Source organism: Leisingera aquaemixtae, from assembly GCF_019801145.1.
GTDB classification, from domain to species: domain Bacteria; phylum Pseudomonadota; class Alphaproteobacteria; order Rhodobacterales; family Rhodobacteraceae; genus Leisingera; species Leisingera aquaemixtae_A.
The window spans coordinates 1-112,042 of sequence record NZ_JAHVJQ010000013.1 but is presented as its reverse complement, the minus strand read 5'-3'; the positions used below and the strand labels follow the sequence as shown (position 1 = coordinate 112,042).

Here is a 112,042-nt window from a genome sequence, read left to right as displayed (position 1 = left end):
CCCGACACGCCAACAGCACGCCAACCAACTGGGGCCGAAACCGGGGGCCTTTTCGGGGCTAACGGGTGCGCCGGATGCTTGTTTTCTTGTGTGAGAGGCCGATGGCTGGGGTGGTAGGATTCGAACCTACGGTACACGGTACCAAAAACCGCTGCCTTACCACTTGGCTACACCCCATCGGTGAGGCGCTGTCTAAAGTTTGTTGCGGGGGGGTGCAAGGGGGTTTTTGAAAAAAAATGCAGTTCTTTTTCCGGCTGCTCCGGAAATCCTTCCGCGCTCCTTGCCGCGGGGGCGGAGAGGGCATCAAGCTGTGCTAGAAAACGGCTTTATTTCAATGCGATGACTGGTTCTGGAGGCGCTGCTTTCGGGGGCGGGGAGGCCCGGAAATGCGCCGCTGAAGCGGAGGCGGATGGCTGCCGGGAGGGCGCGGAACGGCGGTGCGGGACAGGGGCCGGCCCGCTGCGGGGCCGGCTCTGGCGGAGGTGCTCTCAGGAGCCCCAGATCGCCTGATGCGCCTCTTCGCCGCTCTCGAAGATATGCGGCTGCACGCCGCGGCTGGCGAGCTCGCCCTGCATCTTCAGGCGCATGAAGGCGCTGGTGGTGTAATGGGCTACCGAGGCGCTGTTTGCCTCCAGCGTCCGGCCGACCGAGGCGGAATAGTCGTCCTGCAGGTCCTCGGCGATGCGGAAGCCGTTCTGGTTCATCACCATGTTCACATCCCGGCCGCTTCTGGCAAAGGCGTCCCGCAGCACGCGGTCCAGATCCTCGACATCCTGCTTCTTGCGGACGCTCCAGCCTTCGAGGTTGAGGAACATGGTGTGGCGGGCGGCGTCATAGGTGACGCGTTCGGAGAGATTGAGGTTCAACAGGTCGTTCATCAGCCCCATCGGCTCATCCCGGAAGATGCGTGCATCCATCAGGGCGACATTTTCGATGATGGGCTTGAACTCCATCTGATCCAGAATGTCGCGCTGCAGGTCGATGCCGGGGGCAATCTCGATCAGTTCCAGCCCCTTGGGGGTCAGCTGCAGCACGCAGCGTTCGGTCACATACAGCACCGGCTGCGAGCGCTTGGAGGCGTAAGGCCCTGAGAAGGTGATCTGTTCGATCAGGCGCACGAACTTCTTGTTGCGGCCCTCCTGGACGATGCGCAGCTCGCCGTTTTCCACCGCCACTTTCAGCCCGCCGGCAGTGAAGGTGCCGGCGAAGACCACAGCGCGGGAGTTCTGGGAGATGTTGATGAAGCCGCCGCAGCCGTTCAGGCGGCCGCCGAAGCGGGAGGCGTTGACACTGCCCTCGGCATCGCATTCGGCCATGCCGAGGCAAGTGAGGTCCAGCCCGCCGCCGTCGTAGAAATCGAACATCTGGTTCTGGTCGATGATGGCGTCGGCATTGGCGGAGGAGCCGAAGCTTGAGCCGCCTGCCAGCACCCCGCCGACGGCGCCGGCTTCGGTGGTGAGGGTGATATAGGGAGTGGCCTTTTCCTCGTTGGCCACAGCGGCGACGCCGTCAGGCGCGCCGACGCCGAGATTCACGGCGCCGTTGGGCGGCAGCTCAAACGCCGCGCGGCGGGCGATGATCTTGCGCTGGTCCAGCGGCATCTTGGGGATGCCTTCAACCGGCACCCGGATTTCGCCCGAAAGCGCGGGATTGTGCTGCACGCCGTAGTTCATCCGGTGCATCTCCGGATCGTCGGCTACGCAGACGCAATCCACCAGCAGGCCGGGGATCTTCACGTCCTTGGGCTTGATCGAGCCGTCCTCGACGATGCGTTCCACCTGGGCGATCACGATGCCGCCGTTGTTGTGGGCGGCCATCGCCTGGGCCAGGCAGTCCAGCGTCAGCGCCTCGCGCTCCATACTGATGTTGCCGGAACGGTCGGCGCTGGTGCCGCGGATGAAGGCGACGTCGATCTTGGTCGCCTTGTAGAATAGCCATTCTTCACCATCGACCTCGTGGTAGCGGACGATGTCCTCCTCGGTCACTTTGTTGACCTTGCCGCCGCCGTGGCGCGGATCGACATAGGTGTGCAGGCCGACCTTGGAGAACAGGCCGGGCTGGCCGGCGGCGCAGGCGCGGTAGAGCTGCGAGATCACCCCCTGGGGCAGGTTGTAGCCGCAGATCTTGTTCTCCTGTGCGGCCTGGGCGACCTTGGGCATACGGCCGAAGTTGCCGGCGATCACCCGGCGCAAGAGACCGTCGTGATGCAGCCGGCCGGTGCCCAGCCCCTTGCTGTCTCCGGCGCCTGCGCACATGATCAGCGTGAGGTCGCGGGGTGCGCCTTCTGCCAGGAAGCGCTTTTCCAGCGCCGCGTGCAGCATTTCCGGGATGCAGCTTTGCACAAAGCCGGTGGTGGTCACGACGTCGCCGTCGCGGATCAGCGCCATTGCCTGGTCTGTGGTGGTTGTCTTGTCTTTCATGGCGGCGCGTCCTCCCCGATCCTGTCGCCCTCCGCCATGCCGTGCAGCGCTGCGGAGATTTGATCGGGAATCTTAGGCGCGGGACGGGCCGCTGCTGTCCATTGATTGCGTCAGCAGACAATGGAGTTACGACATCGCGGCCGGGCAGCCGGCTGTGAAGTTTCCGATCGGCGGCGGCACTTTCCGCGCCGGGCGCAAATGTATGCCGCCGCCGGCTGAAACCGTCAGAAAAAGCTTGCGCCGGAGTCGAGCCAGTCGTCCAGCGTGATGCCCTCAAAGGTCACGGAACAGTTGTTGCCGAAGGTGAACATCAAGCCGTTTTCTGTATCCTGCGCCTGCGCGGTGAAATCGTGCGGGCCGGTAATCTTGGTGAAATCGGTGCCAAGCTCGAAGTCGGAAACCGTATCATTGCATCCCTGCTGGCTGTTGAAGACAAAGCAGTCGGCGCCTGCGCCGCCGGTGAGGTAATCGTCCCCCATGCCGCCTTTCAGGGTGTCCCGGCCTGCGCCGCCGTCCAGGGTGTCGTTGCCGCGGTTGCCAAGCAGGCGGTCCCTGCCGCCGCCGCCGGACAGCTCGTCCCAGCCCTTGCCGCCAGCCAGCCTGTCGGCCCCGGCGCCGCCATCCAGGCAGTCTGCCCCGGTGCCGCCGGCCAGGCTGTCGCGTCCGCCGCCGCCTTGCAGGTCGTCGGCGCCGGCCAGCCCGGCCAGGACGTCATCGCCCCTGCGGCCAAAGATGAAGTCCTGTCCGCTGCCGCCTGCAAGCAGGTCGTCATCGACGGTGCCGGCAATCCGGTTCATCGCGGCAAAGACGTCCTTTTGCAGCGCCTGCACATCGGTGTTGCGCAGGATGACGTCGGACAGGCTCGTGTCCCAGAGCGCTTTCAGCTCTTCCGCCGGAATGCCTTCGCGCCCTTCGCTCCAGAACGGGTCGCCGTCGCGCAGGCGGGTGAACTGGTCGATCATGACCAGTGCGAAGGTTTCACCCAGCAGCCCGTTGCCAATGGCGTCTTCGGCAAGGCCGCCGGTCCAGGCGTCCACCAGGTCTGTGTCGCCATAGGCCAGTTCGAGCTTGGCGGCCAGCGCAGCGTCCGAGGTGATGTCGGAGAAGGTTTCGGCGCGGGACAGGCCCAGGGCTTCGCGCAGGTCATTGTAGCTGGCCACACCCATGTCGCGGCCGCGCTGGATGTTCAACGCCGCCAGGTCCAGCCCGCCGGCACCCGGCGGCCCGAACAGGAAGGAACGCACGTCCTCCACCACCTGGGTGTCGATGGCTTCGGAAGTCTGGGTGGCAGCCCCGCGCAGGACATTTTCGATCATGCTGTCCTGGCTGACCAGATGCGGCTGGAAAAACGCATCGCGCAGAGCCAGCGGGTCCAGTTGGGTGCCATTTTCGGTGACCCGCTGCAGATTGGCCGACAGCAGCGTATGCCCCAGCCGGTAGACGGCGCCGGAAAATTCGATCGCAATCCCCGGATTCACGTCCGGGTCATAGCCCTGGTAGGCGCCAAAGGCATCATCGCCAAGCAGGATTGGCAAAAATTCCTTGAAGGTGATCGCCTGCACCAGCGCCTCGACCCGGGCGCGGGCGGCCTCGAACAGTTCATCATCCGTCAGCAACGGATCCCTCGCCGCCAGTTCCTCGACCAGCCGGTTGTGCTCGCGGGTGAACAGCGTGTGCATCGAGGTCAGGGCAACATTTTCGGCGGCACGGACATCGCCGGTCAGAAAGCCATCGCCTTCGAGATTCAGGAAATGTTCCTCGGTCATCTTCAGCTTGCCGCCTTCATCCCGCATTGCCGCGACCATCTCTTCGGTTGAACCGTAGATCATCGAGGCGTCGATGCAGGCGGTGATCTCATTCAGGAATTCACCCTCGTGCTGTTCCACACGGGTGAACGGAATGATGGCTTCGCCGGTGCCGAAGGGATCAAAGAACGGATCGCCGGCCGGAACCTCGATGTTTGCCTCGATACCGCTTTCGGCCCCGGTCAGCGACAGATCGTGGTCCAGAAACTGGCCCCAGATCCACAGGAAGTCCGAGGCTCCGGCGGCATTGACTGTCTCGCCGTCCTGCGCCGACAGAAGGTTTGAAAGCACGCGCGCGTTCGGCCGGTCTGCACCCGCCATTTCGCCATCCGGCCCCAGCGCGCTGCCGGCCATTCTCAGAAGTTCAGTGCCGGTTGCGCCCCAATCGGGATTGTCTGGATTTGCGGACGTGCCATCGGAGGGCCGTGGGGCCCCGATCTGTAAACTGGACATGTGATCCCCCAATCACTCGTAAAAACAGCCACCGGAAATGCCATCGCGCGGACCGGAAACGCCAGCGCGTCCAGTACCGGTAAATGCTTTATCCCCCGCAGATGCAGCCATGCCGGGCTGCACCTTCACAGGTAGCGCTTCACGATTTCGTGTCAAACCGTGTGCCTGCGTGAAGGAGCCGGTGCGGATGGCCTGCACCTGCCTTGGAGAAGCAGTGCGCAGGACCGGAAATCTCAGGCCGGCCGGGCCTTCTGCTCTGCTGGGGCCGACGTCCAATAGGCGATGTATTCAAGCAGTTCCTTCTTGCGCACGGGTTTGGACAGAAAGCCCGTCATCCCGGCTGCGCGGCAGGCGGCCTCATCCGCGCTCAGCACATTTGCGGTAAGGGCAAGAACCGGGCAGGGGGCGCGGCCGTTTTCCTGTTCCCAGGCCCGCAGGCGGCGGGTGGCTTCAAGCCCGTCCATCACCGGCATCGACATGTCCATCAGCACAAGATCGAAGGTCTGCGCCGCAAATGTGCTGACCGCCTCCTGTCCGTTGCTGCACATGGTCAGCTGGATGCCAGTCGGGGCCAGCATCTTCTTCAGGACCAGCTGGTTGGTCCGGTTGTCCTCAGCCGCCAGCACCCGCAGATGGCTGAGGCTGCCCGGTGCTTGCGCCGCTCCGGGATGCAAGGGGGCGGGCGATTGCGCCGCGCCGGGGCCTATTGCTTCCTGCAGCGCCTGCAGCAGCAGCCGGTTGCGGGCAGGTTTCATCAGCACATGCACGGTCTTGCAGCTTCTGAGCGCCTGATAATCCGCCAGCAGCTGGCTGCCGGCGCAGAACACGATGGGTAGCTCCCGGCAGCCCGGCAGCGCGTGCAGACACTGGCAAAAATCTCTGGCGTGCTCCAGCGGCAGGCTGGTTTCCACCAGCACCAGATCCGGCCGCCTCTGTTCTGCCGCCATCGCCTGCAGCTGTGACAGCAGCTCCGGCAGCCCGTCTGGGGCCAGCGTACCTGCCCCCCAGTATTCTAGCTGCCGCAGCCGCACCTCGCGGGAAAACGCGAGGTCCGAGACGACCGCCACCTGCTTGCCCGCCAGCGGCAGTGTGCGGGTCGCGGCCGGAGCGGCCACCGGCAAGGGCAGGCAGACCGTGAAACAGGAGCCTTTGCCCGACTCCGAAACCACGTCAATCCGCCCGCCCATGGCCTTGGCCAGGCGCGCGGAGATGGCCAGCCCCAGCCCGGTGCCTTCGAACCGCCGCGCGGTGGTGCTTTCGACCTGTTCGAATGCGTGGAAAATCTGGCTGATACTGTCTTCGGGTATGCCGACGCCAGTGTCGCGCACGTCAATGCAGAGCGGGATGCCGTGGCAGGTGTCGTAGTTTAGGGTGATGCTCACATGGCCCTTGAGCGTGAATTTGACGGCATTGCCCACAAGGTTCATCAGGATCTGCCGCACCCGGCCGCTGTCGCCGGTGAAGACTGCCGGGGTACCTTCGGGAATGTCGATGCAGACTTCCACTCCTTTGGCGGTGGCGCTGGGCGACATCAGCGTGGCCACGTCATAGATCACGTCGCGCAAGTTGAATGGCTGCTCCAGCAGCTGCGCCTTGCCGGCCTCCAGCTTGGAGAAGTCCAGGATATCGTTGACAATGCGCAGCAGCGCCTCGGAAGAGGCCAGAATGGTGCCGGCGCAGGACTGCTGTTCGGGGGTCAGGCTGGTTTCGTTCAGCACCTCCGCCATGCCCAGCACCCCGTTGATCGGGGTGCGGATCTCGTGGCTCATGGTAGCCAGAAAGCGGGATTTCGTCTCGGTGGCAGCTTCGGCCCTGGCTTTTTCCTGCAGCAGGCGGTCGGCGATCCGCTTCTTTTCCTCCAGGCTGGTTTCCAGCGTGTCGAGCGCGGCAAAGACGGCGGCAATCTCATTGTCGCCTTCCGGGGCTTCCGGCTGCTCGCGGGTGGCCAGCCGCCGCAGCTTCCGGGCGGCCTGCTGCATTGCGGCAGAGAAGCCGCGCGCCTTGCGAATGGCAAACATCAGCGCTGCGGCCATCAGCAGCGTGGTTCCGGACAGCCCTAGCACCAGGATGCGGGTTAGGGTTTCCTTTGCCTCCGCTGCTGCCGTTTCCGCATGCTGCGCCGCCAGCGCCGTTACGGCCGCCGCCTGCTGAGTCACCGTCTCGCTGCTCATCGTGAGCGAGCTGAGGGTGGGGATGTGCTGCGCGGGCTTGATGCCAAGAAGCACAACCGCCTTGACGCACCACTCCGACAGCGCGGTGTCCAGCGCCACAACCTGCTCCCGCAGCGGCGGGGTCAGCGGCAGACGCATCAGCGCTCCCAGATCACCGTTGATCTGATTCAGATACGCATGAAACTGGCGCGCCACCTCCTGCTGCTGGACCAGCCGTGTCATGGCCAGCACGTCCTGGGCATAGACCTGGGCAGCTGTGATGCCGGCAGTGACGCTGCTGGTCCGGCGGGTGACTTCCAGTGAGGCCTCGAGCACGGCATCCTTGCGGGCAGAAGCAAAGAACGCCATGCCGCCGACCAGCAGTGCCGCCAGCAAGGCCGCGACTGCGATCACCAGGACCGGCAGGACGATGGAGCGCCTGATGCTCATGACTGGAAGCCTTCAGCCGCCTGCATCAGTTGGCCGGCAAAATAGGGGTTGGCACATCGGTTTCCGTATCGGTCAGCGTTTCGAGAAAGGCGATCAGATCCGAAATCTCCTCTTCCGGGATGGCAAACCCATTGATCTCCGGAGAGCGGCCGGCCTCAGCGCCGCCGGCTGCATAGTGGCGGATCACTGCGCGCAGCGATCCCAGGGAGCCGTCGTGCATAAAGGGCGCCCGCAGCGCGATATTGCGCAGGCCGGGGGTCTTGAACCGGAAGTTCATGTCCTCATCCCGCGGTTCCAGCCCGCCAGCACCCAGGTCGCTGCCCCGCAGCCCGATGTCATGCAGCTGGTTGTCCGTGAACATCCAGCCGGTATGGCAGGATGCGCAATTGGCGCGTCCGGTGAACAGCGCATAGCCGCGTTTGGCAGCCTCGGAAACCGCGGTCTCATCCCCTTCCACCCAGCGGTCGAAACTGGCTACGCCGCTGACAATGGTGCGCTGGTAGGTGGCCAGTGCTTTCAGGATGGTCTCCTTGCGGATGCCGCGGTCTGGAAACAGCCGTTCGAACCAGGACTTGTACTCGCGCACGGCCGTCAGCCTGGCAATGATGCCGTCGAAGGTGGCGTTCATTTTCGTCGGGTCTGTGATCGGTCCGATCGCCTGTTTCTCCAGGCTGGTTGAACGCCCGTCCCAGAGCAGCGGCATGATCCAGGCAGCATTCAAGAGCGTCGGCGCATGGCGGAGCACCGGCGTATTCGCTGCGCCGATGGGTTTTGGCACCGGCACTTCCCAGCCGAAGGACGGGTTGTGGCAGCTGGAGCAGCTGATGTTCTGCCCGCCGGAAAGGCGCGGATCGAAGAACAGCATCTTGCCGAGAGTGGCAAGTTCCCGGCTATAGGGGGCCTCATCAGGAAACGGCACCGTGTCCGGCCGACGGAACGTGTCGAGCCCGGCCGGCCCGGCCAGGCTCTGAGCAGTCCAAAACAGCAGCGGCAGCACGGCAGCGGCAGCAGCTTTCCACCGCATTCAGGACCTCCTCTTCCATTCCAGACCTTTGTTAACCGGAATATCACTGTCTGAGAAGGCCGTTAAAATTGCGTGAGCCAGGCCTTTATTGCCGCACCCTCAGGCGCGGCCTAGGGCTGTGCTTTCGACACCTTCTTCGGGCCGAGCCGCCGGGTGACAAGCCAGGGGCCGGTTTTCAGCACCATCAGCGCAAAGCCTGCGGTCCACAAGACGGCAGAGACCGTGATGCCGTCCCAGCCAGCGGCCAGTTCCGTGCTGCCCGCGATGCGCGCCGCGGCGGCGCCCAGCAGCAGCATGAAGGCAACGGTCAGGGCAGGGCCGGCCGCCAGCGGACGGCCGCTGTGGCCCATGGTGGCGCGCATCATCACCGCAAGCGTCATGCCGCCAATGGCACCGATGCCCAGGATATGCGCCGCCGCCGCCGGCTCCAGCAGTCCGAAGGGGACGCCGCCCGCAGCGATCAGCCCCGCGGGTATCAGCGCATAGGCCAGGTGCAGCATCAGCAGCAGCGGATCGGGCAGGGTGGCAAGGCCGCGCCAGCGTGCCAGCCGCAGCGTGTGCAGCAGGCCTGCACCCAGCAGAAGCGCGCCGCTGACAGCGGCCCAGGGCGCCGCGGTCCAGGCCAGCAGCGCCGCCGCGCCGAAGACCAGCGTCACGGCGTCGAATTTGCCAAAGGGCACCGGCATCTTTTCCGCCCCGTGCTTGGCCAGCCAGTTGCGGGTGAAGCTGGGGATGATCCGGCCGCCGATCAGCATGATCAGGAAGATCAGAACCGCAATGCCCAGGCGGCGCGAGACATCGGCCGCGCCCCCGGACATCGCCTCGATGTGGAAGCAGGCGTTGGCCACGCCCAGCAGGGTGACCGGCACCAGGACCTTGAGGTTGCGCCAGTTTTCACCGGCGATGATTTCCCGCGCGATCATGGCAATCACCGCGGCCAGAAAGGCGCAGTCGGCAGCCATCACCCCCAGCGCGGGCAGCCCCAGCCAGCCCGCCGCCGCCAGCCGCCCCAGCAGCCACAGGCCGGACAGCAGCGCCAGCGGCCAGCCGCGCGCGGGCAGCCGCCCGGTCCAGTTCGGCACCGCGGTGAACAGGAAACCCGCCACCACCGCAGCGCCATAGCCGAAGATCATCTCGTGAATGTGCCAGTCGGAAGGCTGGAACACGCCGCTGTATTCCAGGCCGCCCTGCCAGATCAGCAGCCAGGCGGGAACCGCCAGCAGGGCAAACAGGCAGGCGCCCAGGAAAAACGGCCTGAAGCCGAAGGAAAAGAGAACAGGTCCGGTGTATTCGGTTCGCGCAGCCATGAAGGCCTCCAAGCGTCCGGGCAGATGAAAGGCGGGCGGCACTGGTCAGGTGCCGCCCGCCGGCTCAGCGCAAGGGACGCAATCTTTCGCCGAACCCCGTGGATCAGCACCGGCGGGCAGGGAGGAGGGAGGCTCTCCCGGTTCCGGATTCCCGTTTTTTCCCGCACGGTTGTTTCCTCTGGCGTCACTATGCGATAACGGCGGGGTGATCTCTTTGTCCTTCAGCAAACTTGCGGTGCATTCTTGTCCAAGCTCGACGAAAGCCTCCTGACCGGGCTGCCGCCCTTCAGCCTCCTGGAGCGCAGCCAGATCCGCGAAATCCTCGATCAGGCGCTGCCCAAGCGCTATGACGAGGGGGCGGAGATCTTTCACGAAGGCCATGACGCCGAGCGGTTTCACCTGCTCTTGGACGGCTACATCCGGGTGGTGAAGACCACCGAGGGCGGCGAGCAGATCATCGCGCTGCATATTTCACCCGGCCAGCTGTTCGGCATCGCGCCGGCACTGAACCGCGACACCTATCCGGCCACCGCGGTGGCGGCCTCGGAATCGCTGGCACTGTCCTGGCCGGTGCGGTTGTGGGGAGAGTTTACCGCCAAGTACCCGGGTTTTGCCTCCGAAAGCTACAGCACCCTGGGCCAGCGGCTGGGGGAGATGCAGACCCGGATCACCGAGCTGGCCACCCAGGCGGTGGAGCAGCGGGTGGCGGCGGCGCTCTTGCGGATGGTGAATCAGTCGGGCCGCAAGGTGGAGGAGGGGATCGAGATCGCCTTCCCGGTGACCCGCCGCAACATCTCCGAGATGACCGGCACCACGCTGCACACCGTCAGCCGCCTGCTGTCGGCCTGGGAGAAGGACGGCATCGTGCATTCCACCCGCAAGCACATCGTGGTCACGGCCCCGCATAGGCTGGTGGTGCTGAGCGGGGCGCAGGGGTAGGGGGCAAACCAGACATCCGGCATAGAACGCCAAATGTCTGGTTCAGGATGAAACCTGGCGTCACTCGCGCCCCGATGTGTCCCACCAATGCGGTTGCATGAACTGCGGGATCGCCTGTGTCTTGCCGCTCAGTTTCCCGACCGTTCCGGGTGTCAGCTCAAGTGCCATCCATGCCTCCGGTGCTGTCAGCAGATCCGGGTAAGGCGTCTGTTTGTCAGTCGGCGCAAAACCATACCGAGGGTAAAAGGCCGGGACGCCCAGCACGAACACAGCATCCGCTCCAATAGACTTCAGGTGTTCGATACTGGTTTCCATCAACTCCTTGCCAACGCCGTGGCCTTGGAAGACCGGTGACACGCCGCAAGGTGCGAGCAGGTAGCACTTTATGTCCGGGCGGTCCTCGAAGACAAATGGCGTGAACAGCACGTTACCTGCAAACTGCCCGTCGCGTTTTACACTGATCGAGACCGTGTCCGGGTGGTTGAGGAAGCTTTCCGCAAGTTTTGCGATTTCCGGTCCTTCTTCTTCGCCGAATGCCAGGCGGTGAACATTTATGATGCTCTCTTTTATCGTTTGGTCCATTTCAGTATTCCTTGTGATGAGTGGTTCGCGCGCCGGGCAATGACGTTGCATGCGGCGCGCACCGGTTGGCCATCCCCCGCAAGGGACGGCCTGTTGAAAGAGAGTCAGGCACCGGGCATTGACATCTTCCGGTTTACCTGTCCGGACGGTTCATGGATCTCGTCCTTGATAAACTCGAAACCGTAGCGTTCGTAGAACGGCCGCCCGATGGCGTTGTCGCGGAAGACCTCGACCTTCAGCGGCCCTTTCAGGCCAACGGCATGATCGACAAGCGTCTTTCCATACCCTCTGCCATGCCTGGATGGGTCCAGAAACAGGCCACCGATTTCATTGCCAAGCAGGGCAATGAAACCAATGACAGTTCCTGCTTCCTCCAGCACATAGGTTTCCGCATTGGGCAGATAGATGTCGCGCATTGCCTGCCGCACCTCTGCCACGAATTCCCGGGTGAGGAACGGATGAGCGAGCGCGTTGGCCTTTTGCCAAACAGCAATCACCGTCTCGGTGTCATCGGCGTGATAGGGGCGGATCGAAATAGTGTTGTCTGTCATTTGCTTACCCTTGTCTATCGCTGGTTCATTTGCGCACGCACGGATTGGTTCCCTAAATGCGTAATGCGATAGGGGTGGCCATTCTTCGATTTGATGAAGCGCTTGTCTTTCAGGCGCTTGAATACGTCCATCGTGCAGGCTGAGAAGACAAAGCCGTCACGTGTAAAACACTGAACGGATTGCACCTTACCATTGTCAGCGCGCGTGTATTTTATCTCGCCACCTAAGGCGAGCTCATGCAAAACACGTTGCTCGTGCTTTGAGATGTTCATTGGGATGTCTCGATTTTATGAAAGCACAGAAACAGGGCACCCAGCGTAGCGCGTGAGTGTGCCTATCTTTGTTGGTGTTCCTGAATTTGCTTCGCCAGGAACGGGCGTTAGGCCCGGGTCTCTTTCATAAAATCTCCATTGCAAGAGGCAACTCGCCTCAAGCGCCTCTCGTACTTAGGCTCCAACTTTAGAAACGTCAATTGGCTTGGCAAAGGAGCGGCGCGAATCCAGCGGAGCTTCGCTGCAGGGGAATCCTTGGTGCGTTTGGGCTCGCTGAGGTCACTCCTTCCAAAACGCGGGCTATGCCCCCACCATCCCCCGCAGCTGCTCCCGGAACGCCATCTCCTCCAGCCCGTATTCCTCGCAGGCGTCGATCAGCGTGTGGAACGGCGCGATCGGGCAGCCGGGGCAGAGCATCTGGCGGCGCATGAATTCGCCGGCGCAGTCGGGCCAGTGGTGGAACAGTTCTGACAGGGGCAAGTCGGGGTCGTCGAAGTCGGGTCGGCGCATCGGGCTTCCTCCTTTTCCTGCATCTTGCGTGCAGCAATGCGCCCGGTCTTTGCGCTTCAACAACATATGAGACGGTGCGCGGGTTTACGCAGAATACATCCGCAACTGTACTCAGGACCGCGATATGTCAGAGATACTTACCAAGTCGCGGGCCAGGAACGTGTTCTACGGGGGCTCCTTGTTCTTCGTCGTCGTGTTCGTGGCCATGACCGCGCATAGCCACCGATTCATCGTAAACAAATCCACAGCTGGCATGGAGCTGACCGACGAGGTGCGCCAGGGCAAGCACGTGTGGGAGCGCCACTCCTGCATCAACTGCCACACGCTGCACGGCGAGGGCGCCTATTTCGCACCCGAAGTCGGCAACGTCATGACCCGCTGGGGCGTGCTGGACGACCCCGAAGGCGCCTATGAAATGCTCGACGGCTGGATGAAATCGCAGCCCTCCGGCGTCGAGGGCCGCCGCCAGATGCCGTTCTTCGACCTGACGGAAGAAGAGACCAAGGCCTTGTCCGAATTCCTGCGCTGGGCGGATCAGACCGATACCCAGAACTGGCCGCCGAACGACGCAGGCTGAGGGAGAGAAACAATGAAATATCAATCTCAAAAAGTGGCCTATGCCTATTTCATGGTGGCAATGGGCCTGTTTGCCATTCAGGTTCTGGGCGGCCTTCTGGCCGGCTGGATCTATGTCTGGCCGAACACGCTGAGCGAGCTGCTGCCGTTCAACATCGTGCGGATGCTGCACACCAACGCGCTGGTGGTCTGGCTGTTGCTGGGCTTCTTCGGCGCCGCCTATTACCTGATCCCCGAGGAATCCGAGCGTGAACTGTTCTCGGTCAAGCTGGCCTATATCCAGCTGGCGATTCTGGTGGTCGGCACCTTGGGCGCCGTCGGTTCCTACCTCGTCGGCATCCACGGCGGGCGGGAGTTCCTGGAACAGCCCTTGTGGGTCAAGTTCGGCATCCTGGTTGCGGCGGTGATCTTCCTCGTGAACATCTCGCTGACCGTGCTGGCGGGCCGCAAGACGGCGATCACCAACATCCTGCTGATGGGTCTGTGGCTGCTGTCGCTCTTGTGGATCTTTGCCTTCATCAACCCGGACAACCTGTCGCTCGACAAGATGTACTGGTGGTTCGTTGTCCACCTGTGGGTGGAAGCCACCTGGGAACTGGTGATGGCCGCAATCCTCGGCTACCTGATGCTGAAGCTGACCGGTGTTGACCGCGAGGTGGTGGAGAAATGGCTCTATGTCATCGTTGCCCTGGCGCTGTTCTCCGGCATCCTCGGCACCGGCCACCACTTCTTCTGGATCGGCACCCCCGGCTACTGGCAGTGGATCGGCTCGATCTTCTCGACCCTGGAAGTGATCCCGTTCTTCGCGATGATGAGCTTTGCCTTCGTCATGGTCTGGAAAGGCCGCAAGAACCACCCGAACAAGGCCGCGCTGCTGTGGTCGCTGGGTGCATCCACCGTGGCGTTCTTCGGCGCCGGCGTGTGGGGCTTCCTGCACACGCTGCACGGGGTGAACTACTATACCCACGGCACCCAGATCACCGCTGCGCACGGGCACCTCGCGTTCTACGGCGCCTACGTGGCGATGAACCTGGCGATGTTCACCTATGCGATGCCGCAGCTAAGGAACCGTGACCCCTATAACCAGGTGCTGAACATGGCGTCCTTCTGGCTGATGACCGGCGGCATGGCCTTCATGACCTTCGTGCTGACCTTTGCCGGCACCATCCAGACCCACATGCAGCGCATTGTCGGTGAATACTTCATGGACGTGCAGGACCAGCTGGGACTATTCTTCCTCATGCGCCTCGGCTCTGGCGTGGTGGTTGTGCTGGGTGCACTCCTGTTCATCTACGCAACCGTGGTGGTCCGCCGCGAAGTCATCAAACCCGGCCCCGCGGCCGTGGCGGGAGAGTAAGCCATGAACGCTATGAACATGCCTTCTGTTCCCTTCTACCGTCCCGCAGGCGATGAATGCACCGTCTTCGAGATGGCCCAAGCAAACGGTCTGCCCCTTCTTTTGAAGGGGCCCACCGGCTGCGGCAAGACGCGGTTCGTGGAACATATGGCAGCCCGGCTCGGGCTGCCCCTCCACACCGTTGCCTGCCATGACGACCTGTCGGCCGCCGACCTGATCGGGCGCTACCTGCTGAAGGGCGGCGAGACCGTCTGGGTGGATGGCCCGCTGACCCGCGCGGTGCGCGAGGGCGGCATCTGCTACCTCGACGAGGTGGTCGAGGCCAGGAAGGATGTGGCGGTGGTGCTGCACCCGCTGACCGACGACCGCCGCCGCCTGGTCATCGACCGCACCGGCGAGGAGCTGGCCGCGCCCAAGCCCTTCATGCTGGTCGCGAGCTACAACCCCGGCTACCAGAACATCCTGAAGAAGCTGAAGCCCTCGACCCGGCAGCGCTTCCTGTCGATCGGCTTCGACTTTCCGGAAGCTTCCGCCGAAACCGCGGTGGTTGCTGCCGAGAGCGGGCTGGACGAGGATCGATCCGCTGCGCTGGTGCGGCTGGCGGGCCATATCCGCAAGCTCTCCGGCATGGACCTGGAGGAAGGTGTCTCCACCCGCCTCTTGATTTACGCCGCCACGCTGATTGCCAAGGGCATGAGCGTGGAGCGCGCGGTGGAGGCCGCCATCATCGAACCCCTCAGCGACGAGGCCGACGTGCAGCAGGCGCTGCGCGACCTTGCCGCCAGCGTCTACGGGTGATGCCATGATTCACGCTCTCGACCTTCTGGAACCCGAAGAAACGGTTGGCAACCTGTGGCATGGCATGGCCACACGGATCGGCGCCGCAGAGGATGGTGCTGAGCACACCGTCCGGTTCGAGGACATGCGCGCCAGCGTTGCGGCGCTGTTCCGGGCGTTGGGCGGGGCCGGGGGCGTGGAGATCCAGGTGGCGCCCGCGGTGTTGTCGGACCATCGCCCGGACCGGCTGCGCCGCATCGGCACCCCTCGGGAAATGGTATACACCGCCAGTTTCGACGGCGAGCGCCTGCGCCTGCCGCCGGAAATGTCTGTTTTTCCCAGCCCGGAGTTGAACCGCAAGGCCTACCTGTGGCTGGCCGCAATGGCCGCCTCGATCGAATTGCCTGAGCGCAACGAAGACCGGTATCAGGCCGATCAGCTGGAGATCGCTGCCAATGCCCGCGCTGCGGACAAGGTGTTTGCCGCCTGTCCCGGGCTGCGGTCTGCCTATGGCGCCTTCTGTGCCCATATCGCGGAGACCCGCAAACGCAACGGCCTGCCGCGTTCCGAAGCGCGGATCGAACGGATGGTGCTGGATCAGATCGGCACCGACTGCCGCATCGCCGAGCCTTGCACCTGCACCGCGCCGCGCGGCTACCGGACCTATCAGCCGGTGCCGTTCTGGCTGCGCCTGCCGGTGCCGCAAGCGGGCAGGGGGGCAGCCCCCGCAGCGGATGAGGAGATGAAGACTCCGGGCCTTGCCGTCTCCACTCGCAAAACAGCCAAGCGGCAGGATCAGGACCAGACCACCCGCAAGGACAGCTTCATCGTCCACCGGTTCGAGTCTATCCTGTCCTGGGCCGAAAGCCTGAACATCAACCGGATGGTGGATGACGACGACAACGAGAACGCCCAGAAAGCGGCGGAGGATCAGGACAACCTAACCCTCTCGCAGCACATGAAGCGCGCGGCCTCGCGGCTGCGGATCTCGCTGGACCTGTCGCCGCAGGACGCCGAGCATGAACGGCTGGCGGGGCAGTTCACCTATCCCGAATGGAACCACCGGCTGGGCAAGCACATGCCCGCGCACACCTGTGTGCTGGAGGCCGAAGGCAAGCCCGCGGACAGCTTCCATCCCGATCCGCGGCTGGTCGCCCGGGTGCGCCGCCAGTTTGCGCCGCTGCACCCGCGCCGGGTGATGCTGCCGCGGCAGCTGGACGGCGACGAGCTGGACCTGGAGGCAGTGGTCAAATCCCATGTCGATCTGGCCTGCGGCCAGCAGGGCAGCGACCGGGTCTGGCAGGCCAGCCGCCCGATGGCCCGCGACCTGAGCGTGGCAGTGCTGATGGACTGCTCCCGCTCCACCGAGGCCACGGTCGGCGACCGCCCGGTGATCGAGACCGCCCGCGAATCCCTGGCAGCGCTTGCAGGCGGCATTGCCACCGCGGGCGACCGGCTGGGCATCTGGGGGTTCTCCTCCCTGCGCCGCGACCGGGTGTTCCTGACCCGCGCCAAAGGGTTCGAGGATCCGATGTCCGAGGCGGTCACCGCCCGCATCGGCGGCTTCAAGCCCGGCCACTACACAAGGCTCGGCGCGGCAATCCGCCATGCCTCCGCCCAGCTGGCAGAGGAAGGATCCGAACGCCGCCTGCTCTTGGTGCTGACCGACGGCAAGCCCAACGATCTGGACCACTATGAAGGCGTGCATGGCATCGAGGACAGCCGCATGGCGGTGCGCGAGGCGCGCGCCCTGGGCCAGTCGGTGCATGGTGTGGTGATCGACGCCGACGGGCAGGACTGGTTTGCCCGCATCTTCGGGCGCGCGGGTTTCACCCTCTTGCCCGACCCGGACAGGCTGCCGCGCGCACTGCCGGAAATCTATCAATCCCTGACCATGGAGCACTGAGATGAAACGCATCCTCTCTTTGGCCCTGCTGGCCCCCTCCAGCGCCTTTGCCGCCACCTTCGAGCGCCCGATCCCGCAGCCGCAGACCGAAACCGCGGAATTCTGGTTTCTGATAGGCTCTATCGCCCTGATCGTCAGCCTGGGGTTTGTCCAATACCTGGTCAGCCGGCGATGACACCGCGGCCTTCCTGGCGGCTGCTGGCGGCGCTTTACCCGTTCGGGGCGGGTGCGGCGGCCATCAACATCTTCTTTGCCTCGCTGATTGGCAGCTGGATCGGCTGGCGGGTGCTGACCCCCTATGAATCGGTGGCATGGGGGCTGCTGCTGGGCTTGCCAATAACCTATGTCTTTGCCCGCCACATCGAGCGGCTGAAGCGGCAGGCGGACGGCGGCTGACCGTCGCGGCGGCATGAAACAGACAAGGCCCTGCACAGCAGGGCCTTGTCTTGTTTGAGATCAGGTGAACAGCGGAAAAGGCAAGGCGGCCCGTTTTGCGAGGGGGGTAGCCGCCTTGCCGCGGGATCAGCCAGCCGCTGCCAAGAGGCCGGCTTCCTCCGCTGCCTTCACCTCGGTCAGATCCGCCTCGCCGTCGGCATCGGCGTCGATGGTCGCAAAGGTTTCCTCTGTCAGGTCGGGAAACACTGCCTGCAGCTCTTCCAGCGAATAGGTGCCATTGCCGTCGGTATCGGCCTCGGTGATGGTATCCATCGCCGCCAGCGGCGAAGCGGCCAAAGCAGCAAAGGCGGCGGCGGTCAGCGCAAATTTGTTCATGTGAGACACTCCATTCAATTGTTTTTGGTCTTCCTGAGGCCGCGGTCTTCCGCGTGCCGTGGGCCAGTGCTAGGCCGGCGAGGCGCCCGCTTCCATGCTCTTGCCGCGGGGCCAGGGTTTCCGGCGCGGGGCTGCCGGATTGGCCCGGTCCGCTCGGCGCTTTGCCGCCCCGGAAACGGGCTGGTCCTTTCTCCGCCCACGGCCGGGCATCGCGCTTGCGGTAATCTGCCTGCCGCAAGCGCTGAAATTTCCGCCGCGCGCGTGGAAAAGGCCCGGCAGCCGTCTAGATTGCTAGGTGTGTGCTGAGGAGCGGCGGGTATCGTGGCTGCAAGGACAGAAATCATTACCAGTCTTGATGCGCTGGAAGCGCTGCAGCCTGCCTGGGCAGAGCTGCACGGCGCCTCTGGCGGCGGCCCGTTCTCGTCGATGGATTGGATGCTGGCCTGGACCGCGGCCTTCGGCAGCGAAGCGGTGCCGCGGATCGGCTGTGCGTGGCGTGACGGCCAGCTGACGGCGGCGCTGCCGCTGGGGCTGAAACGGGAACCGCTGTGGCGGGGCGGGCCGCGCCTGCGTAAACTTTCGATGCTGTGCAGCAACCGGGCCGGGTTCCACGATGCGCTGGCGGTTCCGGGGCATGAGGCGGATGCCGCCGCGCTGCTGGAGGAGATGCTGGCGGCCCGGGATTGCGATGTCGCGGACCTGGCCCCGATGCGGGCCGCTGGCGCCTTTGGCTGGGTGGCCGCGGCGCACCACGGCGGCCATTTGCGCAGCCGCCAGCGCCAGGAGCTTCGCGCAGCGCTTTGCCGCCATGACGACGGGCTGGAGGCCTGCCTGGCGCGGCGCAGCCGGAAATTCCGCCGCTTGCTGCGGGCCGGGCACCGGGCGCTGCAGCAAAGGGAGCACGAAATCCTGACCGCAGACAGACCGGGCGGCCGCGCGGACCGCATCCTCGACGGGGTGCTGGCCCTGTCGGCGCGCAAAGCCCGCCTGGGCACCGGCGGCGGCAGCAGCCAGCGCACCCGCGTGTTCTTCGAGGAGCTCTGGCGGCGGCTGTCGGCCCGCGGCAGGATGGTGCTGCATCTGCTGACCATTGACGGCCGCCCCGCGGCCAGCAGCCTGTGCGCCGAGGCGGGCAGCATATCCTACAGGCTGGCTCTGGACTTCGACGTCACCCATGGCCGGGTATCCCCCGGCCGGATCATGGCCTGGCGGGGGATCGAAACCGCCGTTGCACGCGGGCTCAAGGCCTCCAATACCCTGCGTTCGACGCAGTTTCTGGACCACCTAGGTGACAGTTACGAGACGTTCCACCGGCTGCGCATCTGCCGCCGGTACCGCCGGGCCGACCTGTGGCTGGCGGTGCGGGAACTGCTGCGGCCAGTGGGGCAGAAAGCGCGCAAGCTGCAGCAGCTGGCGCCCCGGAAAAATTCCGCTTTTGTTGGCTGAAAATGCCGGAGGCAGGATGAAACTGCCGCCCCGGCCCGCGGGCATGGCAAAAGGCAGGCCGGCCCGGTCAGCTCAAATCGGCGGCAGGTTTATTGCGACGGGACAGCAAAGCCGCCGTTGAGTGCGCTGACGGCAAGGTCCGGGGCGCTGTTGCGGGTTGCCATGCGCTCCAGGTTGACGATGGTCGACAGCATGATGCGGTCATGGCTCCAGTCGCTGGGGCGCTGCAGCAGCATCGCCGTTGCCAGCACCACGCCGGCCATCGCCAGGGAGACCAGACCCCAGCCCAGCGAGTTCGGCCCCCGCGGCTGAACCGCCGTCACCGCGATGATCCGCCGTTGCAGCGACGCGCCGCGGCGGGTTTCGCGGCGGTCAACCAGCGCCACTGCAGGGCTGCGGCGCATGAACAGGGCCGGGCCGCGGGCTGCATGAGCGCAGGCGCGGATCAGGCATTCGCAATAGGCGCGCACATCGAAAGAAGGCCGCGCCATCAGCGCCTGGTCACAGGCGAACTCGCGCAGCAGCCGCACCTCTCGGCGCCACAGGTAAAAGGCCGGGTTCCAGAACAGCAGCGGGCGCAGCATCTCCAGCAGAAACTCGCATTCGATGTCGCGCTGGCGGAAATGCTGCAGCTCATGGGCGATCGTCAGGCGCAGGTCGCGCGGGTCGTTCAGCAGCGACGAGGGCAACACCACATAGCGGCAAAACGGCCCGCGGGTGGAATAGGCCACGCGGATATCATCGGACACCATCAGCTGTACCCGGCCGATGCGTTTCCAGACAAAGGCACCCGCCAGATTTTGGCGCAGCCGGAAGACGGAAACCGCCACATGCGCCAGGCAGATCAGCGCCCCGGCGGCAAAACCCGCGGCAATCATCTGCGCCCAGGCCGGCTGCAGACTGGTGAGGCCGCGCACCGCATCCTCGCGCAGGCCGAGGGTGGCCTCGAACGTGCCGGCGCTCATGCTGACGTTGCCCTGCAGATACTGCGAGACCAGCATGTCGGAAAAGTTCGGCGGATGGGCGATGACAAAGCGGGTGAACGCCAGGATCAGCACCGGCGAGGCCGCCAGCAGCACCGTCATGCTATTCAAAAGCCGCAGCTGCGGCCGGTAGGCGCGCCCCAGCGGGCTGCGCGCCAGCGCCTTGCGGGCGGCGAACCACAGCAGGGTGCCCGCCAGCAGCAGGATATTCAGATCAATATAGGCATTCAGCAGAACATCAGCGTTCATTATCCCCCAGCCTTTCCTCCAAGAGCGCCCGCATCTCCTCGAGCATCTCGTCGGTCACATCCTCATCATCGACCAGCCGCGCCACCAATGCGGCGGGCGCGCCGTTGAAAAGCTTGCTCGAAAGGTTTTTCAGAGATGTTTTCTGATACTCTGCCTTGGGAACGGCGGGGCGGTAGACCAGGGAGCGGTCCTTGCGCTCGCTGGTGAGGAAGCCCTTCTGTTCCATGATCTTGAGAACCGTGGCCACCGAGGTGTAGGCGCGTTCCTGCATCTTGTTCAGCTCGGCAAGGATATCGCGCACGGTGCCGCCGCCCATGTCCCAGACGACGGTCATGAATTCCAGCTCAACCTCGGTCAGCAGGGAAGTGTCGTGTTTCTTGCGCATCGCCTCGGCAGTCCGGCTCATTTGATCGTTCCAGTCATGCTAGGGGAAGCAGGCTTCCGTGAAAACTATTTTTTTAGAAGATGCGCGGCGGCGGGGCTTTTGTTGTCAAAATGTGCGCTGCCGCGCGAGTCTTCTCAGCAGGTTGCGGGGTGATGGGCCAGTCTTCGGGACGGTGCCTGGCGCATCGGTTCAAGGTTTTGACTGAGAAGGCCTTGAAGGGCAGGTTTGCCTTCAAGGCCTGTCCCGATTTTGTTTGGGATCGCTGGTCAGACCTTCCAGAAGCAGAAGACGCCCCAGGCGATCGACAGCCCCAGCGGCCACCACAGCGGCATCCCCACCAGTCCCAGCCAGGCCAGGAAGATGTAGGAGGTCCCCAGCAGGCTGATGAACAGCCGGTCGCCGCGGGTGGTGGTGAGGCCGAGCACGCCCTTGCGGGCCGCGCCGCCGGGGTGGCGGATTTCGGCGATGATCAGCACGCCGATGGCGCTGAAGATGCCGATGAACAACAGGGCAGTGGGCCAGGTCCAGGCCATCCATGAAAGCATTACACCCTCCCCATCGCGAAACCCTTCGCGATGTAGTTGCGGACAAACCAGATCACGATGGCGCCCGGAATGATTGTCAGAGTTCCCGCAGCCGCCAACAGCCCCAGTTCATAACCCGCGCTGGAGGCGGTCTTGGTCATGGTGGCGGCAATCGGCTTGGCGGCGACGGCGGTCAGGGTCTTGGCCAGCAGCAGCTCCACCCAGGAGAACATGAAGCAGAAGAAGGCTGCCACACCCACGCCCGCCTTGATCGACGGCACAAAGATCGTCGCAAAGAAGCGCGGGAAGGAATAGCCGTCAACGAATGCGGTCTCGTCCAGCTCCTTGGGCACGCCGCCCATGAAGCCCTCCAGGATCCAGACTGCCAGCGGGATGTTGAACAGGCAGTGTGCCAGTGCCACAGCCAGGTGGGTGTCGAACAGTTCGACGGCGGAGTAGAGCTGGAAGAACGGCAGGGCAAAGACGGCCGCAGGCGCCATCCGGTTGGTCAAGAGCCAGAAGAACAGCTGCTTGTCGCCCAGGAACCGGTAGCGGCTGAAGGCATAGGCCGCCGGCAGCGCCACCGCGATGGAGATCACCGTGTTGATCGACACGTAGGCGATCGAGTTGATGTAGCCCCAGTACCAGCTGGGATCGGTGAAGATGGTTGCGTAATTGTCCAGCGTGAAAGTCTGCGGGAACAGCGAGAAGCCCGACAGGATTTCATTGGTCGTCTTGAAGCTCATCGCCACCAGCCAATAGATCGGCAGCATCAGGAACAGGATATAGACGATGGGGACGATGGATCGTTTCTGCATCTGGATCCCTCCCTTAGTTCAGATCGTCCTTGGTCATCAGCGTGTAGAACAGCCAGGAGACCAGGAGCGTGATTGCGAAATAGATGAGCGACATGGCAGCAGCGGGGCCGAGGTCGAACTGGCCAAGCGCGATTTTCACCAGGTCGATCGACAAGAGCGTGGTGGAGTTGCCGGGGCCGCCGCCGGTCAGCACGAATGGCTCGGTGTAGATGTTGAAGCTGTCCATGAAGCGCAGCAGGATGGCGATGGTCAGCACCGTCTTCATCTTCGGCAGCTGAATGAACCGGAACACCGCCCAGTTGGAGGCGCCGTCGATCTTGGCCGCCTGATAGTAGGCGTCGGGGATCGACACCAGACCGGCATAGCTCAGCAGCACCACCAGCGATGTCCAGTGCCAGACGTCCATGGTGACGATGGTTACCCAGGCCGCAACCGGATCCTGCGTCATGTCATAGGAGATGCCCAGCACATGGTTCAGAAAATAGCCCAAGAGGCCGATGTCGGGCAGGGTGAAGATGTTCCACATCGCGCCGACCACGTTCCACGGGATCAGCATCGGCAGCGCCATCAGCACCAGGCACACCGGAACCCAGAAGCCCTTGCGCGGCATCGACAGCGCAATGGCGATGCCCAGCGGCACCTCGATGATCAGGATCAGGAAGGTGAACATGAATTGGCGGCCAAGCGCCGCGTGGAAACGGTCGGAGCGCAGGATCTGCTGGAACCAGTCCAGCCCCTGCCAGAAGAACACGTTGTCACCAAAGGTCTCCTGCACCGAGTAGTTGACCACCGTCATCATCGGAATGAGCGCGTTGAAGGCGACCAGCGCCAGCACCGGCAGGACAAAGAACCAGGCTTTCTGGTTTTCGGTTTTCATCAGGCTGCTCCTTGTTCGCCGGTGGCATTGGCCGGGGCGGTGGCAAGCCAGCCGTCCACGTAAAGCCGGGTCATGTCCTGGCGGAAGGCCAGATGCACGGCGCTGCCTCTTTCCGGTGCAGCGCCTTCAGTCACGGCGTTGATGCGGCAGCCGCCAGCCTCGCATTCCACCACCGTGTGGCGGCCGATGTCAGAGACCTTGGTGACCGTGGCGGGCAGGCCGTGGTCCGCCAGCGAGACGAACTCCGGGCGGATGCCGATTTCGGTCTGGCCGTCTGCTGCACCCCGGATGGGGCCTTCGAGTGCAATCTGCTGGCCGGCAAACACGGCAGCGCCGTGCTGCAGCTCGCAGGGCAGGATGTTCATCCCGGGCGAGCCGATGAAATGGCCGACAAACGTATGCGCGGGGCGCTCGAACAGCTCCACTGGTGTGCCGATCTGCACCACCTCGCCCAGCTGCATCACCACCACCTGATCGGCGAATGTCAGCGCCTCGGTCTGGTCGTGGGTGACGTAGATCATCGTTGCCTTCACCCGCTGGTGCAGCTCCTTCAGCTTGGAGCGCAGCTTCCACTTCAGGTGCGGGTCGATCACGGTGAGCGGTTCGTCGAACATCACCACGTTGACGTCCTCGCGCACCAAGCCGCGGCCCATGGAGATCTTCTGCTTGTTGTCGGGGCTGAGGCCCGCGGCCTTCTGCTCCAGCATCTCGGTGACTTCGAGCATCTCGGCAATTGCCATCACCCGCTTGTGCACGGTGGCCTCGTCCCGGCCGCGGTTCCTGAGCGGGAAGGCCAGGTTGTCGTAAACCGTCATGGTGTCGTAGATCACCGGGAACTGGAACACCTGGGCAATGTTGCGCTGGTCCGGGGGCAGGGCGGTGACGTCGTTGCCGTCGAACAGGATCTGGCCCTCGGACGGCACCAGCAGGCCGGAGATGATGTTGAGCAGGGTGGATTTGCCGCAGCCCGAGGGGCCGAGCAGCGCATAGGCGCCGCCGTCGGTCCAGTCGAGATCGATTTCCTTCAGCGCGTAATCCGAGTCGGATTTCGGCGTCGAAAGATAGCTGTGGCGCAGTTTGGAGAGAGTTATTTTAGCCATTGATGCCTCACGCCGCGCGGCTGCCGTCGGGGGCAAAGAAATATGCCTGCGCGGGATCCATGTAGAAGTCGTGCAGCTCACCCACCTGGTAGGGGTGGACGCCGTGGGCCAGCGAGACCCAGCTGCCGGAGCCCATGTCGAAATGGGCAGAGCTTTCAGAGCCGGAGAGTTCTGTCACCTGCACCTGGCCCGACAGCTGCACATCAGCGCCGTTGCGGGGCTGCGGCAGCACGTGGTGCGGGCGTATCGCAATGGTGTAGGTGCCATCGGCCAGTCCTGCGGCGGCGCCGGCCAGCTCCCAGGTGACACCTGCGCCCAGCCGGGCCATGCTGCCCTGCTTGGTGATGTCGGCGGTGTTGATCGGCGGGTCGGAGAACACCCGTGCCGCATCGACATTGCCGGGGTTGCGGTAGATCTCTGCGGTGGGGCCGAACTGGGTCACCCGGCCGTCGCGCATCAGTGCGGTCTTGCCGCCCAGAAGCAGCGCCTCTTCGGGTTCGGAGGTCGCATAGACCACGACCGCGCCACGGCCGGCAAACAGCTCGGGCAGCTGGTCGCGCAGCTCCTCGCGCAGCTTGTAGTCGAGGTTGGCCAGCGGCTCATCCAGGAACACCGCGCGGCTTTCCTTGGCAATCGCGCGGGCCAGGGCGCAGCGCTGCTGCTGGCCGCCGGACAGCTCATGCGGGCGGCGGTGCAGCATAGGCTTCAGCTGCAGGATCGCCGCGGCTTCCTCGACGCGGGCCTCGATTTCCGACTTCGCCATTCCAGCCACCTTCAGCGGCGAGGCGATGTTTTCGAAAACCGTCATGTGCGGGTAGTTGATGAAGAACTGATGCACCAGGCTGATGTTGCGCTTCTGGGTGCTGAGACGGCTGACATCCTCTCCATCCATCAGCACCTGGCCGCTGGCCATCGGGTCGAGACCCGCCATCAGTTTGATAAGAGAGGTCTTTCCGGAGCCGGTGGCGCCGAGGAGGACGTTGAAGTGACCGGGCTCCAGCAGCAAGGAGGTTTCCTTGATGTGCTGAATGGCGCCGACGCGCTTGGTCACACCCTTGAGTTCGAGTGCCATCTTGCTTTGACTTTCCGGCAGGCGGCCTGTTTGCGCGCGGGGCAGGGGCGCGCTCTTGTCTTGGGGAAGAAGGCCCCGGAAGACGGGAAAGGGTCTCCGGGGCCTGATGCAGCCCGGCCAGATGATGGGGATCGCTGGCCGGACCGGGAGGAGGCCTTAGTTGGTTGCCCAGCGGGCCACCAGTTCGTCATAGTTGACGGTCTGGCCCTGCGGCTTCTCGTTCTCCAGCGGCGGTTTGGCGCCGCCATTGGCGTACCACCACTCCGCGTCTTTCTCTTCGTTCAGGCGCGGGCCGCAGCCGCCATAGACATTCGCCTGCTCGTCTGCGCGCTGCATACGGGCCATGGTGATGTCCATTTCCTCGGCCAGACGGTCCATTGCTTCCTGCGGCGTGAAGGCGCCGGAGTTCACGTCACCGATCTGCTGCCACCAGATCTGGGCCAGCTTCGGATAGTCCGGCACGTTGATGCCGGTCGGCGACCATGCCACACGGTCAGGCGAGCGGTAGAACTCGACCAGGCCGCCCAGCTTGGGTGCGCGCTCGGTGAAGCTTTCGTGGTTCACGGAAGAGTCGCGGATGAAGGTTAGGCCAACGTGCGATTTCTTCACGTCCACGGTCTTGGAGACCACGAACTGGGCGTAAAGCCAGGCAGCCTGGGCACGGTCCAGCGGGGTGGATTTGAGGAAGGTCCAGGACCCCACGTCCTGATAACCGACCTTCTGGCCTTCTTCCCAGTAGGGGCCGTGCGGGCTGGGCGCCATCCGCCACAGCGGGTTGCCGTCGCCGTCAACGGTGTTGTTGCCTTCGGATTGCGGCTTAACCATGTCGGCGGTGAAGGCGGTGTACCAGAAGATCTGCTGCGCCACATTGCCCTGGGCCAGTGCCGGCAGCGACTGGTAGAAGTCATAGGACGCGGCACCCGGAGGCGCGTATTTGCGCAGCCATTCGTCCCACTTGCGGATCGCGTAGACCGCTGCCGGGCCGTTTGCCGCGCCGCCGCGGGTCACGCTGGCACCAGCCGGGTTGCAGGAGCCTTCTTCCATGCGGATGCCCCATTCGTCGATCGGCACACCGTTCGGCTCACCTTTCGAACCGGCACCGGCCATCGACAGCCAGGCATCGGTCATCCGCCAGCCAAGGTCCGGCGCGCGCTTGCCGTAATCCATGTGGCCATAGATCGCGGTGCCGTCGATTTCCTTGACCTGCTCGCTGAAGAACTCGGCGATGTCCTCATACGCGGACCAGTTGACCGGAACACCCAGGTCATAGCCGTATTTTTCCTTGAACGCGGCCTGCAGGTCTTCGCGGTCGAACCAGTCCTTGCGGAACCAGTAGAGGTTCGCGAACTGCTGGTCGGGCAGCTGGTACAGGTCGCCGTCCGGGCCGGTGGTGAACTGGGTGCCCATGAAGTCATCCAGGTCGAGACCGGGGTTGGTCACGTCCTTGAACTCGCCTGCCATCATGTCGGTCAGGTTGTAGGCCAGCTGCAGACGCGAGTGGGTGCCGATCAAGTCGGAGTCATTGACGTATGCGTCATAGAGGTTCCGCTTGGTCTGCATCTGGGTCTGCACGGCCTGAACGACCTCGCCTTCACCCAGGATCTGGTGGTTCACCTTGATGCCGGTGATTTCCTCGAAGGCCTTGGTCAGCACTTCGCTTTCGTAGCTGTGGGTCGGGATGCCTTCCGACAGTACGTTGATTTCCATGCCCTTGTAGGGCTCGGCCGCCTTGATGAACCACTGCAGCTCCGACAGCTGTTCATCCTTGGTCAAAACCGACGGCTGGAATTCTTCATCAATCCATTTTTTGGCCGCCATTTCGTCGGCATAGCCAATTGATCCCGCAACCACCGCACAAACGGCTGCTGCGGAGAGAAGATACTTACGCATCTTTTCCTCCCTGAAAGTCTCTTGAGGCCAGTTGCGCGTTGGCTGCACCTGACTGGCATAGAGCTTTCATAGGTTGGATTATGTTGTCAAACTAATTTTTTAGTAATGAGTAATGATATGAATTTATTGCAAAAATTGTGTCGCCATTGGGCGTTCGCGCAATGCCGCAACGCAGCATCTGCGGTTGTGACGCGGCGGAAATTTCCCTCATGGCGGGATCGGAAAAAACAGTCGCCGCGGCTGGGCTTTGCGTCTAAGGAGGGCGCATGACGCAAGAAAGCACATTCGAGATCTTCCTGACCGCACCGCCGGGACTGGAACAGGCGCTGCTGGCCGAGGCCAAGGAGCTGGGTTTTGCCACCCCCAAGGCAGTGCCGGGCGGGGTCACAGTGCAGGGCAATTGGAGTGAGGTCTGGCGCGCCAACCTGTGCTTGCGCGGCGCCGCACGGGTACTGGCCCGGATCGGCGAATTCCGCGCCTTCCACCTGGCTCAGCTCGACAAACGGTCGCGCAAGTTCGCTTGGGGCGACGTGCTGCGCCCCGACGTGCCGGTGAAGGTGGAGGTTGCCACCAACAAGAAGTCCAAGATCTACCACGCCGGCGCCGCTGCCCAGCGTGTGGAAAAGGCAATTGCCGAAACCCTCGGCGCCCCTGTCACCAAGGACGCGGAACTGACGGTCAAGCTCAGGATTGAGGACAACCTCTGCGTCTTTAGCGTCGACACCTCGGGCGAGGGTCTGCACAAGCGCGGCCACAAATCCGCCGTTGGCAAGGCGCCAATGCGGGAAAACCTCGCTGCTCTGTTCCTGCGCGAATGCGGCTATGACGGGGCTGAGCCGGTGGTGGACCCGATGTGCGGCTCCGGTACCTTCGTGATCGAGGCAGCCGAGATCGCCAAGGGCCTGCTGCCCGGCCGCAGCCGCAGCTTTGCCTTTGAGCAGCTGGCAACTTTTGATGCGGACGCCTGGGCAGAGCTGAAGCAGCAGGGCGAGGCGCGCGAAACGGACCTGCTGTTCCACGGCTCCGACCGCAACGCGGGCGCCGTGGAGATGGCAGCCGCAAACGCGGACCGGGCGGGCGTGGACGATTGCACCCGTTTTGCCCAGGCCGCGGTCAGCGACCTGCAGCGCCCGGAAGGCCCGCCGGGCCTGGTCATCGTCAACCCGCCCTATGGCGCCCGGATCGGCAACAAGAAACTGCTCTATGCCCTTTACGGCGCATTGGGGCAGGTGCTGACGGAGCGCTTCTCCGGCTGGCGCGTGGGTATCGTCACCTCGGAAACCAGCCTGGCCAAGGCAACCAATCTGCCGTTTCTGCCGTTTGGTGCGCCAGTCGCACACGGCGGTCTGAAAATCCGTCTGTTCAAGACCGGTCCGCTGCCCTGAGGCGGCCGCCCCGGCGGCTCATTTTGTGACGTTTGGTCTCTGTTTCCGGCCTGCGCCCGGCCCGGCTATCCTGCCGGACGGAGCAAAGGGGAGAACCATGCAGCAGGCCGAAGATTTCCGCGCAGAGAGCCGCGCCCTGGCAGCCATCCTTGAGGATCTGCCAGAAGCAGAGTTCAACCGCGAAACCCAGTTCAAAGGCTGGACCATCGATCATGTGCTGGGGCACCTGCATCTGTTCAACGCTGCGGCAGAGGCGTCGCTGCGGGGCGAGGACGCCTTTGCCGCCTTCATTGCGCCGGTGCTGCGGGACATGCAGGCAGGCCGCTCCATCCTCGAATGCCAATTTCCCTGGCTGGACGGCCTCAGCGGCCGGGCGCTGTTTGCCGCATGGCGGGAGGGGGCGGAGCGCTGCGCCGATGCTTTCGCCGCAGCTGATCCCAAGGCACGGCTGAAATGGATCGGGCCGGACATGAGCGCGCTCAGCTCCGTCACTGCCCGGCAGATGGAGACCTGGGCGCACGGGCAGGAAGTGTTCGACCTCCTGGGGCATGAGCGGCAGGAGCAGGACCGCATCCGCAACATCGCGCATCTGGGGGTGGCGACCTATGGCTGGAGCTTCCGCAACCGCGCGCTGGACGTGCCGGAGCCTGCGCCCTTTGTCCAGCTGACCGGGCCATCGGGGGCGGTCTGGGAATGGAATGCCCCGCAGGACGCGGTTTATGTCAAAGGATCTGCGGTGGAGTTTGCACGCGTCGTCACTCAGGTGCGCAGCATTCAGGATACCCGGCTGCAGGTCTCTGGTGCAGCCGCGGAAAACTGGATGCGCATCGCCCAGTGCTTTGCCGGCCCGCCGGAAAACCCGCCGGGCAAGGGGACGCGTTTCAGGGCAGGCGGCTGAAGCTTCGGCCCCGCGGGTTCTGGAAATCCCGAATAATGCCTGCGCCGCAGACTGGCGCCGTGATCAGTTACCAGCCCAGGCTTTGCTCAGCCCTTCCAGCGTCATGCGGCGCGGGTCTGCCACTGTGACCGGCAGCCCTTGGGCCTCCAGCGCCGCGGCATAAAGCGGCTGCAGAGGTGCTTCCGCCAGCAGCGCCGCATTCTGGCCCAGCCAATAGGGGCGGGCGGCAGCCAGCTCAGCGCCCAGCAGCAGCCCCCAGAGCCTGCCGCGTGCGGTGTCCGCCGACAGCTGACCCAGCGCGGCCTCTGCCTGCAGTGCCGCCAGCCGCGCCGCCAGCAGTTCCGGCTTGGCGATGCCATCCGCCGCTGCCTCAGCAAGCGCTTCCTTGCTGCAGCCACCGGCGGCGGCCAGCGCCATCGGCTGCGCCACCGCCGCCGCCAGCTGCCCTGTCAGCGCGCTTTGAAAGCTGACCGCCTCCTTGGCACTGACCTGCACCCAATGGGTCGCACCCGCGCCCGGCAGGCAGACCACCCCGTCCCAATCCGGGTTCAGCTGCAAAAAGCCGCGGAGCCGGGCCGCCGCGCTCTGCATCAGACCCACGGGCGACGGCTGGCAAAGCCCCGGCAGGGCATGGACGGTCAGCTCTTCCAGAAGTGTCGCGGCCAATGGCAGCTCCGCGGGCACTGCGGGCACTGCCTGCGGCGGCACCAAACTGCTGCCGCCCAGCACAACCGGCTGCGCCGCGCCTGCCAGCATCTGCCGCAAACCGGCGGCCAGCGCCGCCGGGCGGCTGTCCGGCAGCTGCAGCACCTGCGCCGGGCCTGCGGTGCCGCCGCTGATGGTCCAGGCGGTCAGTGTGTTCGCTTCCAGATTGGCGGCCAGCCAGCTGGCGCTGCTGCCGGGAGGTTGCATGATGCCCTCGCTTTTCTGCCATCGCTTTGCGCTGGCTTATGGCGGTGTTTCCGGGCTCCGGCAAGTGTCCAGCCGTTCGGGCCGCTGCCATTGCTCAGCCTTTGCGGTCCGGGCGCGGGGCCATGCGGGTCCTGTGCTGCTGAGCGGTGATCCGCCGCGCGCTATTTCGGGGGCATTGCGCAAATCCCGGGCAGTGCGCTAACTGCGGGCAAAGGGCTGTTCCCGCTTTGGAACCGCCATTTCGCCGCGTAATTGCGAATCCTTTGCATTCGGATACTGTCCAGCGGGCTGCACAGCGATATCGGGATATGCCCGCAGCACGGGTGAAGCTCCTTCTGCCGGGACGCCTTGATTCTGCCACACATTTACCGGCGCGTTCAACAAATCCGATGAAATCGCCCCACTGTTTCCGCCTTTGCCTTGTTAAACGTGCGAATTCGGGTCATTTTCCTGCAAGATCCAGTTTTTACGCGCAATTGTCTAAATTTGTCTTAATTAGGGCAGAGTGCTGAAAGGCATCGCTGCCGGGGATTAGCGGCAGCTGAAGAGCAGCGCGGGCGCGTGGGGGCGCGCCCCGTTTCGAACCTGAAAATCAGTAGCGGCAATCCCTGGCCATTGGCTTGCGGGCTGTCAGGTCGAGTTTTGAACGCCCGCCGCGTCCGGCGGCGGCCCAGCCGGGGGAATCGGCTGGAATGAGGGGAAATGGAATGAGAAATGCGGTTCCCGGAGGGGCGGGGCTGACTTTTGCAAGGGCTGAGGCAAAGGGCGGGCAGGCTGCCGGCACCGTTCCCTTTCTCCACCCGCTCCACATGCAGCCGGCAAACATGAATGCCGCGCTCAAAAACCTTGCTCCGGCGCGGCAGCCCGAACCCGGGACAGGCAGCAGGGCATACGCCGCTGGCGGCAAACGGGTTCTGGACCTGCTGCTGGTCCTGCTGAGCCTGCCGGTCGTGCTGCCGATTATCGCGCTGTGTGCCGCTGCGCTGTGGCTAGAAGGCGGGCGGCCGTTCTACACCCAGGCGCGGCTGGGCCGCGGCGGCCGGCGGTTCCGCATTCTGAAGCTGCGCACCATGGTGCGGGACGCCGATCAGCTGCTGCAGCATTTCCTGGAAAGCGATCCGGCGCTGCGCCGGGAATGGGACGAGACCCAAAAGCTCAAGAACGATCCGCGGATCACCCCGGTTGGCCGGGTTCTGCGCGCCACCTCGCTGGATGAGCTGCCGCAGCTGTGGAACGTGGCCGCGGGCGACATGAGCCTGGTCGGCCCGCGCCCGATGATGCCGGAGCAGCTGCCGCTGTACGGAGACGCCTCTGCCTATTTCGGCCTGCGGCCGGGAATCACCGGCCTCTGGCAGGTTTCTGTCCGCAACGAGGGCAGTTTTGCCTGCCGCGCGCAGGCGGATGCGGACTACCGGCGGCGGCTGTCGCTGGGCCGCGATCTGGCACTGATCTGGCGGACCGGCAAAGTGGTGCTGAAGGGGACGGGATATTAACGCCTTTGTGGTCTGCTGCCGCGGCGCCTGAGGCGCAGGCAGCGGATCCGCCGGCCATTGCAGGGAGCGCGGATGTGAAGCATTTTACGGTATCAGGGGCCGTTGCCGCCAGCCCGGTGCGCGGCCCGCAGACCATGCGGGAGATTGACGAGGACGGCATGACCGAGCAAGGCTTCAAGCGGTTCCGCCGCCGCCGTGCCCCGGCGGCCGCCACGCCTTCCTCCGCAGGCGCGGGCGCTGGCCGCCCGCTGGCCGCACCTGCCTCAGCCGGCTCCGCTCAGCTGCCTGCCACCCTGCCGGAACCCTGGGAGCGGATTGCCCGGGTTCCTTTCGACGGCGCTGCCCAGGAACGGTCACGCCTGCCGCTGGTCAGCCGGTTCCGCACCGCGCCTGCGGCCAAATCCTTTGACCTGTTGCGCACCCGGCTGCTGCACACCCTGAAGGCGCGCGGATGGAAGCGGGTCGCCGTCACTGCCCCCGCGTCGGGCTGCGGCACAACGTTTTCGGCTGTCAACCTGGCGCTCAGCCTGGCCCGGGTGCCGGGCAGCCGCACCGTGCTGATGGATATGAATTTCCGCCGCCCCGGGGTGGCGCAGGCGATGGGGCTGCAGGCGCCGGGGGATATGTCCGGCCTCCTGTCCGGTGCCGTCCGGATGGAGGATCACCTGCTGCGGCCGCTGCCGTCGCTGGCGGTCGGGCTGAACGCCATGGCGGGGCAGGATGCTGCCGAGATCCTGCACGGCCGCAGCTGCGCCGAGGCGGTGGACGATCTGATGCTGCGCAGCGGTGCCGATACCGCCCTGTTCGATCTGCCGCCGGTGCTGGAGCATGACGACACTGCCGCCTTTCTGCCGCAGGTGGACGGGGTGCTGCTGATCTCCGACGGCACCAGCACCACCGCCGCGCAGCTGGCCGCCTGCGAGAAGATGCTGGCAGGCCACACCCAGCTTCTGGGGGTGGTGCTGAACCGGGCGCGCCCGTCGGGCAGCCCGCTGAACTGAGTGCTGAAACGCCATAGTTTCGCCCGGTTGCTATGGAAAAAACGGGCGTCGGCCCCAGTGCGGCCGGCAGGCAATGGAAAAGGCCGGGCAGACCGGCGGGTTGAGAGCAGGCAGATGGGGCCGATTTACACGCTGGGCGATTTTCTCGACATGGTGCGGCGCAGGCTGTTCACCATTGCCTGCGTGTTTGTGATTGGCTGCCTGGTGTCGCTGTGGTTCGCCGCCAGCCAGCAGCATGAATACGAAACCGCCGAAGTGCTGCAGATCACCCAGCCGCAGATTGCCGGTGAGCTGGCCAAATCCACCGTCGAAGGCTCCTCTGCCCGCCGCATGCAGTTGATTGAACAGCGCCTCATGGCGCGGGGAACCCTGCTGGAAATCATCGGGAAATTCGGCCTCTATGCCGATCAGGAGTCGCTGACCGAATTGCAGAAGGTGGTGCAACTGCGGACCGCGGTGCAGATCACCGGTGTTGCCGCTGCCCGCGAAGGCTTTGCCGACGACGGTACCATCTCGGTGCTGACCATCACCGCCCGGATGCCCACGGCGGAACAGGCGCAGCAGGTCGCCAGCGAATTCGGCCGCCGCACCATCAAGCTCAGCATTGCCACCCGCATCGACCAGGCCCGCGAGACCCTCAGCTTCTTTGCGGAGAAAGAGGCCGCCCTGGCGGATCAGGTCGCGGCGCTGGAGGATGAGATCGCGGCCTACCGAAACGCAAATGACGTGACTTTGCCGGGCACCATCGAATTCCGCCGGGCTGAAATCGCCGCGATGAACGAAGGCCTGCTGGAAATCGCCCGCGAGCGGATCGAGATCCGCCGCGCTGCCGACCAGGCCCAGGCAACAGAGCGTCCTGCCACCGCCCGCCGCTTGCAGGAGGAGGCGGAGCAGCGTCTTGCCACCCTGGACGCGCAGGAGGCGCTGCTGACGCAGCGCAAGGCCGGGCTCGAGGCCTCCTTGCAAACAACCCCGGAGGTGGAGCGTCAGCTGGGCGCCTATGACCGGCGGCTGGAGCAGCTGCAGGGGGAATTGGCGCAGATGACTGCCCGCCGCAACGAGGCCGAGGTCGGCTTCCGGCTTGAGACCAGCCATCAGGCAGAGCGGCTGACAGTGATCGAACCGGCGCCGCTGCCGGACTACCCGGTGACCGGTGCCCGCAAAACCAAGGCGCTGATGGGGGCTGCCGCCAGTGTTTTTCTGGCGCTGCTGGCCGCCTTTTTGCAGGAACTGCGCCACCCGGTGCTGCGCACCGCCGCGCAGATGGAGCGGGAAACTGGCCTGGTGCCGGTGGTCTCGATCCCGGTGATGGAAACCCGCCCGCCGCGCCGCGGGGTGATCGGATTGTTCCGGCGCAAGGCCTGAGCAGCGCTACCTGCTCCCGGCTACACCTCTGTAAACCGCCTGCCGCGCCAGTGGCAGGCACGCGTTTGCCCAGGCGGGCGCGTTCCGCTCCCGCCTGGGCGAACACTCAACGACTTGACTTAATCCGCGGCGCTGCCTGAGCTGATTGGCGAATAATGGTGTGCTCAGTGCGCATTCAGCGCCGCCGCCATCGCAGCGGCCTCCGTCCAATGCCAGCTCAGCGCCGCGCCGCCTGCAATGACGGCCAGCAGCGCATAACCCGCATCATGCAGCGGGTCCCAGACGTGATGCCTGCGCGCCAGCCGCACCAGCACCGGATAGGCCGCCAGCATAGCCAGCCCCAGCGCCGCAATGCCGCCTGCCAAGCCGAACCAGGCCACGCCGCCCAAGAACAGCCCCGTCTGCAGGCAGGCCCGCGCGGCGGAAAAAACAAAGAAGCCGCGGCTGTCGCCTGCCGCCAGCGCCGCCTGGTCATAGGTCATGGTGATCACCGCAGGCGCCAGCGCCAGCGCGATCAGCACGATCATCGGCCCGGCCTGCAGGTACCGGTCATCATAAAGGAACTGCACCAGCCACGGCCCGGCCCAGGCCATCAGCAGCAGCAATCCCAGGATGCCGCCCGTCAGCACGCTGCGCAGCTGCCGCTGCCGCCGCAGGTTCTCCGGCGCTTCCCGTGCGGGCTTGTCGCGGTAGACCGGGATCATCAGCCGCTGGTTCACCGCATGGCCCAGGAGCATCGGAAAACTCGCCAGGAAATAGCCGATATTGTAGATCCCCAGCACCTCCAGCGGCACGAACTTGCCCAGAATCGCCCGGTCCCCCTGCGAGGTCAGGAACCAGAAGGCGGTGGACAGGAAAATCCACTTGCCGAAATGGATGAGCTCCCGTGCCGCCGCCTTCTCCCAGAGGAAACGGTTGGCCGCCCCCGGCAGGCCGTAGTGGCACAGCGCCAGCTTGGCCGCAGCCTGAATGACCCCGCCCAGCACCAGCGCGATCACGGACTGTGTGGCCAGCGCCAGTACAATCATCGCCACCAGCCCGATGGCCTGGCCCGCCAGGTCCAGCGCCGTGACCCGCCCTGCCAGCAGATGCCGGTGCGCGGTTTCGATCCGGGTGGGGTTGAAGCCGGCAATGGCCAGGCCCGCGCCGGCAATGGGGAGGTAGATCAGCAGCTCCGGCGCGCCATAAAACGCGGCCGCGGGCCAGGCCAGGAGCGCCGTCAGCGCCCACAGGCCAAAGCCGCGGATTACCTGGATGGTCCAGGCGGTGTCCAGGAACGCCGGATCGTCGCCGCGCCTGTTCTGCGCGATTGACGGCCCGATGCCCACGTCCGAAAACAGCGATAGCCCCACCGTCACCACCGTGACCAGCGCCATCAGGCCAAAGGCCTCGGGGAACAGGATACGCGTCAGGATCAGGTTGGAGGCCAGCCGCAGGGCCTGGCTGCCGCCATATCCGATCATCAGCCAGGAGGCTGAGCGCAGCACCCGCGCCACCATCCCCTGTCCGGCAAAGAGCGAAGCAACCCGCTGCATGTCCGCGCAATTCCCCAAAACTCCGGTGCCGCAGGCTAGGCGGGCCGGGCAGGGGCGTCAATTGCACGGGCGCCCGCGGCGGTGCCAGGCTGCGCAAGCCGCAGAAATCCCTCAACAATCCCGACGCCTGTGCCGCATTATCCACGCCTGCGGGACAAGCGGTGCCGGGCGCTGGGCAAGCCGCCAAACCGCCGCTAACCTGCCGCGGATACATGCCTTTGCCGGGAATTCTCTGCGTTGAAAATCGCTTATGTCCTGAACACCTATCCGCAGCCCTCGCACAGCTTCATCCGCCGCGAGCTGCAGGCGCTGGAGCATCAGGGGGTGGAGATCCTGCGCCTGGCAATGCGGCCCTCTGATACCGCGCTGGCCGACCCCGGCGATCAGGCAGAGGTCGCGCGCACGGAATATGTGCTGAAGGCTGGTCCGGGCCGCCTTCTGGCGGCGCTGGTGCAGGAGGCCTTGGTGGCACCGCGCCGTTTTTCAAAGGCGCTGGAGCTGGCGTATCAACTGGCACGCGCCTCGGACAAGGGGGTGCTGCGTCACCTCATCTATCTGGGTGAAGCGGCCCATGTGAAACAGCGCTGCGCGGCGGAAGGCGTGCAGCACATGCACGCGCATTTCGGCACCAACTCCGCGGCGGTGGCGATGCTGGCGCATGTGCTGGGCGGCCCCGCCTACAGTTTCACCGTGCACGGCCCGGAAGAATTCGACGCGCCCCTTGCGCTGTCGCTGGGCGAGAAGATCAGCCGCGCCACCTTCACCGTGGCGGTCAGCAGTTTCGGCAAAAGCCAGCTGAGCCGCTGGGCGCCTTTTGGCAAATGGGACAGCCTGAAGGTGGTGCATTGCGGCATCGAGCCGGAGCGTTTCGCGGACCCCGCGCCGCTGCCAGCCGGGGCGCTGCGGCTGGCCGCCATCGGGCGGTTTGTTGAGCAGAAGGGCCAGATGGTGCTGGTCCGCGCCATGGCGCAGCTGGTGGAGAAAATCCCGGATGTGCATCTGGCGCTGATCGGCGACGGCGGGATGCGCCCGGACCTGGAAGCCGCGATCGCTGATCACGGGCTGCAGCAGAACATCACCCTCACCGGCTGGCTGGCAGAGGACGGCGTGCGACGGGAACTGGCCCGCGCCCATGCGCTGGTGATGCCCTCCTTTGCCGAGGGCCTGCCGATGGTGGTGATGGAGGCGATGGCCGCTGCCCGCCCGGTGATCGCGACCTATATCGCCGGCACGCCGGAGCTGGTGGTGCCGGGTCAGACCGGCTGGCTGGTGCCTGCGGGGGATGAGGCGGCGCTGGCAGAGGCGGTTCTGCAGCTGGCGAAAACCCCTCCGGATCAACGGGCCGAGATGGGGCAGGCCGGCCGCGCCCGGGTGCTGGAGCGCCACGACAGCGCCAAGGAGGCGGCGCGGCTGGCCGCGCATGTCCGCCAGGCCATTTCCGGGTAGCAGCCGCGGCACTCCCGCCCGCCGCCGGTGCATCAGCAGACGCTCCGCTCCCGCTGAGCCTAGCCCAAGGCCGCCAAGGGTGTTCTGGCGCAGCTAGGGCATCCTGCGGGCGCGGGAGCGTTTCGGCCAGTGGGCTGTCAGCGGCCGCGGGTCCAGCGGGTGCGGGAGGCAAACAGCGGGGTTTTCACCGCCAGCGCAACCGCGCCGTAGGTCAGGAGCCCGCCCGGATCGCGCAGCAGCAGGCGCAGCGCCGTGCCACCGCCGGCCCGCGGCGTGTCCTCGTTTCTCAGCAGCTCCGGGTATCTGGCGGCCACTTCCGCCACACCGGCATTCTGCCGCCGCCGCACTTTCACAAGATTGCGGAAGCCCTCCACCATCGGCCAGCTGTATGGCGCCGCCACCTGCACCCGCTCCTGCGGGGCAAAGTTCAGCCGGGCAAAGATGTCGTCGGCAATGATGTCCGGCCACTCCCCCCAGCGCTGCCGCCCGGCGCGGGTCATCGCAAAGATGCCAAACCCCGGCACCCCGCTGGAGAAGAACGGCAGCCGCACCCACAGCCGCGCATAGGCCCGGGTCACCGCGCTGAGAGCCGGGGCCACCTGCGGGCGGCCGCTGGCATAGAGGGGGGCGCCCAGGGACAACGCCGCGGCAAGTTGCGGGATCAGCTCAGGCGAGACCCGGACATCGGCGTCCAGATAGATCAGGATATCACCGCGCGCCGCCGTATCGCCGGCATTCAGCGCGCCCAGTTTGCCGCCCTCTGGCAGTTCCAGCACCTGGAGGTCCCAGCCTGCGGGCGGCAAAGCAGCACGGGCCAGCGCCGCGGTGGCATCGGTGCAGCCATTGGCCAGCACCAGCACCTCTGCCGTCATGCCCGCGGGCAGCGGGTCCGAGGCAAAGACCGCCTGCAGGCATCCTTCGATATAGCTCGCCTCATCATGGGCCGGGATCAGGACGGAGACTTGCGGGGTCATTTCACCGCCTCCAGCGCATCCCAGCGCGGGTTCCGGTCGCTCAGGGTGCGCAAGGCGCCCCAGCTGCCCCATTTCCCGGGTGCCCCGACGTCGGCATAGGCGGTGAACAGGCTGCCGCCGAGCGCCTGCCAGCCTGCCAGCAGCTCCCGGTACAGCGCGCCCATCTCGGGACTGTAGTTGAAGTGGGTGAAGAAGGCGGTCAGCGCCGCGTCCTCCACCATCGGGCCGATGCCCACAACATGGCTGCCGCCTTCGTACATGATCAGCTCCAGCCCGTGTTTTTGTGCAACCCCGGCGTGATAGGGCAGCACCCGGCCCAAGAGATCCGCCAGCGTGTCGGTGCCGTCGCCCGAAATCAGCCCGTCGCGCAGTTCCGCGCCGGCCTGGGCGCTGGCAGCATCATATTGATGCCGCGCGGTAAATTCCGCGGCCGCAGCGCCCGCCAGCCCGCGTTCCACGGCCACGGCCTGCGCCTGCTCATGGCTGCCGGCGATCCAGGCGCGGACCTGCCCGGCGCGCTCCTTCAGCCCCAGCACACCGCCGAAATAGCCGGTCACCGCATAGGCATCGAAATAGGCGGCAGGCGCCAGCCGCCCGGCCTCCTCTGCTTTCCACAAGGGCGCTGTCAAAACCTGCTCCTCCAGCCCCAGCCAGCCGGTCTGCGAGGAGACCACCCGGACCAGCCGTGTGCTGTCCTCGCCAAAAACCTCCGTCCAGATCTGCGCCACCTCCGCCGCGCGGCCGCCGTAGAACTGCATCCACAGCCCGTCGCCGCCCCAGCGCGCCTGCGCCTGGGCGTCGGCCCACGCCGCCTGCTGGAACTGCCAGTTCCAGACCTCGTTGGAGTATTCCACATAGGCGCGCAGCGCCTTGTCCAGCCCGCCTTCCACCAGCCGGGCAAATTGCCGGACATAGGTATCATCCGCCATATGCGGCATGGTGAACCAGGGATCGGCGCCCAAGGTGTTGGCCAGCGCCAGCATCACTTCCGCCGGAACTCCCTTCAGCGCCCAAGTGTAGTCAGACGGCAGCGGCCTGTCCTCCCATCCGGTCTGGGCGGAGTCGTTGGTGGCCATCCAGTCCATGAACCGCAGCGCGGCAAAACCGTCCAGATGGTCCAGCCAAACCGGATTGAACAAGGCGCCGCTGTCATAGGCGGCCAGATGCTCTTCCTTCACCACGGTGATGTTGCGCACATAGCCGCCGCCGCGGCCCATCCGCTGGAGGCGGATCTCCACCGGGCCGGGGCCGGGGGTGAAATCGAACCGCACCTCGCCCTTGCCATAGCGGACATTCTCCGCCCGCCCCAGAACCTCGACAATGCCCTCGCCCTCGTACCGCAGCACATAGCGGCCCTTCAGCGATACCGCCGTTTCCGGCAAATCGGTCAGGATCACCGTGCCGATAGAGCCCAGTTCCGGCGGGATTGCGGTGGGCCAGCCCGCCGGGTCCAGATAGCCGGCGGCCAATAGATCGCCATGATCCGCGCCGCCCCATTGTCCGGGCAGATGGCCGATCCAGGGGCGCGCGGTCTTGAAATGATCCAGGAACGGCGCCTGGGTGCTCCAGTCGGCAATGGCTGCCAGATTGATGGCGATGGGCTGGCGGGCCGCCGGAGCAGCCGGTGCCGGCGCGTCCTGCAGCACTGTTGCGTTCAGCATGGGCAGCGGAGGATCCTGCGGCAGCGGGCCGGGATCCGCGGGCAGCGCCGCAGTTCGCACGGCCTTCCCTTGGGCAGCGGCCCAGGCGATCTGCTGCAGACGCGCAGCCAGCTCTGGCGCGGGTGCGGGGTAGGGTTTGCCCCAGCGGTCTGTCAGCCGGTGCGGCAGGCCCGCGGGATTGTCGCCTGTCAGCACCGCGTATTGCAGCAAGGCCAGGAAGTAGAAACCGGTCGCATTGGGATGGATGTCATCGGCAAAGACATCGCGGATGCTGGCAAGCCCCGGCATCGTTCCGGCCCGGATCGCATCGTCCAGCCGCGCCATCGCCTGGCCCGCGGGCAGCAGTTTCACGGTGCCGCCGGCGGCGGCATTCACGTCATCAACCACCGCCTGCCAGTGCGGCAGGTCCTGCTGCAGCCGCACCCGCCACGGCACATCCGCGCCATCGTCAAACGGCACGGCGGCACCGGTGCCGCTGTCCAGGCTGTGCCAGGCTTCCTGCAGGTAGAACTGCACCTCCGGATTGGCCGCGCGCGCCAGCTCGTAGAACTGCGTGACCGCTTGTTCCGTGCCGCTCCATTTCAGATGGTTGGCCAGCGGGATCGCCTCGGTCACGATCACCGCATCCGCGGCCTGCTGCAGCCTTTCACGTGAATCAACACCTTCTGCGCTGCCGCTGTGCTGCCAGTTGTAGCTGAGCGGCGCGCCATTGATGATCTGCGCCTCGACTGCGGTCTCTGCGCGCGCGTCCAGCAACTGCTCCAGCATCTGCGGGTTATCATGCCCGAACAGCGAATGGCCGATCATCACAACCGAGGTGATCAGCGCCTCCAGCTTCATGCCGGCACTCCCGCGGCAGCAATCCCGGTGCGAGGCAGGGCGCGCACGGTGTCCCAGACGATCTGCTGCACCCTGGCCGCGGCGTCATCGCTGAACGCCTCAGCCGGGGTACCATCCGCGCGGCTCAGCTGATGCGGCAGGCCCATCGGCGCGCGCTGGTACAGCACCGCGAAATGGGTCAGCGCAATCACATATGCGCCCAGATCGTTGATATGAATGGTGTCCAGGCCCCCCTCGGGTGTGCGGGCAAACAGCGATTCACGTGAAGCCAGCCCCGGGATTTCCCCGGCCTCTGCCGCCCGTGCCACTGCGGCCAGCACCTGCCCGCCGGGGATCAGATACACCGGCTGCTGCGGGTTGCGGCGGCTGTACGGCCCCAGCAGCTGGCGTGTCCACAGAGCCTCCAGATCACCTTCAATCCGCTCCAGCCAGCCGTCCGGGTCATCCAGCCTGTGCCAGGTCTCGTAGAGATACAGACGCGTGTCCGGTGACGCCTGCCGTGCCAGCTCCGCCCATTTTTCCAAGTATTTGGCCGCATCCAAATACTTGATCGCATCGCGCAGCTCGACCATTTCGGTCAGCACTGCCGCATCATATTCACCGGAACCGATGGCCTCCCTTGCATCGCGGAAAGCCGGCGCCTTGTTGGCCGTAGCGAAATCAAGAATGTCCTCCCCCGGCTCCCAATGCGCCCTGAGCGAAGTGCCTGATCCCAGCTGGCTGTTATAGCTGTGCCCGGCGGGCGCCAGCTGCGCCAGCATATGCGGCATGTCCGGGCCGACCAGAGAATGGCCAAGGTGGAACACCTTCAGCGGCCTCTGCGGCGGGGCCAGCGGCGGCGGCACCGGCACAGACCGGCTGCGGGTTGCAAACACCATCAGCCCCAGCGTCGCGGCTGCCGCGCTTGCGGCCAGAAACCCGCGCCGCGCCATCATCCGCGCCCCCGGATTTCTGCCGTGGTCATGATCAGGCCCGCGCCAACCGCAAAGCGTCCGCCAACCGCCTCGCCGCGCGCAAACGGTGGCCGGTCGGCGGTAAAAAACGCCTGGTAGGCGCCCGCCGCCAGATCAAACTCCAGCTCCATCCCGTCAAATCCGTAAAACGCCCGGCTCAGCGTGTACTGGGCTTTGTAGGCTGCTTCCTTGGCGGAAAAGATCACCTTGGCCATCTGCCCCGGATTGTCCTGCCGTTTCAGCCAGGCCTGTTCCCGGTCAGAGCAGATTGCCGGCAGCAGCTCGTCCTTCAGCGGCACGTCTTCCTCGACGTCGATGCCCAGCCCCTGCAGCGCGCCTGTCCGCGCCAGCACCGCCATCGCGCAGCTCTTGGTGTGGGTGATCGAGCCGACCAGCCCCGCGGGCCAGACCGGCGCCCGGTCGCTGCCGACCTGCACCGGGGCAGGGGGCACGCCCAGATGCTGCATTGCCTGATGCACGGCGTCGCGGCCGGCGGCAAATTCGTTGCGCCGTTTCTCAACCGCGTTGGGCGACAGCCCCGCGGCTTCCTCAGCCAGCGGCGCAGGCGGGGTGCCCAAGGGGTCCGCCCCGGCCAGTGCCACATCGGCAGCAAAAAGCGGCCGGACCAGGGCCAGCCGCTCTGCCAGTCTGCTTTTGGTGTCCGTCATCCGGTCCTTGCCCTGCGGTTTGCCCGCATGGCCCGCCGTTTCGACATGGTGCCGGCGCGGTCAGGCCCTGCGCTGTCCTGGGGCATTTCTTCCGTATTTGCCGGGGTGCCTGCAAGTCCCTCGATGTGGGCGGCAAGCCCGGCAAGGGTTGGAAAGCGAAAGATGTCGGTGATCGACAGGGTTGCGGTGCCCAGTTCCGTGCGCAATTCCCGGTGCGCCTGCACCGCCAGCAGCGAGTGGCCGCCAAGGGCAAAGAAATTGTCCTGCGCCCCGATGCCGCTGACCCCCAGGATGCGGCTCCAGACCGTGGCGATCTTTGCCTGCGCGCCCGCGTCCAGCGCCACCGCCGGGGCGGGTTCAGCCCGTTCCGGCTGCGGGTCCGGCAGTGCCTTGCGGTCGATCTTCTTGTTCGGTGTCAGCGGGAAAGCATCCAGGGTGACGATATGCGCGGGCACCATGACCTCGGCCAGCTTCGCGGCGAGAGCCTGCTTCAGGCCCTCCCCGGAGACCGGCGTTGAGGCGATGATATAGGCAACCAGCTGCTCTGCACCAGTTTCGCCGCGCGGCACCGCCACGGCTCCGGTCACGCCGGGCTGCGCCGCCAGCGCCGCCTCGATCTCGCCCAGCTCGATCCGCTGGCCGCGGATTTTCACCTGGTGGTCGGTGCGGCCCAGGAAGGCGAGGCTGCCATCCGCCGTCCAGCGTGCCAAATCGCCGGTGCGGTAAAGGGGCGTTGCAGCGAACGCTGCGTTTACAAAGCGTTCAGAGGTCAGCTCCGGCCGCTGCCAGTAGCCCGCCGTGACGCCCGCGCCGCCGATGTACAATTCGCCGGGTGTCCCTGCAGGCACAGGCGATTGATTTTCGTCCAGCACGTAGACCTGCGTGTTGGCAACCGGCGTGCCGATTCCGGCTGTCCCCGCAGGGACGGCGCTGATTTTCTCCACCGTCGACCAGATCGTCGTCTCGGTCGGCCCGTACATGTTGTGGATCTCCGCCCGTGTGGCCTCGCGCAGCGCCTGCACCAGATCACCCGGCAGCGCTTCGCCGCCCACCAGCAGATGCTGCAGCCGGCCCAAGCAGGCGCTGGCATCCGGGTCCGCGGCAATCATCCGCGCCATCGACGGCGTGCACTGCATGTGGCTGACCCCATGCCGCACGATCTGCGCCGCCAAGGAGAAGTCATCCGCCGCCAGCTCCTGCGGCGCGTTCGACAGGCGCAGCACCTCGGCCAGCGGCTTCAGCCCTTCCAGCACCACCCCTGGTGCGATGCCGTAGTCGATCAGGCAGGCGATCTCATCGACGCCGATGCGCTTTAGCTGCTCCACCCGCTGGCAGGCGTCCTGGATGGTGCCGAACAACCCGGAGTCCTCGAAGTAGCGCTCGAACGCGAAGTCGAGGATTGCTTCCAGCTCCTCCTCCGACAGCATCCCCAGATCCATCTCGAACGGATTGTTCACGCCCTCGGGTTTCTTGAAGGCAGGGAAGGCCCAGGCGTATTGCTTGATCAGCCCGGCGGCGGAGCGCAGGTAATCCTTCATAGGCTCCCGCGCCACCCGGCGGGCTTCGCCGCGGGTGCCTGCCAGATAGGTGTGCAGCATCAACGTGACCTTGAAGTCCGCCGGGTCATGGCCTGCCTCGCGCAGGGCGTCGTGGTAGATGCGGATCTTGCCAGCAACCTCCTCGATGCTCTGGCCCAGGAGGTGGGTCAGCACATTGGCCCCGATCTGTCCGGCCTCGCGCCAGGTCTCCGGGTTGCCCGCGGTGGTGACCCAGACGGGCAACTCCTGCGAAACCGGGCGTGGCTGGGTGATCACGGCGTGTTCGCCGCCGTCCTTGCGGGGGAAGGCCACTTCCTCGCCGCGCCACAGCTTGCGCACGGTTTCGATGGCCTCGAACATCGCGGGCTTGTTGGCAGGCGGGGTGTTTTCGGGGCGCAGGATGAAATCATCCGGCTGCCAGCCGGAGGCAAAGCCGATGCCGGCACGCCCCGCGGTCAGGTTGTCGATTACCGCCCATTCCTCGGCAATCCGCGCCGGATGGTGCAGCGGCGCCACGCAGGAGCCGGAGCGCACCCCGATGTTCTGCGTCACCGCAGCAACCGCGGCGCCGGTGACGGACGGGTTCGGGTAAGGCCCGCCAAACGCATGAAAGTGCCGTTCCGGCGTCCAGACGGCGTTGAACCCGTGGCTATCGGCAAACTTGGCGCCTTCCAGCAGCAGGTGGTATTTCCGCGGCCCCGGCCCGTCGTCATTGCCCCAGTAGAACAGGTTGAAATCCATCTTGCGGGAGCTGAAGGCAACCGGCCCCTTGGACAGCTCCAGCCGGCTTTCGTCGCTCGACAGCACCAGTTTGAACCCGCGCGTGAGCGTCCAGAACAGCTCCAGCACCGAGATGTCGAAGCTGAGGCTGGTCACCGCCAGCCAGGCATCACCGGGCTGGTGCGGGATGCGCTGGTCCATGCCGGTGAAGAAGTTCGCGACATTGGCGTGGGTGACCATCACCCCCTTGGGCAGGCCGGTGGAGCCGGAAGTGTAGATCAGATAGGCCAGATCGCTGCCGGTGGCGCCGCCATCGGTGTTTTCCCTGGCTGTCCCCGCGGGGACTGTTGCAATGTCCAGCACCTGCGCGTCTGAGGCAGGTAGGCTGGCGGCCAGCGCGCCCTGGGTCACGATCACCTGCGCCTCGCTGTCGGTGATGTAATGCGCGATGCGGTCGGCCGGGTAGGCGGGATCGAGCGGCACATAGGCGCCGCCGGCCTTCATCACCCCAAGCGCCGCAAACACCAGCTCCGGTGCGCGGCGGATGTGGATGCCCACATGCACGCCCGGTTTTACGTTCATTTCACGCAGGCGCGCGGCAACTCCGTTGGCGCGGGCGTTCACCTCGCCGTAGGTGAAACTCTGGCTCTCGAACACCAGCGCGGTGGCGTCCGGAGTCCGGGCAGCCTGCGCTTCAAACGCCGCGTGGATGGTCAGGTCTGCGGGATAGTCCGTTGCGGTCTGGTTCCAGTCCTCCAGCAGCAGTTTACGCTCTGCCGCGGGCAGAATCGGCAGTTCCGCAACCGGGCGGCTGCTGTCCTCTTCAATGGCAGTCAGCACCAGCTCCAGCCGGGCGGCGAGCAGGGCAGCGGCGTCAGGTGTCAGGGCAGCCGCGTCACAGTGCAGCGCAATGGCGCCATTGGTCAGGGACACCGTGGCGGTGCAGCCATCAACCGCCGCATCGCACCCCAGCATCAGGCCGATTCCGGGCATGGGCTGCGCCGAAATCTCTGGTGCGCGGGCCGCCAGATCCTCGGCAAAACCGCCGTATTTCCGTGCCTTGGCAATGCCTTGCGCAGTGCATTCCACCAGTTCGGCGACGCTGTCCTGCCGCCGCGCCTGCAAGGGCACCCAGGAGGAGATCAGGCCGGGCAGGCCCTCCGTCCCTGCCACCGACAGCGCTACATCGCCGGCCTCCGCGCCGCTGCTGAGCAGGGCGAAGGCGACGGCAGCTGCTGCCGCTTGCTCTTCGCTCAGACCGGCAGGCAAGGCGATGTCCCGGCGGATGATCCCGTTGCCGCCTGTACTGGCGGAGAGCGGCACCTGCACCGGCTGCATCGCGGCAAGCCGCTGGCGCCAATGGCTTTCGCCTCCTTGAACCGCAGCGAGGCGGGCGGTGAGTTTCTCCGCCTCAGCTGCGGTCAGGGAGGGAACCTTGTCTCCGGCTTTGGCCAGAGTGGATATGTCCAGCGGCTGGCCCGAAGGCGAGGTCAGGCGCGACAGGGTGAGGGCGCCGTCCGCTGTGGCAACAGTCAGCCTGTCGAGGGCCGCGTCCAGCACGGTGCCGGGGGTGCCGCTGCCCGCGGCAATTTCCGCACCGCCGGCCAGCACCACGGTCCCGCCAATGCGCAGCTTGGCGGCGCAAAGCGGGTTCCAGTAGCCGCCGGTATCAAGCGCCCGCACCAGCCGGGCCAGCTCTGCCGCTGGGCGGGTGAAGTCCAGCATTCCGCCCGCCGCCGGGCGGTCGGATTTCCCGAAGTATCGGCGTTGGCTCAGGTCCTGCCTTTCCCGGTTCAGTTCCCCGGTTTCCAGCTGGGTGATGACCTCGCCAAAGCTGTCCATCGCCGCGGCGTAGCATTTCGAGTTGAGGCTGAAAGCGGTCTCGTCCGCTGCCACGTCAAACAGCCGCTGCGCCAGGATATCGCCCTCATCCACGCCGCCTTCGATCAGATGCCAGGTGATGCCGTGCTGCGCCTCGCCGTTGATCAGAGCCCAGTTCGGGGTGTTGAGGCCCGCATAGGCGGGCAGCGGGCCGTCGTGAAAGTTGACCGCGCCCTTGGCAGCCTGCGCTAGCACCTCATCCGGGATCACTGAAAGGTTGGCGATGGACAGCAGCCAGTCGAAGCCACCGGACAGTGCGCGCTGGTTGTCCAGCAATGCCAGCCCCTTGTCCGCGGCCCAGGCGCGGATGTCCTCATCCTGCGATACCACCGCCCGGATCTGGTGGCCGCGGGCCAGCAGCGCATCGGCGCAGCCGATCAGAAGGGATTCATTGCCGATCAGGGCACAGGTGAATGCGGTCATTTCTGCTCCTTTGCAAGCGGAGAAGGGAGGCGCGTTTCCGTAGAGGGTGAGCGGCGCGGCGCAAAAAGTGCGCGCAGGCTGTGCAGGCAGAGATCGCGCAGGAAATGCGGCGGATCAGCCTGCGGCTTGTTCTGGATCAGGCGGCGCAGGCCGTAAAGCAGGCTGCCGCTGATGCGGGCCAGCGTGGCAGCGGCGGCATAGGCGCGGCCATGGTTCTTGACGAAGTAATGCAGGCGCGAGTCGAACCAGTAGCCGGGCGTGCGCTGCCAGCCCTTCATGCCGGTGGAGGCGGAACCGATATGCGCCACTTCGCTGGCGGGCACGTAATGGGTGCGCCAGCCCGCGCGGGCGGCGCGGCGGCAAAGGTCGGTTTCCTCGAAATAGAGGAAAAAGGTCTCGTCAAAGCCGCCCACGGCCTCGACCGCCTCGCGGCGGATCATCAGGCTGGCGCCGGCGGTCCAGTCGACCTGCACCTCTGCCTGCGGCATCTCCATGGCGACCACCCAGGGCTTCAGCAGCCGGGTGAAGATGCCGGTGCGCACGCTGGCTTCGAACTCGCCCGCGACGGAGGGAAAGCGGAAGGCGGTGCGGTGCGGCGCCCCGTCCGTGCCGCGCACATACGACCCTGCCAGCCCGGCGCCGGGATGTTCCAGCAGGAAGTCGCGCAGGGTGCGGATGGTGCTGCCCTGCACAAAGGCGTCGGAGTTCAGGAGGTAGTAGAACTCCGGCGCGGTGCCGTCGGCCAGGCCGGTGTTTAGGCCGATGTTCATGCCGGCGCCAAAGCCGCCGTTCACCGGCGAGGCGATCACCCGCACCCGGTTGCTGTCCAGCCAGCCGCGGGTTTCTGCCGCTGCCCGGATCCGGTCATAGGAGCCGTCGCCAGAGCCGTTGTCGATTATCAGCAGCTCACCCGGCAGGTCCTCCAGCTCGCGCAGCGCCGCCTCGGCGGATTGCAGGGTCATCTCCGGCGTGCGGAAATTCAGAAGGATGATGAGGATGCGCTGCTGGGTCATGCCGGTCACTCCGCCGCCTGGACGGTGCGCGATGGGCCGGAGGCCGCCGCCCGGTCGGCGGCGTCCAGCCGCGCCTTGACGCCTGCCGCCAGCACGCTGACGTTCGGCACCAGCACCATGCTGTCATGGTCGCCCGGCACCTCTTCCACCTCGACGGCGGGCGCCCATCGGGTCCAGTCGTTGTCGTGGAACACATACTCGCGTTCGCCGCTGACCCAATTGTCGCCGCTCACCTGCCATTTGCGGTCCAGCGGCGGGCGGAACAGGGTCAGCGGGCCGTCCCAGGGTCTAAGGGCATAGGCCGCGACCGCGGCGCGGAAGGCCAGTTCGATCTTGCGGTTGTTGAACTCCGGCAGGGCGCCGGTTTCCGCGGGTTTGGCGCGGCGTTTCCCGAGCTCCCAGGCAATGCGGTTCCTGGCCCATTCGCCAAGGTAGCCTATCCCTTTGCAGCGCAGCTCTGCCAGCTTGATCAGCGCCTTGTCCTGCCGGTTCAGGGCCGGGCGCACCGGCAGCGGGGTGTCCAGCAGGATCAGCGCCGCGGTGTCCTGGCCCTGGTCCTTCAGCTGTTGCGCCATCTCATAGGCAGTGATGCCGCCGCCGGAGAAACCGCCAAGCAGATAGGGGCCGTCGGGCTGGACCTGGCGGATTTCGCTCAGGCAGCTGCGGGCGGCATCGCTGATGCGGCCGTGCGGCGCATCGCCGCCCACCAGCCCCTTGGCCTGCAGGCCATAAACCGGGCGGTCCTTGCCCACCAAAAGCGCCAGGTGCCGCAGGTTCAGCACGTTGCCGAACATGCCCGCAACCAGGAAGAAGGGCCGCCGTCCGGTGCCGTCGCCGGGGTGCAGCTGCACCAGGTGGGTGAATTTCGGCTGTTCCTCCGCCGTCTGCGGGGTGTCCCCCGGCTCTGCCGCAACGCCGCCGCCGGTGCGTTCGATGATCCGTTCGGCCAGTGCGGCGGCGCTGGGGGCCTCGAACAGCACCGACAGCGGGAATTCCACATCAAAGGCGCGTTTCACCTGGGCAAACAGCCGCACTGCAATCAGGGAATGGCCGCCGAGGTCAAAGAAGCTGTCCTCGATCCCCACCTGGCGGACACCGAGGAGGGAGGCAAACAGCGCGGCCAGCTGTTCCTCCACCGGGTTGCGCGGTGCCACGTAATCGGTGTCGAGCTGCGGCCGGTCAAACGTCTGCGCCTCTGCCTGGGCAGGTGCGCTTTGATCCGCCTGCGCGATCAGCGCGGGCAGGTCGAGCGAGGAGACCACCACCTGCGGCAGGCCGGTCCCTAGGGCGCGGGCCAGCGCCGCGCCACCCTCGCTGGCCTTGATGCCGTTTGAGATGTTCAGCTGCAGGCGGCGTTCCTCCGGCGACAGCGGCTGCGGGCCGGCGGCAGGCTCCAGGCCCAGCTGGGCCGCGGTCGCGTCCGCTTTGCCCGGTTCCCCGGCGGCGTCGAACCCGCCGGCCAGGCGCTGCATCCGGAAGCCCTCGATCTCCACCAGCACGGTACCGTCCGGGTCCGTCAGGGTGACGTCGAACGCCGCGGAGGCGCTGTCCGGGGTGCCGGACAGGCGCACATGGCTGAAGATGGATCGGGTCAGCGGCGCAAATACCCGGATGGTGCCATAGGACACCGGCACCCAAAGCGCCTTGCCCTCGTATCCGGGGATCAGCTTCATGGCCCAGCCGGTGGCCAGGTCCAGCAGGCCGGGGTGCAGCAGGCAGCCGTCCTGCGCCGCAGCTTCTGGCAGCGACAGCGACGCCACCCCCTCGCCATCGCCAAGCGCGGCGCGGTCCAGCACCTGCCAGCGCGGCCCGAAATTCAGATGCGCCTCCTGCGGGGAACGCAGGCGCCCGTCTTCAGGCACCTGCTCCTCCGGGCATTGGGTGAAAATCTTCTGGAGGTTGAGCGCGACGGGGCGTTCTGCCGCCGCCGCAAAGGCCAGCATAGCCTGACAGTTCAGACGGTAACCATTTGTAAACTTCGAGTAAACAAAGAGTTCATAACCATTTTCATTAGCTTCGAGCTTAATCAGCGCATCGCGCGGGCTGTTTTCGTCCGCAATCAGAGGGCGCAGGAAATAGAGGCCGCGGATTTCGAACGGGCCGTCGGCGCCGGTTGCCGCCAGCGCCTCGGCGGCCATCTCGATATAGCCGGTGCCGGGCACCAGGGCGGTGCCATCCTTGGTCCGGTGCTCATCCAGCAGCCAGTCTGCGGTGCTGAAACGGGGGGTGAAGATGCGGTTGCCGGACGCGTCATAGCCCTGCTGCTGCAGCAGCGGCTGCGGGCAGGGCTCGGGCGTGCTGGCACCCGCGTTTGCGTTGCGGCTGGCCATGGCGTCGGCGGCCATGCCGGTGTCCGCCCAGACGCCCCAGTCCACGGCAATCACCTGGGTCCGGCCGCCCGCGCGGTGCTTGGCCCAGGCATTGAGGTATTCGTTGGCGGCGATGTAATCCACCTGGCCCGCGGGCCGGGTCACGGTTGAGGAGGAGGAGAACAGCACCATCAGTTCCAGGCTGCCGTCGGGGAACACCGCGTCGAGCGCGCGCAGGCCGCTGACCTTGGGTGCCAGGACCTGGGCGATCTGGTCCTCGTCCTTGGCCAGCAGCGGGCCGTCATTGATGACACCGGCGCCGTGGATCACGCCGGTGACGGGACCGAAGGCGTCCTCGGCCTGCGCGCGCGCCTTGCGCAAGTCGCCGCTGTTGCAGACATCGGCAGCCAGCGGCAGCACCTGGCCCTTGCCATCCGCCTCCAGCGCCATGACAGCGCGGATGCGCTGGGCGGTGCGGTTCGCCGGGCTGTGGCTGGCCAGATAACGCTCCCAGGCCGCGCGCGGCGGCAAGCCGCCGCGGGAGATCAGCGACACCCTGGCGTCATAATAGCGCATCAGATGGCCCGCGATGGTCAGGCCGATGCCGCCATAGCCGCCGGTGATCATGTAATGGCCGCCCTGTTTGAAGGGCGGGGTTTCCGGCTCAGGCAGCGGCTGCGGGCGCCAGCTGAGCTCGAACCGTTTCTCCCCGCGCCAGGCGGCTGAAGTGCTGGCGGGATCGGCCATCAGCTCTTCCAGCAGGCGGCAGGTGATATCGGCCTGCTCGGGATTGAGGCGGGCAAAGAGACCGCGCGGCGCCTGCGGCAGTTCGATGTCCACGGCAGCGCAGGTCAGCCCCGGCAGCTCCCGCGGGATGACGCCCAGGGGGCCTGCGATCATGGCCTTTTCCGGGTAGGGCAGCGCCTCGCCGCGCACCTGCGCGGCGCCGGTGGTAAAGACCGTAAGATGCGCAGGAGCGGGCAGGTCGGCATTGCCAAGTTCCTGCGCCAGCGCGGTCAGGGAATGGAAGCCCATCTCCAGATTGCGGTCAAAGAAGGAGGAGCCGGGGCGGAAGCTCTCCTGTTCCGTCACCAGCCAGAAATGCGCGATGCGGTCCGGCAGCAGCCCGGCCTCTGCCAGATCAGCCAGCAGCGCGCCATAGGCCGCGCGGCCCTGTTCCGGCGGCAGCACATAGGCGTTGGGCGCAAGCTGAGCATAGGTGTCGCCTGCGCAGACCCGCGCGACGCTGTGGCCCGCGGCCTCCAGGCGCTCGGCCACTTGGGCGGCGCGGCCGCAGTCATCCTCGAAGATCAGCCAGGTATGCGGCTCCTGATTCAGCTCTTGCGTCACGTCCAGCGCACAATCGGCCAGCCGCGGGCGCCAGGCGGGGCGGTAGCCCCAGTTGCTCAGGTCCTCATGGCGGGCAGGGGTCTCGGCCTCTTCCGCGGCAGCAGGTTTGCCGGGCTCGATGAAATAGCGGCTGCGCTGAAAGGCGTAGCCCGGCAGCGGCAAGCGGTTGCGGCGCGCCTCGCCCCAGATCTGTTCCCAGTCAGCCTCCACCCCGCAGGCCCAGAGCCGGCCTATGACGCCGAAGAAGTAGCTGTCATCCATCACCTGCTGATCCGGGTGCCGCAGGGAGCTGAGCACTTGGCCGGGCTTCACCGCGGGCGACATTTGCGCCAACGCGCTCAGTGCCTTGCCGGGGCCGACCTCCAGGAACACCCGGTCCGGGGTCTTGGCGAGGGTGCCGATGCAATCGGCAAAGCGCACGGTGTTGCGCAGCTGGCCGACCCAGTATTCGGCATCGGTGGCCTGTTCAGCGGTCAAGGCCGTGCCGGTGCGGTTGGAGATCACCGGCAGTTTGGGGGCCGACAGCTTCAGGGAGCGGATGAAATCGCCATACTTCTGCAGGATGCCGTCCAGCATTCGGGAATGGGCGGCAATGTCGATCTGAATGCGCTGGTGTTCGACCTCGCGGGCGGCCAGGACCGCGGAAAGGCGGTCCAGCGCCTCTTGCGGGCCGGAGACGGCGGTGAGCGCAGGCGCGTTCACGCTGGCGATGTCCAGGTCTTCACCGATGATGGCCTCAACCTCGGCCAGGGGCAGGGCAATCGAAAGCATGCCGCCCGCAGGCACGGTGTCGAACAGCCGCCCGCGCAAGAGGACCAGATCGATGCAGTCCTCAAAGGAGATAACACCGGCCAGGCAGGCGGCGGTGTTTTCGCCCATCGAGTGGCCGACCAGCGCGGCGGGTTTCACGCCCCAGCTGATCCACAGCTGCGCCAGCGCGTATTCGACGATCATGATCAGCGGCAGCTGCACAGAGGGCTGCTGGAGCTTGGCATTGGCAGCGTCGTCTCCACCCTCTTCCGGCAGCCAGATCGCGCGGATGTCGTAGTCGAGGCTCTTTTGCAGGTGCTCCAGCCCGCGGTCCATCCACTCGGCAAAGACCGGCTCGGTCTCATACAGGTCACGCGCCATGCCCGCGTATTGCGCGCCGCCGCCGGGGAACATGAACACCACCTCAGGGCTGCCGCCGAGGCGGTCATGAGTGAATACCTTGCGGGGATCGTTTTCTTCAATCAGGTCAATGGCTTCGGCAGCTGTCTCCGCCACCAGTACCCGCCGCTTGGCAAAGCCGCGGCGGCCTTCTTTGAGGGTGTAAGCGACGTCGGCCAGATCGGCCTCGGGGTTGGCTTTCAGATAGTCCGCAAGGGCCTGGCTGTTGGCCTCCAGCGCCGCCTTGGACTGGCCTGAGACGCAGAGGATCTGGAACGGGAAATCGCTTTCCTCGGACGGCGCCCGTTCGGGGGCCTCTTCCAGGATCACATGCGCATTGGTGCCGCCGACCCCCAGCGAGTTGATGCCGGCACGGCGCGGCCCCTTGTGCGGTGTCCACGGGGTGAGGGCGGCGTTCACGCGGAACGGCGAGGTTTCGAAGTCAATCGCCGGGTTCGGCGCCTCAAACCCCAGTGAGGGCGGGATTTCCTTGTGGTGCAGCGCCAGCGCGGTCTTGGTCAGGCTGGCAACGCCGGCCGCGGTGTCCAGATGGCCGATGTTGCTCTTGACCGAACCGATGCGGCAAAACCCGGTGTCCTGCGTGGTGGTGCGGTAGGCATCGGTCAGGGCGGAAACCTCAATCGGGTCGCCCAGATAGGTGCCGGTGCCGTGGCATTCCACATAGTCGATGGTCTCCGCCGGGGTGCCTGCGGCCGCCAGTGCCTTTTGCACCGCTGCCGACTGGCCGCCGACGGAAGGAGCGAGATAGCCCGCCTTGTCGGCGCCGTCGTTGTTGATCGCAGAGCCCTTGATGACGGCCCAGATGTGGTCGCCGTCGGCTATCGCATCCTCCAGCCGCCTGAGCGCCACGGCGCCTGCGCCGGATCCAAACACAGTGCCCTGCGCCCTATGGTCGAAGGCGTGGCAATGGCCGTCGGGGGAGAGGATCTCGTTTTCCTTGTAGAGGTAGCCGCGCCCCTGCGGCAGCTCGATGGTGACACCGCCCGCCAGCGCCAAATCGCACTCGCCTTCGCGCAGGGCTCTACAGGCGTAATGGACCGCCACCAGCGAGGTGGAGCAGGCGGTCTGCACGTTGACCGACGGCCCATGCAGATCGAACACATGGCTGACGCGGGTCGACAGGAAATCCTTGTCGTTGCCGGTATGGCGCAGCAGGAACATGCCCACGTCATCGACCAGCGCAGGATTGGAACAGATGTTGAAGTAGAAATAGCTGCCCATGCCGCAGCCCGCGTAGACGCCGATGGGGCCATTTATGCTTTCCGGCGGGTGGCCTGCGTTTTCCATCGCGCCCCAGGCAACCTCCAGGAACTTGCGGTGCTGTGGGTCGAGGATCGCCGCTTCCTTGGGGCTGAAGCCGAAGAACTCGGCATCAAACACGTCAAATCCCTGCAGCCGGGCGGATGCGGGCACATAGTTCGGGTCGGCCAGCACAGAGGCGCGTTCGCCATTTGCCAGCAGCGCCTCGCGGTCCAGAACCTCGATGGATTCGATGCCTGCGCGCAGGTTCTGCCAGAACGCTTCGGCAGAAGCAGCGCCCGGAACCGTTACCGACAGCCCGACAATTGCAATGTCGCCGGCTGATTTGCTCGCGGCAGCGCCCCCCGCTGCGGATGTCCGATCCTGCATCGTCAATATCTGACCCCACTGGCCTTTCGCAAACAGCCCGGCACGCCGCAGCCAGTCCGCTTAGCGAAATTGGCAGGGCCTGCCGGACAGGTGTATTTTCGGCTGCCAGGGTTCTCCCCGGCGGTTGGCCCGGCCTGGCGGCATGGATCCCCATCTGTTCCGCGGGGCCGGGTGAACTCAAATTTACTTTCGTCAATCCATGCGGCTGTCCTAAGGACGCATTGTGTCAATTTCGGCCGGAAAAGCGGAAAGATTGCGGCATCACAAGATGCTGCGCCGCTCTGGCCCGGCGGTGTCAGGCATCAGCGCCTGCGTCCCGCCAAATAGTGCCGGTTTTGCGCGGAACAAGTCCGGATAAAGCAGCCGTTCGGCGTAGCCCAGCACCGATCCGGCGCACATCCAGGTGATTGGAATCAGAGTGGCATTCAGCAGCATGTCCATCATGGTGGCGGCCAGGATCAGCGCAATCGGAGCGGCATAGGGCGACAGGCTGCCGCGCGGCGCACGGCCGGCAGCATAGGCCAGCAGCACCAGCGGCGCCGCCAGAAGGCCCATCTCGGCGATATAGCCCAGCCAGCCGAAGGTGCCGAAGACGATGATCCAGCGGCCGTCCGGGATCGACAGGATCTGCCCGGTTTCCGCGTGCCGCACCAGGTTGCGGCCCCAGCCGCCCCATCCGAACCAGGGCTTTTCAGCAGCGCGGGCCAACAGCTGCGCCTCGTTCTCAAAGCGGTAGTTCAGCGAATGCGCCCGCTCGGCGCTGATGGTGCTTGCCTGAGCCACCAGCTCCTCTGTCGGCACCAGCCCGGTGTTGCGCAGCATCGGGTAGACCACTGCGATCAGTGCCAGCAGCAGGGCCGTGCGCAGCTGCCAGCGCACGGGCGCCAGCGCCACCACCGGCACAAAGGCCAGCGCATAAGCCAGCGAGGCGAGGCTCTTGCACAGCACCAGCACCGCAAACAGGTAGGCCGCGGCCAGCGCCAGCCGGATGCGCGCCCCGCCTGCGGCGGTGCGGGCCAGCGCGGTGGCTGCCAGCAGCGCCGACATCATGAAAAAGGCCAGCCACAGCGCATGCGGCAGGAACACGATGGGGCGGAAGCCGCCCTGGCGGATCATCTGGCTGAAATCATGCTGGAAAAAGCCGTAGATCCAGACATTGATCTGCGGGCTGAAGCGGATCTCGATCAGCGACGGGACGGTATAGGCCAGCGCGCCGATCATCAGCGCCAGCAGCAGTTCGCGCTGGGCCTCGGGGGTGGACAGGTAACGGCGCGCCAGCAGGAAGGGGATCAGCACGATCACCTGGTTGATGATCACCGAGCCCAGGTCGCGCCAGCGCAGCCCCGGCAGCTGATCGGTCAGAAAGATGATCGGGTCGGAATTGGCGATTTGGCGGAACAGGATCGGCTCGCCATTGGTCAGCACGGTGGGGATGACCCCGAACACGAACAACAGCACCAGCACCCGCACTGCGGGATGGCGCGGCAGCAGCGGCACCGGCCTGCGCAGCAGGAAGGCACACAGCACAAAGGCCATCACCGAGGGGATCGCGAACTTGTCCATGTCCGGCACCAGCGGCAGGTCGAACTCGGCCAGCGGCGGCAGCAGCAGGTAGCCCGCAATGATGCACCACAGGATCGCCCGCTCCAGCGGCAGGCGCCGGAACAGGATCAGGCTGGCCAGCGGCCAGGCCAGCAGCATCAGATAGGCCAAAGCGTTGGGCAAAGCCCCGTGCTCCCTCAATTCCCCGGTATTTGCGTCAAACTTTACCTGTTGCGCGCGGCGCTGTCGCGCGGATTTGCAACAACGGGTTAACGGTGTGCAGCTTTGCCACGCCAGCAGGGGCGCCGCGTCCGGCGGGCTGGCCTGGCGGCACCGGCGGCGGTATCACGGGGCGGAACGCAACCGGGGAGCCACATGTATTTCGAATGCCAAGGCCGCCGGATTGCGGTGAACACACCCGCCCGCGCCCGGCTGGAGGCTGAAATCAGCGCCCGCTTCAGCGCGGGGCAGGGCTTTGCGCTGGCGACGCTGAACCTGGATCACCTGGTCAAGATGGAAGCGTCGGCGGCGTTCCTGTCTGCCTATCAGGCGCAGGACCTGGTGGTGGCGGACGGGCGCCCTATTGTTTGGCTGTCACGCCTTGCCCGCCGCCCGGTGGAGCTGATGCCGGGCTCCGACATGGTGCTGCCGCTGTCCCGCCTAGCGGCTGAGGCCGGGGTGCCGTTGGTGCTGGCGGGCAGCACAGAGGAAGCGCTTAAGGATGCTGAGGCCGCTCTGACAGCAGCGGTGCCGGGTTTGAAGATCGCCTGGATCCATGCCCCCTCGGGCCGCTTTGACCCCGAAGGAGGAGAGGCGGACCAGATCCTGCACCGGCTGGACGAAACCGGCCCCTGCCTGTGTTTCCTGGCGCTGGGCGCCCCCAAGCAGGAGCAATTTGCCCAGCGCGGGCGCAAGCTGGCGCCTGCGGCCGGCTTTGCCTCTGTCGGGGCCGGGCTGGATTTTCTCGGCGGCCACCAGAAGCGCGCCCCGTCCTGGGTCCGGGCCATTGCGATGGAATGGCTGTGGCGGGCTCTGTCCAGTCCCGGCCGTCTGCTGCCGCGCTACTTGAAATGTATAGCGATCCTGCCCGGGCATACCCTCGCAGCCTGGCGTATCCGGGACCGCTGACGGCGGGCTACTTGTATTCCAATATGCCGCGCGCGCTGCCGCGCCAGCGGTGCCAGTAAAACTCCAGCGCGCCCGCGGCCTCGGCAAATTTCCCAAGCACCGAAAACAGCGCCCGTTCAAATCCCATGCGGCGGGACAGCCGCAGTACCTGGGCCGGGTAGATGAGCGACGCGAGCATCAGCAAGGGATGTGCCAGGGCTGCCAGCGCAATGGCGACAGGCAGGGCGGCGCCCCACAGCAGGGCGCGGCGGGTCTCCGCTACCCAGTGGCGCTCCACCCCCGCCCCATGCAGCGCCGCGCCTTCGGCAAAGGCATGGCCTGCGCGGCGGCTGCGGTTCCACCATTGGCCGAAACGCAGAATCTGCGCGTCATGCAGGGTCATCTCTGCCTCCAGCCGCCAGATCTGCCAGCCCGCTCGACGCAGGCGCAGGCACAGTTCCGGCTCCTCTCCGGCGATCAGCCCCTCGCGGTAGCCGCCAGCGGTATAGACCGCCACCACCCGCATCAGCGCGTCACCGCCGCAGGCCTTGGCCTCGCCAACGGGCGTGTCCCATTCCGCATCGCACAGCCGGTTGTAGACCGACACCTCAGGAAACCGCTCCCGCCGCCGCCCGCAGGCCACCGCGGCCTTGGGATGTGCCTGCATGAAATCCGCGGCGGTGGCGATCCAGTCCGGGTCCACCTCGCAGTCGCCATCCACGAATTGCACAAACTCGATCCCGTTCTCCAGCACAGCCAGCCCGGCGTTGCGGGCGCGGGCGGCGGTGAACCGCTGGCTGAGGTCCAAATTCACCACCGTGGCGCCCAGATCCCGCGCCGCCGCTGCCGATCCGTCGCTTGACCCGCTGTCGACATAGACCAGCTGCTGCACCTGGCCTTGCAAGGAGCGCAGGCAGCGGATCAGCCGCTCCCCTTCGTTGCGGCCGATGACCACGGCGGCGATGGGAGGGGCACTCATGCGGCGTCCCCGGCAAGATAGGCACGGTACTGCGGCGACGGGCGCAGAAAGCCCCGGTGCTGCAGCTCTGCCATACCTGCATCTTCAACAGCGTCCTCGGACCACAGGCTGAGGTCCGGCCGCGCCCGCATCGCGTTGCTGCGCCGGCGGTCCTCGCCGTGCTCCGATACCGCTTCCGCCTGGATCTGCAGATCCCGCGCCAGGCTGTCGCCGGCGAATTTGTAATGGCGGATCAGCCCTTCCATGTCCGCGACCCGCACCCCGGCTGAGGCATGCGGATGCACCGCCGCTTGCACCCCCGGACCGTTGAACACCAGCGGGTGCTTGCTGAGGCAGCAGTTTTCGCCAAACACCTTGCCGCGCACGCCGCCGAACAGCATCTGCGCGCCGCCGGGCGGCAGGCTGTTCTGGCGCAGGTAATAGGCAAAGCCGGTGTCTTCAGACGTGTAATCGGCCGCCCGCACTGCGCTGATGTCGGAAAAGCGGAAGCTGCGCACCGCTTCGGCATAGGAAAGCCCGGTAGCCGCGGACAGCGGCCCCTTGGGGAACATTTCCAGCATCTCGGCTTGCAAGGCAGTATAGCCCTGCTGCGTCAGGTAGCGGGTCAGCCCGGCCAGGCCGGCGGTTTCGCTGCCTTCGAAATCAAACAGCTCATCCATGTCGGCAAACAGGCACCAGCGGTCCTGTCCGTAACGGTCTGCGGCGTAGGCGCGGAAGGTGTTCTCAAACTCCAGCCAGGGCAGGGGGGACTGCAGCACCGCAGTGCCCGGCTCCTGCCGGATGCGCTCGATTGTGCCGTCGGCAGAGCCGTTGTCGAAGAACACGAAGGCCGAGACCCCCAGCCGCCGGTAGTGGTCGAAAAACGCGTCGAGGTAATAGGTGCCGTCACGCACCAGGGCAATCAGCACCACCTGGTCCGGCGCGGCAAAGCGGCGCGCAGGCCCGTGCAGATGGCGCAGCGAGGCGCGGAATCTGGCGCGGTGTGCTGCGCGGCTGGCGCGGTCTGCCAGCCTTCGGGTGATTGATCTGCCCACCGTTCCCCTGATCTGTGGTTGCCCGGATTTCTGCAGGCAGCTTGGCGGCTTATTGCGCCAGCCGCAAGTCCTGCCTGCACAAGCCGGGCCGGTCAGTAATCGCGCTTGAAGAACAGGCCCAGCCCGGTTTCCCCCTCGCTGTCCACCGTTCCCTGAACCGTCAGGCTCTTGGTGATATCCAGGTTGATGCTCAGCTCGCTGTCGCCCTGGGTGTTGACGTTGAAATCGGTGTAGACGTTTTCCGCCACATAACCGCCCAGCCCCAGCTGCCCGGTGCCCAGGTTGTCGGTGCCGATATCGACGGTATCGGCGCCGGTGGCCTGGCGCACCTTGCTTTGGGCGCCGCCGCCGCGGCCGCTGAGGGTCAGGGCCGAGCCTGCAAGCCGGGCCAGCGCCAGCGGCGACAGGTCGCCGATGTTGTCGCCGAACAGCAGCAGCGCCAGGGCTTCCTCGCTGGGCCGCGGCGGGTCCGAGGTCACCTTGATCTCCGGCGCGTCGACCCGGCCGGAAATTTCCAGCGTCGCCGTGCCCTGGCCGGTGGCGGCAGTGGATTTGAACTCCAGATAGGGTTTCAGGTCGCCCAAAAGGGTGATCCGTCCCTCATCTAGCTCCAGCCGCCGGCCCAGGATGTCGAAGGTGCCGCGGATCAGGCTGATCTGGCCGGAGGGCGAGGGGCTCGCGGTGGACCCGCGCACGCGGATCTGGCCGCCCAGCTCTGCGCGCAGGCCGCGGCCGCGGGCAAAGATCCTGGACGGCGCGTCGATCAGGATGTCCAGCGCCGTCCTGCCGGAGCCGCCGCCGCCGCCGCCGTTGTTGCCGGTCAGCCCGGCACGGGCCAGGGTCTGGCGCACCTCGCGCGGCGCGCCGGCGTGGCGGACCGGCGGGATCGGTGCGGAAGAGACCGAGCCGCCCGCTGTGTTCAGGTTGATATTCGTCTCACCGACATTGATCCGGCCGGCCAGCTTTTTGTCGCCGGCCATGGCGCCGGACATTGCCAGGCTGCCGTTCAGCAGGGTTTCGTAGGACAGGTGGTCGGTGACCACCACATCGCCGATGGCAATCTGCAGGTTGCCGTTGAACGGCGGCAGCAGCCCCACCGGGCCGCTGATCCGCACCGTGCCGCCGTCGCGCGGGCGGGCGGAAAGCTGCAGTTGGGCGCTGGAGCTGGCGATGGAAACCGTGGCGTTGATGTCATCCACCCGCTGGGCGGCCGCCGGAATCGCCAGCGAGGCGCCGGGGACCGAGATGGTGCCGCTGACCCCGTCCAGTGCCGGGACCCCGCGCAAGGCCATGTCGAAATTCGCGGGCCCCTGCATCAGGTTGGGCGAGAGAAAGGGATTGAGCCCCTCCAGCCGCAGGGTGCCCCTGGCGGTCACGTCGGCGGTGCCCTCGGCTTCGTTCCAGCTGCCTTCGATGCGGCTGTCGATGCCCGCCGGGCCGCTGGCGGTGCTGTCCACGGTCCAGGTCCCGTCGCGCCGGGCGGCAGTGCCGGTGGCGGCCAGCCGTCCGGGCAGGTCGGGCACCAGCTGCTGCAGTTCTGCCATCACCGCATCAAAGCGCAAATCGGTGCTGCCGTTGCTTTCGGTAAAGCGGGCCTCGGTCTCGACCGCAATCCCGGCAGGGCCGGCGGCCGTGCCGGCAACCTGCCACTCGCCGTTGCGCCGCTCTGCCGTGCCTTCGGCGCTCAGCCTGCCCGCCAGCTGCGGCACGAAGCGTTCCAGCTCATTCCAGGCGGCGGCAAAGGTGAAGTCGGCGTCCCCTGCCAGCGTGACAGACCCGTCCAGCTTGGCGCTGGAGGTGTGCGGCCCCTTCAATTCCGCGACGCCGCTGAAGGTATCGCCGGCCCGGCCAAGGGTGGTGGCCAGCTCCAGCGTGCCGGGCGCCTGCGGCAGCAGCACCTCCAGCCGGGTGAGCCGGGCAGTGATGTCCATCTGCCCGGACTGGTTGCTGAGCGTGCCGGCCGCCTCGGCCTCCAGCGCACTGCCCGCCAGCGCAAACCGGTCGATGGCAATGCCGTTTTCATCCCGCGCGGCCTTGAGGTCAAGCGTGGTTGTGCCCGCCAAAAGCTCATCCGCCTGGGCAATGCCCGCCGACAGATCCTGCGCCTGCAGCGAAAGATCAGTGTCAAACCCGCCGGTCAGTGGGGTGAAAGATCCCTTGACCGCGGCCTGCACCGCGCCGCCCAGCGGACGGCCCGCCAGATCGGAAAACCGGCCCAGATCCGCAGCGCCCGCCGTCAGGTCTGCGGTGACTTTCAGCCCCTCTTCCAGCCCGTCGAAGGCCACATCGCCCGCGGCCTGGTAATCGCTGCCGCGCAGCTCCATGTCCGTGATGTGCAGCGCGCCGGGCCCATCGGTGCTGAGCGTACCTTCAAAGCGGATTTCGTTGCCGGTGGCCTTGGCCATCGCCGGATCACGGGGCTGGAAACCGCTGAGGCTTGCTGCGATCCGCCCTTCCAGCTTAAAGCCGCTGGTCTGGTCCAATGTGCCGCGGCCGGAGATCCCGGCGGTATCCACCAGCGCGCCGGGATGGCTCAGCTGGTTCACAACCCCGTCCAGCACCCAGCGGCCTTCAAGGGTTTTCTGCAGCTGCAGGTCCGCCTTGGCCAGGGTGGTCTGCCCGCCGCCAAAGGGCAGCGCGGCAGCGGCCTGGCCTGCGGGCGGGGTGATTGCGGTTTTCAGGTTGGCGGTAGCCAGCTTGCCGCCCGCATCTAGCGCCGCGGCGCCGGTGATCCGCAGGGCGTTGGTGTGCAGCACCAGCGTGTCCAGTGTCATTGCGCCGCTGCCTTCCCGCACCCCTTTCACGTTGAGCCGCAGGCCGGGGCCGAAGAACGGCCGGTGCACCGGCGGCAGCAGCACGTCGATATTGCCGCCGAGGTCGGCGGAAAACCCGATGTCGCGCGGCGTCTCCAGCGCGGCGTCCTGGGGCAGGGGCCGGGCCGCCAGCACCACCTGGCCGCCCAGCCGCTCGGTGCCATTGGTGCTGAAGGTGATATCGGCGGTGAAATCCGTCACCGGGCCGCTGCCCTTGGCGGTCAGCTGCAGGTCGGGGTTGCCGGGCAGGTCCAGGCCGCGGGAGATCAGCCCGCCTGGCGCTTCGTCTGCCGACAGGTCGAGGGTGATCTGCTGGGTTTCATTGGCATAGCCCGCCTCCAGCCGCAGGTGGTCGCCGGGCTTGTCCAGCCGCGCGGCTTCCAGCTTTGTGTCCAGCGCACCGTCCGCCAGTTTCAGCGAACCCTCGACCCGCAGGCTTGCCGCGGTGCCGGCCAGCGCCTCGCCCAGCTCGATCCGGGCTGCCTTGATCTGGCCGAGTTCGATGGCCACCGGCAGTTCAGGCAGGGCAAAGGGTGTGGTCTCCGCCTCTGGCAGCTCCGGGTCCGGCGGCAGCGGCTCCGGCGCGCGTGCCACTTCGATGCGCTCCGCCGACAGCTCATTGACGGAGAACCGCCCGCGCAACAGCTCCAGCCGGTTCCAGTCCAGCACCGCGCCTTCGACGGTCAGCCAGATGCCTTCCTCGTCGGCCACGGTGATCTTCTTGATCTTGGCTTGCGAGGAAAACGCCCCCTCCAGCCCCGACACGCTGATATAGCGGCTGTCGCCGGACAGGGTGTCCTCCAGGAAATCGACCAGCAGCCCGCCGGCGTCCTCCGTGGCGGTCTCTTGCGCCGCAGCTGGAAGTGCCGTCAGGCCAGCGGCTAGGAAAAAGGCAAGATGCTGTCTCAAAACGCCTGTCCTATCCCGATATAGAATTGCAGCCCGTCCTCGCTGCCGCCGTCCACCGGGTAGGCGAGGTCGAGCCGGATCGGGCCGATGCCTGCCACGTCATAGCGCAGGCCGATGCCGGCACCGGCATGGCGCGACGAGGAGCCGGAGACGAAACTGTCCGCGTCGACAAAGCCAAGGTCGTAAAAGCCCACCAGCGAGATCTTGTCGGTGACCTTGCCCCGCACCTCGGCGGACAGGGCCGCAAAGCTGCGCCCGCCCGCGGTGCCGCCGCCCGCGGGCACGCCCAGCGACTGGTATTCATGCCCGCGCACGGTGCCCGCGCCGCCGGAGAAGAACAGTAGCGTCGGGGAGATTTCGCTGAGCGATGGCCCGACCACGGAGCCGAGCTGCAGCCGCCCGGCCAGCACGATCCGGTCATCGGCGCCCAGCCCGTAATAGGTGCGCCCGTCACCCTTTAGCTGCAGGCCGGACTCGCTGCCGTCAAATCCGATGAAGGGCGATGCGCTGCCTTGCAGGAAATAACCGCTGGCGGGATTCACGCGGCTGTCGCGGGCGTCGTACTCGGCGCGGAACCTGCCAGCCACGTATTTGAAGCGGCGCTTGCCGAACACGTCCTCTGCCAGGGTCGAGGATACTCCCAGCGCGGCCTCCACAAAGAAGGTGTCCGAAAACGTCCGCCGCGCGCCGATGGCGCCAAAGACCCGGGTGGCGGTGTAATGCTCTTCGTCCAGCCGCTCCGCCTCTGCCAGATAGAAGATGCTGTCATCCGGCCCCAGCTTGGCGGGCCGGTCCAGCCGCACCGCGATGCGGCCGTCGATGTCATTGCTGCTGCCGATGCCGCTGAGCCGGGCCTCGATCCGCAGCTTCTCGGCGTTGCCGAACAGGTTGCGGTGCATCCAGCTGCCCGACAGCTCCAGCCCGTCGGAGGAGCTGATCTCGGCGCCGAAGGTCAGGCGGCGCGGCGGCAGGTCCTCGAACTGCGCCACGAAATCGAGGGTGCCGTCCGGGTTCGGCTGCTCCGCCTCGCGCAGCACCACAGAGGAAAAGGTGCCGGTGCGCCGCAGCCGGGTGGCGGATTTGGAGACCAGGTCGGGGTGGAATTCCTCGCCTTCCGGAAAGCCGGCAATGCGGCGGATGGCCCCCTTGCGCACCCTGGTGTCGCCGGTGATCCGCATCTGCCCGAACCGCAGCTTCGGTCCCGGAGCCAGCCGCAGTTCCGCGTCCAGCCGCGCCTGCAGGTGATTGGCGGTGATGTTCTGATCCGCCACCTCGGCCTTGGCATGGCCGCTGCGGCGCCAGGCCCGCACGCCGGCAATGGCGGCATCTCGGATCACCCCGGTGCCAGCCGGTTTGCCGGTGGCAAAGCCTTCAGGAATCTCCACATCGCTGTTTTGCGGATACGGCGCCAGTTCAGCCTTGCCAAAGGCGAACCGCGGGCCGGGTTTTACGGTGATCTCCACCTTGCGGACGCTTTTCGGCGGGTTCAGCGGCTGGATCTGCGCCGCTTCCTGCCCGTCCAGGCGGATGTTCACCACTGGCGAGAAATGCCCGGCGTCATACAGCACCTGCACTAGGGTGCGGTAATCCGACAACGCCGCGGCCAGCAACTCTTGCACATTGGTCTCGCCGCTGGCGGCAACCGAGGCAGAGGCACCGCGCAGCCGCTCTGCAAGGGTGGGGTCCGCGCCGGGGGCCTGCAGCGTCGCTTCGGCGGCGGATACCGCAGGCGGCAGCAGCGCCATCAGGCTGAAGGCCATGGCACAAGCCAAGCCGTTTGGACGGATGGAAAAATTCATGTCTGCTCCCGGCAGCGGGCTTAAAATATCGGGCCCGGAACCACGGCAGGCATCCGGCGCTTGATGCAAGCCTAGCACGGGAAATTTGCAGGATGGAACCAGCAAAGCGGCGGCATTCCGCCGGTGCCGCGCGGCGGCGGATTGCCGCGCATCGGCCAGCCGGGAAAATCCGGCGGGCAATGGCTATTGGAAAGGCTGGCAAAGTATGTACTAGTTTAAATCAGCTCCGGCGAATTCATCCGCCGGAGCTGTCACTGTTTAACCAAAGCACATAAGTAACGTCAGGCGCAGCCACCACTCACAAAGCAGCCAGCCTGACCGGGATGATACCACGCATGATTTTACTGTCCATATAATTGTCAGTTTGATAAAGTTGCGTGGTATCATTTCGCCTTGGCCCTGCCGGGGCAGCAGATTTGATGATCCGGGAGATGGGTTTTGGACCGGTTGAAACCAATTTTTGAGCTTCGCGATATGCTCCACCAGATGGAGCGCGACATGGGGCTGGACCGGCTGAGCCGGGCAGAGCGGGACGTGCTGCTGGCCGCCAATGCGCTGACCGAAGCGCCGGGTGAAGCGGTGAAATCAGAGCAGATCCGCAGCCATCGTCTGGTCAAGGGGATCGCCCAGGCCACCTTTCACCGCACCCTGAAATCCTTGCTGGACCTGGGGCTGATCAAGCGGGCCGGCGGCAGCAAGGCCAAGCATTACGTGGTCTGTTTCGATCCTGCGGCAAAGTGACTGCGCCGCTTTAGCAATACATTCCAATGATTGCAGGTTTCGCCGCTCCCGTTTAAACGGGACTGTATGATGCGAGTTTTTCAGCAGTTGGCTGGCCTTCAAAGTTTTGCGGTGATTACCGCGGTTTACGTGATCTGCCACGGGCTGACCGCCTGGGTGGTCACACCTGTGCAGGGCCTGTTCCTGCCAGAAGTGACGGTCTTTGCCAGCCTGGTCTACTTGCCGCACGGGGTGCGGGTGCTGGCGGTCTGGCTGTTCGGCTGGCGGGCTGTTCTGCCGCTAGCCGCAGGCGCCTTCCTGTCGGAGCTGATGTTCACCGATGCAGGCGTGCGCCAGCTGATGGAACCGGTGCTGCTGGAGTCCATTGCGGTTGGCGCGGCCGCGGCCTTTGCCGCCTTCGAGATTGCCTGGCTGTTCGGCTGGAACCTCTATGCGGGCCAGTCGCGCCGGGTGTCCTGGACCGGGCTGCTGGCCGTTGGCGCCCTGGCTTCGGTCATTAATTCCGCCGGGCAGTCGCTGGTGTTCTCCGGCCTGATCTTTCCCGGCGACCAGCTGCCGGTGATGGCAGTCTATGCCGCAGGCGACCTGATCGGCCTGGCGGTCTGCATGCTGTTGCTGACGCTGATCTTCCGCTGGCTGCGCCTGGCTGGCAACGGGCGCCGCCCGCAGGAATAGCCAAGCCCGCCGGCGGCGGGCTTGCAGAGAGGGCAGCGGTCAGGGTCAGGCGCAGGGCCTATCCGGCCATCATCCGGGCCACATCCAGCATCCGGGCCGAAAAGCCCCATTCGTTGTCGTACCAGCCGAACACCCGCACCTGCTGCTCTCCGGCCATGCGGGTTTCCGGCCCCGCAATCACCAGCGACTCGGGCCGCGCCCGCAGGTCGGAGGAGACCAGCGGCATATCGGTCCAGCCCAGTACCTGCGAGGCCGCAACCCCTTCGCGCAGGGCGGCGGTGAACCGGGCTTCGCTCATCGGCGTTTTCAGCTGCGCCACCATGTCGATGGCAGAGACGCTGGCCGTCGGCACCCGCACCGCGGCACCGCTCACGCGCCCTTTCAGATGCGGCAGCACCTCGTCGATCAGATGCATCGCCGAAGTGGTGGTCGGCACCATCGACTGCGCGCCGCCGCGCGAGCGGGCGAAATCACCGCGCGGTGCGTCCACCATCGGCTGCGAATTGGTGTAGCAGTGAATGGTGGTCATATGGGCGCTGTCGATGCCGGCGATGCCGTCCAGCAGCTTGACCAGCGGCGTCAGCGCGTTGGTGGTGCAGGAGGCATTGGAGACAATCCGCGCATCGCCCAGCGTTTCCTCATTTGCACCCAGCACAACGGTCAGCTCAGCGGCGGGGGAGGGGCCGGAGATTAGCACCTTTGCGGCGCCCGCCTTCAGCCCGCGCTCTGCCACGTCAGAGGTGCGGGCGATGCCGGTGCATTCCAGCACCAGGTCAACGCCGCTGAGGTCCACCTTGGTCAGATCGGACTCATGGCTGACCGGAATGGACCGGCCCATCACCTGCAGCGCATCACCGCCATGCTCTACCGGATGGGCAAAGGGGCCAAAGGTGCTGTCGTACTGGAACAGATAGGCGCACATGTCCAAAGGCGCTATATCATTGATCCGCACCACGTCGATGCCGTCTCCGCGCGGGGTGGTCAGAATCTGGCGCAGGATGGCGCGGCCGATGCGGCCGAATCCGTTGATAGCAAGTTTCATGCGCAATCTATGGCAGGCGCGCCGGCGCCGCTCAATCCGTCGCTCCCGGGAAAATGATCACATTTCCCAAGAGGATGTTTCAGAAAAACACTGCAAAACCGCGCATGCGTCAGGCGCGTCCCTATTTGCGGCAGATCACCTGCGCGTAGTAGGTGCCGGTGATGCTGCGCACCATCGTGTCCAGGTTGACGCTGCAGCCGGTGGCGGTGCGCAGGGCCCGCACCGCCTGGCGCGCAGTCAGCACCGCGGGCGGGCGGAACGCCAGATGCTCCAGGTTCATCCGGGTGGCGCTGTAGCGGCCTGGGGCGTCCTCGACCGGGGCCACCACCCAGTCGCGGCCCAGCACAGTGACCTGCTTGCCTTCCACGCCCTTCGCTCCTGCAGCCGGGGTCAGCGCGGCGCAGAGGGCCGCGGCCAATGCAGTCTGTTTCATCATCAAAATGCTCCTGCGGAAATCACTGGCTTCAGCCTAGCGCAGGCCCGGTGCAAAGCAAGATGCAGCTTACAAGTGGTCCACCGCTTCCGCCTGGCGCAGCTCCGCGGCGCACAGTTGCAGGCCGCGCAGCAGCCGCTCGGCATCCGCCTCCGGCTGCGATCCCCGCGGGGCAGAGCACCCCGCCACGATCGGCGTCTGGCCGGGCCGCGACACCGGTACCGCATAGCCGGTGATTCCGGCCTCGAACTCGCTGTCCGTCAGGCAGTAACCCTGCTGCCGCGCTTGTGCGACGCGTTCCAGGATGGAGCCGGGCTCCGTCAGGGATTGGCCGGTATGGCGCGGGATCTCCGCCTCTGCCAGCACCGCTGCGGCCTCTTCCTCCGGCAGCCCGGCCAGCAGCATCCGCCCCAGGCTGGTATGCGCCAGCGGAATGTGCGAGCCGGCGGTGAAGCCATAGGTGATATGGCCGTGGTCCACCGTGGATTGCGCCAGCAGCAGAACCCGGCCCTGGTCCAGCATCGCCAGCGTCACCTCGATCTGCATCTGCCGGGCATGGCGGTTCAGGACCGGCTGCACCCGGCGGCCGAACTGGTTGGCCTGCAGAAACCCGCCTGCCAGCACCAGCACCCGCGGGGTCAGGGACAGCATCCGCCCGTCCTGGCGCAGGTACCCCGCCTGCACCAGCGTCAGCGCCCCGCGCCGGGCGGTGGCGCGGTCCTGGCCGCTGCGCCGGGCGATCTCGGCCAGAGTCATGCTGGGAGTCTCGGCATCAAACACCGCCAGAACCGCCAGCCCCTTGGCAAAGCTCGACGAAATATTCCTGTCCTGTTCTGCTGCTGTCATCCCGATGCCGCCCTGTCCTGATCCCAAAAACACCGCTGGCTGCAGCGATTTGTGCGAATGCTCGAATGAATGTTCGCTTTGCGAACGCTGTCAAGGCGCAAACCCTCCGCAATATCCAGATTGCGCAACGGGTTGCAGCAATTCCCGCCGTCGGCTGGACGTGTGGCCATTTCCGGTGCAATTTCAATTAGCTCGCTAGCCAAGAGGCCGCCCATGGCACAAGATTTCACATCCGGCAAATTGGCCCGCCTGGGGCTGCTGACCCCAGAGGACTGCCGCAAGGCGGCCGAGATCACTTCCCGGGCGCAGTTTGACGGGATCGAGACGGTGCGGGTGCTGTTCCCCGATCAGCATGGGCTGCTGCGCGGCAAGACGGTGATGGCAGAGGGTTTTGCCGGTGTTTTCGACCGCGGCCTGAACGTGCCCGCAACCCTGCTGCTCAAGGACACCTCCCACCGCACGGCCTTTCCGGTTTGGGAGGACGGCTCCGGGCTGGACGGCCCGATGCAGGGCGCGGGCGATGTGCTCCTGGTGCCGCGCCCGGAGACCTGGCGCGCGCTGCCCTGGTCCGGTCATTCCGCCTGGATCTTCTGCACCCCGGTCTACCCGGACGGCCGGCCCATCCCCTTTGCCTCTTGCGCGGTATTGCGGCAGCAGGTGGAGGCCTTGGCGGAGCAGGGGATGGCGGCCACCTTCGGGCTGGAGGTGGAGTTCCACCTGTTTGAGCTGGCGGACAAATCCGCGGCCCACACCCAGGCCACCCGCCCCGGCGCCCCGGTGCAGACCCGCAACCTGACGCAGGGGTATCAATACCTCACCGAAACCCGCTATGGCGAGGCGGAGGGCATCCTCGACCTGCTGCGCCGCAACGCCCAGAAGCTCGGCCTGCCGGTGCGGTCGGTGGAAATCGAAATGGGTCCCAGCCAGGTCGAGTTCACTTTTGCCCCCGACGGCGCCATGGCCCAGGCCGACGCGATGGTGATGTTCCGCACCATGGTCAAGGAGGTCTGCGCCCGCAATGGCCTGCACGCCAGCTTCATGGCCAAGCCGCGGCTGGACAACGCGATGGCCAACGGCTGGCACGTCCACCAGTCGCTGCAGGACCTGGCCACGGGCCGCAACCTGTTCATGCCGGAAACCGCCGGTATGCTCAGCCCGCCGGCCAGCGCTTGGATGGCCGGCCTCTTGAAATACGCGTCCGAAACCTCGCTGCTGATCGCGCCGACGGTGAACAGCTACAAGCGCTACCTGCCGTTCCAGCTGGCCCCCAGCCGCATCGGCTGGGGCGAGGACAACCGCGGCGCCATGCTGCGGGCGCTGATGCAGCCCCATGACCCCGCCAGCCGGATCGAGAACCGCGCGCCGGACAGTTCCGCCAACCCCTATTACGCGCTGGCCGCCCAGATCATCGCGGGCGCGGCCGGCATCCGGGAGGGTCTGGAGGCCCCGAAACCCACCCTGTCGCCCTACAGCGAAGACGCCGAACGCCTGCCGCGTTCGCTGGGGCAGGCACTGGAAGGGTTCGCAGGCTCGGCGCTCTGCCGCGATGCGCTGGGCGCCGGCACGGTGGACTATCTGCTGCAGCTCAAGACTTTCGAATGGGAGCGCTATCTGGATACCGTCAGCGAATGGGAGCAGGCGGAATATTTCAACCTGTTCTGAGCCGCCGAGGAACAGCTGAGCGACGGGCAAAAAACTCAGCCGCCCCGGAATTTGCCGTCTTGATCGCCAGCCCCGCCCGTTGATACCGTATGCCCGCGTATGCAGGGGTTGTTCCCTGCCATCTGCGGCGCCATTTCCGGCGGCCTGAGACATTTGAAAACCCACGCCTCTTCGAAGGATAACACCCCCATGAAATACACCGAGGAACACGAGTGGCTGCTGCCCGAGGGCGACCTGATCACCGTCGGCATCACCGCCCACGCCGCCGAACAGCTGGGCGAGGTGGTCTATGTCGAGCTGCCCGAGCCGGGCACCGAGGTCTCCAAGGACGACGAGATCGTGGTGATTGAATCGGTCAAGGCGGCGTCCGACATCCTCGCGCCGCTGGACGGCGAGATCGTCGAGGTGAACGAGGCGCTGGCCGACGACCCCGGCAAGGTGAACGAGGACGCCGAGGGCGACGCTTGGTTCTTCAAGATCAAGCCGTCGGACCTGTCACCGATGGACGATTACATGGATGAGGCCGGCTACAAGGACTTCATCGGCTGATCCGGCTGCGGCCCCGCTCGGGGCCGCCACGCAATCCCCAGGTGCAGACAGCACCTGTGCCTCCGGCCGGTTTGAGCAAGCAGGGGGCAGCGGCGCTGATGCTGCAGAACCGGTAAAGTGCCAGTCTCGGAGTGTTTTGGCGCAATGCGCCTGCCATGTTACACTGCGTCCGTCAGACCTTCTGAAGGAGGACGCAAAATGCCGCTGCGCTTCTTCCGGCCAACCCGCTTACTGTTCCTGCTTTTTATTCTTCCCAGCGCGGCTGCGCCGCAGGCACTGGCTCCCTTGGCTGCCTCGGGCGATATGCCGGCCTTGAAGGCGGCTTTGCCCGAAGGCTCCAGCCCTGACCCGGAAACGCTGGCCAAGCCCCTCTACTTCGCGGCCCAGCGCGGGCAGGAGGAGGCTGTGCGCTACCTGCTGTCTGCTGGAGCGTTTCCTGACTCCGCGACAGACTTCGGCACAGCACTTGGCATTGCCGCCCGCAACAACCACACCGGCATCGTCTCTATCCTGCTGGATGCTGGTGCTGATCCGAACCTGCCTGGCGGTGAAGATTTGCTGATGCCGCTGCATCAGGCAGCGGAGCGCGGCGCTGTCGAGGCGGCCCGCCTGCTGCTCGATAATGGTGCCGACGTGAATGCGGCGGCGGTTCGCTTTGGATGGCCAGCGGTTCACTATGCTCAGCGGAAGGGCCGGACTGAGATGGTCGGGTTCCTGCGGGAAATGGGTGCCGGCCCGGCGCCGGTCGAGCCCCTGCAGCCTGGGGAGCTGGAAGCTGCCGACCCCGAGGAAGGACGCATTCTGGCATTTGAATGCGGCGGGTGCCACGGTCTGACACCCGGTGAAATTAACACGGGGCAGCACCCTGGCCCCAGCCTTGCAGGCGTCGTTGGTCGAGCCAAGGCATCGGTCGAAGGATTCCCGTATTCCGGGGAGATGAAAGCGCAGACGGGGCGGTGGACGCCCGACGAGCTTAATGTTTTCCTTGCCGATCCTTTCAATGCCGTTCCCGGAACAGACATGACCCGCGGCAGCCAGCCGGACCGCGCTGCGCGGGTTGCCATAATCGCATATCTTTCGAGTCTTGCGCTCTAGCGGGTAAATTGCGCGGGGCAGGGGCTCAGTACCCCCGCTGCCGGTCCACCTCATGCAGCAGCTCTTCCCCGGCCTCCAGCCGCCGCAGGTTCTCCACCACGTCTTTCAGCGCGTCGCCCAGATGCCAGCCTGAGACATGCGGGGTGATCGTGACCTGCGGATGCGCCCACAGCGGGTTGTCCGCGGGCAAGGGCTCCTTGCTCACCACATCCAGCACCGCATGGCCGGGCGTGCCCTTGTCCAGCGCCGCCAGCAGGGCCGGTTCATCCACCAGGTCGCCGCGGCCTGCATTGATCAGCATCGCACCCGGCTTCATCGCCGCCAGTGTTTCAATGTTCATCAGCCCGCGGGTGGCGGGGGTGGAGGGCAGGATCGAACAGACATAATCGCATTCCCCCAGCATCTGCGGCAGCGCCGCCGCGCCGTGGCGGCAGTCCACGCCCTCGATCTCCTTGGGCGAGCGGCTCCAGCCCAGTACCCGGAGCCGCATGTCCCGCATCAGGCGTGCTGTCATGCCGCCGATATGGCCGAGGCCCAGAATGCCGACGGTGGTCTCCTGCGGACGCCTTGGCGCCAGCGGTTCCCAGGCGCTGCGGGATTGCGAGGCTGCGTGCGCCAGCATGTTGCGCTGGCCGCGCAGCACATAGGCCAGACAGAACTCGGCGATCTCATGCGCAGGTTCCAGCGGTCTCAGCCGGGCCACGCGCACATGCGGTGCCAGGCTGGGGTGCGCCACGATGGTATCCACCCCGGCGCCCAGTTTCTGCACCAGTTTCAGGTTCGGCAGCTGCGCGGGCAGATCGCCCTTCAGCGCGGAAACCGCCAGCACCGTGATATCGTCCAGATTGCCGGGAGCGGAGATCGGGCGGATATCGGCGCCGGGCGCCATCGCCTGCAGCTGTTCCGCCATCTGTTCCTCGGTATACCAGCCGTCGTGACCGATGCTGATCAGCATTGCCATGCGCGTTCCTCCCTTTGACGCGTCCCTTTTGCGGGACTAAGCCACGGTTCGCGCGCAAGCGAAAGGCTGTTTCCGCTGCTCAGTCCAGCCGCCGCACCAGGATCTGGTTGCCCTCGCCGCGCTTGGTCTCGAACAGTTTCAACGAGGCAATCAGGTCGCTCAGCTTGCGCTTGCCATAGCTGCGGGTGTCGAAATCCGGGAAGGCGGCGGTGATATACTGGCCGATCTGGCCCAGCGTGAACCATTCGTCCTCCTGGCCGATCGCATCCATTGCCCGCACCACCAGCTTGGCCGGGTCCGGCAGTTCTGAGGGCGGATTGCCGTCGACGTCATCCTTCTTGGGCTTTGTCTTGGCCTTGGCCGGCTCTTCCAGGAGGTTCTCCACGTAGATGAACCGCTTGCAGGCTTTCACAAAGGCGGCGGGTGTCTTGCGCATCCCCATGCCGAAAACGTCCACCCCCTGTTCTCGGATGCGGCTGGCCAGCCGGGTGAAATCGCTGTCCGAGGAAATCAGCACAAAACCGTCAAAGCGGCCGGAATGCAGGATGTCCATCGCGTCGATCACCAACGCGATATCCGAGGCATTCTTGCCGGTGGTATTGGCAAACTGCTGGTGCGGCACGATCGCCAGCGCCGCCAGCTTCTCCTTGTTCCAGCCCTGAGGGCCGCCGCCGGCAAAATCGCCATAGATGCGCCGGATGCTGGCCTCGCCGAAGGAGGCGATCTCCTCGAACATCGCCTCGGCGTATTTGGCGGAGATATTGTCGGCGTCGATCAGGACGGCCAAAAGCGGCGGTTTGGTGGTGGCTGCCATTGCGGGTCTCTTCTTCTTGTTATTGCTCAGGGCAGCGGCGCGGGGCGGGCGCCGCGGGGGAAACGGCCGGTGTGATCCGGAATGCTGCGGTTGAGTATGGACAGCCGCCGCCGTGATGCAAGGGCGGGGCGGTGCACAGAGGGTGCACAGGAGGTGTACGGGTGTCACCCCCCGTTTATCGGCTCAGGCGAAGGGATCGTCCGGGTAGCCCACTCGCGCCAGATACAGGCCGTGGCCCGGGCAGACCGGCCCGCAGGCCGCCCGGTCGCAGGCCTCCAGCGCGGCTTTCACGTCCGCAGGCTCCCAGGCGCCGGCGCCGACCCGCTCCAGCGTGCCGACAAAGCTGCGGACCTGGTTGTGCAGGAAGCTGCGGGCGCGGACATGGAAATGGATTTCCGGCCCGGAGAAGCCCTGCACCCGCTCCACCCGCAGCTCATCCAGGGTCTTGACCGGGCTGGCCGACTGGCAGATGGATGACCGGAAGGTGGTGAAATCGTGGTTTCCGATCAGGTGGTTGGCTGCTTCCTGCATGGCGTCCGCATCCAGATCATGGCTCAGCTGCCAGACCTGGCCCGCGTCATGGGTGGCAGGCGCGCGGCGGATCAGGATGCGGAACAGATACTGTCGCTCCACCGCGGAAAAGCGCGCATGCCAGTCACTCTCCACCCGGGCGCAGTCCACAATGGCGACCGGATCGGGCTTCAGGTGGTAATTCAGCGCTTCCGACAGGCGGAACGGGTCCCAATCCTTGGCCATATCGCAATGCGCGACCTGTCCCAGCGCATGCACGCCGGTGTCGGTGCGCCCGGCGGCGGCGATGGTGTGCTCCCCCGGCTCCAGCCGCGCCAGCGCAGCCTCGATCGCGCCCTGCACGGACGGCAGGTCCTTCTGCCTTTGCCAGCCGGCAAAAGGCTTCCCGTGGTATTCGACTTTCAAAGCAAAACGCGGCATGGCCGGGCAACTAGCAACAGGGCCGGGCCGGGGCAAGCCCTGCGTGTGGTCTGGTATCCCGGCGGGATGCTGCCTATCTTGTCAGCAGCAAGAACAGAGCAGGATCAGGGCCTTGGTGATAACCTCCCTTGCAGACGGGGTGATGAGCGGGGTGGAGAGCGTGACCAGCGGCCTCTCCGCGGCGCTGTTCGACCGGCCCATCCGGCTGGGGGTCACCGGGCTGGCGCGCTCCGGCAAGACGGTGTTCATCACCTCGCTGGTCGCCAACCTGATGGACCGGGGCCGGATGCTGCAGCTGAGCGCCGCGCGCGAAGGCCGGATCGAGGCCGCCTTCCTGCAGCCTCAGCCGGACGACACCGTACCGCGGTTCGATTATGAAAACCACCTTGCGGCGCTGACCGGGCCGTCACCCCATTGGCCGGACAGCACCCGTGCGGTGTCTGAGCTGCGCCTCAGCCTGAAGGTGCGGCCCGCGGGGCTCTTGGCAGGCCTGCAGGGGCCGCGCACGCTGCATCTGGATATTGTCGACTACCCCGGTGAATGGCTGCTGGACCTGGCGTTGCTGGACAAAACCTACGCCGAGTGGTCCGCGGATGTTCTGTCCCGCATTGCCTCCCGCCCGCAGGCGGAACATTTTCTGGAAGAACAATCCAAGGCGGTTCCTGCCGGGGCACACGATGAGCCGCAGGCCCAGGCCCTCGCCGCGGCTTTCACGCAATACCTGGCCGGCGCCCGCGCCGCCGGTTTCTACGACTGCACCCCGGGGCGCTTCCTGTTGCCCGGCGACCTGGAAGGCTCGCCGGTGCTGACCTTTGCGCCGCTGCCGCAGGTCGGCAACCCGCCGCGCGGCAGCCTGTGGCGGGAGATGGAGCGGCGGTATGAGGCCTATAAATCCAAGGTCGTGAAACCGTTTTTCCGTGACCACTTTGCCCGCATCGACCGGCAGGTGGTGCTGGTGGATGCGCTCTCGGCGATCCATTCCGGGCCGCAGGCGGTGGAGGATCTGCGCCATGCGATGGCCGATATCCTCAGCGCCTTCAAGCCGGGGCGCAACCATTTCCTGACCCGGCTTCTGGGCGGCAAGCGAGTGGAGAAAATCCTGTTCGCCGCCACCAAGGCCGACCATTTGCACCACGCCCAGCACCCGCAGATGACCGCCATTATCGAGGCGCTCACCCGCGAGGCGCAGGACCGCGCCCGCTTTGCCGGGGCGGATACTGCGGCGCTGGCGCTGGCCTCCCTGCGCACCACCACGGAGGAGATGCGCCCGCACAACGGCGCTGAGCTGCCCTGCGTGCGCGGCACGCTATTGGACAGCGGCAAGCAGGCGGCCTTCTACCCAGGTGCTTTGCCGCAGGACCCGGCCCAGCTGCTGACCCCGGCGCGTCAGGGCGCGGAGCGCTGGCTGGAAGGCGATTATCAGTCGATGGCCTTTGGCCCTGCGCCGCTTACCCTGAAACACGGCAGCGGCCCGCCGCATATCCGCCTCGACCGCGCCGCCGAATTCCTGATCGGAGATGCCCTGTGACCCTGTTCCTGCGCCCCGCCGCGCCTTTGGATGCCGGCACGGTTGGCGATATCCTCTACCATTTCCAGCAGAAGACGGAGTGGATGCCCAAGCTCTACACCTCGGCTGAGGTGATTTCCTTTTGCGGCACTATGATCGACCGCGGCTGGGTCACGGTGGCGGAAAGGGCCGGGTGCGTTGAAGGTTTCCTGGCCCGCGACGGCGAGGAGGTCTGCGCGCTCTATCTCGCGCCAGAGGCGTGCGGACTGGGCACAGGCAAGATGCTTCTGGATGCGGCCAAAGCCGCCGCGCTGCGTCTGACTCTGCGCACCTTTGCCGCCAACGCAGGGGCGCAAAAGTTTTACCGGCGCGAGGGTTTTGCCGAAACCGGCCGCGGGGATGGCTCCGGCAATGAGGAAGGTCTGCCCGACATCGCTTTTGAATGGCGCGCAGCACAGGGGGCGGCCGCATGACCAAGAAGCCGGTTCTGTTTGACCTGGAGGATGAAGAGAGGGCGCCGCCAGTGGCGGAAGCGCCGCCGGTTCCCGACCCGGCCCCGCTGGCGGTGCAGCCCCCGGCGATGGAGCAGGCTGCCCGGATCGCCGCCCGCCACCCGTCGCGGCTGGCGCGCTGGTTCTGGGCGCTGCCGGTGGCGGTCATCGGCGCCATGGCCTCTGTCGCGGCCTGGGACTTCGCCGCCGGGCTGATTGACCGGGTGCCGCTGCTGGGCTGGGCCGTCACGGCCGGGCTGGCGCTGCTGCTGTTGCTGGCGCTTGCCATGGCCCTGCGCGAACTGGCGGCGCTTTCGCGGCTGCGGCGTGTCGATGCGTTGCGCCATCAGGCCGGAGAGGCCACGGATCTGGCTGCGGCCCGCGCCTTCACCACCCGGCTGGAGGCCTTCTATAGCGGGCGCGAGGAACTCAGCTGGCATCAGGCCCGGCTGGCGGAGCGCCAGGACGAGGTGATGGACGGCGATGCACTCCTGCTGCTGGCAGAGGAAGAGCTGCTGGTGCCGCTGGACGCGCTGGCCCTGTGCGAGGTGGAGGCCGCGGCCCGGCAGGTCGCGACGGTAACGGCGCTGGTGCCGATGGCGCTGGCGGATATTCTGACGGCGCTGGTCTCCTCGCTCAGGATGATACGACGGGTGGCAGGGATTTATGGCGGCCGGCCCGGGTTCTTCAGTTCCTGGCGGCTGACCCGTGCAGTGCTGGCGCATCTGGCCGCCACCGGCGCGGTGGCCGCGGGCGATGACCTCTTGGAACCGGTGCTGGGCGGATCGGTGCTCTCCAAGCTCTCCCGCCGGTTCGGCGAAGGGCTGGTCAACGGCGCCTTGTCGGCGCGTGTCGGCGTTGCCGCAATGGAGGTCTGCCGCCCGATGCCGTTTTCGCCGCAGCACAAGCCGAGCACGCGCAAGGTGGTGCAGCGGGCGCTGACAGGCCTGTTTTCCAAGGAGAAGTAGATCGCGCGCCCCAGGCTGCAGAGGTGGTCTGGCGCAGCCAGAACACCGGCAGGCGCGGGAGTGCCCCGGCTGAGGGTGTCAGAACAGTTTCGGCGGCTGGTCCTTGGGCTGGCGCATGGCCACGATGCCGGTGCGGAAGCCTTCGCCGATGCGGTCGGCCAGGGCGCCCCATTGCAACGCGGTGCGCTCCGGCAGCTCAGCCCGCAGCACCTGGTGGAACAGGCCCAGCCACAGCGGGAAATGCTCTGCCTTCACATCGGGGCGCGAGACGTGCACCCGCATCGGATTGCCGCTGTAGCTGCGCTCGCGCAGGATCGCATTGCGCCAGAAGCCAGCGATCTTCTCCTCATGCTCCGGCCAGTCGGTGACATGGGCGGCAAATACCGGTCCCAGCACATCGTCCGCACGCACCTGCATATAGAACACGGCAACCACGCGGGATATTTCCTCTGCGGTGATGTCGAACCGCGCCAGCGGGTTCTGCGTTTCGGTCTCAATCATAATCTGCTCCGGCCTGCTTTCGCCTGTAGATAAGTCGAAGCCACAGCCAGCGGAAGAGGGAAGGCGCATCTGCTGCAGTGCCGGACCGCGGCAGCGCTGGCGCCTGGCGCCGCTGCCGTTATGGTGAGCGGGAGATTTGTCAAAAAGGCATTCATTGATGGCGGAGAACACAAGGCGGGTGCTGGTTCTGGGCGCCTACGGGTTTATCGGGGCTGAGGTGGTGCGCGCCCTTCGGGCCGCCGGATACGAGGCAGCGGGGCTGGGCCGCAGTGCGGCGCAGGCGGCGCGGGTGCTGCCGGGCGTGCCGTTTGTGCAGGGCGACCTGCTGCAGCTGCTGCGGCCTGCGGACTGGGCGCCGCTGCTGCAGGGTGCGGACGTCGTGGTGAACTGCGCGGGGGTTCTGCAGGATATGGCGCCAGGGGAGCTGGAGGCGGTGCACCACACAGCCATTGCAGCCTTGGGGGCGGCCTGTGCAGAGCGGGGCATCACGGTTGTGCAGATTTCAGCTGCCGGGGCAGGACCAGACGCCGGGACGGAGTTCATGCGCAGCAAGGGACGGGGCGACGCGGCCTTGCGGGCCTCTGGCGCTGCGGCCTGGATCCTGAAGCCGGGGCTGGTGATCGGGCAGGGCGCCTATGGCGGCACCCGGCTCTTGCGGATGCTGGCGGCGGTGCCGCTGGTGCAGCCGGTGGCGCTGGCAGATGCGCCGGTGCAGTGCATCGGCATGGCAGATCTGGCAGAGGCGGTAGCTGCCGCGCTGCAGGGCGGCCTGCCGCAGGGGACCTATGATCTGGTCGAAGAGCAAGTGCACACGCTGGAAGAGGTTCTGGCGGAGACACGTAAATGGCTGGGGTTTGCACCGCCCCGCATGGTGCTGCGGTTCCCGGGCTGGCTGCTGCCGCCGCTGGCGGCCTGCGCCGATGCGCTGGGGCGGCTGGGCTGGCGCTCGCCGCTGCGCTCGACGGCGATTGCCGAAATCCAGAGCGGCGTGCGCGGCGATCCCGCCCCGTACCGGGGAGCCACGGGGCGCGAGGTGGCGCCCCTGAGCACCGTCTATCAATCGCTGCCTTCCGGGCGTGCGCAGCGGCTGGATGCGCGGATGGCGCTGCTGATGCCGGTTGCGGCCGCCGTGCTGAGCTTGTTCTGGCTGGCTTCAGGGCTGATCGGCCTGTGGCAGCTGGATACTGCGGCGAAGGTGCTGACGGATGAGGGCTGGAGCGGCCTGCTTGCAAAAGCCAGTGTCGGGTTCTGGTCATTTGCCGACATCGCCCTGGGGCTGGCAATCCTGTGGCGGCCCTGGGCGGTGCGCGCCTGTCTGGGGATGGTGGCGGTCTCGCTGATTTACCTGGCCGCGGCCACTGCGGTTACGCCGCAGATGTGGGCTGATCCGCTCGGGCCGCTGGTCAAGGTGCTGCCGGGCCTGCTGCTGGCGCTGATCACTCATCAACTGCTGCAGGAGCGTTGAGATGGAGGTGGACCTGATCCTGCGCTGGCTGCATGTGATCGGCGCCTGCGTGCTTTTGGGCACCGGAGCGGGTATCGCCTTTTTCATGCTGATGGCGCACCGGACAAAGGATGCGCGCCTGATTGCCCATACTGCGGGCGTGGTGGTGCTGGCAGACCTCCTGTTCACCGCCACTGCGGTGATCGTTCAGCCGATCACCGGCGGGTTGCTGGCCTGGCGGCTGGGCTGGCCATTCAGCGAGGGCTGGCTGGCGCTGTCGCTGCTCCTTTACGTGCTGACCGGGGCGTTCTGGCTGCCAGTGGTCTGGATCCAGCTGCGGCTGCGCGGCTTGGCGCGGGCAGCAGCGGAGGCAGGGCGGGCGCTGCCTGCGCGCTATCACCACCTGTTTGCTGTCTGGTTTGCCTGCGGCGTCCCCGCCTTTGCCGCGGTGCTGATGATCATCTGGCTGATGCTGGCGCGGCCGGATCTGGGTATTTGGCTGGTGCGCTGATTGACAATTTCCGTCCGGCCGCGAGGCCGGGCACGCCCGACCCTCCCCACGGGAGGGCGCTTTGCGCCCGCCCAGGGCCGGTCGCTGCCCTTCGCGTGATGCGGCGCATCTGCCGCTTTACCCTCCGGTGGGACCGCCCTATAAGGCCTCTCATGTCCCTATTCGCGGCCATCATTATTCGAATTATATCCCCGGCGCTCTGAAACCGTTGAGCCGCCGGGCAAAGGCGCTTGAGCCATCGCGCCGAACCGAATATCCCAATTCCCGACCTTGATCATCCAAAGGACGCCCCCGATGTGCGCCGACACGCCTCAGACGCCTGACTACAAAGACACCCTGAATCTGCCGAAAACCGATTTCCCGATGCGCGCGGGCCTGCCCAAGCGCGAACCCGCCTGGCTGGAGCGCTGGGCTGAGATCGGCGTCTACGACCGCCTGCGGGACAAAGCTGCCGCGGCCAAGGGCACGGATGCGGAGCGCAAGCCCTTCACCCTGCATGACGGCCCTCCTTATGCCAACGGCCACCTGCACATCGGCCACGCTTTGAACAAGACCATCAAGGACATGATTGTGCGCTCGCACCAGATGATGGGCTTTGATGCGCGCTATGTGCCGGGCTGGGACTGCCACGGCCTGCCGATCGAATGGAAGATCGAGGAGCAGTACCGCAAGAAGGGCAAGAACAAGGATGCGGTGCCGGTTGTCGAATTCCGCCAGGAATGCCGCGCTTTTGCCGACAGCTGGGTCGACATCCAGCGCGAGGAGTTCAAGCGTCTGGGTATCACCGGCAACTGGGATGACCCGTATCTGACCATGAACTACCATGCCGAGGCGGTGATCGCGGATGAGTTCATGAAATTCCTGATGAACGGCACCCTCTACCAGGGCTCCAAGCCGGTGATGTGGTCGCCGGTCGAGAAGACCGCGCTGGCCGAGGCCGAGGTCGAATACCACGACAAGGAAAGCTTCACCATCTGGGTGAAGTTCAAAGTGGCCGAGGCCGGCGGGTTCGTGGCTGCAGACGGCGAGGATGCGGATTTCGCTGGCGCTGACTCTGCGATCGTGGCGCAGGATCTGGAAGGCGCCCATGTGGTGATCTGGACCACCACACCCTGGACCATCCCGTCGAACAAGGCGGTGGTTTACGGCGCGGACATTGCCTATGGCCTCTATGAGGTGACCGGCACCCCGGACGAATGCTGGGCCAATACCGGCGACCGCTTCCTGCTGGCCGACAACCTGGCGGCAGAGGTGTTCAAGCGCGCCCGTCTGGCTGAGGACCAGTACAAGCGCCTGCGCGGCGTATCGGCGGACGAACTGTCCAGCCTGTCGCTGCACCACCCGCTGCACGGCGCCGAAGGCTCGAACGGCGAATGGGACGGTATCCGCGACTTCCGCGCAGCCCCCTTTGTGACCGACACCGAAGGCACCGGCTTTGTCCACTGCGCGCCGAGCCACGGTATGGAGGAATTCGAGCTCTACCGCGATCTGAACATGCTGGAGCAGATGATCACCTACAACGTGATGGACGACGGCGGCTTCCGCGCCGATCTGCCCTTCTTCGGCGGCACCTACATCCTCAATCGCAAGGGCGGCGAGGGCGATGCCAACAAGACCATCATCGACAAGCTGGTGGAAGTCGGCGGCCTGCTGGCGCGCGGCAAGATCAAGCACAGCTATCCGCATTCCTGGCGCTCCAAGGCGCCGATCATCTACCGCAACACGCCGCAGTGGTTTGCTTCCGTCGACCGCAAGCTGGACGACGGCATGGGCGAAATGGGCAACAGCATCCGCGAACGGGCGCTGCGCTCGATCGACGAGCTGGTGAAATGGTGGCCGCAGACCGGCCGCAACCGCCTGCATTCGATGATCGAAAGCCGCCCAGACTGGGTGCTGTCGCGCCAGCGCGCCTGGGGTGTGCCGCTGACCTGCTTCACCAAGAAGGGCGCGCTGCCGACCGATGCGGAGTTCCTGCTGCGCAATGAAGAGGTCAACAAGCGCATTGTCGCCGAGTTCGAGGCGCACGGCGCCGATGTCTGGTACGAAGAAGGCTTCAAGGCCAAGGTGCTGGACGGCATCGTCGATGCGGATGCCTATGACCAGGTGTTCGACGTGCTGGACGTGTGGTTCGACTCCGGCTCGACCCATGCCTTTGTGCTGCGCGACCGCGAGGACGGTACCGAGGACGGCATCGCCGACGTCTACATGGAAGGCACCGACCAGCACCGCGGCTGGTTCCACTCCTCGCTCTTGCAGGCCTGCGGCACCAAGGGCCGCGCACCTTACCGCAATGTTGTGACCCACGGCTTCACACTGGACGAGAAGGGCATGAAAATGTCCAAGTCGCTCGGCAACACCATCGTGCCGGAGGAGGTGGTCAAGCAGTACGGCGCTGACATCCTGCGCCTGTGGGTGGCGCAGACCGATTACACCGCCGACCAACGGATCGGTCCGGAGATCCTGAAAGGCACTGCCGACAGCTACCGCCGCCTGCGCAACACCATGCGGTTCATGCTGGGCTCCCTGGGCGACTTCAGCGAGGATCAGCGGGTTGACCCGGCGGATATGCCGGAGCTGGAACGGTGGGTGCTGCACCGCCTGGCCGAACTCGACCAGAAGGTGCGCAGCGGCTACCAGTCGTTTGACTTCCAGGGCGTGTTCTCGGCGGTGTTCAACTTTGCTACCGTGGACCTGTCGGCCTTCTACTTCGACATCCGCAAGGATGCGCTCTATTGCGACGGCGACACGTTGAACGCCCGCGCCGCGCGCACCGTGCTGGACATACTGTTCCACCGCCTGACCACCTGGCTGGCGCCGATCCTGGTCTTCACCATGGAAGAGGTCTGGCTGGAGAAATACCCGGGCGAGGGAAGCTCCGTGCACCTGCAGGATATCCCGAACACGCCTGCAGACTGGCTGAACGAGCCGCTGGCCGCCAAGTGGTCCAAGATCCGCCAGGCCCGCCGGGTGGTGACCGCAGCGCTGGAGGTGCAGCGCACCGACAAGGTGATTGGCGCCTCGCTGGAGGCAGCACCTGTGGTGCATGTGCGCGACGGCGAGGCGCTGGCGGCGCTGAAGTCGGTGAACTTCGCCGATATCTGCATCACCTCCGGCATTCAGCTGACCAACGACCCGGCCCCCGCCGAAGCCTTCCGCATGCCGGAAGTCGACGGTGTGTCGGTGGTGTTTGAAAAGGCCGACGGCGGCAAGTGCCAGCGCTGCTGGAAGATCCTGCCGGATGTCGGCAGCCACAGCCACGACGGCGTCTGCGGCCGTTGCGACAGCGCGCTGGGCTAAGCCAGACCTCACCTCTGAATTGTGCGCAGCGCCCGGTCTTAAGGCCGGGCGTTGTCATTTTTACGCTGCTATTGCGGCATTTTCCACACTTTTTCCGGGAAATGCATTGTGTGCTGTCTGATTGGATTCCCCCAAATGTTGACCCGTTTCCCTCAATTGGTTAAGAAAACGTTAATTCCATGTAGATTTTAAACCGTCATTTCAAAATATGGCATGGGGCAGGGGGGCAGTATTCTATGCTGAAGTTGAAAGCGGACGCGCAACCGGCGGGTGCGCCGGGCAGGGCGCGCAGCGCGCAAATCCGGATTGACGGGGTGTCAGCCCCGAAGAACATCAAGATCGGTCTGGTGGCGGGCGGCCCCGCAACCAGCCGGAGGCAGCCGGAAACTGCTGCCGGAACGGCTGGCAAGCCTGCCAAAACCGCAGTGCCCTCCATGGTCGAACGGCCGCAAGCCCAAAGCGAACAATCTCCGGAGCCGCAGCCCTTTGCACCGGTTCAAGCGGACAAAGGCGGTGCCCTGGCCAAGCTGGGGCTGGCGGCTGCCGGTCTGGCTGTGGCCTCAGCCATGCTGCTCTATTTCCAGTTCGGCGGCAGCGTGACTGCTGAGGATGCGCAAACGGCAGCGCTTCTGCCGGACTCCTTCGCCGCAGAGGTGCCGGCCGGGGCTGCAGCAGCAGCAGGTTTGGAAGGCTCGCCTGCCAGCGGTGAAGAGGCCCTGGTCGCACGCATTACCGAAGGCACGCTGGCAGCGCTGCGCAGCAAACAGGCTGCCGGGTCTGCCGCGCCTGCCACTGTTGATGGGTCCGCGCTCTACAAGATGGTGCGCAGCGCCGCTGCGCAGGGCCAGTCCGAGGCCTATATCGATCAGCTGGTGAACAGCGCTTACGAGCGCGGTGAAATCACCGTGCCTGCGGGCCTGATCGGCGCTGGCGGGCGGGTTGATACGGCAACGCTTCTGGCGCTGTTCACCGGCAACTGACAACCGGGCTGCGCGCGCATGTGCAGCACCGATTTCCGGAACTGGTCTGTGCCGCCGATGGAGCAGGGCTGGAACAATTGCAAAAACAATAATGTGAAAAGGCACCGGCGGCCGGCTCCGGCTCCGGTGCCAGCCATTTCCCGGGGGGACCATGAAAAACTATATCGCTGCTGCTGCCATGGGGCTGTTTGCCTTGGCGGCCACTTCCGCTGCTGCCGAAACCTGCGGTGGCATCTATACCGTGCAGTCCGGCGACAGCCTGTCGGTGATTGCTGACAAGCTATACAAGGACGCGGGCAAGTGGAGCGCCATCCACAACCGCAACATTGACCAGATCGGCCCCAAGCCGGGGGCGATCCGGGTCGGCATGAAACTCTCGCTGGCCTGCCTCGAAGGGCTGCCGCTGGGCCTGCCGGGCGGCAAGGAAATCAGAGCTGCCGCCCCCGCCGCCGCGGTGCCCGTCAAGGTGGCGCCGGGCAACGCGGCGGTGCGCAAGAAGATCAACCTGCTGACCGGCGACGATTACGCGCCATTCACCTCCAAGGCGTCGCACAACGGCGGTCTGATCACCGAGGTGGTGAATGCAGCAATGACCCAGGCCGCCCCGGCCGAAGGCTATGCCATCCACTGGGTGAACGACTGGTCGTCGCATTTCGACCCACTGCTGTCGAACGCGCTGCTGGATCTGGGCTTTCCCTGGTACAAGCCTGACTGCGAGACGATGCCGGGCAGTTACCGCTGCCAGAACTTCCACTTCTCCGAGCCGATGTTCGAGACCCTGATGCTGTTGTTTGCGCATAAGGACCGGCCGTTTGCGTTCACCAGCGACAGCGACATAGAAGGAAAGACCCTGTGCCGCCCTTCCGGTTACCTGACTTTTGACCTGGACGAGCGCGGCCGCAACTGGATCGCGGAAAAGAAGATTACCCTGAAGCAGCCGCACAAGGTGAAGGACTGTTTTGACATGGTGGCCGCGGGCGAGGCGGATGCGGTGGCAATCAACGAATTCACCGGCCGCAGCGTGATGAAGGAAGCCGGCATCGCCGACCAGTTCACAGTGCTGCCGCAGCCCCTGTCGGTGCTGGGCATCTATGTGGTGGTGCACAAGACCCACCCGCGCGCCGATGAAATGCTGGCGATGATCAACAAGGGCCTGCGATCGATCCAGGAAGACGGCAGCTACCAGGCCATCGTCGAGGACCACATGGCCCGGATCTGGGCCGGGTTCTGAGGGAGGAGGCAGCATGAAACGGCTTTTCTCGCGCCTCTTCCAGCTGGCGGCTCTGTTCACCATGGCGCCGGCCGCGGCCTGGGCGATCTGCGATGTGGACTATGTGGCCCAGCCGGGAGACACGCTGTTCTCCATCGCGGAAACCCACTACGGCGACCGCAACCGCTGGACCATGGTCTATTACCGCAACCAGAAACTGCTGGCGGGCGCCACCGTATTGCCGGGCCGCAAGCTGTTCATCCCTTGCATCACCGGCGCCACTGCACCGGATGCCACCCCACTGCGCCAGGAGAAGGCGGAGCTGACATTGCTCACCGGCAGCGGCTATGCGCCGTTTACCGACCGCACCCTGCCGGGGCAGGGCATGGTGACGGAGCTGATCAACGCCGCGCTGGAGCTTGCGCCGGCGCCGGTCAGCTATTCTGTCAGTTGGGAGGACGACTGGTCCAAGCACCTGTTCCCGATGCTGGACAAAAAGGAATTCGACATGGGGTTCCCCTGGCTCAAGCCCGACTGCGCGGCCGAGCCGAGCAACGAGCGCTGCGCCAATTTCCACTTCTCCGAGCCGGTGATGACCATGCCCATCATGCTTTTCGTGCGGGCAGGCGGCGGCTTTGACTACAGCTCCGACGTCGACATCGAGGGCAAGACCCTGTGCCGGCCGGCGGGCTATTTCACCCACGATCTGAACCGCGCTGACCGGCGCTGGCTGGACGACGGCAAAATCACCCTGGTGCAGCCCGCCACCCCGGCGGACTGTTTCCGCATGGTGGCGGAGGGGCAGGTTGACGCAGCGGCAGTGAACCTGTTCCTGGGCGCCAACACCATCGTGGCAGGAAACCTGCGCGACACTGTGGTGCCGCTGGAAAAACCGCTGTCAGAAGAAGGCCTGCATGTGGTGATCTCCAAGCGCCATTGGCGGGGCACCACGCATCTGTACCGGATCAACGCGGGGCTGCAGAAGCTGCGGGACAGCGGCCGGTTTGAGGAGATCATGTCGCGCCATCTGGAATTGTTCTGGGCGCAGCTGCAGTAAGGGACAGGGCGGCGGTTCAGGCTGAAAGGGTCCTGGCCGCCTCGTACCCGTGAAAGGCGGTTCCTGCCGCCAGCACCGTGCCGATGTTACGCTGGCAGGCGCATTGCAGCAGCAGGTGCTGCGCCAGCACTGCATTTTCGTTCAGCAGTTCGCCGTCATCTGCGGCAGCGGCGGTGTCCGAAGCATGCGAGAGGGAGCCGGCGCCGAGCGGCTGGCGGCTGTCCCGCGGGTTTCCGTCCCGCTCACGCGGCGTGTTATCGGCAGATTCGCTCTGGTCCGGGTCATCTGAGCGGACAACAGGCCGCGCGGTCAGATGACCGCGGTTCGGCTTGATAGGATCTACACGTCCTGCAACTGGTATAAACATAACAGAGGGTCCTTCGCGGTGGCATTGAACCGTTCTTAAGGGAGGATTAACACAACACGCTTAACAGGCGGTTAACGCGCCGCGCTGCCGCGCTCAGCCAAGGATGCCGCGGGCCTTGGCATAGTTCGCTTCTGCGGACAGAACTCTGACCGGCTTGGGGCCGGCCTGGCAGCCGTTCATCAGATCCTGGTAGAAGGCAGTCATGTCGACGCGCTTGACCGGGCGGGTATCCAGCGCCTCGGCACGGGCGGCGGCGCGGGCGGGGCCGACATACTGGGCGTTCGCGGCCAGGGTTTGATTTGCGGGCAGCGTCTCGCCGCGTGCTGGGCCATGCGGGATACCCTGGCTGGCGCCATGGATCAGAAGTGTACCGTCCGGCTGGGTGCCGAGGGCCGGGTCCTGCCGGTTTGCGGCCCGCAGGTGCATCTGGCTGCGGTAAAGGCTGGCGGTGCTGGAAACAGAACTGATCATTTTGCTGGCCCTTTAAAACACTGTTGAGACTCCTTTTAATACAATTTGACCCAATCCGGCGGTGAAACCTTAACGGTGGTTAACAGAGTGTTAACAGCGACCTGCCAGCGCGCGCGCGGAGAAACCTCAGCTTGCCATTTGGCGGCATCAGTCCGAGGATGCTGCCGCAGCAAGCCGGGGAGAGATGATGATTTCAGCCAGTCTTGAAACCCCTGTCGGGCCGCTCAGCGTGGCTGAGCGCGACGGGGCCATCGTGCGCCTGGGCTGGACGTCTGAGGGCGGCGGCAACTCGGCGCTGCTCGCGCGGGCGCTGGACCAGCTGCGCGCCTATTTCGCGGGGGAGCTGACTGAGTTCGACCTGCCGCTGCAGGTGGAGGGGTCGGATTTCCAGCGGGCGGTTTGCGACGCGATGCTTGCAATCCCCTTTGGCGAAACCCGCACCTACGGCAGCATCGCCAAGGAACTGGGTGCACCGCCGCAGCCGGTGGGCAACGCCTGCGGTGCCAATCCGATCCCGGTGATTATCCCCTGCCACCGGGTGCTGGGCGCCACCGGCCTGGGCGGCTTTTCGGGGCAGGGTGGAGTGGAGACCAAGGTGGCGCTGCTGAAACACGAAGGCGCCGCCAGCCTGCTGATCTGATCAGCCTGGCCGCGGGCGCCATCCGGTGCCAGAGGGGGCAGCACTCAGGCGAACAGCGCCTTCACCTGGTCGTACAGCGGCGTGGTGTCCGCGCCGGAGGATTCGGAGAAATCGCTGATCATCGCCAGGATCACTGATTCCATGTCGGCTTCCGACGGGGCTTCCGGCGGCACCGGTGCACCTGCCGTCTCCTCGACGGCTTCAGGGCCAACTGCCGCATCCGCCGCGCCGGCTTGCGAGGCGGTGTCAGTTGCATCTGCCGGCGGCTGGGCTGCCGCCGCGGCCTCGGCCTGTTTGGCGCGCCAGCCCCAGGCCTTGGCATGATCGGGCGGCCCGGGCTGCTTGTTGCCGGTCACGGCGTTCAGGGCATTACTCAGCCCGCCAGAAGCGGCGCCGGGGGCGGAAACGGAATGCATGGCTTTCTCCTGTATTCAACTGCCGCAAGGCAAATCCAGGGCCAGTGTTGCCCCGCGGGCTGTTAAAACCTGCTTTCCCGCTACGCTGCATTCTGCTGCAAAATCCATTCAAACTTGTCGCGAATTGCCAAAGCCGGTTGGGCAAACGTGAAAAAACGCCGCTGGTTTCGGGCAGCGTTTGCAGTTTTCCGCAGGATCAGGGGTGCTCAGCGCCGTTCAGGCACGATCTGCTGGGCAATGCCGACAAACAGCAGGTAGACGGAGGTTACCACCAGCCCCCAATGCGCCCAACTTTGCGGATGGAAATCAACCCAGGCGGCCCAGCCGGCAAAGAAAGTCCAGGCCAGAGCCATCGGCAGCGACACCTTGCGCCAGCGCACCGTGCGGACCGGGTGAATGAACTTCAGCGGCAGGAACATGGCGATGGACAAGAGCGTCACCAGCACCAGGCTGGTCCAATGGCTGGGTTCCAGCGCAAAGATCACCAGCACCGGCATGTTCCAGACCCCGGGATAGCCGGAAAAGGAGTTGTCCTTGGTCTTCATCCGGGTGTCGGCGTAATACATCGCGCTGCCAAAGGTGATCACGATGATCGCAAACCAGCCGGTCCAGCCCGCCATCAGCCCCGACTGAAACAGGGCAAAGGCGGGAATGAAGACATAGGTTAGGTAGTCGATGATCAGGTCCAGCAGCACCCCGTCGAACTCCGGCGAGTAGCGCTTGACGTGGTAATGCCGCGCCAGCGGGCCGTCGATGCCATCCACCGCAAAGGCCACCACCAGCCACAGGAACATCAGGCTCCACTTGCCGTCCGCTGCTGCCAGCATGGCCAGCATGGCGAAAACGGCGCCGGTTGCGGTAAGCAAGTGAACGGAGAGGGCGCGCAGTTGAGGTGTCATCCGTCCCTGATGGCGAATTTGCCCTTTGGCCGCAAGCGCTCAGTGCAGCTTTGAGCAGAATTCCGTGCCTGCAGGCAACTGAATGCGGGTCACGCGGCTGCGGCGGCCCTGGGGGCCTGGGCAGGTGGCGTCAGGAAACGAAAAAGGCAGCCGCAGAGGCATGTCGCGCTCCCGCTGCTGGATGCCGGGCGGCGGGGCAGGGGCGGCAGGGGCGCCATCGGCAATGAGATCGGCAAAGCCGGCGAAGGTCATGGCAGAATCCTTTCTGGATCGGTTTTTTGCCATCAAGCCTGCACCGCCTTAACGGCAGCTTTCCTCCGGCCGCAAAAATAGCGCGCATTTTAATCAACCCGCCCGCGGCGCGGGGTCAGCCGCAGCAGCAATCGCCTTGTTGCACAGGCGGGCAGGGGACAGTTCCGTAAGAGCAGAAAACGCAGCAATCGCCCGGCTTCGGCCGCAGAAGCGTGCGGCAGGACGGGCATTCATGGAACCATTGGCAGGCGTCCTGCGGCATCTCCTCCTCAGCCTCGTGCCCGCAGGCGGGACAGGTCAGAACGCTGGTCAGGATCACTTGCGCAGGGGATGTTTCGGTCATCGGCGGGCCTCCTGCTGACAGCAAAGGCCAGACCGGGCACCCTGGTCAAGTCACGCCTTCGGGTGGGCCTTGTTGTAGACTTCCATAAGGTGGCTGGTGTCCACTGCCGTATAGGCCTGGGTGGTCGACAGCGAGGCATGGCCCAAGAGCTCCTGGATGGCGCGCAGGTCGCCGCCGGCCTCCAGCAGGTGGGTGGCAAAACTGTGGCGCAGCGCGTGCGGCGTGGCGGTCGCAGGCAGGCCCAGCTGGGCGCGGGTCTTGGCCATCACCCCCTGGATCTGGCGCGGGTTCAGCGCGCCGCCGCGTACGCCCCGGAACAGCGGCGCCTCCGCCTCCTGCGGATGCGGGCAGAGGATCAGGTAACGCTCCACCGCATCGCGGGCGGCGGGCAGCACCGGCACCACCCGTTCCTTCCGGCCCTTGCCGAGAATGCGCAGCACCGGCGGCAGCGGAGCGTCGGCACCCTTCAGCCCCAGCGCCTCGGATATCCGCAGCCCGCAGCCGTAAAGCAGCGTCACCACCGCAACATCCCGTGCCGCAACCCAGTCCTGCTGCGATTGCAGCTCCACGGTTTCCAGCACCGCCTTGGCAGCCTCCGGCGCCAGCGGCCGCGGCAGCTTCTTCTGGAACTTGGGGGAGCGCGCCAGCAGCACCGCGGCCGGCTCAAACCCTTCGCGTTCCGCCAGCCAGCGGTAGAAATTCTTGACCGCTGACAGTTTGCGCGCCAGCGACCGCGCACCGGTGCCGGAGGTGCGCTCCGACGCCATCCAGGCCCGCATGTCGGCGGTGGTGATCCGCGCCAGCGCCCCCAGACCCTGCGGCCCGCCGCTGTGCTGGGTCATGAAGGACAGGAAGGCGGTTACATCGCCGCGGTAGGCTGTCAGCGTGTTGGCCGAGGCATCCTCCAGCCCGCTTAAGCGCTCCAGCCAGAGCTGCAGCGCGTCGCGGCAGGCGGAGGACATCAGGGTCATGACAGCCAGTAGCGCATCGAACGTTCGAAAACGCCGCCGAAGAAGGCCAGAAGATCGCTGCCCTGCATCGGCGAGAACTGATGCGGGTCTTCCGATCCCATCACCAGCATGCCGGGCAGGCGGCCTTCGCCCAGATCCAGCATCAGGCAGGCCTCGGAGCGGATCCATTCGGCCTTCGGCCCGTAAACCCGCGGGCTGCCGCCCTGTGTCTGACGCAGGGTGACGGCCCGTTCGTGGCCTGTCTGGCCGGCATAGCTTTCGGTAAAGCCGGGGCCAGCCAGCTTCAGCACGCCGGATTTGCGCTCGACCGCCGCACCGCCGGGCTGGGCGGTCTCCAGCACCAAGGCCAGCGCGTGAACGCGCAGGATCTCCGGCATCTCCTGCTCCAGGCAGGCGAGGAAGGTAGTGAAATCCTGCGGCTCCAACAGCCGCAACACGGCGCGGTGGATCAGGTTGGTGCCGGCCAGGTTGTCATAAGCTGCGGCGATCACCGAGCGGTGGGTGTCCTCCAGCCGGTCCAGCCGCGCCGCCATCCGCTCCATCGCGATGCCGCGCAGGTCAACGACGTTGGAGCCCATCGCCCGCTCATTGGCGGCAACCAGGGCGTTCATCAGGTGCTGGTCTTCCAGCACTGCGTCGGGTTTGGCGAGGATCGCCTCGCGCAGCTGATCTTCCAGGCTGGCTGAATTGCTTGAACTGCTCATGGGTGAACTCTTGCGGCTCCGGACCTCTGGCGGGTTTGGTGAAGTGTATAACACGGGAAATTTGCAATGCTGAGGAAAAATGCGGCTGCAGCGGAAATTGCCGCCGGGGCGTGCTCCCGCCTGTTGCCGGTGCATTTGCATGCTCCGCGCCTGCACCGGCCGCAACAGAAAAAGGCGCCCGGACAGGGCGCCTTTCGTGGTCTTCCGTTTGGCGGGCGGATCAGAGGATCTTGATCTCTGCCGCCTTGATGTCGGCCAGGAAAGCATCCAGGCCCTTATCGGTCAGCGGGTGGTTCACCATCGCCTTGATCACCGCGGGCGGCGCGGTGATCACGTCGGCGCCGATGCGGGCCGAATCCAGCACATGGTTCACCGAGCGGATCGAGGCGGCCAGGATCTGGGTCTCAAACCCGTAGTTGTCATAGATGGTGCGGATGTCCTCGATCAGCTCCATGCCATCCAGGTTGATGTCGTCCAGACGCCCGATGAAGGGGGAGATGAAGGTCGCGCCCGCCTTGGCTGCCAGCAGCGCCTGGTTGGCGGAGAAGCAAAGGGTCACGTTCACCATGTGGCCGTCGTCGGTCAGGGTTTTACACGCCTTCAGCCCGTCCCAGGTCAGCGGCACTTTCACCGCGATGTTCTCGGCGATCTCCACCAGCTTACGGCCTTCGGCGATCATGGTTTCCGCGTCGGTTGCGGTCACTTCCGCCGACACCGGGCCGTCGACCAGATCGCAGATCTCCTTGGTGACCTCGATGATGTCGCGGCCGGATTTCTTGATCAGCGACGGGTTGGTGGTGACACCGTCCACCATGCCCAGATCATTGAGCTCGGCAATCGCGTCGATCTCGGCGGTATCTACGAAGAATTTCATGGGGCAGTCCTTTGGATGGGTTGGCCTCGGTCGCCACAGCCTTTACCTCATGGGAATACGGGCGGCAACATGGGCAGCAGTATGAGCGGGCAGGAGTTCTTTCAGGCAGGCGAAAGGGTCGGGGTTCTGACCACGCAGCCCCTTGACCGGCTGCTGGATTACCGCGCGCCGGAGGGCGGCTGTTACCTGGGGGCCTATGTCGAGGTGCCGCTGGGCCCGCGCAAGGTGCTGGGCGTGGTCTGGGGGCCGGGTGCCGGAGAATTCGATTCGGCCAAGCTGCGCTCGGTGATCCGGGTGCTGGACGTGGCGCCGATGCGCACAGAGATGCGCCAGTTCCTGGGCAAGGCCGCCGACTATACACTGACCCCGATGCCCGCGATGTTGCGGCTGGCAACCCGCGCGCCGGGGCTTTCCGATCCGCCCTCAATGCGCAAGATCCTGCGCCGGGGCGACGGTGTGCCGGACCGGATGACCGATGCCCGCACCCGTGTGCTGGAGGTGCTGGAGGAGTATGGCGGTCTCGCCTTCACGCCCAAGGAGCTCGCCGAAATGGCCGGTGTGACACCCTCGGTGGTGAAGGGGCTGGTCAAGCAAGGCGCCCTGCGCGAGGAGGAAGCGCCCCGCGATCTGCCCTATCCGCATCTCGACCCGGAACTGCCCTCCAAGCAGCTGACCGAGGATCAGGCGAAGGCCGCCGCTGTGCTGGCCGAGGCCGTTCACAGCGGCCGCTATGGCACCACGCTGCTGAAAGGCGTCACCGGTTCCGGCAAGACAGAGGTGTACCTCGAGGCCGTCGCCGCCGCCCTGCGCGCTGGGCGGCAGGCGCTGGTGCTGCTGCCTGAAATTGCCCTGACCGCCGAATTCCTCACCCGCGTTGAGGCCCGGTTCGGTGCCAAACCCGCCGAGTGGCACTCCGGTGCCACCATGACCGAACGCCGCCGGGTCTGGAAAATGGTCGGGCAGGGGGCGGCGCAGCTGGTGATCGGCGCCCGCTCGGCGCTGTTCCTTCCATTCCGCGATCTGGGCCTGATCATCGTCGATGAGGAGCACGACACCTCCTACAAACAGGAGGACGGGGTCCTGTACAACGCCCGCGACATGGCGGTGCTGCGCGCAGCCATGTGCTCGGCGCAGGTGGTGCTGGCTTCGGCCACGCCGTCGCTCGAGACCTGGGCCAATGCCGAGGCCGGCAAGTACAACCGGCTGGACCTCACCTCCCGCTTCGGCGCTTCGGTTCTGCCGGAGATGCGCGCGGTGGATATGCGGTCAGAAGACCTGCTGCCCTCCACCTGGATCTCGCCGACCCTGAAACAGGCCATGAAACTGCGCCTGGAACGCGGCGAGCAATCGCTCCTGTTCCTCAACCGGCGCGGCTTTGCCCCGGTCACCATCTGCCGCGCCTGCGGCGCGCAGGTGGCTTGCGACCATTGCGACGCGCGGATGGTCGAGCACCGTTTCATGAAGCGGCTGATGTGCCACCAGTGCGGCGAGACCAAACCGGTGCCGGAGGCCTGCCCTTCCTGCGAGGTAGAGGGCAAGATGGCCCCCGTCGGCCCCGGCATCGAGCGGCTGGCGGAGGAAGCCACCGCCCTGTTTCCGGAGGCCCGCATCGCGGTGCTCAGCTCCGACCTCTTTGGCTCCGCCCGCGCGCTGAAGCAGAGGATCGAGGAGATCGCCGCCGGCGAAGCCGACATCATCCTTGGCACCCAGCTGGTGGCCAAGGGCCACAACTTCCCGCTTCTGACGCTGGTGGGGGTGATCGACGCAGATCTGGGCCTGCAGGGCTCCGACTTGCGCGCGGCGGAGCGGACCTTTCAGCTGATGCGCCAGGTGGCGGGCCGGGCAGGGCGCGCCGAACGCCCGGGCGAGGCGCTGATGCAGACCTTCCAGCCCGAGCACCCGGTGATCCGCGCCATTCTGTCAGGCGATGAGGAAAGCTTCTGGAAGGCCGAAGCTGCCGAGCGCCAAGCCGCAGGCGTGCCGCCCTACGGGCGGATGGCCGGGATCATCCTGTCGGGGCCGGATCTGGCGGCGGTCTTTGATCTTGGCAACGCCATGGCTCGCAACGACGGCCCGCTGCGCCAGATCGGCGCCCAGCTGTTCGGCCCCGCACCCGCCCCCATCGCCCGGGTCCGCGGCCGCCACCGGGTGCGTCTGCTGGTCAAGGCGCCGAAAGGCGTGCCGCTGCAGGAGGCGCTGGCCCGCTGGACCGCGCCGCTGCGCCTCAAGGGCGACTTGCGCCTCAGCATCGACATCGATCCGCAGAGCTTTTTCTGAAAACAGACAGGGGGCTTTGCCCCTCGCGCCCTCGGCGCTCACCCCAGGATACTTTTAGCCAGATGAAGAGCGAAACCTTTGTTCATCTGGCCGCAAATATCCCGGAGCGTGAGGCGGAGCCTCGCTTGGGGCGCATCTGCGCGCTGATGCGGAGCTTATTGTGCAGGCAGGTTTTCCCCCTCGCCAGACCGGCGGAACAGGCGTAAACCCTTGCTCATGTTCAAACCGATGCCCCTTTCCGAGGCCCAGGGCCTCCCGTTCTGGCGCCGCCCGGTGACGCTTTTGTTCCTGATGGCGCTGGCGATGCCGATTGCCTTCAACACCTGGAGCGCGCTGCTCAACAACTTCGTGATCGAAGCCGCCAATTTCGACGGCGCCGACATCGGCCTGTTGCACACGGTCCGGGAAATCCCGGGCTTTCTGGCCGTCGGTGTGATCGCGGTGATCCTGTTCGTGCGCGAGCAGGTGCTGGGGCTGATCTCGCTGGTGCTCTTGGGCGTGGCCACCGCCGTCACCGCCTGGTTCCCTTCGCTTGGCGGTCTCCTGATGGTGACTCTGCTCAGCTCCATCGGTTTCCACTACTACGAGACGGTGAACCAGTCGCTGCAGCTGCAATGGCTGCCCAAGGACCGGGCACCGCAGACGCTGGGCTGGCTGGTTGCGGCCGGATCGGCGGCAACGCTGGTGGTTTACGGATTGATCGTGCTGACTTGGGAAAGCCTGGGCCTCAGCTACAACACCGTGTTCCTGGCCGCAGGCGGGCTGACTGCGGCCATTGCGATGTTCGCACTTCTGGCCTACCCGCAGTTCGATGCGCCGCATCCGCAGACCAAAAAGCTGATCCTGCGCAAGCGCTACTGGCTCTACTACGCGTTGCAGTTCATGGCGGGCGCCCGGCGGCAGATCTTCGTGGTCTTCGCAGGCTTCATGATGGTCGAGAAATTCGGCTTCGAGGTGCATGAACTGACCGGGCTTTACCTGGTCAACCTGGTGATCAACATGACCGTGGCGCCGGTGCTGGGCAAGGCCGTGGCCGCTTTTGGCGAGCGCCGCACGCTGATCTTCGAATACGCAGGCTTGGCCATCGTCTTTGCGGCCTATGGCGGCATCTACTGGTTCGGCTGGGGCGTGGTGATTGCGGCTGTGCTCTATGTGGTCGACCATGTGCTGTTTGCCCTGGCCTTGGCGCTCAAGACCTATTTCCAGAAGATCGCCGACCCGGGTGACATTGCCCCCACCGCCGCCGTGGCCTTTACCATCAATCACATCGCCGCGGTGTTCCTGCCGGTGCTGCTGGGCCTTCTCTGGGTCTATGAACCGGGCCTGGTTTTTGCCCTGGCAGCCGCGATGGCGCTGGTGTCGCTGTCTCTGTCGCTGCTGATCCCGCGCCACCCGGAACCGGGCAACGAGACCATCTTCAGCAAATACACCCGCCCCGCGCCGGCAGAATGACCCTGCCGCCCCGCCAAGGGGGGAGGTTCTGTGCACAGGATGAGCGTGGGCGTTGCCTGGCTTGCCGCCAGCCGGGCGCTTGACGCGGGGCCCGCGGCAGCCTAGGCGCTTGGCAACAGTTTCAGGAGCAACGCCATGCCCACATACACCGCCCTCACCACGCTCACCGCAAAAGCTCAGGCCGAAGCGCTCGGCGAAGCCATGGAGCGGCTCATCCCGGAACCCACCGGCATCGGCGTCTTTGAAATGGAGGACGGCTCCGGCCTGTGGGAGGTTGGCGGTTATTTCACTGAAGCGCCCGACGAGGCAGGCCTCGCACTGCTGGCCGCGATGCATGACGCCAAGCCCTTTGTTGTCTCCGAGGTGCCGGAAACCGACTGGGTCGCCCATGTGCGCCGCGAGCTGGCGCCGGTCGAGGCGGGCCGGTTCTTTGTCTACGGCTCGCATGACGCCGACAAGGTGCCGACGGACAAGATCCCGCTGCTGATCGAGGCGGCGATGGCCTTTGGCACCGGCCACCACGGCACCACGCTCGGCTGCCTCAAGGCGCTGGACCATCTGCTGGATCAGGGCTTCCGCGGCGAAAAGGTGGCCGACATCGGCTGCGGCACCGCGGTGCTGGCGATGGCTGCCGCCCGGGTCTGGGATGGCGCCATCCTGGCCAGCGACATCGACGAGGTTGCGGTCGAGGTGGCCGAGGCCAACCTCAAGGCCAATGGCATGGAAGGCCAGGTCGCGTGTCTGGAGGCGGCGGGTTTTGACAACCCAGAGTTGCAGGCGCAGGCGCCCTACGACCTGATTTTTGCCAACATCCTGAAAGGGCCGCTGGTTGCCCTGGCTCCTGACCTGACCGCGAATCTGCGTCCCGGCGGCTATGCGATTCTCTCCGGAATCCTGAATGAGCAGGCCGACGACGTGGTCAGTGTTTATGCACAGAACGACGCCAATCTTGCGCGCCGGGAGGAAATTGGTGAATGGACAACGTTACTTCTCCGTAAAGCGGGCTGATTGAATCAAGTTTGCGGCAAATTTGAGGGGCTTGCCGCAATTTCGCCCCATTTTTAGCCAATGATGGGCTACCCGCTGGTGGGGGCCAGTTCGGAGGCTCGTAATGGGCGAACATCGTGATCAGTTCCAGTCGCGCTTGCAGCAGATCAACCGCAAGCATATGGCCATGTCCGGAGGCTATTCCGCAAAGATGCGGCCGGACGGGCTTTTGGTAATCAAGCCGCACCGGGTGCAATCCCGGATTTCGGCGCGCACGCTGGTGTTCCTGGCGGCATTCTTTCTGCTGTTCAAAGGGTTCCTGATGGCTGCGCTTGGCTTTGGCAGCTATGACGAGCGCGTCAGGACGCTCGCCGCCGGCAGCGTGGTTGAGCGTGCCGGCGCCTACATCATGCAGGCGGATCCTGTTTCTGTCTTTATCGCCCAGAACATCGGGCCGGTTCTGCGCTGAGCAAGGGGCGGTTACCGGGGCTGGAAAAGGCCGCTGCGGGGGGCAGCGGCCTTTTTCGTGCCCGCGCCAAACCGGCGGCGGCCAGGCAATAAAAAACGCCGCGGCCCTGCAGGGTCCGCGGCGTTTCCCTATGCGCCCCGAGGGAGGAGGCAGGGCGGTAAAGGGGAGAAGCTCAGAGGACGGTTTTGCCGGTGGCAACGTTCTCGATGTCGCCGCGGCACATGCCGATGTCGGCCAGCTCGCGGTCGGACAGGCCGGACAGGGCGTTGCGGGTTGCGCGCGCGTCGTTCCAGGCGGCGAATGCGCCTGCAGCAGCGGCAAACAGGTCGCCGAAACGGCCAAACAGGCCGGTGGAACCATAGGTGGTGCGGGTGGTATCAAATGCGGCCATATCCGTGTCCTCTGATTAGCTGTTAGCATCCGTCGCGGTGTTGCGATGGCCGGCATCTAGTGGCGAAATTTTTGCGCGGCAAGGCATGAAATTGCATGTGTCATATGCGCTGTGTGCATAGCTATTTTCTATGTAAACAAGGGCTTTGCGGCGGCTGCCGGAACTGACGCGAAAATGTCGCTCCTGCCTCTGCAATGGGTCGTTTCCAGGCCGGAATTGCGGCCTGTGCGGTATCGGACCAGCGGCGAAAGCAATTGGACATGTTCGCGTTTTGTGCTAATCGTGGAAAAAATAATTCTGAACCAGCGGGCAGGGACCGGGCACATCATGCGGATTTTGGGAATTGATCCGGGGTTGCGGAACCTCGGATGGGGCGTGATCGAATCGCGCGGCACCCGGCTCAGCCATATTGCTAATGGCGTCTGCACCTCCGACGGCGATGATCTGGGCGAGCGTCTGCTGTCGCTGCACAATCAGGTATCCGAGATCATCGAAGAGTTCGCTCCGGATCAGGCGGCGATCGAACAGACCTTCGTGAACAAGGACGGAGCCGGCACGCTGAAGCTGGGCCAGGCGCGCGGCGTGGCGCTGCTGACGCTGGCCAAGGCCGGCCTGCCGGTGGGGGAATACGCCCCGAACCGGGTCAAGAAGACGGTCGTGGGTGTCGGCCATGCCGAGAAGGAGCAGATCATTCACATGGTCAAGCTGCAGCTGCCGGGCTGCCTGCCGAAAAACGCCGATGCGGCGGATGCGCTGGCGATTGCGATCTGCCACGCCTATTACGGAGGCACCCAGCAGCGCCAATTGAGGGAGAAACGCGCATGATCGGCAAACTGACGGGCCGCCTCGACTACCGGGCGCAGGATCACGTGCTGATCGACGTGCGCGGCGTCGGCTATATCGTCTATTGCTCCGACCGCACGATGGCCGCGCTGCCCGGGGTGGGGGGGGCCATCGCGCTTTACACCGACATGGTTGTGCGCGAGGACCTGATGCAGCTATACGGCTTCACCTCGCTGGTGGAGAAGGAATGGCACCGCCTGCTGACCTCGGTGCAAGGCGTGGGTGCCAAGGTGTCGCTGGCCATCCTCGGCGCGCTGGGGCCGGACGGGGTGAGCCGCGCAATTGCGCTGGGCGACTGGGCCTCGGTCAAGGCGGCCAAGGGCGTCGGTCCCAAGACCGCGCAGCGCATCGTGCTGGACCTCAAGGACAAGGCGCCCGGCGTGATGGCAATGGGCGGCACGGTTGTGGATGCGATGGACGGCCCGGGGCTGGAGGTGGTTGATGACGCCGATCCCGGACCCGCCGCCAAACCGGCCCGCAAGGCGCCTCCGAAGAAGCCCTCAGGGGCAGCCGCTGCCTCTGCCGGGGCGCTGTCGGCTTTGGGCAATCTGGGCTACGGGCCGTCGGATGCCGCTGCCGCAGTGGCCGAAGCCGCCGCGACCTATCCGGATGCGGATGAGCCGGAACTGATCCGCGCTGCGCTGCGCCTGCTCGCGCCGAAGGGGTGACTAAGTTGTTGCGGATATCGGATGTCACGCCCGACCGAGAGACCGGGCAGCGCCCTTCCCGCCCCCCGTCAAACCGAAGGTTTGCCTCCGGCAAAACGGGCGGGCGCATCGCTTCCTGCCCCGCCGGGACGGGCGCTGCCCTTACCGCGTTCCCTCTAGTTGCGGAAACACTGACATGATTGACGCCGACCCCGCCCTGCGCCCCGAGCCGCTGCCGGAAGACAACGACCGCGCCCTGCGCCCGCAGGGCCTCAGCGAATTCATCGGCCAGGCCGAAGCCCGCGCCAACCTGCGCGTCTTCATTGAGTCCGCCCGGCGCCGCGGCGAGGCGATGGACCACACGCTGTTCCACGGGCCCCCGGGCCTCGGCAAGACCACCTTAGCGCAGATCGTGGCGCGCGAGCTGGGGGTGAACTTCCGCATGACCTCCGGTCCGGTGCTGGCCAAGGCGGGCGATCTGGCGGCGATCCTCACCAATCTTGAGGCCCGCGACGTGCTGTTCATCGACGAGATCCACCGGCTGAACCCGGCGGTGGAGGAAGTGCTTTATCCGGCGATGGAGGATTTCGAGCTGGACCTGGTGATTGGCGAAGGCCCGGCGGCCCGCACGGTTCGCATCGAATTGCAGCCCTTCACCCTGGTCGGCGCCACAACCCGCATGGGCCTGCTGACCACGCCGCTGCGCGACCGCTTCGGCATCCCGACCCGGCTGCAGTTCTACACCATTGATGAGCTCTTTGAGATTGTCAGCCGCAACGCCCGCAAGCTGGGCGCGCCGGCAGATGACGCCGGTGCCCGCGAGATCGCGCGGCGCGCCCGCGGCACCCCCAGGATCGCCGGGCGGCTCCTGCGCCGCGTGGTGGATTTTGCGGTGGTCGAGGGCGATGGAACCATCACCCGGGAGCTGGCCGACGGCGCCTTGACGCGGCTGGGGGTGGACCAGCTGGGTCTGGACGGCGCCGACCGTCGTTATTTGAAGTTGATTGCAGAAAACTACGGCGGTGGCCCAGTGGGGATCGAGACGATCTCGGCAGCCCTCAGCGAAAGCCGCGACGCGCTGGAGGAGGTGATCGAGCCATACCTCTTGCAGCAGGGGTTGATCCAGCGCACCCCGCGCGGGCGGATGCTGGCGCAAAAAGCCTGGACCCACCTGGGAATGGCGCCGCCGCGCGGCCAGAACGACTTGTTCGGGTAACACCGGCGGGCACTGCAATAAGTGGTGGTGCCCTATACGTGTGGGTGCCGCGCCGCTGTGCGGCGCGGCACCCGGCGGGGATATTTTGGGCAAGAGGAAGTGGGCCGCGCCGCGCCAGCGGCGTCGGGCCCAAGGCTGGTTCCGGCGGCCTGGCGCAACCAGGCGGCCGGACACGCGCGGGAGCCGACCCCTTGCCGCCGCGCGGCGCAGGCGGCATAGACGGGGCAGGATCAAGGAGACCCATATGACCGCCCAGCTGCCAGACCTGACGCCGGAGCAGATCGAAGCCCTGTTCACCCGCAATGACGGCTCTTACGCCTTTGCCCGCTGGGGGCGGCCGGTGGCGCCGATCGTGTTCGGGGTGCAGGACGAGACCCTCAAAACCATCAAGGGCGCTCTGGAGGCGGTTATGACGCTAGCGGGCCACCAGATGGCCGAAACCGATCCGGAGCTGGGCTCGAACCTGATGTTCTTCTTCTTCCGCGAATGGGACGAGCTGCTGGAAGTGCCGGATCTGGACCGGCTGATACCTGGGCTTGAGCCGCTGGTCGCCCGGCTGAAGGAATCGGACGCCAGCCAGTACCGCGCCTTCCGCTTTGACGAACAAGGCGGCATCAAGGCGGCGTTTGTATTCCTGCGGATGAAGGGCACGATGGCGCAGATGCCGGCCGAGACGCTGGCACTGACCCAGGCAGTGCAGGTGGCGCTGATGTGGGGCGATGCCGCCTTTGCGGAGGCCTCGCCCTTGGCGGTGCTGCCAGAAACCGGCGCCACCATCCTGCGCCCTGAGATCGCCGGCGTGATCGCGGCGGCTTACGACCGAATGATGCCGGTGGCGGCACAGGACAAATCCCACGCCCTGCGCCTGTTTGCGCGCCTGCAGGCGCCGGCGGCGGAGCAGCCTCAGTCCTGATGCGGGCCTTCGTTGGCCTGCCCCTGCCTGATGCAGCCCTGGACGCGCTGGAACGTGTGCAAGAAGGGTTGACCGCCGGGCGGCATGTGCCGGCAGAGAACATGCACCTGACGCTGGCCTTCCTGGATGACCAGCCGGAGGCAGCGCTGCAGGCTCTGCATCAGATGCTGGCGGAGATCAGCGTGCCGCCTTTGACGCTGACCTTCCGTGGGCTGGACACCTTTGGCGGCAAGCTGCCGCGGGTGCTGGCGGCTGAGGTGCAGAAGACGCCTGAGCTGACCGGGCTGCGCGGCCAGATCCGCGGCGCCTGCCGGCAGGCCGGGATTGAGCTGCCCCGCGAACGGTTCCGTCCGCATGTGACGCTGGCACGCTTTCCCCGGCATCTGGAGGCGGGGCAGGTGGAAAAGATCGCACGGTATCTGGCAGAGGCGGCGGATTTCCGGCTGGAGTGCGCAGCAGAGGCATTTGCCCTGTTCCAGTCCACGCTGGCGCCAAGTGGTGCGCGCTATGATGTGCTGGCGGAGTATGCGCTGAGGCGCTGATTGCGCGATTAGGGCCGCATAGTCTCGCGGGGGGGGGGCAATCGCGCCGCCCCATAGAGGCGGGTCATGCCGGAGGCATGCTTGCAGCATGACGCGGCCCGGGCTGCAGCCGGGCGGTTGCTGGCGCACAAACCGCTGTTGGTTTTCTGCCAGTTGCAATAAGTTCCCGCCGGAAAACAGGAGCAGGCAATGAACCACCAATTCCCCGTCCGGGTCTATTACGAGGACACTGACATGGGCGGGATCGTCTATCACGCCAATTACCTGCGGTTCATTGAACGGGCCCGCAGCGACTGGGTGCGCGGTATCGGAGTGGATCAGAACGCCATGCGCGAGGCCGGCCTGATCTATGTGGTGCGCCGGATCGAGGCGGATTACCTGGCGCCTGCCAAGTTCGACGAGGAGCTGCTGGTCACCACCACGATGCACAACGTCACACCGGCGCGGATGATCCTGAATCAGGAAGTCACGCGCGACGGCCAGCCGTTGTTCCGCGCCCAGGTCACCATCGTATGCATCACCGCGGGCGGCAAACCGGCCCGGCTTCCGGCAGAGATTCGCGCATTGCGGTAACAATTGGCGCCTGCCCGCCTGTTTTATTGGCCTTTGCCATTGAACTGCGCTAGCGTCTTGCCAAATAAGGCCGGATAAACGGCCGGGAAAACCGTAGAGCAGGCGAATGGAAGCAGAAACTCTGGCGCTGGCGCAGGAGATTGATTTCTCCATGTGGGGCCTTTTCGCGCGGGCCACCGTAACCGTGAAACTTGTGATGCTGATGCTGGTGGGGGCCTCGATCTGGTCCTGGGCGATCATCATCCAGAAGACCATCAACTACCGTCTTGCCCGCAGGGAAGCGGATGCCTTTGACCGGGCGTTCTGGTCCGGCAATCCGCTGGATGAGCTGTTTGAACGGCTGGGGGCCGAACCCTCCGGCCAGGCAGCGCGGATCTTCTCGGCCGGCATGAGCGAGTGGCGCCGCAGCCACCGCAGCGACGGCGGCCTGATCCCCGGCGCGCAGGCGCGCATCGACCGGTCGATGGATGTCGCCATCGCCAAGGAGACCGAGGGCCTGCAGGGCGGGCTGTCGGTGCTGGCAACTGTGGGTTCCACGGCGCCGTTTGTGGGCCTGTTCGGCACCGTCTGGGGCATTATGACCGCCTTCATCGAGATTGCGGAGCAGCAGAACACCAACCTTGCGGTGGTGGCGCCCGGTATTGCAGAGGCGCTGATGGCAACCGGCCTGGGGCTGCTGGCGGCAATCCCGGCGGTGGTTTTCTACAACAAGCTGAGCGCGGACAGCGACCGCATCATCGGCGGCTATGAGGCCTTTGCCGATGAGTTCGCCACCATCCTCAGCCGCCAGCTGGACTCCTGACGCCATGGGTGCCGCTGTCCAGCAGCCTTCAGGCGGCGGCAACCGCCGCCGGGGCCGCCGCCGCGGGCGCGGCCGGCCGATGTCCGAGATCAACGTGACGCCCTTTGTGGACGTCATGCTGGTGCTTCTGATCATCTTCATGGTGGCCGCACCGCTGATGACCGTGGGCGTGCCAGTGGAGCTGCCCAAGACCGCAGCCGGAGCCTTGCCCGGGGATGAGGAGGAGCCGCTGACCGTCACCATGACCGCCGGGGGCGGAGTGGAAATCCAGACCACGCCGGTGGCGCGCGACGAACTGTTGCCCAAGCTGCGGGCGATTGCGGCAGAGCGGACCTCGGACCGGGTGTTCCTGCGCGCTGACGGGCGGATTGCCTATGCCGACGTGATGCAGGTGATGGGTGCGCTGAACGCGGGCGGTTTTTCCAACGTCGGGCTGGTCACTGATACCGGCGGCCCGGCCTTGGACGGGCGGCAAGCTGACAGCACGGGGCAGTAGGCGGGGACGCGGACGGTGCAGACCGGAACCAAGATCTCTCTTGCCGGGCACGGATTGCTGATGGGATGGGTTGTCTTCGGCGCCTGGTTCCCGTCCGAACCCCTGCCGTCCAACGTGCAGCAGGTGGCGCTGATTTCCGCCGAGCAGTTCGAGAAGCTGAGCCAGCAGCGCCAGGCGCCGCAAGTGGCGCCGGAGCCTGCGCCGCTAAATGAGCCCGCCGCGGTGCAGCCCGCGCCGGATCCGGAGCCGCAGGCCGATCCGGAACCGGAGATTGCCCGGCCCGAACCGGTTGCCCCGGCGGCGCCGGACCCGCAGGTGACAGATCGCCCGGAACCGCAGCCGGAGCCGGACGTGCCTGTTGAACTGCCTTCTGCCGCGGAAGAGCCGGAAGTGGCCTCGCTGGTGCCGCAGTTGCGCCCCGAAACGGCGCCGCGCCCGGTTGACCGTGTGGCGCCGGAGCCGGTGGCACCGCCGGAGCCGGACACGAAGATCGACGATATTGTCCAGCCTGAGGTCGCGCCGGAGGAAGGTGCCGAGACCGAGCAGGACGTACAGGAAGCCACCGCGCGGGAAGCGGCCAATGACCGGATCGTGACCGAGGAGAACGAGGGCGAGGATGTCGCGGCCTCTGCTGCGCCGGCCGTGTCCAAGCGCCCCAAGACCCGGCCCGCCCGGCCCAAGCCGGAGCCGGAGCCGCAGGTGACCGAAGCGGCGCAGTCCGCGGAACCGGAGCAGCCCGCGAAGACGCAGCAGTCTGACACCTCTTCTGCGGTGGCGGATGCGCTCGCCGAAGCGCTGGCCGGCGGCGCCGATGTTGTGGCGCCGGAACCCTCGGGCCCGCCGCTGACCCTGGGCGAGAAGGATGCGCTGCGGGTCGAAGTCTCGCGCTGCTGGAACGTGGGATCGCTGTCGACGGACGCGTTGAAGACCACGGTTGTCGTCAGCGTGTCGCTGGCGCAGGACGGCAAGCCTGACACCGGCTCCATCCGGATGCTGTCGAGCACCGGCGGATCTTCCTCGGCGGCGAAACAGGCTTATGAGGCCGCCCGGCGGGCGATTATCCGCTGCGGGGTGAGGGGGTTTCAGCTTCCCCCTGAAAAATACGCGCAATGGCGTGATATTGAGATGACATTCAATCCTGAAAGGATGCGGATCAAATGAGGAAAATACTGGCAGCTCTTCTGATCGGTGCCGCGGCGGCGGCAGGGGCAGGCGCGGCCATGGCTCAGGATGGCCCGCTCCGAATCGAGATCGACCAGGGCGTGATCGAACCCTTGCCCTATGCGGTGCCGGATTTCGTGCCCGAAACCCCGGCGGCGTCGGAATATGCCGCCCAGATCGCGCGGGTGATCGCGGCGGACCTGAGCGGCACCGGCCTGTTCCGGGAAGTGCCGGCCAGCGCCCATATCTCCAAGGTCACAGGGTTCGACAGCCCGGTGAAATATGCCGACTGGAAGGCGGTGAACGCGCAGGCGCTGATCACCGGCGCGGTCAGCGTGAACGGCAACCAGCTGACAGTGCGCTTCCGCGGCCACGACGTTTTTGCCGAAAAGGAGCTGGGCACCGGCCTTCAGTTCACCGGCACCACCGACGGCTGGCGGCGGATGGCGCATAAAGTGGCAGATGCGATCTACAGCCGGATCACCGGCGAAAGCGGCTATTTCGACAGCCGCGTGGTTTATGTCTCCGAAAGCGGCCCAAAGAACGACCGCCGCAAGCGGCTGGCGGTGATGGATTACGACGGCGCCAATGTGCAGTACCTGACCAACAGCGCTTCGATCGTGCTGGCGCCGCGGTTCTCGCCCACCGGCGACCGGGTGCTCTACACAAGCTATGAGAGCGGGTTTCCGCAGATCCATGTGCTGGATGTGGGCCAAGTGCAGCGCAAGGTGCTGTCCAGCGGCGACGGCACCATGAGCTTTGCGCCGCGGTTTGCACCGGACGGTCGCACTATTGTCTACTCGCAGACCCAGGGCGGCAACACCGACCTGTTTTCGATGGATATCAACACCGGCGCTAAGACCCGGCTGACCTCTGCACCCTCGATCGAGACGGCGCCGTCGTTTTCGCCGGATGGCAGCCAGATCGTGTTCGAAAGTGACCGTTCCGGCAGCCAGCAGCTCTATGTGATGCCTGCAGGCGGCGGCGAGGCGCGGCGGATCAGTTTCGGCCAGGGGCGCTACGGCACGCCGGTGTGGTCGCCGCGCGGCGACATGATCGCCTTTACCAAGCAGAACAAGGGCCGGTTCCACATTGGCGTCATGCGCACCGACGGCAGCGAGGAACGGCTGCTGACCGCTTCCTTCCTGGACGAGGGGCCGACCTGGGCGCCGAACGGCCGGGTGATCATGTTCACCCGTGAAAGCCAGGGCAGCGCCGGGCGGGCGCTGCTGTATTCGGTGGACATCACCGGGCGCAACCTGAAACCGGTGAAGACGCCGGACGGGGCGTCGGATCCGGCCTGGTCGCCGCTGCAGAATTGAAAGTATTAATTTGGCGGGGATACCCGCATAGAACCTGATCCGGGCATGTGTTAACTTCCGGTCAAGAAACGCAAAAGGAATAGGCAGACGATATGAGCGGTTTGAAATTGGCAGTAGCGGCTGTTGCCGTTCTGGGCCTGGCGGCCTGCAGCAACAACCGGTGGGATGACACGGCAAACGGCGGTGCCGGCGCAGGCGCCGGACTGGGGGCGGGGGCGCTGGATCCGGCAAGCCCGGCCTATTTCCAGCAGACCATTGGCGACCGCGTGCTGTTTGCAGTGGACCAGTCGACCCTGTCGCCCGCGGCGCAGGGCATTCTGCAGGGCCAGGCGCGCTGGCTGACCCAGAACGCCGACTATGTGGTCACCATCGAAGGCCACGCGGATGAGCAGGGCACCCGCGAGTACAACCTGGCACTGGGTGCCCGGCGCGCTAATGCCGCGCGGGAATACCTGATTTCGCAAGGGGTTGCGGGGCACCGGATGAAGGTGGTCAGCTACGGCAAGGAGCGCCCGCTGGAAATCTGCTCGGAAGAGGCCTGCTATGCCAAGAACCGCCGTGCGGTCACCGTGCTGGCCGGCGGCCTGACGGGGTAAAGCCATGAGACGCCTGCGCACTGTTCTTTTGGCCTCCGTGATTCTGCTGCCGCTGCCGCTGGCAGCGCAGGACCAGCAGACGCTGGCAGACGTCCGCCAGGAGCTGACCGTTCTGCATGTCGAGATCCAGCGGCTGAAGCGTGAGATGTCGACGACTGCTGCGCCATCGGTGGATGTGTCTGGCGATACGGTTCTGGACCGGGTTGCCGCGATTGAGAGCGAATTGCAGCGCCTGACCCTGCAGACCGAGGAGCTGGGGCACCGGATCGACCGGATCGTGACCGATGGCACCAACCGGATCGGCGATCTGGAGTTCCGCTTGGTCGAGCTGGAAGGCGGCGATGTCGGCGCGCTGAAGGAAACCACCACTTTGGGCGGCGGTGAGCTGCCCTCGATTGGCGGACCGGCCGCCCTGGACGGTGCGGGCGTGCCTGGCACGGGCGCCGTTGGCGGCGGGGCGGCAGGCGGTGAGCTGGCGGTTGGCGAGCAGGCCGACTTTGACGCTGCTGAAACGCTGCTGGCCGAAGGTTTGTATCAGGACGCTGCGGAGAAATTCGCGGCCTTCAACCAGGCCTATCCGGGCAGCCCGCTGGCGCCCGCAGCTGAATTCAGCCGCGGCAAGGCGCTGGACGGGCTGGGCGACACCCGCGAAGCGGCACGGGCCTATCTGGCGGCCTTCACCGGCAATTCTGCCGGCCCGGTGGCCCCCAGGGCCTTGTTCGAACTGGGCGCCGCCCTGGGCCGCCTTGGCCAGACCGACCAGGCCTGTGTCACGCTGTCCGAAGTCGGCGTGCGTTTTCCGGGTGTTGCGCAGGAAGCTGACGCCACTGCAGAAATGGCCAAGCTGGGCTGTTCTTGACAGGCGTGCGGCGCGATATCCTGGGACTGCTTCGCAGTCAGTTCCAATCGGCGCAGACCGGAAGGCTGGGCATTGCGCTGTCCGGCGGCAGCGATTCGATGGCGCTGATGCATCTGATGCACGAGGCCTTCAAGGATGAGCCGGTTGAGCTTTTTGCTGCCACCATCGACCACGGGCTGCGGCCGGAAGCGGCGGCTGAAGCCCGCTGGGCAGGCGAGGCGGCTGAAGCGCTGGGGATTGCCCATGAGGTGATCCGCTGGGAGGACGGCCCCGGCAAGGGCAACCTGCAAAGCCAGGCCCGCGAGGCGCGCTATGAACTGCTGTGCAGCTGGGCCAAGCGCAACAGCATTCCCATCCTCTGTGTCGCCCATACTGCGGATGATCAGGCGGAAACCCTGCTGATGCGGATGGCGCGGGCGGCGGGTGTTGCGGGCCTGTCCGGCATGGCGCCGCGCCGTGTCCACAAGGGCGTCACCCTGCTGCGGCCGCTGCTGGAAGTGACCCGCCGCGAATTGCGCCAGTACCTGCAGGAGCGCGGCATCGAATGGTGCGATGACCCCAGCAACAGCGATATCCGGTATGAGCGGGTGAGGGCGCGCCGCGCACTGGCGGAGCTGGCGCCGTTGGGGCTGACGCCGACGGTTCTGTCCCGGGTTGCGGAAAACATGAGCAAGGCGCGCGAGGCGCTGGACTGGTATGTGTTCCTGGCCGCCCGCGACATGGCGCATGTGCAGGCCGGCGCAGTGGTTCTGTGCCAGCGCAAGTTCCGCACCCTGCCCAGCGAGACCGGCTACCGACTGCTGGTCAAGGCGATTCAATGGGTGGCGGGCACCCCCTATCCGCCGCGCCGGGTGCCGATGGAGATCGCGGTCCTGGCGGCGCGCGGCGGCGGCGCGGCCACCGTTTCGGGCTGCCATCTGCTGACAACCACCAAGCAGATCTGGATCTGCCGGGAGGCCAAGGCGGTCGAGCGCATCACGGCGCTGCCCGGCCAGGTCTGGGATGACCGGTGGAAGGTTTTCGGAGGCGATGCAAAGGGTTGCGAAGTGCGCGCCCTGGGGCGCGACGGGCTGTTCAACTGCCCTTCCTGGCGCGCAACCGGCGTGCCAGGCACCGTTCTGGAGACCAGCCCGGCGGTGTGGCGCGGGCCCGAGCTGATCGCTGCGCCGGTTGCCGGAATGGCCAACGGCTGGGCGGCGGAACCGGCGGCAAACGAAGAAGAGTTCTTTGCGTCCCTTTTATCGCATTGAACCTGCTCGAATGATCCTTATTTTAAGCACAACGCAGGCGGCCTGAGAGGTGCGCCTTACTGATAGGGAGAACTTTCCTTGGGCAACGCTCGCAATATCGCCTTTTGGGTTGTTCTGTTTCTGCTGATTCTGGCGCTGTTCAATCTGTTCAGCGGTTCCGGCAGCACGATGCAGAGCCGTGAACGCACATTCTCGGACTTCGTCAGTTCGGTGGAGACCGGCAAGGTCAGCACCGTCACGCTGGACGGCGAACAGGTCCGTTACACCACGACCGACGGGCAGAACTACGTCACCATCAAGCCGGGCGATGCCGAAGTCACTTCGCTGCTGATCGACAAGAACATCCCGGTGCGGGCAGAAAAGCAGCAGCAGTCGGGCTTCCAGTCCTTCCTGATCACGCTGCTGCCGTTCCTGCTGCTGATCGGTGTCTGGATCTACTTCATGAACCGGATGCAGGGCGGCGGCAAAGGCGGCGCCATGGGATTCGGAAAATCCAAGGCCAAGATGCTGACCGAGAAGCACGGCCGCGTCACCTTTGACGACGTGGCGGGCATCGACGAAGCCAAGGAAGAGCTGGAAGAGATCGTCGAATTCCTGCGCAACCCGCAGAAGTTCTCGCGCCTGGGCGGCAAAATCCCCAAGGGCGCGCTGCTGGTCGGCCCTCCGGGCACCGGTAAGACGCTGCTGGCGCGTGCCATTGCGGGCGAGGCCGGGGTTCCGTTCTTCACCATCTCCGGGTCCGATTTCGTCGAGATGTTCGTCGGCGTCGGCGCCTCTCGCGTACGCGACATGTTCGAGCAGGCCAAGAAGAACGCGCCCTGCATCGTCTTCATTGACGAGATCGATGCGGTGGGCCGCCATCGCGGCGCCGGCTATGGCGGCGGCAATGACGAGCGCGAGCAGACCCTGAACCAGTTGCTGGTCGAAATGGACGGCTTTGAGGCCAACGAGGGTGTCATCATCCTGGCGGCCACCAACCGCAAGGACGTGCTGGACCCGGCACTGCTGCGCCCGGGCCGCTTTGACCGCCAGGTCACCGTCGGCAACCCCGATATCAAGGGCCGCGAGAAGATCCTGGCGGTGCATGCCCGCAAGACCCCGCTGGGCCCGGATGTGGACCTGCGCATCATCGCCCGCGGCACCCCCGGTTTCTCCGGCGCCGATCTGGCCAACCTGGTCAATGAAGCAGCGCTGATGGCCGCCCGCGTCGGCCGCCGCTTTGTCACCATGGAGGATTTCGAATCCGCCAAGGACAAGGTGATGATGGGCGCCGAGCGCCGCTCGATGGTGCTGACGCAGGACCAGAAGGAAAAGACCGCCTATCACGAGGCCGGCCATGCCGTTGTCGGCCTGGCGCTGCCGCTGTGCGATCCGGTTTACAAGGCCACCATCATCCCGCGCGGCGGCGCCCTGGGCATGGTGGTCAGCCTGCCGGAAATGGACCGGCTGAACTATCACCGCGATGAGTGCCAGCAGAAACTGGCGATGACCATGGCGGGCAAGGCGGCGGAAGTCATCAAGTATGGCGAGGACCATGTCTCCAACGGCCCGGCCGGCGACATCCAGCAGGCCAGCCAGCTGGCCCGCGCCATGGTGCTGCGCTGGGGCATGTCGGACAAGGTCGGCAACATCGACTATGCCGAAGCCCACGAAGGCTACTCCGGCAACACCGCAGGCTTCTCTGTGTCCGCCCACACCAAGGAGCTGATCGAGGAAGAGGTGAAACGCTTCATCCAGCAGGGCTATGAGAAGGCGCTGGAGATCCTCAAGGACAAGACCGAGGAGTGGGAGCGGCTGGCGCAGGGGCTTCTGGAGTACGAGACCCTGACCGGCGAAGAGATCAAGCGGGTGATGAACGGCGAGCCCCCGCAGGCCGGCGACGACGAGGATGACAGCGAGGATCAGGGCAATGCCTCGGTCACCGCGATCCCCAAGGCCAAGCCCAAGAAAACCCCGCCGGAAGGCGGTATGGAGCCAGAGCCCTCCGCCTGATCTCCCAAGAATTTGCCCCCGGTAGCCGCTGGCCTCCGGGGGTTATTATTTGCAGTCTTGCTGTCCTGGATCACAAAAAAGCATCGCAACCGGTCTGGCCCCGGCCTGCTCTGCCTGTATGCTCGCCCGTCACAACGACTTATTGGCGAGGGAGAGCTGACATGCCGGTGCTGCGGAAAACGGAATACACAGGGCAAATTACCTGGCTGGGCCATGTTCCCGCAGGCAGCGGCCTGCAGGCAGTGCCGTCGGAACGGCTGGATCTGGGCTTTGGCGGCATTGCCGGGGAACGCCACCAAGGCGAAAACCGCGCCTCCTGCGTGCGGGTGCGCAATCTCTATCCCGAGGGCACCGAAATCCGCAATGTGCGCCAGTTGACCATCCTGTCGGAAGAGGAGCTGGCGCTGATTGCCGCGGACATGGGGATGGAGACCGTGAACCCTGCACATCTCGGCGCCACCATCGTGCTTCGCGGCATCCCGGACCTTACCTTTGTGCCGCCGTCCTCGCGCCTGCAGGGGCCGGACGGGGTGACGCTGACGGTGGACATGGAAAACCGCCCTTGCGTGCTGCCCGGGCGGGAAATCGAGAAGGACCGCGCAGGCTTTGGCGCCCGCTTCAAGCCTGCGGCACAGAATCGGCGGGGAATCACCGCCTGGGTGGAACGTCCCGGCAGCCTTGAGCTGGACAGCGAGTTGGCTCTGTTTGTTCCGGATCAGCGCGCCTGGGTGCCGCAAGCGCCCCCTTTCCGGGAAATGGGTTTCCTTTAAGGAACCGAGGAGGGGCCTGCGAGAGACCTCACGCCGCTTCAAGGCGGGATAATGTCGGAAATCAAGCGCGTCATTTGCCGCATATTGGCTAAGTCTATCGCGAAACCGGCATCGCTGTGCCGGCGATTGTATGCAAACTCAGCAGGAACCTTGCCATGAGCTACAAGAGTGACATCGAGATTGCGCGTGAGGCGCAGAAGAAGCCGATCCAGGAGATTGGCGCGAAGATCGGGATTTCGGACAGCGACCTGCTGCCCTACGGCCATGACAA

98 protein-coding genes and 1 tRNA gene are annotated in these 112,042 nt (G+C 65.8%); 50 read left to right on the top strand and 49 right to left on the bottom strand.

The annotated features are described in order from the left end of the window. Window positions 1-102: 102 nt before the first annotated feature. From KUW17_RS21365 to KUW17_RS21340, 6 genes are all read right to left on the bottom strand, one after another. Window positions 103-177: transfer RNA gene (locus tag KUW17_RS21365), tRNA-Gln, on the bottom strand. Window positions 178-488: 311 nt separating this feature from the next. Beyond that, complete coding sequence (locus KUW17_RS21360) at window positions 489-2,420, bottom strand: acyl CoA:acetate/3-ketoacid CoA transferase (protein WP_222482332.1); 1,932 nt, start codon at window positions 2,418-2,420, stop codon at window positions 489-491. Between the two features lie 224 nt (window positions 2,421-2,644). Continuing rightward, window positions 2,645-4,678 (bottom strand): peroxidase family protein, encoded by a 2,034-nt coding sequence (locus KUW17_RS21355; protein WP_222482331.1) that lies wholly within the window; start codon window positions 4,676-4,678, stop codon window positions 2,645-2,647. A 233-nt stretch (window positions 4,679-4,911) separates the two neighbouring features. Next, window positions 4,912-7,278 (bottom strand): ATP-binding protein, encoded by a 2,367-nt coding sequence (locus KUW17_RS21350; protein ID WP_222482330.1) that lies wholly within the window; start codon window positions 7,276-7,278, stop codon window positions 4,912-4,914. Between the two features lie 25 nt (window positions 7,279-7,303). Next, window positions 7,304-8,302, bottom strand: coding sequence for a cytochrome-c peroxidase (locus KUW17_RS21345; RefSeq protein ID WP_222482329.1), 999 nt, complete (start codon window positions 8,300-8,302; stop codon window positions 7,304-7,306). Window positions 8,303-8,412: 110 nt separating this feature from the next. After that, complete coding sequence (locus KUW17_RS21340; protein WP_222482328.1) at window positions 8,413-9,609, bottom strand: NnrS family protein; 1,197 nt, start codon at window positions 9,607-9,609, stop codon at window positions 8,413-8,415. 243 nt (window positions 9,610-9,852) lie between these two features. Here KUW17_RS21340 and KUW17_RS21335 point away from each other — a divergent pair, with 243 nt between their 5' ends. Further along, entirely contained in the window at window positions 9,853-10,548 is a 696-nt protein-coding gene (locus tag KUW17_RS21335; RefSeq protein WP_222482327.1) for a Crp/Fnr family transcriptional regulator, read from the top strand. Between the two features lie 60 nt (window positions 10,549-10,608). Here the strand turns inward: KUW17_RS21335 and KUW17_RS21330 are convergent, their stop codons facing one another. The 4 genes from KUW17_RS21330 to KUW17_RS21315 all read right to left on the bottom strand — a co-directional run bounded on the left by KUW17_RS21330 (window position 10,609) and on the right by KUW17_RS21315 (window position 12,463). Next, the gene (locus KUW17_RS21330; protein WP_222482326.1) at window positions 10,609-11,130 is read right to left on the bottom strand and encodes a GNAT family N-acetyltransferase; all 522 of its coding nucleotides are present in this window, start codon (window positions 11,128-11,130) and stop codon (window positions 10,609-10,611) included. Window positions 11,131-11,234: 104 nt separating this feature from the next. Next, window positions 11,235-11,681 carry a GNAT family N-acetyltransferase gene (locus KUW17_RS21325; RefSeq protein WP_222482325.1) on the bottom strand — a complete coding sequence of 149 codons (447 nt, stop codon included), beginning with the start codon at window positions 11,679-11,681 and terminating at the stop codon, window positions 11,235-11,237. 14 nt (window positions 11,682-11,695) lie between these two features. Then, window positions 11,696-11,953 (bottom strand): YjhX family toxin, encoded by a 258-nt coding sequence (locus tag KUW17_RS21320; protein WP_222482324.1) that lies wholly within the window; start codon window positions 11,951-11,953, stop codon window positions 11,696-11,698. Window positions 11,954-12,253: 300 nt separating this feature from the next. After that, window positions 12,254-12,463: a hypothetical protein gene (locus KUW17_RS21315; RefSeq protein ID WP_222482323.1), complete on the bottom strand. Its 210-nt coding sequence runs from the start codon at window positions 12,461-12,463 to the stop codon at window positions 12,254-12,256. A 124-nt stretch (window positions 12,464-12,587) separates the two neighbouring features. Between KUW17_RS21315 and KUW17_RS21310 the strand changes: the two genes are divergently transcribed. The 6 genes from KUW17_RS21310 to KUW17_RS21285 are packed head-to-tail and all read left to right on the top strand — an operon-like array spanning window position 12,588 to window position 17,475. Next, a complete protein-coding gene (locus tag KUW17_RS21310; protein ID WP_039183591.1) occupies window positions 12,588-13,040 on the top strand; it encodes a c-type cytochrome in 453 nt (150 codons plus the stop codon). A gap of 12 nt (window positions 13,041-13,052) precedes the next feature. After that, window positions 13,053-14,396, top strand: coding sequence for a cbb3-type cytochrome c oxidase subunit I (locus KUW17_RS21305; RefSeq protein WP_222482322.1), 1,344 nt, complete (start codon window positions 13,053-13,055; stop codon window positions 14,394-14,396). Window positions 14,397-14,399: 3 nt separating this feature from the next. Continuing rightward, the gene (locus tag KUW17_RS21300) at window positions 14,400-15,194 is read left to right on the top strand and encodes a CbbQ/NirQ/NorQ/GpvN family protein (protein WP_222482321.1); all 795 of its coding nucleotides are present in this window, start codon (window positions 14,400-14,402) and stop codon (window positions 15,192-15,194) included. Window positions 15,195-15,198: 4 nt separating this feature from the next. Continuing rightward, window positions 15,199-17,079, top strand: a complete 1,881-nt coding sequence (locus KUW17_RS21295; RefSeq protein WP_222482320.1) for a nitric oxide reductase activation protein NorD — start codon at window positions 15,199-15,201, stop codon at window positions 17,077-17,079. Between the two features lies 1 nt (window position 17,080). Continuing rightward, window positions 17,081-17,254 (top strand): hypothetical protein, encoded by a 174-nt coding sequence (locus tag KUW17_RS21290; protein WP_167592837.1) that lies wholly within the window; start codon window positions 17,081-17,083, stop codon window positions 17,252-17,254. Continuing rightward, window positions 17,251-17,475, top strand: coding sequence for an NnrT protein (locus KUW17_RS21285; RefSeq protein ID WP_222482319.1), 225 nt, complete (start codon window positions 17,251-17,253; stop codon window positions 17,473-17,475). Before KUW17_RS21290 ends, KUW17_RS21285 begins: the two co-directional genes overlap by 4 nt. Window positions 17,476-17,601: 126 nt before the next feature. Here the strand turns inward: KUW17_RS21285 and KUW17_RS21280 are convergent, their stop codons facing one another. Next, complete coding sequence (locus tag KUW17_RS21280) at window positions 17,602-17,850, bottom strand: EF-hand domain-containing protein (protein ID WP_222482318.1); 249 nt, start codon at window positions 17,848-17,850, stop codon at window positions 17,602-17,604. 321 nt (window positions 17,851-18,171) lie between these two features. Between KUW17_RS21280 and KUW17_RS21275 the strand changes: the two genes are divergently transcribed. Further along, window positions 18,172-19,296: a GNAT family N-acetyltransferase gene (locus tag KUW17_RS21275; RefSeq protein WP_222482317.1), complete on the top strand. Its 1,125-nt coding sequence runs from the start codon at window positions 18,172-18,174 to the stop codon at window positions 19,294-19,296. Window positions 19,297-19,385: 89 nt separating this feature from the next. Here KUW17_RS21275 and KUW17_RS21270 read toward each other — a convergent pair whose 3' ends face one another. The 8 genes from KUW17_RS21270 to KUW17_RS21235 all read right to left on the bottom strand — a co-directional run bounded on the left by KUW17_RS21270 (window position 19,386) and on the right by KUW17_RS21235 (window position 27,194). Continuing rightward, window positions 19,386-20,528 carry a M56 family metallopeptidase gene (locus KUW17_RS21270; protein WP_222482316.1) on the bottom strand — a complete coding sequence of 381 codons (1,143 nt, stop codon included), beginning with the start codon at window positions 20,526-20,528 and terminating at the stop codon, window positions 19,386-19,388. Then, window positions 20,518-20,934, bottom strand: coding sequence for a BlaI/MecI/CopY family transcriptional regulator (locus KUW17_RS21265; RefSeq protein WP_019298165.1), 417 nt, complete (start codon window positions 20,932-20,934; stop codon window positions 20,518-20,520). The genes KUW17_RS21270 and KUW17_RS21265 overlap by 11 nt, the downstream gene beginning before the upstream one ends. A gap of 245 nt (window positions 20,935-21,179) precedes the next feature. Further along, entirely contained in the window at window positions 21,180-21,458 is a 279-nt protein-coding gene (locus tag KUW17_RS21260; RefSeq protein WP_222482315.1) for a DUF2160 domain-containing protein, read from the bottom strand. Next, window positions 21,458-22,255, bottom strand: coding sequence for a carbohydrate ABC transporter permease (locus KUW17_RS21255; protein ID WP_222482314.1), 798 nt, complete (start codon window positions 22,253-22,255; stop codon window positions 21,458-21,460). Before KUW17_RS21255 ends, KUW17_RS21260 begins: the two co-directional genes overlap by 1 nt. A gap of 13 nt (window positions 22,256-22,268) precedes the next feature. Beyond that, window positions 22,269-23,132 carry a carbohydrate ABC transporter permease gene (locus KUW17_RS21250; RefSeq protein WP_039189202.1) on the bottom strand — a complete coding sequence of 288 codons (864 nt, stop codon included), beginning with the start codon at window positions 23,130-23,132 and terminating at the stop codon, window positions 22,269-22,271. Beyond that, the gene (locus KUW17_RS21245; RefSeq protein WP_222482313.1) at window positions 23,132-24,232 is read right to left on the bottom strand and encodes an ABC transporter ATP-binding protein; all 1,101 of its coding nucleotides are present in this window, start codon (window positions 24,230-24,232) and stop codon (window positions 23,132-23,134) included. Before KUW17_RS21245 ends, KUW17_RS21250 begins: the two co-directional genes overlap by 1 nt. Before the next feature lie 7 nt (window positions 24,233-24,239). Next, window positions 24,240-25,304, bottom strand: coding sequence for an ABC transporter ATP-binding protein (locus tag KUW17_RS21240; RefSeq protein WP_222482312.1), 1,065 nt, complete (start codon window positions 25,302-25,304; stop codon window positions 24,240-24,242). A gap of 156 nt (window positions 25,305-25,460) precedes the next feature. After that, window positions 25,461-27,194: an ABC transporter substrate-binding protein gene (locus tag KUW17_RS21235; protein ID WP_222482311.1), complete on the bottom strand. Its 1,734-nt coding sequence runs from the start codon at window positions 27,192-27,194 to the stop codon at window positions 25,461-25,463. A gap of 266 nt (window positions 27,195-27,460) precedes the next feature. On the opposite strand from KUW17_RS21235, the gene KUW17_RS21230 reads away from it, so the two are divergent. Further along, window positions 27,461-28,579 (top strand): class I SAM-dependent RNA methyltransferase, encoded by a 1,119-nt coding sequence (locus tag KUW17_RS21230; RefSeq protein WP_222482310.1) that lies wholly within the window; start codon window positions 27,461-27,463, stop codon window positions 28,577-28,579. A 97-nt stretch (window positions 28,580-28,676) separates the two neighbouring features. Next, window positions 28,677-29,477, top strand: a complete 801-nt coding sequence (locus KUW17_RS21225) for a TIGR03084 family metal-binding protein (protein ID WP_222482309.1) — start codon at window positions 28,677-28,679, stop codon at window positions 29,475-29,477. Between the two features lie 63 nt (window positions 29,478-29,540). Here the strand turns inward: KUW17_RS21225 and KUW17_RS21220 are convergent, their stop codons facing one another. Further along, window positions 29,541-30,389 carry a 2-dehydro-3-deoxygalactonokinase gene (locus tag KUW17_RS21220; RefSeq protein ID WP_222482308.1) on the bottom strand — a complete coding sequence of 283 codons (849 nt, stop codon included), beginning with the start codon at window positions 30,387-30,389 and terminating at the stop codon, window positions 29,541-29,543. A gap of 809 nt (window positions 30,390-31,198) precedes the next feature. Here KUW17_RS21220 and KUW17_RS21215 point away from each other — a divergent pair. The 3 genes from KUW17_RS21215 (at window position 31,199) to KUW17_RS21205 (ending at window position 34,248) form a co-directional block, all read left to right on the top strand. After that, the gene (locus KUW17_RS21215) at window positions 31,199-31,882 is read left to right on the top strand and encodes a sugar transferase (protein WP_222482307.1); all 684 of its coding nucleotides are present in this window, start codon (window positions 31,199-31,201) and stop codon (window positions 31,880-31,882) included. 74 nt (window positions 31,883-31,956) lie between these two features. Next, window positions 31,957-32,883, top strand: coding sequence for an exopolysaccharide biosynthesis protein (locus KUW17_RS21210; RefSeq protein WP_222482306.1), 927 nt, complete (start codon window positions 31,957-31,959; stop codon window positions 32,881-32,883). A 114-nt stretch (window positions 32,884-32,997) separates the two neighbouring features. Further along, a complete protein-coding gene (locus tag KUW17_RS21205; RefSeq protein WP_222482305.1) occupies window positions 32,998-34,248 on the top strand; it encodes a DUF874 domain-containing protein in 1,251 nt (416 codons plus the stop codon). A gap of 164 nt (window positions 34,249-34,412) precedes the next feature. Here the strand turns inward: KUW17_RS21205 and KUW17_RS21200 are convergent, their stop codons facing one another. Continuing rightward, window positions 34,413-35,783 (bottom strand): oligosaccharide flippase family protein, encoded by a 1,371-nt coding sequence (locus KUW17_RS21200; RefSeq protein ID WP_222482304.1) that lies wholly within the window; start codon window positions 35,781-35,783, stop codon window positions 34,413-34,415. A 237-nt stretch (window positions 35,784-36,020) separates the two neighbouring features. Between KUW17_RS21200 and KUW17_RS21195 the strand changes: the two genes are divergently transcribed. After that, window positions 36,021-37,229 (top strand): glycosyltransferase, encoded by a 1,209-nt coding sequence (locus tag KUW17_RS21195; protein WP_222482303.1) that lies wholly within the window; start codon window positions 36,021-36,023, stop codon window positions 37,227-37,229. Window positions 37,230-37,366: 137 nt separating this feature from the next. Here the strand turns inward: KUW17_RS21195 and KUW17_RS21190 are convergent, their stop codons facing one another. The 8 genes from KUW17_RS21190 to KUW17_RS21155 all read right to left on the bottom strand — a co-directional run bounded on the left by KUW17_RS21190 (window position 37,367) and on the right by KUW17_RS21155 (window position 56,083). Continuing rightward, window positions 37,367-38,203, bottom strand: coding sequence for a glycosyltransferase (locus tag KUW17_RS21190; RefSeq protein WP_222482302.1), 837 nt, complete (start codon window positions 38,201-38,203; stop codon window positions 37,367-37,369). Then, window positions 38,200-40,704, bottom strand: a complete 2,505-nt coding sequence (locus KUW17_RS21185) for a hypothetical protein (protein WP_222482301.1) — start codon at window positions 40,702-40,704, stop codon at window positions 38,200-38,202. Before KUW17_RS21185 ends, KUW17_RS21190 begins: the two co-directional genes overlap by 4 nt. Beyond that, window positions 40,701-41,639 carry a hypothetical protein gene (locus tag KUW17_RS21180; protein ID WP_409996789.1) on the bottom strand — a complete coding sequence of 313 codons (939 nt, stop codon included), beginning with the start codon at window positions 41,637-41,639 and terminating at the stop codon, window positions 40,701-40,703. Before KUW17_RS21180 ends, KUW17_RS21185 begins: the two co-directional genes overlap by 4 nt. Beyond that, the gene (locus KUW17_RS21175; RefSeq protein ID WP_222482300.1) at window positions 41,636-42,325 is read right to left on the bottom strand and encodes a 4'-phosphopantetheinyl transferase; all 690 of its coding nucleotides are present in this window, start codon (window positions 42,323-42,325) and stop codon (window positions 41,636-41,638) included. The genes KUW17_RS21180 and KUW17_RS21175 overlap by 4 nt, the downstream gene beginning before the upstream one ends. Beyond that, entirely contained in the window at window positions 42,322-46,887 is a 4,566-nt protein-coding gene (locus KUW17_RS21170) for a MupA/Atu3671 family FMN-dependent luciferase-like monooxygenase (RefSeq protein WP_222482299.1), read from the bottom strand. The genes KUW17_RS21175 and KUW17_RS21170 overlap by 4 nt, the downstream gene beginning before the upstream one ends. Continuing rightward, the gene (locus KUW17_RS21165) at window positions 46,884-47,900 is read right to left on the bottom strand and encodes a glycosyltransferase family 2 protein (protein WP_222482298.1); all 1,017 of its coding nucleotides are present in this window, start codon (window positions 47,898-47,900) and stop codon (window positions 46,884-46,886) included. Before KUW17_RS21165 ends, KUW17_RS21170 begins: the two co-directional genes overlap by 4 nt. A 5-nt stretch (window positions 47,901-47,905) precedes the next feature. Then, complete coding sequence (locus tag KUW17_RS21160) at window positions 47,906-54,358, bottom strand: type I polyketide synthase (protein WP_222482297.1); 6,453 nt, start codon at window positions 54,356-54,358, stop codon at window positions 47,906-47,908. Window positions 54,359-54,619: 261 nt separating this feature from the next. Continuing rightward, complete coding sequence (locus KUW17_RS21155; protein WP_222482296.1) at window positions 54,620-56,083, bottom strand: hypothetical protein; 1,464 nt, start codon at window positions 56,081-56,083, stop codon at window positions 54,620-54,622. A gap of 192 nt (window positions 56,084-56,275) precedes the next feature. On the opposite strand from KUW17_RS21155, the gene KUW17_RS21150 reads away from it, so the two are divergent. Next, window positions 56,276-57,028, top strand: coding sequence for a WecB/TagA/CpsF family glycosyltransferase (locus KUW17_RS21150; RefSeq protein ID WP_222482295.1), 753 nt, complete (start codon window positions 56,276-56,278; stop codon window positions 57,026-57,028). A 7-nt stretch (window positions 57,029-57,035) separates the two neighbouring features. Here the strand turns inward: KUW17_RS21150 and KUW17_RS21145 are convergent, their stop codons facing one another. The 4 genes from KUW17_RS21145 to KUW17_RS21130 form a co-directional block, all read right to left on the bottom strand. Then, complete coding sequence (locus KUW17_RS21145; protein ID WP_222482294.1) at window positions 57,036-57,986, bottom strand: glycosyltransferase family 2 protein; 951 nt, start codon at window positions 57,984-57,986, stop codon at window positions 57,036-57,038. Further along, window positions 57,983-59,020, bottom strand: coding sequence for a glycosyltransferase family 2 protein (locus KUW17_RS21140; protein ID WP_315899416.1), 1,038 nt, complete (start codon window positions 59,018-59,020; stop codon window positions 57,983-57,985). The genes KUW17_RS21145 and KUW17_RS21140 overlap by 4 nt, the downstream gene beginning before the upstream one ends. A 92-nt stretch (window positions 59,021-59,112) precedes the next feature. After that, window positions 59,113-62,742: a translocation/assembly module TamB domain-containing protein gene (locus KUW17_RS21135; RefSeq protein WP_222482293.1), complete on the bottom strand. Its 3,630-nt coding sequence runs from the start codon at window positions 62,740-62,742 to the stop codon at window positions 59,113-59,115. Next, window positions 62,739-64,541, bottom strand: a complete 1,803-nt coding sequence (locus tag KUW17_RS21130; RefSeq protein ID WP_222482292.1) for an autotransporter assembly complex protein TamA — start codon at window positions 64,539-64,541, stop codon at window positions 62,739-62,741. The genes KUW17_RS21135 and KUW17_RS21130 overlap by 4 nt, the downstream gene beginning before the upstream one ends. 474 nt (window positions 64,542-65,015) lie before the next feature. Between KUW17_RS21130 and KUW17_RS21125 the strand changes: the two genes are divergently transcribed. Continuing rightward, entirely contained in the window at window positions 65,016-65,282 is a 267-nt protein-coding gene (locus tag KUW17_RS21125; protein ID WP_226430876.1) for a hypothetical protein, read from the top strand. 87 nt (window positions 65,283-65,369) lie between these two features. After that, the gene (locus tag KUW17_RS21120) at window positions 65,370-65,957 is read left to right on the top strand and encodes a hypothetical protein (RefSeq protein ID WP_409996788.1); all 588 of its coding nucleotides are present in this window, start codon (window positions 65,370-65,372) and stop codon (window positions 65,955-65,957) included. A 58-nt stretch (window positions 65,958-66,015) separates the two neighbouring features. Here KUW17_RS21120 and KUW17_RS21115 read toward each other — a convergent pair whose 3' ends face one another. From KUW17_RS21115 to KUW17_RS21105, 3 genes are all read right to left on the bottom strand, one after another. Next, window positions 66,016-66,999, bottom strand: a complete 984-nt coding sequence (locus KUW17_RS21115; RefSeq protein ID WP_222482289.1) for a type I glyceraldehyde-3-phosphate dehydrogenase — start codon at window positions 66,997-66,999, stop codon at window positions 66,016-66,018. 121 nt (window positions 67,000-67,120) lie between these two features. Then, on the bottom strand, window positions 67,121-67,435 hold the full coding sequence (locus KUW17_RS21110) for a hypothetical protein (protein WP_222482288.1): 315 nt from the start codon (window positions 67,433-67,435) through the stop codon (window positions 67,121-67,123). 66 nt (window positions 67,436-67,501) lie between these two features. Next, window positions 67,502-68,278 (bottom strand): IclR family transcriptional regulator C-terminal domain-containing protein, encoded by a 777-nt coding sequence (locus KUW17_RS21105; RefSeq protein ID WP_222482287.1) that lies wholly within the window; start codon window positions 68,276-68,278, stop codon window positions 67,502-67,504. Window positions 68,279-68,491: 213 nt separating this feature from the next. Here KUW17_RS21105 and KUW17_RS21100 point away from each other — a divergent pair, with 213 nt between their 5' ends. From KUW17_RS21100 to KUW17_RS21090, 3 genes are all read left to right on the top strand, one after another. Next, window positions 68,492-69,940 carry a glutamine synthetase family protein gene (locus KUW17_RS21100; protein WP_222482286.1) on the top strand — a complete coding sequence of 483 codons (1,449 nt, stop codon included), beginning with the start codon at window positions 68,492-68,494 and terminating at the stop codon, window positions 69,938-69,940. Between the two features lie 189 nt (window positions 69,941-70,129). Then, entirely contained in the window at window positions 70,130-70,489 is a 360-nt protein-coding gene (gene gcvH / locus KUW17_RS21095; protein ID WP_039183528.1) for a glycine cleavage system protein GcvH, read from the top strand. Window positions 70,490-70,687: 198 nt separating this feature from the next. Continuing rightward, window positions 70,688-71,584: an ankyrin repeat domain-containing protein gene (locus tag KUW17_RS21090; protein WP_222482285.1), complete on the top strand. Its 897-nt coding sequence runs from the start codon at window positions 70,688-70,690 to the stop codon at window positions 71,582-71,584. Between the two features lie 25 nt (window positions 71,585-71,609). On the opposite strand, the gene KUW17_RS21085 is transcribed toward KUW17_RS21090, so the two are convergent. The 3 genes from KUW17_RS21085 to truA all read right to left on the bottom strand — a co-directional run bounded on the left by KUW17_RS21085 (window position 71,610) and on the right by truA (window position 74,310). After that, window positions 71,610-72,545, bottom strand: a complete 936-nt coding sequence (locus KUW17_RS21085; protein WP_222482284.1) for an NAD(P)-dependent oxidoreductase — start codon at window positions 72,543-72,545, stop codon at window positions 71,610-71,612. 79 nt (window positions 72,546-72,624) lie between these two features. After that, entirely contained in the window at window positions 72,625-73,359 is a 735-nt protein-coding gene (locus KUW17_RS21080) for an NYN domain-containing protein (protein WP_222482283.1), read from the bottom strand. 183 nt (window positions 73,360-73,542) lie between these two features. Continuing rightward, entirely contained in the window at window positions 73,543-74,310 is a 768-nt protein-coding gene (gene truA / locus KUW17_RS21075) for a tRNA pseudouridine(38-40) synthase TruA (protein WP_222482282.1), read from the bottom strand. 112 nt (window positions 74,311-74,422) lie between these two features. On the opposite strand from truA, the gene KUW17_RS21070 reads away from it, so the two are divergent. Genes KUW17_RS21070 through KUW17_RS21060 form a run of 3 tightly spaced genes read left to right on the top strand, consistent with a single transcriptional unit; the run spans window position 74,423 to window position 77,276 of the window. Further along, entirely contained in the window at window positions 74,423-75,838 is a 1,416-nt protein-coding gene (locus KUW17_RS21070; RefSeq protein WP_222482281.1) for a YcjX family protein, read from the top strand. Then, window positions 75,835-76,290 (top strand): GNAT family N-acetyltransferase, encoded by a 456-nt coding sequence (locus KUW17_RS21065; RefSeq protein ID WP_222482280.1) that lies wholly within the window; start codon window positions 75,835-75,837, stop codon window positions 76,288-76,290. Before KUW17_RS21070 ends, KUW17_RS21065 begins: the two co-directional genes overlap by 4 nt. Further along, window positions 76,287-77,276 carry a YcjF family protein gene (locus tag KUW17_RS21060; protein WP_222482279.1) on the top strand — a complete coding sequence of 330 codons (990 nt, stop codon included), beginning with the start codon at window positions 76,287-76,289 and terminating at the stop codon, window positions 77,274-77,276. The genes KUW17_RS21065 and KUW17_RS21060 overlap by 4 nt, the downstream gene beginning before the upstream one ends. 78 nt (window positions 77,277-77,354) lie before the next feature. Here KUW17_RS21060 and KUW17_RS21055 read toward each other — a convergent pair whose 3' ends face one another. Then, complete coding sequence (locus KUW17_RS21055; RefSeq protein ID WP_222482278.1) at window positions 77,355-77,777, bottom strand: group III truncated hemoglobin; 423 nt, start codon at window positions 77,775-77,777, stop codon at window positions 77,355-77,357. A gap of 157 nt (window positions 77,778-77,934) precedes the next feature. Between KUW17_RS21055 and KUW17_RS21050 the strand changes: the two genes are divergently transcribed. From KUW17_RS21050 to KUW17_RS21025, 6 genes are all read left to right on the top strand, one after another. Next, a complete protein-coding gene (locus KUW17_RS21050; RefSeq protein ID WP_222482277.1) occupies window positions 77,935-79,242 on the top strand; it encodes an SDR family oxidoreductase in 1,308 nt (435 codons plus the stop codon). A 1-nt stretch (window position 79,243) separates the two neighbouring features. Then, window positions 79,244-79,732: a DUF2269 family protein gene (locus tag KUW17_RS21045; protein WP_222482276.1), complete on the top strand. Its 489-nt coding sequence runs from the start codon at window positions 79,244-79,246 to the stop codon at window positions 79,730-79,732. Window positions 79,733-80,026: 294 nt separating this feature from the next. Beyond that, window positions 80,027-83,029, top strand: coding sequence for an isoleucine--tRNA ligase (gene ileS / locus KUW17_RS21040; protein ID WP_222482275.1), 3,003 nt, complete (start codon window positions 80,027-80,029; stop codon window positions 83,027-83,029). Window positions 83,030-83,265: 236 nt separating this feature from the next. Further along, the gene (locus tag KUW17_RS21035; RefSeq protein WP_222482274.1) at window positions 83,266-84,009 is read left to right on the top strand and encodes a hypothetical protein; all 744 of its coding nucleotides are present in this window, start codon (window positions 83,266-83,268) and stop codon (window positions 84,007-84,009) included. 151 nt (window positions 84,010-84,160) lie between these two features. Continuing rightward, a complete protein-coding gene (locus KUW17_RS21030; RefSeq protein ID WP_222482273.1) occupies window positions 84,161-85,240 on the top strand; it encodes a transporter substrate-binding domain-containing protein in 1,080 nt (359 codons plus the stop codon). Between the two features lie 13 nt (window positions 85,241-85,253). Then, entirely contained in the window at window positions 85,254-86,276 is a 1,023-nt protein-coding gene (locus KUW17_RS21025) for a transporter substrate-binding domain-containing protein (protein ID WP_222482272.1), read from the top strand. 16 nt (window positions 86,277-86,292) lie between these two features. Here KUW17_RS21025 and KUW17_RS21020 read toward each other — a convergent pair whose 3' ends face one another. Next, entirely contained in the window at window positions 86,293-86,643 is a 351-nt protein-coding gene (locus KUW17_RS21020; RefSeq protein WP_222482271.1) for a hypothetical protein, read from the bottom strand. Between the two features lie 93 nt (window positions 86,644-86,736). Further along, window positions 86,737-87,114, bottom strand: coding sequence for a hypothetical protein (locus KUW17_RS21015; protein ID WP_222482270.1), 378 nt, complete (start codon window positions 87,112-87,114; stop codon window positions 86,737-86,739). 187 nt (window positions 87,115-87,301) lie between these two features. On the opposite strand from KUW17_RS21015, the gene KUW17_RS21010 reads away from it, so the two are divergent. Next, window positions 87,302-87,754 carry a methylated-DNA--[protein]-cysteine S-methyltransferase gene (locus KUW17_RS21010; protein ID WP_315899415.1) on the top strand — a complete coding sequence of 151 codons (453 nt, stop codon included), beginning with the start codon at window positions 87,302-87,304 and terminating at the stop codon, window positions 87,752-87,754. A gap of 44 nt (window positions 87,755-87,798) precedes the next feature. Here KUW17_RS21010 and KUW17_RS21005 read toward each other — a convergent pair whose 3' ends face one another. The 6 genes from KUW17_RS21005 to fsa all read right to left on the bottom strand — a co-directional run bounded on the left by KUW17_RS21005 (window position 87,799) and on the right by fsa (window position 92,213). Further along, complete coding sequence (locus KUW17_RS21005) at window positions 87,799-88,170, bottom strand: hypothetical protein (RefSeq protein WP_222482268.1); 372 nt, start codon at window positions 88,168-88,170, stop codon at window positions 87,799-87,801. Between the two features lie 206 nt (window positions 88,171-88,376). Then, window positions 88,377-89,069 carry a CDP-alcohol phosphatidyltransferase family protein gene (locus KUW17_RS21000; protein WP_222482267.1) on the bottom strand — a complete coding sequence of 231 codons (693 nt, stop codon included), beginning with the start codon at window positions 89,067-89,069 and terminating at the stop codon, window positions 88,377-88,379. Window positions 89,070-89,436: 367 nt separating this feature from the next. Then, window positions 89,437-89,664, bottom strand: a complete 228-nt coding sequence (locus KUW17_RS23405; RefSeq protein WP_226430854.1) for a GDCCVxC domain-containing (seleno)protein — start codon at window positions 89,662-89,664, stop codon at window positions 89,437-89,439. Window positions 89,665-89,714: 50 nt separating this feature from the next. Further along, window positions 89,715-90,635, bottom strand: a complete 921-nt coding sequence (locus KUW17_RS20995; protein ID WP_222482266.1) for a tyrosine recombinase XerC — start codon at window positions 90,633-90,635, stop codon at window positions 89,715-89,717. Further along, window positions 90,632-91,339 carry a DUF484 family protein gene (locus KUW17_RS20990; RefSeq protein WP_222482265.1) on the bottom strand — a complete coding sequence of 236 codons (708 nt, stop codon included), beginning with the start codon at window positions 91,337-91,339 and terminating at the stop codon, window positions 90,632-90,634. The genes KUW17_RS20995 and KUW17_RS20990 overlap by 4 nt, the downstream gene beginning before the upstream one ends. Before the next feature lie 220 nt (window positions 91,340-91,559). Beyond that, window positions 91,560-92,213, bottom strand: a complete 654-nt coding sequence (gene fsa, locus KUW17_RS20985; protein ID WP_222482264.1) for a fructose-6-phosphate aldolase — start codon at window positions 92,211-92,213, stop codon at window positions 91,560-91,562. An 81-nt stretch (window positions 92,214-92,294) separates the two neighbouring features. On the opposite strand from fsa, the gene KUW17_RS20980 reads away from it, so the two are divergent. From KUW17_RS20980 to KUW17_RS20965, 4 genes are all read left to right on the top strand, one after another. After that, window positions 92,295-94,490 (top strand): primosomal protein N', encoded by a 2,196-nt coding sequence (locus tag KUW17_RS20980; protein WP_222482333.1) that lies wholly within the window; start codon window positions 92,295-92,297, stop codon window positions 94,488-94,490. Between the two features lie 216 nt (window positions 94,491-94,706). Further along, window positions 94,707-95,942: an MFS transporter gene (locus KUW17_RS20975; RefSeq protein ID WP_222482263.1), complete on the top strand. Its 1,236-nt coding sequence runs from the start codon at window positions 94,707-94,709 to the stop codon at window positions 95,940-95,942. A 135-nt stretch (window positions 95,943-96,077) separates the two neighbouring features. Next, entirely contained in the window at window positions 96,078-96,950 is an 873-nt protein-coding gene (locus KUW17_RS20970) for a 50S ribosomal protein L11 methyltransferase (RefSeq protein WP_222482262.1), read from the top strand. Between the two features lie 103 nt (window positions 96,951-97,053). Then, window positions 97,054-97,398, top strand: a complete 345-nt coding sequence (locus KUW17_RS20965) for a hypothetical protein (protein ID WP_222482261.1) — start codon at window positions 97,054-97,056, stop codon at window positions 97,396-97,398. A 172-nt stretch (window positions 97,399-97,570) separates the two neighbouring features. Here KUW17_RS20965 and KUW17_RS20960 read toward each other — a convergent pair whose 3' ends face one another. Continuing rightward, window positions 97,571-97,789 (bottom strand): DUF1127 domain-containing protein, encoded by a 219-nt coding sequence (locus KUW17_RS20960; RefSeq protein WP_222482260.1) that lies wholly within the window; start codon window positions 97,787-97,789, stop codon window positions 97,571-97,573. A 327-nt stretch (window positions 97,790-98,116) separates the two neighbouring features. Here KUW17_RS20960 and ruvC point away from each other — a divergent pair, with 327 nt between their 5' ends. The 16 genes from ruvC to KUW17_RS20880 form a co-directional block, all read left to right on the top strand. Next, a complete protein-coding gene (gene ruvC, locus KUW17_RS20955) occupies window positions 98,117-98,614 on the top strand; it encodes a crossover junction endodeoxyribonuclease RuvC (protein WP_222482259.1) in 498 nt (165 codons plus the stop codon). Then, window positions 98,611-99,300 (top strand): Holliday junction branch migration protein RuvA, encoded by a 690-nt coding sequence (gene ruvA / locus KUW17_RS20950; RefSeq protein WP_222482258.1) that lies wholly within the window; start codon window positions 98,611-98,613, stop codon window positions 99,298-99,300. The genes ruvC and ruvA overlap by 4 nt, the downstream gene beginning before the upstream one ends. Window positions 99,301-99,475: 175 nt before the next feature. Beyond that, window positions 99,476-100,495 (top strand): Holliday junction branch migration DNA helicase RuvB, encoded by a 1,020-nt coding sequence (gene ruvB / locus KUW17_RS20945; protein ID WP_222482257.1) that lies wholly within the window; start codon window positions 99,476-99,478, stop codon window positions 100,493-100,495. Between the two features lie 244 nt (window positions 100,496-100,739). Continuing rightward, window positions 100,740-101,408 carry a hypothetical protein gene (locus KUW17_RS20940; protein ID WP_222482256.1) on the top strand — a complete coding sequence of 223 codons (669 nt, stop codon included), beginning with the start codon at window positions 100,740-100,742 and terminating at the stop codon, window positions 101,406-101,408. After that, window positions 101,408-101,950, top strand: a complete 543-nt coding sequence (gene thpR, locus KUW17_RS20935; protein WP_222482255.1) for an RNA 2',3'-cyclic phosphodiesterase — start codon at window positions 101,408-101,410, stop codon at window positions 101,948-101,950. Before KUW17_RS20940 ends, thpR begins: the two co-directional genes overlap by 1 nt. 189 nt (window positions 101,951-102,139) lie before the next feature. Next, window positions 102,140-102,523 (top strand): tol-pal system-associated acyl-CoA thioesterase, encoded by a 384-nt coding sequence (gene ybgC / locus KUW17_RS20930; protein ID WP_222482254.1) that lies wholly within the window; start codon window positions 102,140-102,142, stop codon window positions 102,521-102,523. A 106-nt stretch (window positions 102,524-102,629) separates the two neighbouring features. Further along, window positions 102,630-103,325 (top strand): protein TolQ, encoded by a 696-nt coding sequence (gene tolQ, locus KUW17_RS20925; protein ID WP_222482253.1) that lies wholly within the window; start codon window positions 102,630-102,632, stop codon window positions 103,323-103,325. Window positions 103,326-103,329: 4 nt separating this feature from the next. Beyond that, window positions 103,330-103,821 carry an ExbD/TolR family protein gene (locus KUW17_RS20920; protein WP_222482252.1) on the top strand — a complete coding sequence of 164 codons (492 nt, stop codon included), beginning with the start codon at window positions 103,330-103,332 and terminating at the stop codon, window positions 103,819-103,821. Window positions 103,822-103,836: 15 nt separating this feature from the next. Continuing rightward, a complete protein-coding gene (locus KUW17_RS20915; protein WP_222482251.1) occupies window positions 103,837-104,982 on the top strand; it encodes an energy transducer TonB in 1,146 nt (381 codons plus the stop codon). After that, the gene (tolB, locus tag KUW17_RS20910) at window positions 104,979-106,304 is read left to right on the top strand and encodes a Tol-Pal system beta propeller repeat protein TolB (protein WP_222482250.1); all 1,326 of its coding nucleotides are present in this window, start codon (window positions 104,979-104,981) and stop codon (window positions 106,302-106,304) included. Before KUW17_RS20915 ends, tolB begins: the two co-directional genes overlap by 4 nt. A 92-nt stretch (window positions 106,305-106,396) precedes the next feature. Then, a complete protein-coding gene (gene pal / locus KUW17_RS20905) occupies window positions 106,397-106,900 on the top strand; it encodes a peptidoglycan-associated lipoprotein Pal (protein WP_222482249.1) in 504 nt (167 codons plus the stop codon). A gap of 4 nt (window positions 106,901-106,904) precedes the next feature. Further along, a complete protein-coding gene (ybgF, locus tag KUW17_RS20900) occupies window positions 106,905-107,759 on the top strand; it encodes a tol-pal system protein YbgF (protein WP_222482248.1) in 855 nt (284 codons plus the stop codon). Continuing rightward, complete coding sequence (gene tilS / locus KUW17_RS20895) at window positions 107,756-109,009, top strand: tRNA lysidine(34) synthetase TilS (RefSeq protein WP_222482247.1); 1,254 nt, start codon at window positions 107,756-107,758, stop codon at window positions 109,007-109,009. The genes ybgF and tilS overlap by 4 nt, the downstream gene beginning before the upstream one ends. Window positions 109,010-109,087: 78 nt before the next feature. Further along, on the top strand, window positions 109,088-111,001 hold the full coding sequence (gene ftsH / locus KUW17_RS20890) for an ATP-dependent zinc metalloprotease FtsH (RefSeq protein ID WP_222482246.1): 1,914 nt from the start codon (window positions 109,088-109,090) through the stop codon (window positions 110,999-111,001). A 161-nt stretch (window positions 111,002-111,162) separates the two neighbouring features. Continuing rightward, window positions 111,163-111,771, top strand: a complete 609-nt coding sequence (locus KUW17_RS20885; protein ID WP_222482245.1) for an MOSC domain-containing protein — start codon at window positions 111,163-111,165, stop codon at window positions 111,769-111,771. Between the two features lie 155 nt (window positions 111,772-111,926). Then, on the top strand, window positions 111,927-112,042 hold a 116-nt coding region (locus tag KUW17_RS20880; RefSeq protein ID WP_222477505.1), incomplete at its 3' end, for a formate--tetrahydrofolate ligase.

What these genes read in the sequence shown, in the direction of transcription:
- KUW17_RS21360 (WP_222482332.1), bottom strand. Translation starts at nt 2,420, where the DNA reads ATGAAAGACAAGACAACCACCACAGACCAGGCAATGGCGCTGATCCGC.
- KUW17_RS21355 (WP_222482331.1), bottom strand. Translation starts at nt 4,678, where the DNA reads ATGTCCAGTTTACAGATCGGGGCCCCACGGCCCTCCGATGGCACGTCC.
- KUW17_RS21350 (WP_222482330.1), bottom strand. Translation starts at nt 7,278, where the DNA reads ATGAGCATCAGGCGCTCCATCGTCCTGCCGGTCCTGGTGATCGCAGTC.
- KUW17_RS21345 (WP_222482329.1), bottom strand. Translation starts at nt 8,302, where the DNA reads ATGCGGTGGAAAGCTGCTGCCGCTGCCGTGCTGCCGCTGCTGTTTTGG.
- KUW17_RS21340 (WP_222482328.1), bottom strand. Translation starts at nt 9,609, where the DNA reads ATGGCTGCGCGAACCGAATACACCGGACCTGTTCTCTTTTCCTTCGGC.
- KUW17_RS21330 (WP_222482326.1), bottom strand. Translation starts at nt 11,130, where the DNA reads ATGGACCAAACGATAAAAGAGAGCATCATAAATGTTCACCGCCTGGCA.
- KUW17_RS21325 (WP_222482325.1), bottom strand. Translation starts at nt 11,681, where the DNA reads ATGACAGACAACACTATTTCGATCCGCCCCTATCACGCCGATGACACC.
- KUW17_RS21320 (WP_222482324.1), bottom strand. Translation starts at nt 11,953, where the DNA reads ATGAACATCTCAAAGCACGAGCAACGTGTTTTGCATGAGCTCGCCTTA.
- KUW17_RS21315 (WP_222482323.1), bottom strand. Translation starts at nt 12,463, where the DNA reads ATGCGCCGACCCGACTTCGACGACCCCGACTTGCCCCTGTCAGAACTG.
- KUW17_RS21310 (WP_039183591.1), top strand. Translation starts at nt 12,588, where the DNA reads ATGTCAGAGATACTTACCAAGTCGCGGGCCAGGAACGTGTTCTACGGG.
- KUW17_RS21305 (WP_222482322.1), top strand. Translation starts at nt 13,053, where the DNA reads ATGAAATATCAATCTCAAAAAGTGGCCTATGCCTATTTCATGGTGGCA.
- KUW17_RS21300 (WP_222482321.1), top strand. Translation starts at nt 14,400, where the DNA reads ATGAACGCTATGAACATGCCTTCTGTTCCCTTCTACCGTCCCGCAGGC.
- KUW17_RS21295 (WP_222482320.1), top strand. Translation starts at nt 15,199, where the DNA reads ATGATTCACGCTCTCGACCTTCTGGAACCCGAAGAAACGGTTGGCAAC.
- KUW17_RS21290 (WP_167592837.1), top strand. Translation starts at nt 17,081, where the DNA reads ATGAAACGCATCCTCTCTTTGGCCCTGCTGGCCCCCTCCAGCGCCTTT.
- KUW17_RS21285 (WP_222482319.1), top strand. Translation starts at nt 17,251, where the DNA reads ATGACACCGCGGCCTTCCTGGCGGCTGCTGGCGGCGCTTTACCCGTTC.
- KUW17_RS21280 (WP_222482318.1), bottom strand. Translation starts at nt 17,850, where the DNA reads ATGAACAAATTTGCGCTGACCGCCGCCGCCTTTGCTGCTTTGGCCGCT.
- KUW17_RS21270 (WP_222482316.1), bottom strand. Translation starts at nt 20,528, where the DNA reads ATGAACGCTGATGTTCTGCTGAATGCCTATATTGATCTGAATATCCTG.
- KUW17_RS21265 (WP_019298165.1), bottom strand. Translation starts at nt 20,934, where the DNA reads ATGAGCCGGACTGCCGAGGCGATGCGCAAGAAACACGACACTTCCCTG.
- KUW17_RS21260 (WP_222482315.1), bottom strand. Translation starts at nt 21,458, where the DNA reads ATGCTTTCATGGATGGCCTGGACCTGGCCCACTGCCCTGTTGTTCATC.
- KUW17_RS21255 (WP_222482314.1), bottom strand. Translation starts at nt 22,255, where the DNA reads ATGCAGAAACGATCCATCGTCCCCATCGTCTATATCCTGTTCCTGATG.
- KUW17_RS21250 (WP_039189202.1), bottom strand. Translation starts at nt 23,132, where the DNA reads ATGAAAACCGAAAACCAGAAAGCCTGGTTCTTTGTCCTGCCGGTGCTG.
- KUW17_RS21245 (WP_222482313.1), bottom strand. Translation starts at nt 24,232, where the DNA reads ATGGCTAAAATAACTCTCTCCAAACTGCGCCACAGCTATCTTTCGACG.
- KUW17_RS21240 (WP_222482312.1), bottom strand. Translation starts at nt 25,304, where the DNA reads ATGGCACTCGAACTCAAGGGTGTGACCAAGCGCGTCGGCGCCATTCAG.
- KUW17_RS21235 (WP_222482311.1), bottom strand. Translation starts at nt 27,194, where the DNA reads ATGCGTAAGTATCTTCTCTCCGCAGCAGCCGTTTGTGCGGTGGTTGCG.
- KUW17_RS21230 (WP_222482310.1), top strand. Translation starts at nt 27,461, where the DNA reads ATGACGCAAGAAAGCACATTCGAGATCTTCCTGACCGCACCGCCGGGA.
- KUW17_RS21225 (WP_222482309.1), top strand. Translation starts at nt 28,677, where the DNA reads ATGCAGCAGGCCGAAGATTTCCGCGCAGAGAGCCGCGCCCTGGCAGCC.
- KUW17_RS21220 (WP_222482308.1), bottom strand. Translation starts at nt 30,389, where the DNA reads ATGCAACCTCCCGGCAGCAGCGCCAGCTGGCTGGCCGCCAATCTGGAA.
- KUW17_RS21215 (WP_222482307.1), top strand. Translation starts at nt 31,199, where the DNA reads ATGCAGCCGGCAAACATGAATGCCGCGCTCAAAAACCTTGCTCCGGCG.
- KUW17_RS21205 (WP_222482305.1), top strand. Translation starts at nt 32,998, where the DNA reads ATGGGGCCGATTTACACGCTGGGCGATTTTCTCGACATGGTGCGGCGC.
- KUW17_RS21200 (WP_222482304.1), bottom strand. Translation starts at nt 35,783, where the DNA reads ATGCAGCGGGTTGCTTCGCTCTTTGCCGGACAGGGGATGGTGGCGCGG.
- KUW17_RS21190 (WP_222482302.1), bottom strand. Translation starts at nt 38,203, where the DNA reads ATGACCCCGCAAGTCTCCGTCCTGATCCCGGCCCATGATGAGGCGAGC.
- KUW17_RS21185 (WP_222482301.1), bottom strand. Translation starts at nt 40,704, where the DNA reads ATGAAGCTGGAGGCGCTGATCACCTCGGTTGTGATGATCGGCCATTCG.
- KUW17_RS21180 (WP_409996789.1), bottom strand. Translation starts at nt 41,639, where the DNA reads ATGATGGCGCGGCGCGGGTTTCTGGCCGCAAGCGCGGCAGCCGCGACG.
- KUW17_RS21175 (WP_222482300.1), bottom strand. Translation starts at nt 42,325, where the DNA reads ATGACGGACACCAAAAGCAGACTGGCAGAGCGGCTGGCCCTGGTCCGG.
- KUW17_RS21170 (WP_222482299.1), bottom strand. Translation starts at nt 46,887, where the DNA reads ATGACCGCATTCACCTGTGCCCTGATCGGCAATGAATCCCTTCTGATC.
- KUW17_RS21165 (WP_222482298.1), bottom strand. Translation starts at nt 47,900, where the DNA reads ATGACCCAGCAGCGCATCCTCATCATCCTTCTGAATTTCCGCACGCCG.
- KUW17_RS21160 (WP_222482297.1), bottom strand. Translation starts at nt 54,358, where the DNA reads ATGCAGGATCGGACATCCGCAGCGGGGGGCGCTGCCGCGAGCAAATCA.
- KUW17_RS21150 (WP_222482295.1), top strand. Translation starts at nt 56,276, where the DNA reads ATGTATTTCGAATGCCAAGGCCGCCGGATTGCGGTGAACACACCCGCC.
- KUW17_RS21145 (WP_222482294.1), bottom strand. Translation starts at nt 57,986, where the DNA reads ATGAGTGCCCCTCCCATCGCCGCCGTGGTCATCGGCCGCAACGAAGGG.
- KUW17_RS21130 (WP_222482292.1), bottom strand. Translation starts at nt 64,541, where the DNA reads ATGAATTTTTCCATCCGTCCAAACGGCTTGGCTTGTGCCATGGCCTTC.
- KUW17_RS21125 (WP_226430876.1), top strand. Translation starts at nt 65,016, where the DNA reads ATGCTCCACCAGATGGAGCGCGACATGGGGCTGGACCGGCTGAGCCGG.
- KUW17_RS21115 (WP_222482289.1), bottom strand. Translation starts at nt 66,999, where the DNA reads ATGAAACTTGCTATCAACGGATTCGGCCGCATCGGCCGCGCCATCCTG.
- KUW17_RS21110 (WP_222482288.1), bottom strand. Translation starts at nt 67,435, where the DNA reads ATGATGAAACAGACTGCATTGGCCGCGGCCCTCTGCGCCGCGCTGACC.
- KUW17_RS21105 (WP_222482287.1), bottom strand. Translation starts at nt 68,278, where the DNA reads ATGACAGCAGCAGAACAGGACAGGAATATTTCGTCGAGCTTTGCCAAG.
- KUW17_RS21100 (WP_222482286.1), top strand. Translation starts at nt 68,492, where the DNA reads ATGGCACAAGATTTCACATCCGGCAAATTGGCCCGCCTGGGGCTGCTG.
- gcvH (WP_039183528.1), top strand. Translation starts at nt 70,130, where the DNA reads ATGAAATACACCGAGGAACACGAGTGGCTGCTGCCCGAGGGCGACCTG.
- KUW17_RS21090 (WP_222482285.1), top strand. Translation starts at nt 70,688, where the DNA reads ATGCCGCTGCGCTTCTTCCGGCCAACCCGCTTACTGTTCCTGCTTTTT.
- KUW17_RS21085 (WP_222482284.1), bottom strand. Translation starts at nt 72,545, where the DNA reads ATGGCAATGCTGATCAGCATCGGTCACGACGGCTGGTATACCGAGGAA.
- KUW17_RS21080 (WP_222482283.1), bottom strand. Translation starts at nt 73,359, where the DNA reads ATGGCAGCCACCACCAAACCGCCGCTTTTGGCCGTCCTGATCGACGCC.
- truA (WP_222482282.1), bottom strand. Translation starts at nt 74,310, where the DNA reads ATGCCGCGTTTTGCTTTGAAAGTCGAATACCACGGGAAGCCTTTTGCC.
- KUW17_RS21060 (WP_222482279.1), top strand. Translation starts at nt 76,287, where the DNA reads ATGACCAAGAAGCCGGTTCTGTTTGACCTGGAGGATGAAGAGAGGGCG.
- KUW17_RS21055 (WP_222482278.1), bottom strand. Translation starts at nt 77,777, where the DNA reads ATGATTGAGACCGAAACGCAGAACCCGCTGGCGCGGTTCGACATCACC.
- KUW17_RS21050 (WP_222482277.1), top strand. Translation starts at nt 77,935, where the DNA reads ATGGCGGAGAACACAAGGCGGGTGCTGGTTCTGGGCGCCTACGGGTTT.
- KUW17_RS21045 (WP_222482276.1), top strand. Translation starts at nt 79,244, where the DNA reads ATGGAGGTGGACCTGATCCTGCGCTGGCTGCATGTGATCGGCGCCTGC.
- ileS (WP_222482275.1), top strand. Translation starts at nt 80,027, where the DNA reads ATGTGCGCCGACACGCCTCAGACGCCTGACTACAAAGACACCCTGAAT.
- KUW17_RS21035 (WP_222482274.1), top strand. Translation starts at nt 83,266, where the DNA reads ATGCTGAAGTTGAAAGCGGACGCGCAACCGGCGGGTGCGCCGGGCAGG.
- KUW17_RS21030 (WP_222482273.1), top strand. Translation starts at nt 84,161, where the DNA reads ATGAAAAACTATATCGCTGCTGCTGCCATGGGGCTGTTTGCCTTGGCG.
- KUW17_RS21025 (WP_222482272.1), top strand. Translation starts at nt 85,254, where the DNA reads ATGAAACGGCTTTTCTCGCGCCTCTTCCAGCTGGCGGCTCTGTTCACC.
- KUW17_RS21020 (WP_222482271.1), bottom strand. Translation starts at nt 86,643, where the DNA reads ATGTTTATACCAGTTGCAGGACGTGTAGATCCTATCAAGCCGAACCGC.
- KUW17_RS21015 (WP_222482270.1), bottom strand. Translation starts at nt 87,114, where the DNA reads ATGATCAGTTCTGTTTCCAGCACCGCCAGCCTTTACCGCAGCCAGATG.
- KUW17_RS21010 (WP_315899415.1), top strand. Translation starts at nt 87,302, where the DNA reads ATGATTTCAGCCAGTCTTGAAACCCCTGTCGGGCCGCTCAGCGTGGCT.
- KUW17_RS21005 (WP_222482268.1), bottom strand. Translation starts at nt 88,170, where the DNA reads ATGCATTCCGTTTCCGCCCCCGGCGCCGCTTCTGGCGGGCTGAGTAAT.
- KUW17_RS21000 (WP_222482267.1), bottom strand. Translation starts at nt 89,069, where the DNA reads ATGACACCTCAACTGCGCGCCCTCTCCGTTCACTTGCTTACCGCAACC.
- KUW17_RS23405 (WP_226430854.1), bottom strand. Translation starts at nt 89,664, where the DNA reads ATGACCGAAACATCCCCTGCGCAAGTGATCCTGACCAGCGTTCTGACC.
- KUW17_RS20995 (WP_222482266.1), bottom strand. Translation starts at nt 90,635, where the DNA reads ATGACCCTGATGTCCTCCGCCTGCCGCGACGCGCTGCAGCTCTGGCTG.
- KUW17_RS20990 (WP_222482265.1), bottom strand. Translation starts at nt 91,339, where the DNA reads ATGAGCAGTTCAAGCAATTCAGCCAGCCTGGAAGATCAGCTGCGCGAG.
- fsa (WP_222482264.1), bottom strand. Translation starts at nt 92,213, where the DNA reads ATGAAATTCTTCGTAGATACCGCCGAGATCGACGCGATTGCCGAGCTC.
- KUW17_RS20980 (WP_222482333.1), top strand. Translation starts at nt 92,295, where the DNA reads ATGAGCGGGCAGGAGTTCTTTCAGGCAGGCGAAAGGGTCGGGGTTCTG.
- KUW17_RS20975 (WP_222482263.1), top strand. Translation starts at nt 94,707, where the DNA reads ATGTTCAAACCGATGCCCCTTTCCGAGGCCCAGGGCCTCCCGTTCTGG.
- KUW17_RS20970 (WP_222482262.1), top strand. Translation starts at nt 96,078, where the DNA reads ATGCCCACATACACCGCCCTCACCACGCTCACCGCAAAAGCTCAGGCC.
- KUW17_RS20965 (WP_222482261.1), top strand. Translation starts at nt 97,054, where the DNA reads ATGGGCGAACATCGTGATCAGTTCCAGTCGCGCTTGCAGCAGATCAAC.
- KUW17_RS20960 (WP_222482260.1), bottom strand. Translation starts at nt 97,789, where the DNA reads ATGGCCGCATTTGATACCACCCGCACCACCTATGGTTCCACCGGCCTG.
- ruvC (WP_222482259.1), top strand. Translation starts at nt 98,117, where the DNA reads ATGCGGATTTTGGGAATTGATCCGGGGTTGCGGAACCTCGGATGGGGC.
- ruvA (WP_222482258.1), top strand. Translation starts at nt 98,611, where the DNA reads ATGATCGGCAAACTGACGGGCCGCCTCGACTACCGGGCGCAGGATCAC.
- ruvB (WP_222482257.1), top strand. Translation starts at nt 99,476, where the DNA reads ATGATTGACGCCGACCCCGCCCTGCGCCCCGAGCCGCTGCCGGAAGAC.
- KUW17_RS20940 (WP_222482256.1), top strand. Translation starts at nt 100,740, where the DNA reads ATGACCGCCCAGCTGCCAGACCTGACGCCGGAGCAGATCGAAGCCCTG.
- thpR (WP_222482255.1), top strand. Translation starts at nt 101,408, where the DNA reads ATGCGGGCCTTCGTTGGCCTGCCCCTGCCTGATGCAGCCCTGGACGCG.
- ybgC (WP_222482254.1), top strand. Translation starts at nt 102,140, where the DNA reads ATGAACCACCAATTCCCCGTCCGGGTCTATTACGAGGACACTGACATG.
- tolQ (WP_222482253.1), top strand. Translation starts at nt 102,630, where the DNA reads ATGGAAGCAGAAACTCTGGCGCTGGCGCAGGAGATTGATTTCTCCATG.
- KUW17_RS20920 (WP_222482252.1), top strand. Translation starts at nt 103,330, where the DNA reads ATGGGTGCCGCTGTCCAGCAGCCTTCAGGCGGCGGCAACCGCCGCCGG.
- tolB (WP_222482250.1), top strand. Translation starts at nt 104,979, where the DNA reads ATGAGGAAAATACTGGCAGCTCTTCTGATCGGTGCCGCGGCGGCGGCA.
- pal (WP_222482249.1), top strand. Translation starts at nt 106,397, where the DNA reads ATGAGCGGTTTGAAATTGGCAGTAGCGGCTGTTGCCGTTCTGGGCCTG.
- ybgF (WP_222482248.1), top strand. Translation starts at nt 106,905, where the DNA reads ATGAGACGCCTGCGCACTGTTCTTTTGGCCTCCGTGATTCTGCTGCCG.
- KUW17_RS20885 (WP_222482245.1), top strand. Translation starts at nt 111,163, where the DNA reads ATGCCGGTGCTGCGGAAAACGGAATACACAGGGCAAATTACCTGGCTG.